This is a genomic window from Sphingopyxis sp. 10G20-10, from assembly GCF_057365075.1.
This window is the reverse complement of record NZ_CP195117.1, coordinates 283,356-395,275: the sequence shown is the minus strand read 5'-3', so window position 1 is coordinate 395,275 and position 111,920 is coordinate 283,356. Positions and strand designations below refer to the sequence as shown.

Below are 111,920 nucleotides of genomic sequence, written 5' to 3'. Positions count from 1 at the left end.
CTCACCCGCATCCGTAACGGCCAGCAGGCCAAGAAGGACAGCGTTTTGACGCCGGCCTCGACCCTGCGTGTCCGCGTGCTCGATGTGCTTCAGCGCGAAGGCTATATCCGTGGTTACAGCGAAGAAGCGCTGGGCAATCGCGGTCAGCACAAGGGCATCCGCATCGAGCTGAAATATTTCGAAGGCCAGCCGGCCATTCAGCATGTGGCCCGCGTCTCGAAACCTGGCCGCCGCATCTATTCGGCTTCGAAAGAATTGCCGATCGTGCGCAACGGCCTGGGCATCACGATTGTGTCGACCCCGCGCGGCGTCCTGTCGGACGCCGAGGCCCGCGAGAATAATGTCGGCGGCGAAGTGCTGGCGGAGGTATTCTGATCATGTCACGTATTGGCAAGAAAGTAGTGGCGATCCCCAGCGGCGTTACCGCCGCGATCGAAAGCGGTGAGCTGTCGGTCAAGGGTCCCAAAGGCACGCTGGCTCTCCAGCTTGCCGAGGATATCGCCTATGAAGTCAAGGAAGGCGAGATTTCGGTCCAGCCCGCGAATGACAGCAAAGCCGCCCGCGCCTTTTGGGGTATGCAGCGGACGTTGGTACAGAATTTGATCACGGGCGTGACCGAAGGCTTTACCAAGGTGCTGGAAATCAACGGCGTTGGCTATCGTGCCAATTCGCAGGGCAAGATGCTGAAGCTTCAGCTTGGCTTTAGCCATGATGTTGATTTCCCCATTCCCGATGGCATCGATATCAAGACGCCGGACAATACGACGATCGAGATCAGCGGCATCAACAAGCAGCAAGTCGGCCAGGTCGCGGCGGAAATCCGTCGCTGGCGCAAGCCTGAACCCTATAAGGGCAAGGGCATCAAATATCGCGGCGAGTACATCTTCCGCAAAGAAGGCAAGAAGAAGTAAGCCATGGCACATCTTACCACCTTTCAAAAACGTCGTCAGCGGGTTCGTACCGCTTTGCGGCAACGCGCTGCAGGCCGTCCGCGGCTTTCGGTGCACCGTTCTGGTCGGCATATTTATGCCCAGCTTATTGATGACGCCGCCGGGCAAACGCTCGCCGCCGCTTCGACGCTGGACAAGGATGTGCGCGGCAAGGCTGGCGCGACGGCCGCTGCTGCGGCTGACGTTGGCAAGCGCCTCGCCGCTGCCGCCAAAAAGGCGGGCGTGACGCAGGTCGTGTTCGACCGTGGCGGCTTCCTGTTCCACGGGCGCATCAAAGCGCTGGCCGAAGCCGCACGCGAAGGCGGATTGGAGTTTTGATGATGGCAGACGAAGTTCAGAAACCCGCCGAAGGCGCCCCCGAGGCAGCCCCCGCAACTCCTGCAGCCCCTGCAGCAACCGAGAACACGGCTCCGCCGCGTCGCGGTCGTGGCGGCCGCGATGGCGGTCGTGGCGGACGTGATGGTGGCCGTGGCCGCCGTGACAATCGCCAGCGTGATGATGATGGCGGCGAAGAGCTGATTGAAAAGCTCGTCCACATCAACCGCGTCTCGAAAACGGTCAAGGGTGGTAAGCGCTTTGGCTTTGCCGCGCTGGTTGTTGTCGGTGACGGCAAGGGCCGCGCCGGTTTCGGCCACGGCAAGGCACGCGAAGTGCCCGAAGCCATCCAGAAGGCAACCGCAGCAGCAAAGAAGGCGATGATTCGCGTTCCGCTGCGCGATGGTCGCACCCTGCACCATGACGGTCTCGGCGAATTCGGTGCTGGCAAGGTGACGCTGCGTTCGGCTCCCGCCGGTACCGGCATCATCGCTGGTGGCCCGATGCGCGCCGTGTTCGAAAGCCTGGGTGTTGCCGATGTGGTGACCAAATCGAACGGCACGTCGAACCCCTATAACATGATCCGCGCGACCTTTGAGGCGCTGGGCGAACAGACCAGCCCCAAGTCGGTGGCACAGCGTCGCGGCAAAAAGGTTTCGGACCTGATCAAGCGTGGCGGTGCATCCGACCGCGCTGCCGAGGCCGAAGCGGCTGCGGTGACGGAGTAAGCAAATGGCTGACAAGAAAATCAAGATTCGCCAGATCGGTTCGCCGATCCGTCGTCCCAAGAGCCAGCGTGCCATTCTGACCGGGCTTGGCCTCGGCAAGATGCATCGTGAGGTCGAACTGGTCGACACACCGGAAGTGCGCGGCATGATCCGTAAACTTCCGCACATGGTGGAAGTGATCGACAGCTAAAGGCGCCGATCAACTCCCATATTTTACTAGCGCGAACAAAGCGAAAGCGAGTGCAATGACGATTAAACTGAACGAAATTCGTGACAATGATGGCGCCCGCAAGGGCCGGATGCGCGTCGGACGCGGCATCGGTTCGGGCAAAGGCAAAACCGCCGGTCGTGGCCAAAAGGGTCAGAAATCGCGCGGCGGTGTGGCTATCAACGGCTTCGAAGGCGGCCAGATGCCGCTTCACATGCGTATTCCAAAGCGCGGCTTTAACAATATTTTCGGCAAGGATTTTGCCATCGTCAACTTGGGCATGATCCAGAAACTGATCGATGCCAAAAAACTTGATGCCAAAAAGGTCATCGATCATGCGGCGCTTAAGGCCGTTGGTCTGGCCCGTGGCGGCAAGGACGGCGTTCGCCTCCTCGCCAAGGGTGAATTGACCGCCAAGGCCAGCTTTGCTGTGGCTGGCGCGTCCAAGGGCGCGATTACGGCGGTCGAAAAGGCTGGTGGTAAGGTCGAACTGCCCGAACCCAAAGCCGTGGTCGAGGGCAAAAAAGCCAAGCGTAAGGCAGAAGCAGCCGCCAAGAAATAATCGGTGCGGCGGCGTGTCGGTGTTGTGCCGGCCCGCCGCGCGTCGGATTTCTGGCATATTTAGGCCTTTCCCCTTGCACTTGGGCCTGCGCGAACGCACATAGACGCCGGGTCGCCGGGGGCGCGGCCGCCACCGAGGAAAGATCATCATGGCCTCACGCGCCGATCAGCTTGCATCGAGTCTCAATTTTTCGAAGTTCGGTAAAGCGACCGAGCTGAAGCGCCGCATCTGGTTTACCATTGGCGCGCTAATCGTTTTCCGCTTTCTATCGTTTGTGCCGTTGCCGGGTGTCGATCCAGTGGCTTTGGCACGACTTTACAGCCAGACCGCTTCGGGCGGCATCCTCGACATTTTCAACACATTTTCGGGCGGCAGCCTTGAACGGATGAGCATCATCGCGCTGGGCGTCATGCCCTATATTACCGCGTCGATCGTCGTTCAGCTCGCTTCGGCCCTGTCCCCCAGCCTCGCCGCTCTCAAGAAAGAGGGCGAAAGCGGGCGCAAGAAACTCAACCAATATACGCGCTATGGCACGGTTTTCCTGACCGCCATCCAGGGCTATTTCATCGCCGTCGGTCTTGAAACATTGGGGCAGAGCCAGGGTATTGGCGCTGTGGTTGACCCCGGCATGATGTTCCGTATCGCGGCGGTTATCAGCATCGTTGGCGGCACGCTGTTCCTGATGTGGCTTGGCGAACAGGTCACCAGCCGCGGCATCGGCAACGGCGTATCGCTGATCATCATGGCGGGCATTCTCGCGCAATTGCCGCGCAGCTTTGCCCAGATGTTCACCCAGGTTCGCGAAGGATCAATGGGCGGCGGTGTGGTTGTCGCGGTCTTTGCCGGTGCGATTGCGATCATTGCTTTCATCAGCTTTATGGAGCGCGCCCAGCGCCGCGTGCTGGTGCAATATCCCAAGCGCGCGACCCAGCGCGGCGGGATGCAGGCCGACCGCAGCCATCTGCCGCTCAAGGTCAATACTGCAGGCGTGATTCCGCCGATCTTTGCCTCGTCGCTGCTGTTGATGCCGCTGACCGTGACCCAGATGCTGGGCAATCGCGTGTCGGGTGAATCGGCGTGGGGCGATTTCCTGATCTCACTCAACCAATATCTCGCGCATGGCCAGCCGCTCTATATGGCGCTCTATGGCGCGGGCATCATCTTCTTCTGCTTTTTCTATGTCGCAGTTGTGTTCAACCCCGAGGAAACGGCCGACAATCTTAAGCGCCAGAACGGCTTTATTCCGGGCATCCGTCCGGGCAAAAATACCGCCACCTATCTTGACCATGTGCTCACACGCATCACCGTGATCGGCGCGATCTATCTGGCGCTGATCTGTCTGGTTCCCGAATATTTCATCGCGCAGTCTGGCCTGCCTTTCCGTCTCGGCGGCACCAGCCTGCTCATCATCGTCAATGTGACCATCGACACGATCACCCAGATCCAAAGCCATATGCTCGCGCATCAATATGGTGATCTGATCAAAAAGGCGAAGTTGAAGGGTGGCGTCGCCCGACGCTGACGACCCTTTACCGACCGGCAGGGCAGAAACAGGGGCTGCAATGACGCTGAATATCATTTTATTGGGTCCGCCAGGCGCGGGTAAAGGAACGCAGGCTTCGCGTCTGGAAAACGAGCATGGCATGATCCAGCTCTCGACCGGCGACATGCTGCGCGCGGCGGTCAAGGCCGGAACGCCGACCGGACTGGCCGCGAAAGCGGTGATGGACGCGGGCGAGCTGGTATCCGACGACATCGTCTCGGGCCTGATCGGTGAACGGCTCGACGAACTCGGCCCCGATACGTCGGTTATTTTCGACGGTTATCCGCGCACGGCAGCGCAAGCGGCGTCGCTCGACGAGATTCTGGCGGCGCGCGGACGCAAGCTCGATCATGTCATTGAATTGCAGGTCGAAGAGGATGCGCTGGTCGACCGGATTACCGGTCGCTTTACCTGCGCCAATTGCGGCGCAGGCTATCATGACCGTTACAAGCTGCCCAAGGTCGAGGGCACGTGCGACCAGTGCGGAGGGCATGACTTCAAACGCCGTCCCGATGACAATGAAGAAACCGTGCGCACGCGCATGGTGGAATATCGGGCCAAGACCGCACCGATCCTGCCCATCTATAACGAACGCGGCATTGTGGCGCGCGTTGACGGGATGGCACCGATCGACAAGGTCAACGACGCGATAGAGGCCGTGCTCGCGCGCTGAGCGAAACCCCGGCAAGACAGACCAACACGGCCTAGCCTTCACTGACGCCGCCGGTTATGCAGGCGCAAAGGGGGACGGGATCATGCTTTCAGCCAGATTATTTGCTGCGGCCGCACTGCTTGGCGTGGCGACACTTGCGTCGCCGGTGCAGGCGAAGGTCATCGACCAAAGCGACATCGGATTTTCGGTGGCACATACGGCACAGGTTGCCGCGAGTCCCGACGATGTCTGGAATATGCTCCGTATGCCGCAGAAATGGTGGTCGAAAGACCATAGCTGGTCGGGCGATGCCGAAAATTTCTGGCTCGATTCGCAGGCCGGCGGCTGTTTCTGCGAAAAGATTCCGCATCCTGATGGCAGCTTTGGCAGCGTTCAACATGCTCGGATCATCTTTGCCAATCCGGGGCATATGCTGCGCTTATCGGGCGCGTTGGGACCGCTGCAGGGCGAGGCGGTGACCGGCACGCTGACCATATTGCTCAAGAAAACCCCGACCGGCAGCGCGCTTCGTTTCGACTATGTCGTTGGCGGCTATATGCGGCTCAAGGTTGATGAAATCGCACCCGCCGTCGATCATGTCATCGGGGCGCAGCTGGCCGGGCTGGCCAAAGCGTTGGGCGGTGCCCTGCCACCGTCGCGCGAAGAGAAAGAGGCGGCGGCTGCCGCGGGAGACGGGGATAGCGAGGCGGCCCCCGAAGACACCGAGCCCGCCACGTCGGTCAATGATCTGGGCGATGCCATTTCCGACCTGGTCGAGACTGCACCCAAAGCGGAAAGCGCAGAAGAACCCGACGCCGCCCAGCCCGATTAAGGCCGCCTATTGCGTCTTTTTGTCCCGTAACGCCGCCAGCGCGGCAAACGGTCCCGCTTGATCTTCGTTGAGCACGCCCTTTTCGGCGAGAATGCGGTCCGCGTCGGGATGGCGCGGGAAGGGGGCGAGTGCCAGTGACAAAGTCTGCACGGCCGCTTCGCCAAGGTCGAAGGCTTCACCGTCGAGCGGCAAAATGTCGCATTCCTCGGTGGTGATTTCGATTTCTTCCTCTTCGACAGGCTCGCCGGGCAGCACGTCGCGCAAATAGCGTAAGTCAAAGCTTTCTTTGATGGTCGCGGGGACGGGCAATCCCGTTGCGGCGCAGGGTTGCACGATCTTGGCCTCTATATGCCCTTTGGCAGCGGCACCGCTTGCAATCGCGCGAACATCTGCTTCCACGATGAACTGGTCCAGTGCGATCAGGCCGAGTCTCAGTGCAATTGCTGCGCGTGCGTCGTCATCGGCGGACAGTGTTACGCTTTTGCCGTGCGCAACATCACTCAGCGTCAAACGATGGCTAAACTCTGCGTCGCTCATGGCGCAATGTCGGGGAGCGCGCTGGCGACGATCAGATCCGCCACCGCAACAGTGCCAAGCGCGTCACGCAGCGCCGCGACCCGTGCCATGACATAGTCGACCGCATCATCACCGGGTGCATGGCCCCGCCACAGATTGCGAATCAGCGCCTCACGCAACTCTTTGGACCCATTGGCGGCGCTATAGACGCCAAGCCGTCCGCCTAATGCGCCGACCATCCGCCCGATCTGTTTTCCGACCACCATGTCACCAAAGCCGATCTGGCGCATTTGTCCGTCCATATCGGTAACGAACAATTCGGTCAGCTCGACCCCGGCGCGGGCATAGGAGGGGTCTTCATCGATGCGGTGCAGCACCAGCGCGAGCACCAGGCTCACCATGTCGAACCGCCCGTCGAGCGTATCGGGGACCTGTCCTTGCTGATACCAGTGCGGTGCGCGCGCCGTCGCCACCACGGCCTGCCACAGGGGGCGGCGGGCTTCGCGGGGATCGGGGGCAGAGCGAAAGAGGTTGCGGAATGAAAGCATGGCGACCGCTTAGGCGCAAAAGGCCGGCTGGAAAAGGGGGCGGATGGTCTGTCGCACCAGCGCCAGACTGCACATCCGGCTTGTATGCGTAGCCCGCTTGCGGTTAAGAGGCAGGCACAAGCGGCGCGGTCCGTCAGGACCGCCGGGGCGGGCGTCCAGACCGGACGAAATCGCGCCGCGATACGGAGAATGAATATGGCGATGCCCCAGTCTGTTTTTACCGCCCCCCGCCTGCGCCTGATATTCGCTGGCGTCTTGCTCGCGGCCACTGTCAGCGGCTGCGCACAGCTCAAGGGGCGTCAGGGCTATATTGTTGATACGGTGCTGACCAATGCGATTGCGCCCGGTGTCGACAATCGCGAATCGGTTGAAAAGACGCTCGGTCGCCCGACCTTTGTCGGCCAGTTCAGCGACAATGAATGGTATTATTTTTCGCGTGAAACGCGTCAGCTTGCTTTTGCCAATCCGCGTCCGACGGCACAGGAAGTGCTACGCATCCGCTTTGATCCAGCGGGTAATGTCGTCGCAGTGGACCGCACCGGGCTGGAAAATGTCAGCAAAATTCATCCCGAAGGTGACAAAACGGAAACGCTGGGCCGCCACCGCAGCTTCTTTGAAGATATTTTTGGTAACATCGGTACCGTCGGTGCGCCGGGTGCTGCTGGCGGCGGCGGTGGCGGCGGGCAACCCTGATATAGTCCGTAAAAAGCTACAAAGCTTGATTGTAAACGGGGCCGGTGCTGTCACCGGCCCTGTCCTTTTGTCAGCGTGCGATTCCGCCCGCGGCCAGAACCGCCAGAGTCACCAGCTCGGATGCGGGCGAAGCCATGGTGGCGATCTGCACGCTATGCTCCATATTAACCAGCATCGGGCCAAGCACCGCGCCGCCGCCGAGTTCGCGGAGCAGTTTGGCCGACAAATTGCCCGATTGCAGACCCGGCATCACCAACACATTGGCGGGGCCGGACAAGCGGCAGAAAGGATATTTGGCCATCACCGACGGGTTCAGCGCGACATCGGGTGCCATTTCACCTTCATATTCAAATTCGGCCCCTTGCTCGTCGAGGATGGCCACCGCATCGCGGATATTTTCCAGCCAGTTGCCTGCCGGATTGCCAAAGGTCGAATAGGATAGAAAGGCCACGCGCGGTTCATGCCCCATCTGGCGTGCGACCAGGGCCGTGCGTTCGGCAATATGGGCGAGCTGCTGCGCGGTCGGACGTTCATTGACCGTGGTATCGGCCATGAAAATGGTGTGATGCTGGCCGACCAGAACATGGATGCCGAACGCAACCTTGCCTTCGACCGGGTCGATCACCCGGCGGACTTCGCGCATCGTCTGGGCATAGGTGCGCGTGACGCCGGTGATCATCGCATCGGCCAGCCCCAGTTTCAGCAAAAGCGCCGCGAAGAGGTTGCGGTCGCGATTAACCATCCGTTCGACATCGCGGCGCAGATAGCCGCGCCGTTGCAGGCGTTCGTACAACATGTCGACCATCTGCGGCACATGCTCGCTGTTGGCGCTGTTGTGGACCTCATAGGATTCGGGATCGCTGACCCCCATCGCGCGCAGTTTGTCGTGCGTCGATTCGCGCCCGACGAGCACCGGAATGCCATAGCCGCCATCGAGGAACTGGATGGCGGCGCGCATCACCACCTCTTCCTCACCCTCGGCGAACACCACGCGGCGTGGATTGGCGCGGGCCGCTTCATAGGCGAGCGTCAGCACCGATGTCGTCGGGTTAAGTCGCGCGCGCAGGCTGGTGCGATAAGCGTCCATATCGTCAATCATGTGCTGGGCGACGCCCGAATCCATCGCCGCCTGTGCCACCGCGGCGGGCACGATTTCCATCAACCGGGGGTCAAAGGGAGAGGGAATGATATATTCCGAGCCAAAGCTGGCGGCAGCCCCGCCATAGGCCGCGGCCACCTCTTCGGGTACCTGTTGCCGCGCCAGTTCGGCGATGGCCTGAGCTGCGGCAATTTTCATTTCTTCGTTGATTTGCGTGGCCCGGACATCGAGCGCGCCGCGAAAAATGAAGGGGAAGCACAGCACATTATTGACCTGGTTGGGGTAATCCGACCGGCCGGTGGCGATGATGGCATCGGGGCGAGCCGCGCGCGCATCCGGGGGAGAAATTTCGGGATCTGGGTTCGCCATCGCAAAGATGATTGGTGCCTTGGCCATGTCCTTGACCATTTCGGGCTTGAGCGCGCCTGCCGCCGACAGTCCCAGAAATACATCGGCCCCGTTCAACGCTTCTTCCAGAGTCCGCGCCTTGGTCGGGATCGCATGGGCCGATTTCCACTGGTCCATGCCCTCGGTACGGCCCTGATAGATGACGCCCTTGCGGTCGCACATGGTGACATTTTCGTGGGCAACGCCCATCGCTTTCATCAGCGCGGTGCACGCGATGGCCGCCGCGCCTGCGCCATTGACGACCACCTTGACCGTCGCCAGATCGCGTCCGGTCAGGTGGCAGGCGTTGATCAATCCGGCGGCGGTGATGATGGCGGTGCCATGCTGATCGTCATGGAACACCGGAATGTTCATTTTCTCTTTCAGCGCCTGTTCGATGATGAAACAGTTGGGCGCCGCAATATCTTCGAGGTTGATGCCGCCGAAACTCGGTTCGAGCAGACCGACTGCATCGATAAAAGCCTGCGGGTCTTCGGTGTCGACTTCCAGATCGATCGAATCGACGTCGGCAAAGCGTTTGAACAACACCGCCTTGCCTTCCATAACCGGCTTTGACGCCAGCGCGCCCAGATTGCCGAGGCCCAGAATGGCGGTGCCGTTTGAAATGACGGCGACCAGATTGCCCTTGATCGTATAATCATAGGCTGTGGCGGGGTCTTCGGCGATGGCGCGAACCGGGACGGCGACGCCGGGGGAATAGGCCAGGCTGAGGTCGCGCTGGGTCGCCATGGGCTTGGACGCAACAATTTCGATTTTTCCGGGTCGGCCATGGGCATGGTAAAGCAATGCTTCGCGGTCCGAAAAATGCACCTTGCTGCTACCGTCCATTATCTACTCCCCTTATGTCGACCCACTATGGCGCGTCATATGGTCAGGTTTAGCGCCTGCGGTTTCCAATTGGTACCGCGAATGTTTCCGGCGCGCGACTTGCCATGCGGTCACCAATCTCTAAGCAGGATCCATGCCCGCAGCCGCCTCCGCCACCAAGAAAAAAACGTCGTCGGCCACGCCGATGATGGTCCAATATTGGACGCTCAAGGAAAAGGCGGATGATTGCCTGCTCTTCTATCGCATGGGCGATTTTTTCGAACTCTTCTTTGATGACGCAAAGGCTGCGGCGGCTACGCTCGACATCGCGCTCACCACACGCGGCGAACATGACGGCGCGCCCGTGCCGATGTGCGGGGTGCCCGTCCATGCCGCGGAGGCCTATCTGGCGCGCTTGATACGGGCCGGACACCGGGTGGCGATTGCCGAGCAGGTGGAAAGCCCCGCCGAGGCAAAGGCACGCGGTGGATCAAAGACGCTGGTGGCGCGCGACATTGTCCGCTTCGTCACCGCCGGGACGCTGACCGAGGACGCGCTGCTCGAAGGGCGCAGTTCCAATCGGCTGGCGGCGCTGGCAGAGGTTGGCGGCGCCGACGAGGTGGCGATTGCCGCTGCCGATATTTCGACCGGACGCTTTGAAGTGTCGGCGGTGCCGCGCGCGTCGGTCGACGCCGAACTCGCTCGCCTTGCCCCATCGGAATTGCTGGTCAGCGATCAGGCCGAGGGCGGCGAGCAATGGAGCGCGCAACAGATTACCCCGCGCCCGCACAGCGAATTTGCCAGCGCGGCGGGGCAAAAGCGCCTCGAATCGCTGTTCGGCGTCCAGACGCTCGATGGTTACGGGCAATTCTCGCGCAGCGAATGTGCGGCCATGGGCGCGCTCGCCGCCTATCTCGACCATGTCGGCACCGGCCAGCCGATTTTCCTGCAACCCCCGGTTCGCCATCAGCATGGCGATCGTATGGCGATTGACGCTGCGACGCGCGAAAGCCTGGAGCTTGTCCGCACCCAGTCGGGTGCCCGCGATGGCAGCTTGCTGGCGACCATCGACCGCACCGTGACGGCGGCGGGTGCGCGGCTGCTTGCCGATGACCTGGCCAGCCCGCTTACGGACAAGGTGGCGATTATCGACCGGCTTGACCTTGTCGATGCGCTGGCGCGTGAGGCATTGTGGCGTGAAGATCTGCGCGCGTCGTTGCAGGCGCTCCCCGATGCGGGGCGGGCACTGGGACGCCTTGTCGCCGGTCGCGGCGGTCCGCGCGATTTGGCGCAGTTACGCGATGCGCTCGACGGCGCCCGCCATTTGCGCGAAAGGCTGGCGCGGCGCGATGCCATCCCGCCGCTCTTGGCGCGATTACTCCCGCTGCTCGATGGCCATGGCGCGCTCGTCGACGAACTCACCCGCGCACTGATTGCCACGCCGCCGGTCGATGCGGCACAGGGCGGCTATATCGCCGAAGGCTATGATGCCGCGCTCGATGCGCTGCGCGATACGGCGGCGGGTGGGCGCAAGGCGATTGCGGCGCTCGAGGCCGATTATCGCGACAAGACCGGAATCGCGACGCTCAAAATCCGCCACAATGGCGTGCTCGGCTATCATGTAGAGGTTGGCGCCAAACATGCCGACACGCTGATGGCACCCGATTCGGGCTTTACCCATCGCCAGACGCTCGCCGGGGTGGTGCGCTTCAACGCGCCCGCGTTGCATGAGGCGGCGGCGCGGGTGATGCAGGCGGGCGGTCACGCGCTGGCGGCAGAGGCGGCGCATCTGGAGGAATTGACCAGCCTCGCCGTGGCGCGGCGCGAGGCGATTGCGGCAAGCTGCGACGTGCTGGCGCGCATCGACGTTGCCGCCGCGCTCGCCGACCATGCGATGAGCCATGGTTGGTGCCGCCCCGATCTGGCCGACGACCCCTGTCTCGATGTTGTCGGCGGTCGGCATCCGGTGGTCGAAGCAGCGCTGGCCAAAAGTGGCGAACGCTTTGTCCCCAATGATGTCGGCCTGTCTGAACGCGACCGGCTGTGGCTGGTGACAGGTCCCAATATGGGCGGCAAATCGACCTTTTTGCGTCAGAATGCTTTGATCGTCGTGCTCGCACAGGCAGGCGGCTTTGTGCCTGCGGTCTCTGTACGGCTCGGGCTGGTTGACCGCCTGTTCAGCCGGGTCGGCGCATCGGACAATCTGGCGCGCGGTCGGTCGACCTTCATGGTCGAAATGGTCGAAACGGCGGCAATTTTGGCGCAGGCGACGCCGCGCTCATTCGTGATCCTTGATGAAGTCGGGCGCGGCACTTCCACCTATGACGGGCTCGCGCTCGCCTGGTCGGTGGTTGAGGCGGTGCATGAGGTCAACCGCTGCCGTTGCCTGTTCGCCACCCATTATCATGAACTGACGCGGCTCGCCGAAAGCCTCGATGCGCTGTCGCTTCACCATGTCCGTGCGCGCGAATGGAAGGGCGATCTGGTGCTCCTCCACGAGCTTGCCGACGGCCCTGCAGATCGCAGCTATGGCCTCGCCGTCGCGCGGCTGGCGGGTGTCCCCGCCGGTGTCGTCAAGCGCGCCGAGGCGGTGCTCGCTAAGCTGGAGGCGGGGCGAGCAGCGACGGGCGGGCTTGCCGCTGGCCTCGACGATCTGCCGCTCTTTGCCGCGACGCTGGCAGAAGCACCCGAGGCGGCAAAAGATGTGCTGCGCGAGGCGCTGGCCGCGCTCAACCCCGATGATCTCGCCCCGCGAGAGGCGCTGGAGGCGCTTTATCGGCTCAAGGCGCTAGGGGAGGACTCGTCATGAGCGGGCGGTTTGATTCCCTCGAACGGCGCCGCGCGATCATCGACAGGCGTGCGCTCGCGGAACAATTTGATGCGATAGTCGCCGACAGTCAGGACAGCGCCAAGCGCCGCCGTGGCCTCGTCGATTTGCTTAAGGCCGCGCTAGAGGCGGGGCGCGAGGAAATTGACCGGCGGTTGCTCGAACATTCCTCGGCGGGACGACTTGCGGCGAGCGCGACCGCTTTTCTGATCGATCAGATCGTCCGGCTCAGTCATGATTTCACCGTCGACCACCTCTATCCGTCGGCAAACCGGTCAGCGGGGGAGCGGCTGACGCTGATCGCGGTGGGCGGTTATGGCCGCGCCGAAATGGCGCCGCACAGCGATATCGACATCGGCTTTCTGACCCCGTTCAAACAGACGAGCTGGACCGAACAGGTCATCGAGGCGCAACTTTATACGCTTTGGGATCTGGGGTTGAAGGTCGGGCACAGCACCCGCTCGCTCGACGAAATGATCCGCGCGGCCAAGGATGATCTCACCATCCGCACCGCGCTGCTCGAAGCCCGCTTCATTTGGGGCGACCGCGATCTGTATGAAGAGGCGGGCGCGCGTTTTGATGCCGAAGTGGTTGCGGGTAACGCTCGCACCTTTGTCGCGGAAAAACTGGCCGAACGCGACGAGCGACACAAGAAAATGGGCGATTCGCGTTATGTCGTTGAACCCAATGTCAAAGAGGGCAAGGGCGGGCTCCGCGATCTCCACACCCTGTTCTGGATCGGAAAATTCATCCACCGTGTCCGCACCGTCCCTGAACTGGTCGACGCCGGTTTGCTCAGCGTGCGCGAGCTGCGCCAATTTGCCCGCGCCGAAAATTTCCTGCTCGCGGTGCGCTGCCACCTTCATATTCTGTCGGGACGTGCAGAGGACCGGCTGACCTTTGACTTTCAGCGCGAGATCGCCGCACGGATGCAGTTTGCCGAGCGCCCGGGCAAAAGCGCGGTCGAGCGTTTCATGCAGCTCTATTTCCTCCACGCCAAAAGCGTTGGCGACCTTACCGGAACCTTTCTCGCCCATCTGGATGACCAGATGGCGGCGCGTGGCCGCCGCTTTTTGCCGACGATCCGGCGGCGTCCGGGAAAGCTCAACGGCTTCGTCCTCGACCGCGGGCGGCTCGCGCTGCCCGATGATGGCTTTTTCCAGGATGATCCGGTGCGGCTCGTCGAAATCTTTGCGCTCGCCGACAAATATGGTCTTGAGATTCACCCGCAGGCGATGCGGCAGGCGCGCCATGATGCCAAGCTGATCGACGGAAAGGTGAGGCGGATAGATCGGGCCAATGCGCTATTCCTCGATGTGCTGACCAGCCCGCGCGATCCCGAAACCGTGCTGCGCTGGATGAACGAGGCGGGAATTTTCGGGCGCTTCGTTCCCGACTTTGGGCGCGTTGTCGCGCAGATGCAGTTCGATATGTATCATCATTATACCGTCGATGAGCACACGATCCGCGCCATTGGCCTGCTGTCCGATATCGAGCAGGGACGGCTGGAAAAGGATCATCCGCTTTCGTCCGGGATCATGGGCCAGATTCATTCGCGGCGGGTCATTTACTGCGCCGTGTTGCTCCACGATATCGCCAAGGGGCGCGGCGGCGATCATAGCGTGCTCGGTGCCGAACTGGCGCTGCGCGTCTGTCCGCGGCTGGGCTTGACCAAGGCCGAGTCGGCGACCGTGTCGTGGTTGGTGCGCCACCATTTGCTGATGTCGGCCACCGCCTTCAAACGCGACCTTGCCGATTTCAAGACGATCATGGATTTCACCGGCGTCGTGCAAAGCGCCGAGCGTCTGCGCCTGTTGCTCGTGCTCACCGTCGTCGACATTCGCGCGGTCGGTCCGGGCGTGTGGAACAGCTGGAAGCGTCAGCTACTCACCGAACTTTATGATTCGGCCGAGGAAGTGCTGCGCCTCGGCCATAAACAACGTGGCCGCGACCAGCGGATTGCGGCCAAGAAAGAAGATGCCGCCGCGCTGTTGCACTTCAGCCCGGCGGTCTTTGCCAAGCTCGCCAAGCGGATGCCCGAAAGCTATTGGATTGCCGAGCCGGTCGAGGTGATCGCCGCCAACATGATCCACATCCACAGCGCGGGAAGCGAGCCGCTTCATATCGCCGCCGTTCCCGACGAAGACCGTGGTGCGACGCTGGTCATGGTGCTGGCCGCTGACCATCCGGGCCTGTTTTATCGTATTGCGGGCGGCATCCACCTTGCGGGCGGCAACATCATCGACGCGCGTATCCACACCACGCGCGACGGGCTCGCGCTCGATAATTTCCTCGTACAAGACCCGGTTGGGCGCCCCTTCGCCGAAGATGAACAGATCGTGCGGCTGAACCATGCGATTGAGGATGCCTTAGCCAACCGTCAGAAATTGCTACCGAAACTAGAAGCGCGCGCGCTGCCACTGGTTCGCGCCGAAGCCTTTAGCATCGCGCCCGACGTCTATGTCGACAACAAGGCGTCAAATCGTTTCACGGTGATCGAAGTCAATGCACAGGACCGCCCCGCGCTCCTCTATCAGCTCGCCTATGCGCTGTTCCAGTCCAAGGTGACGGTGCACAGCGCCCATGTCGCCACCTATGGTGAACGCGCGGTGGACACCTTCTATGTGACCGACCTGCTCGGCGGCAAACTCGACAGTGGCGCGCGCGTCAAGACGCTGGAAAAACGGCTTTTGAAGGCGACCGATCTAAGCGACGAAGGGACCGAAACCGCCTGATTGCGTGCGAACCACAGAGGGCGCACCGCGCCATCAATCGGCAGGCGGAGCGGTCGATGCCGGTGGTGACCAGCCTTTGCGGTATTTTTCAAACCAGGCGAGGATCGCGGAGGCTTTTTCGGCCGATTGCGACGGGCGCGCGGCGATGCCGCCGTGGCTGGCCCCCGGCACCTTGACCAGCGCCGTCGGAATGCCGCGCAGGCGAAGTGCAGTATAATATTGCTCTGATTCGCTGACCGGGGTGCGATAATCCTCGCTACCGACGACGACGAGGGTTGGTGTTTCGACATTACCGACCAGCGATAGCGGCGACAATTTCCAAAAGGCTTCTGGGTTTTCCCATGGCTGCGAACCTATCCAGTAGCGCCCGAAATAAGCAGGCCCGTCGGCGGTCAGCGCCTGCGTCGTCCAGTTGATCACGGGCTTTTGCGCCGCCGCCGCCTTAAACCGGTTCGTCTTGCCGACAATCCAGCTTGTGAGCACCCCGCCGCCCGACCCGCCGGTGACAAACAAGGCGTCGGGATCGGCGATGCCCAGCGCAATGGCACGGTCGACGATGCTCATCAGGTCGAAAAAATCATTGCCGGGATAGGCCTTGTCGACCTCATTGGCGAAGGCTTCGCCATAGCTTGTCGATCCGCGCGGATTGGCGGACAGCACGGCATAGCCAGCGGCGGCATAGAGCTGATCGTCGGTCGAAAAATGCGGACCATAGGCAGCGAAAGGCCCGCCATGGATTTCAAGGATCAACGGTACGCGTTGGCCCTCGACATATCCGGGCGGCAAGGTCAGCCAACCGTCGATGGCTTTGCCATCATAGCTCGACGCCGCGTTGATCTTGCGAACCTCGCCCAGAGCCTTCACCTCGCGGAGCGACCGGTTGAGGTCGGTCAGCATGGTCGCCTTGCCGCCGCGTGCCAGCTGCACCTCGGCGGGGCGGGTCGCTGTCCCGCCGGTAAAGGCGATGCTGTCATTCGCCGACACGGTAAAACTGCCGCCGGTATAGGGGCGGTCGAGCCCACCGCCCGACAACCCGCTCGCGACGGTGCGCACCGAACCGTCGAGCGCGATGCGCGCGACTTTGGTTTCGCCATGGTCGTCATATTGCGTATAAATGCCGCCGCCGTCGGCGTCCCACTGAATATTGTCGGGGCTGAAATCCCAATTGTCGGTCAGGCTGCGCCGCCCCGACCCGTCGCGGTTCATCACGTAAAGGTCATTATTCTCATAGGCGCGCATGGCATCGTCAAAGCCCAGATAGGCGATTTTTTGCCCATCGGGCGATACGACCGGATTGCGATCGGGGCCGTTGCGGTCGGTCAGCTGCTGAATCGCACCGCTCGCCACATCGAGTGCGAAAATCTCGCTCTCTACGGGGTCATTCTCCCAGTTGGGTTGGCGGTTCGCGCCAAAATAAATTGTGCGTTCGTCGCGCGACCAGCTGAGCGGACCACCGTCATGATAGGGACCAAAACTCAACTGGCGTGGCGCACCGCCGGTGGCTGGCACGACAAAGATTTTCTCGAAACCCGGTGTGATATAGCCCTCGCCATCGGCGCGATAGGTCAGCAATTCATGAATTTCGAGCGGCTTGGCCCATTTCGCGCCCTCGGGTTTTTCGGCCGGTGGCTTGCCCAGCTTTGGTCCTTCGTCCTTGACCAGCATCGTATAGGCAATCGACCGCCCGTCGGGGGACCAGGCGATGCTCGACGGACTCGTTGGCAGGCCAGTCAGTCGCACCGCTGCTCCACTCTCGACCCAGCGCACCCAAAGCTGCGGGCTGCCACCATCGACCGACGCATAGGCCAGCCGCTTGCCGTCGGGCGACCATCGCGGGGAAAAGGCCGCACTATGCTGCCCCGCCACCGGTACATCCTCGCCGCTTTGCGTGTCGATCATCCAGATCGTGCTCACCGCCTTGTCCGACATGATATCGTTCGACCGGCGGACATAGGCAATGTGACGGCCATCGGGGCTGATCTGCGGATCGGCGGCGATGGCGAGGTTGAACAGGTCGGCACCGGTGAAACGGCGCTCGGGGCCAAGCTGCGCGCTGCCAACAGCGGCGACAGACATCGGCGCAGGAGCGGGCGCTGCTGCGGTCGTTTCGGTGCTTGGTTCGGGGGCTGGGGATGCCTCTTGCCCAATGCTCAGCTGCGGATAAAGCGCCAGAAGGCTCGCCCCAAATATCGCCAGTTTACGCATCAGACCCCTGTCTCCTCTTTCCGTTGACGGCACTGGTTTGTAACTTTCGTGCGCGGTCGTCAATCACCGGCACCTGAGTGGAGACCGTCGCTTTCAAGCGCCAAGTCCTTAGCCCCGCAACACCGCACCCACCTTGCTTGCTGCCCCAACCACCTTGTCTGAAATCGCTTTCAGCTCGGCGTCGGTAAAGCTTTTGTCGCCGGGTTGCAGCCTGACCTCGACCGCCAGACTCACCTGACCTTCGGGCACGCCCTGACCGGCGAAGCGGTCGAACAGCCGCGCATCAACGATGCTGGCCTTGTCGGCGCCGCGCACCGCGCGGACCAGATCGGCGGCGCTTAGCGCTTCGGGAGCCAGAAAGGCAAAGTCGCGGGTCAGCGATTGCAGCGCGGGCGGGGTGAAGGCGGCGCGTGCCGGTCCGCTCGCGCGCTTGGCGGGCAGCGCATCGAGAAAGATTTGCAGCGCCATCACCGGACCATCGACATCGAAATGCCGCGTCAGCGCAGGGTGCAGCGCGCCAAATTCGGCGAGCACCATCTTTGGCCCCAAGCGCAAGGTTGCCGACTGGCCGGGATGCCATATCTGACCTTCGGTTACCGGCTCCATCACTTGCAACCGGTCGCTAGGCGCGCCAGCGGCTTCGAGCAGCGCGATGGCGGCGGCCTTGGCGTCAAAGGCGGTGAAGGGCGCGGCTTTGCCCGCCTGCCAACTGCGCGGGCTTTTGCCGCCCGCCATGACGACGGCCAGCGTCGGATGTTCGGCGTCGGTCAGATAGCGGCGTCCTACTTCAAACAGCTGGACGTTGGTTGCGCCGCGATGCTGGTTGCGCTGCGTGGCGGCGATCAGGCCGGGGAGCAGCGACGGGCGCATCACCTTCATCTCTTCGCTGATCGGATTGGCGAGCGTCCACGCGCCGCCGCCAAAGGGCGCGGCTTCACTCTCGCTGATGAACGACCAGGTGACCGCCTCGTGAAACCCCAGCGCGGCGGCGGCGCGGCGGACGCGCCGTTCGAGCAACTGGTCGGGGGTCGCGGTCGGGCGCGCTACGCCATCGGGACGGGGCAGGGGGGTCGAGGCGATGGCATCAAAGCCATTGATGCGCGTGACTTCCTCGACGACATCGGCAGGACCGTCCATGTCGCGTCGCCAGCTCGGAACGCTGATCTGCCACGCCGCGCCGCTCTCCACTTCAAAGCCGAGGTCGCGCAGGATCGCTTGCTGACGGTCTGCGGCGATGGCGACTCCGCCCAATCCCTCGACCAATGCCGGGTCATATGTGATCGTGTGTTCGGCGGCGGGCGTGGCTCCGGCGCGCGTAGCTGTCGACGCGCTGCCGCCGCAAATATCAAGAATGTGGCCGGTGATGATTGCCGTCGCATCGTCAAGGAACGCCGGATCGACGCCGCGTTCAAAACGGGTGCGCGCATCGCTCGTCAGGCCGAGTGCCTGTCCGGTTAGCGCGATATGTTCGGGGGTGAAATAAGCGACCTCCAGCAACAGGTCGGTCGTGGTGTCGCTGCACCCGCTATGCTCGCCGCCCATGATGCCCGCGATGTCGTGGACGCCATTATCGTCGGCAATCACCGTCATGCTGGTCGACAGGGAGTAATCCTTGCCGTTGAGAGCCGTGACCGTCTCGCCATCCTTGGCGCGGCGGGCGACCAGCGCGCCGGTTAGTTGCGCACGGTCATAAACATGGCTGGGTCGGCCCAGATCGATCATCACATAGTTGGTGATATCGACAAGGGCAGAGATGGACCGCTGACCCACTGCTTCCAGCCGCCGCCGCATCCAATCGGGCGCGCTGCCATTGGTGACGCCGCTGATCGTGCGGCCATAAAAGGCGGGGCAGCCCTCGGGGTCGTCGGTACGGATTTCGGTCGCGCTCGGCCCTTTGCCTTCGATGACGGGAACGTCGAGAGGCTTCAGCGTGCCGAGTCCAGCGGCGGCCAGGTCGCGCGCAATTCCGCGCACGCCCATGCAATCCTGCCGGTTGGGGGTGATCGAAATGTCGATGACCGGATCATTCGCACCGGCATAGTCGGCGAAGGGCATGCCGATGGGGGCGTCGCCAGAATCGTCGAACGCCAGTTCGATGATGCCGTCATGTTCGTCGCCCAGCTCCAGCTCCCGCACCGAGCACATCATGCCGTTCGATTCGACGCCGCGGATTGCCGCGACTTTCAGTTCCATGCCGTTGGAGGGCACCACCGCGCCGGGCGCGCCGAACACACCGACCAGACCGGCGCGCGCATTGGGTGCGCCGCACACCACCTGCATCGGGCCGTCACCGGCATCAACACTCAGCACCTGCAGCTTGTCGGCCTGCGGATGCGGTCCGGCGGTCAGGACGCGGGCAACGCGAAAACCGGCCAGCCGTTCGGCGGGATTCTCGACGCCTTCGACCTCATGGCCGATGCGGTTGAGCGTGGCGACGACATCGTCGACCCCCGCGTCGGTTTCCAGATGCGCCTTCAGCCAGTCGAGGGTGATCTTCATGCCGAAATCCCCCCGCTCAAAGTGGGGACATTGAGCGCGCTGAACCCGTAATGGGCCAGCCAGCGCAGATCGCCGTCAAAGAAAGCGCGCAGATCATCCATGCCATATTTCAGCATCGCCAGCCGGTCGACCCCGACGCCAAAGGCAAAGCCCTGCCACTCGTTGGGATCGAGTCCGCAATTGGCGATGACTTTCGGATGCACCATCCCGCTGCCCAGCAATTCCATCCACGCATGACCGCCGTCATCGCCCGATCCGCCGACGATCCGGCGACCCTTTTCCTGGGCATAGCCGACGTCGACCTCTGCCGATGGTTCGGTGAAGGGGAAATAGCTGGGGCGCAGGCGCAGAACGATGTCGTCGCGCTCAAAATAGGCTTTCAGGAAGGTTTCGAGCGTCCATTTCAAATGCCCCATATGGATGCCGCGATCAATCACCAGCCCCTCGATCTGGTGGAACATCGGTGTGTGGGTTGCGTCGCTGTCGCTGCGATACACGCGCCCCGGTGCGATGATGCGGATCGGCGGTTCTTCGCTCATCATGGTGCGGATTTGCACCGGCGATGTGTGGGTGCGCAGCACCATGTCGCGGCCTTCGCTGTCCTTGTCGGGGAAATAGAAAGTGTCGTGCATCGCGCGCGCCGGATGGGTTTCGGGAATGTTGAGCGCGGTGAAATTATGCCAGTCGTCCTCAATCTCCGGACCCGTGGCGACGGCAAAGCCCATGTCGGCGAAAATCTCGGCCAGCTCGTCCATCACCTGACTCACCGGATGCACGGTGCCGCGCGCAGTCTGGTCGGCGGGCAGCGACATATCGAGCCGTTCGGTGGCGAGCCGCGCTTCGAGTGCGGCGGCTTCGAGGGTGGCTTTGCGGTCCGTTATGGCCGAGGTCACGCCCTCGCGCAGCGCCTGAATTTGCGGGCCTTTTTCCTGCCGTTCGTCGGGGGTCATGCCGCCCAGCGATTTCAGCAAGCCCGTCACGCTGCCACTTTTGCCCAAGGCTGCGATGCGGATTGATTCCAATGCGTCGAGGTCAACGGCAGCCCCTATCTGGTCGCACAGAGTATTTTGCATGGTCAGATAGTCGGTCATCGTCATTTCCTGCAGGCAGCAAGGGGGATGGCCCCTTTGGCACGTCCTGATTTCATCCAAGTTGCAAGGCGGTCGGAGGTGGGTTCCTCCGTCCTTTGCCCCGTGGCCGCTTGCACTGGAATGCGGGCGCAATCAACCCCGCACACCCCCACGCCCAGCCACCCGACGCTATCCCCCCGGCGGGTGCAGCGCCTGAACGGCGGCACCGGCGGCGGCGGCGCGCGCGATGGCGGCGGCGGCCATGATCGGCTTTGGCAGCGCGGCATAATCGCGCGGACCCATTCCCATAAAGCGCCGGAACTCGCGCGTGAACTGCGCCTGGTCATGATAGTGAAAATCGAGCGTATTGATCCAGCTCATCGACGGGTCGAGCATGAAGCGCGCGAGTGACCGCAAAAACCGTTGCCGCCGGATCAGCAATTTGGGCGAAAAGCCAAAGGCGCGCTGGCTCAGCCGCTCGACCGACCGTTCGGAGAGGCCCAGTGTCGCGGCCAGTTCACCGACGCTGTTGAATGTCTCGTCGACCAGCGCGCGGTGCGCGGCCAATATGGTCGGATCATCGGCGGGTGCGGCTTCTAGTAACGTGACCAGAAATGCATCGATGGCTGCTGCTGTCTCATCGGTCGCTCGGTTGTCGGTCTGTGACAGCAGCGACCGCAGCGGGTGAAAGGACGCGAAGGCAGGATTTTCATCTACCGCGCAAAAAGTGTCGGCAAATCCGATGGCGGGCAGATCGACCAGTTTTGCCCAACCGAGCGGTAACAGGCCAAGGCCCCATGCCTGCATCGGCCCCGCCGCAAAATAACAGGCCTGGCTGGTCGGCCCGGTGGCGATGAAATCTGGCGCCACCTGCGGGTCCGTCGGACCGATGGCGGCCAACGGCACCTCGCCCTTAATGAATCGGATATTGGCCCATTCGGGATGAAGATAGTCGGCAACCCGCGCGCCCGGCGGGGCATCGACGTCGGTCACATAGATGGTGCTGAGGTACGGACGGAGCTGCGGTGAAAGCGCAAAGAAACGCGTGGTGACGCGAATGTCGGGGCCAGGCGGCAAGGGGTGGTTTCCGTCGGACATGCGATGACTACCTTGCTGGCAAAAAAGCAAGAAAACAACAGTCTTACCGTTACGGACTGTCGGGTTTTTACAATTCCCACCTGTTTTTTGCAGGCAAAGGTCGAGCAGCACAAACGGGGGGATGTGAAATGAAGCGCAAGATGGCGGTTATGGTACTGGCAACGTCGCTGGGAATGATGCCCTTTGCGGCGCAGGCAGCAAGCGGGCCACCGGTTGAGCTGAGCAAATGCGACGCCAGTCTGGGCAGCATTGCCGTGGTCGAGGGCGACACACAGGGCTGGTCGGAATATGGCTTGGGCAGCCCGCGCGAATTGATCGCGGCGCTGGCCAGCGAATTGGGCTGTTTCGACCTGCACAATGCCAGCGGCGCGGTTCCGGCCAAATTTCTCTTCAATGTCATCGCTGGCGATCAGGAAGAGGTCGATCAGGGGATGGAGATCGCCAAGGGGGCAGCAGTTGAGGGACTGGTGCGCTCCGGCGCCGCCGGACAGGTGCTCAGCAAGGTGCCGGTTGGCGGCGCTTTGATGGGCATGTTCGGCGGCCTTGGCGGCAAAAAGAAGACCGTCGCGGCGGGCATTCGCGTTATCAGTCCGGCCAACGGGATGACCATTGCGTCGGGGTCGGGCGTCGTAAAGAAATCGACGATCAGCTTTGCCAATGGCAGCGGCGGCTGGGTCGGCGGCGCGGCGGCGGCGGGCTATACCAGCAATGGCAAAGGCAAGATGCTGACCGAAGCCTTTATCAAGGCCTTCAATGCCGTGGTCGCCCAAGGGGGCACATTGGCCAGCGTCGCCGCTCCCGCAGCGGTGGCAACGGCAACGGCAACACCGATGGCAACGATGGCAGTAGACAGCAACATGTACGCGCTGCCTGCCAAGGATGCGGCGGTGTCGCGCGCCCTGCGCGCCGGTACGACTTTAACGCCCACTGGCGCGCGCGACGGCCTGTTCGTCGAAGTCGCCGACAGCTTTGGCACCAAAGGCTGGGTGTCGGTGGAGGATATGAACTAGCCGCGACGCGGCAACAGCGATCTTCTCCTGTCCGTCGGCTTTCTGCGACCCACGGCTATTCGGACGGGAGAGGGGCAATGGACTGCGAAAGCAGCCATTGTCGGGGCGGTGCGAAGTTGAGGCTTCGCGTCGCCCCTTTTTCATGGCGATGGCTGTGGGGCGCAAGGCCGACAACCCGAACGAAAAAGGGCGACCCGATGACCGGGCCGCCCTTTTTGTAACATGCTCGCAAAAGCGCAAATCAGGCCGCCTTGGGCAAAGCCTTTTTCGCCTGTGCGATGATGGTGGCGAAAGCGCCGCCTTCATTCATCGCCAGGTCGGCCATGATCTTGCGGTCGATTTCGATGCCCGCCAGCTTCACGCCGTGCATGAACTGCGAATAGGTCAGGCCTTCGGCGCGGACAGCGGCATTGATGCGCTGGATCCACAAGGCGCGGAACGACCGCTTTTTGACCTTACGGTCGCGATAGGCATATTGACCCGCCTTTTCGACCGCCTGCTTGGCGATACGAATGGTGTTCTTGCGACGGCCATAATAGCCCTTCGCTTGGTCCAATGTGCGTTTGTGCTTGGCGCGCGTGGTAACGCCGCGTTTGATGCGTGACATTTCCCGTGCTCCTTATTTCAGGCCGTATGGCGCCCAGAGGCGAATATGCGGCACATCCGCTTCGCTGAGCACGCTGGTGCCGCGATTGGTGCGAATATATTTTGCGTTGTGGCTCATCAGGCGGTGACGCTTGCCGGCTACGCCGTGCTTCACTTTGCCTGACGCGGTGAATTTGAAGCGCTTCTTCACACCGCTTTTGGTCTTCAGTTTGGGCATTTTGGTCTCCTTTGGAAGTCCGTTTACGTAGCGACATGGCAGCCCTTTCAGCCAGTCGTTACCATCGGAAGCGGCGCGCTTAACTGGCGGGCGCAAGAAATGCAAGCGATTCGGCGAAATTCGAGCCGTCCGGCGCTAATGGTGACAGGACAGCGCCTCGACCACATCTTCCAGCCGCGCCGGTTCGCCCAGAGCAATGACATGGCCCCCGGCTTCGGCGCTGTCGGCGTTGAGCGGATCGCCTGCCCAATCGCACATCGTCCCGCCCGCGCCTTCGACGATGGGGACGAGCGCGGCATAATCGTGTAGCTTTAGCCCCGCCTCGACCACGACATCGATATGGCCGCTGCTCAGCAGTCCGTAATTATAGCAATCACCGCCAAAAATCATGCGCTTGTGCGCGGTCTTTTCGGCAAGGCCCATAAAATGCTCGCCATCATGGTCGCTGAAATATTGTGGGCCGCTGGTCGCCAGCACCGCATCGGAAAGGCCGCGACAGGCGCGGGTGGTCGCGGGCTTGCCCTGAAACAATGTCGGCTTTCCGGTGGCCCCGACCCAGCGTTCGCCGCAGATCGGCTGATCAATGATCCCCAGCACAGGCCAACCGTCCTGAAGTAACGCGATGAGCGTGCCGAAAATAGGCCGCCCCGCCATAAAGCTGACCGTTCCGTCGATCGGGTCGAGCACCCATTGACGTGCGGCTTCGGGGCGTTCGCTGCCAAATTCTTCGCCGATGATTCCGTCGCGTGGGGCCTCTGCATCAAGGATGCGGCGCATGGCGGTTTCGGCGGCGCGGTCGGCCTCTGTCACCGGCGAGGCATCGGATTTGGCTTCATGCGCAAAATTAGCGCGAAAGAGAGGGCGAATCGCCCCGCCCGCCGCGTCTGCGAGCCGATTGGCGAGAGCAATATCCTCAGCGCGCACGATGTTCGGTGCCCAGCCCCGCCGTGATGAAAAACGCGCTTGCTTCGTCCTTGATGTTGGCCGTGTGCCAGCATCCCGGCGGATTGACTGCATATTCTCCGGCGTTCAGCGTCACGGTTGCCGTCGTGCCGTCGGCCATTTCTTGATGCAGGGTCATCGAGCCAGTGAGGCACAGCACGACCTCATCGCCGTGCGGGTGCATTTCCCACATGTCCCAATCTTCGGTGAAGCGATACGCGCTGACCAGCCGCCCTTCGACGCCATCGCTGGCGACGCGCTCGCTGTAATCGGCATACCACTCCATTCCGGTAAAGGGCGGTTGGGCAAGCGCCTTCGCGCCCAGACCGAGGTGCAGCGGTTGGGTGAAAATATTCGGATTGGTCATGGAAAATTCCTCTAGTCGAACAGGCTCGACACGCTGCTTTCATCGGCAATGCGCTTGATCGCTTCGCCGAGCAGCGGCGCGATGGTCAGGGCGCGGACCTTTTTGCTGTCATTGACGGCGTCGGTCGGCTGGATCGAATCGGTGATGACCAGTTCGGAAAGCTCGCTGGCATCGACGCGCGCGACAGCGCCGCCCGACAACACGCCATGGGTGCAATAGGCAACCACATCTTCGGCACCCTGTGCCTTAAGTGCGGCGGCGGCATTGCACAACGTGCCTGCCGAATCGACAATGTCATCGATCAGGATGCAAAAGCGCCCCGACACATCGCCGATGATGTTCATCACTTCCGATTCGCCGGCGCGTTCGCGGCGTTTGTCGACGATGGCCAGCGGTGCATTGTCGAGTCGCTTGGCCAGCGCGCGGGCGCGAACCACGCCGCCGACGTCGGGCGATACGACCATCAAATTCTTGCGCGAAAAACGTGCCTGAATATCGGCGCTCATCACCGGCGCGGCGTACAGATTGTCGGTCGGGATATCAAAAAAGCCCTGAATCTGCCCCGCGTGCAAGTCGATCGCCAGCACCCGGTCGGCGCCCGATGTGGTGACCAGATTGGCGACCAGCTTGGCCGAAATTGGCGTGCGAGGCCCTGGTTTGCGGTCTTGGCGGGCGTAGCCGAAATAGGGAACGACGGCGGTAATCCGCTTGGCCGAGGCGCGGCGCAGCGCATCGGTGATGATCAGCAACTCCATCAGATTGTCGTTCGCTGGGAAATTGGTCGGCTGGAGGATGAAAACATCTTGTCCGCGAACATTTTCGTGAATTTCGACGAACACCTCTTCATCGGCAAAGCGGCGGACGCTGGCGTCGGTCAGCGGCAGATCAAGATAGTCGGCGATATCGCGCGCCAGGGGCAGATTGCTGTTGCCAGAAATTATCTTCATGGGCGGCTTCGGCCTTTCGCGCTGGGATCGGTGGGCGTCCCTTACAAAGCCCGCGCGCCAAGGGGAAGGCCAATCTTTGGCCCCGTGGCCTTCGCGCGATAGCTGCCGAACCAATAGTCCCACACCGCAATGGCGAATCCATAATTATGATTATGGTCGTCGCCATGTGCGCTATGATGGACCAGATGCATGGCGGGCGTGACCCAGATTTTGCGGACGATACGGTCGGCGCGCGCGGGCAGATGGATGTTGGCATGTTCAAAAAGGCTGCCCAGCGTAATCCAGACCTGAAACGCCAGAACCGCTATCACGGGGAGACCGAGCAGAATTGTCACGGCAGTTTTATACAGCATCGACACGATCGCTTCGGCGGGATTAAAGCGAACTCCGGTCGAAATATCCATGGCTTCGTCGGCGTGGTGCAGCCTGTGTATCACCCAGCCCCATCGGAAATAATGAAACGCCCGATGCTGCCAATAGAGCGATAGATCGAGCAGGATGACGCCAAGAACTATTGCAAGCCAGCCGGTCAGCCCGACCCAGTTGAACAGACCCCATCCGATTTCTGCCACCCAAAGCGCCGCCGCGATCGGTGCCGCCAGCGCCAGCACACGGACGAGCAATGTGTTGACCAGCCCCAGCCCCAGATTGATCAGCCAGCGCCGCCGCTGTGCTGGGCGGTCGGGGGCCATGATTTCGAGCAGCGCTAAGAGGATGAAAGCGCCAGCAATCACGAATGCGGAGCTCGTCGGCGTGATGCTGGGCATTATGGGCATAGGATTATTCCCTAGCGGGTTCATCGCAGAGGTGGAAGCAGCCATTGCCCAAGGGCAGCGGGCGTCATAAAGGGCAGGGCATGACCGCCAGCGAGAACGCCGACCGCCTGACTATCGTCATGGCGCAAATGTCCCAAAAAGTGGGTGACCTTGCCGCCAATATGGCGGCGATGCGTGATGTGCGGGCGCGGCACGCCGATGCCGACCTCATTCTGTATCCCGAGCTGCAATTGATCGGCTATCCGCCCGAAGATCTGGTGCTCAAACCCGCGCTCGCTGAACGCGCGGCGGCAATGCTGGTCGAACTGGCCGCCGATACTGCCGATGGCGGCCCTGCGATGCTCGTCGGATCTGTGGAGCGCGACGCCGACGGCCTTTATAATATCGTCACACTGCTCGACAGCGGGCAGGTGGTGGCGACGCGGCGCAAGCATGAGCTGCCCAACTATGGCACCTTCGATGAAAAGCGCGTGTTTGTACCCGGGCCGTTACCCGATGTTGTCGCGTGGCGCGGGGTCAAGCTCGGCCTGCCAATCTGCGAAGATGGCTGGTTGCCAGTCGTGTGTCAGCATCTTGCGCGGCAAGGCGCTGACATCCTCATCTCGGTCAACGGCAGCCCTTATGAAATCGACAAGGACGATCGGAGGCTCAGCCAGATTTTCGCCGCGCGCGTCGCCGACACCGGCCTGCCGCTCGCTTTTCTGAACCGCATTGGCGGGCAGGATGAACTGGTGTTCGACGGTTGCTCTTTCGTCCTCAACGGCGATGGCACCACCGCGCACCGGCTCATCGATTGGGAAGCCGAAGAACGCGTCACCCGATGGAGCAAAGGCGCGGATGGTCGCTGGTCCTGCGCGTCCGGCGCGGTGGCGCATTGGGGCGATCATCCCGGCGATATCTATCACGCGATGGTGGTCGCGCTTCGCGACTATGTCGAAGGCAATGGGTTTCCGGGCGTCGTGCTCGGCCTGTCGGGCGGGATTGATTCGGCGATCTGCGCGGCGATTGCCGCTGATGCGCTGGGTGCGGACAAGGTCTGGTGCGTGATGATGCCGAGCCGTTTTACCAGCCAGTCGAGCCTCGACGATGCCGCGGGCTGTGCAAAGATGATCGGCTGCCGTCTCGACACCATCCCGATTGCCCCCGCTGTCGAAGCGTTCGACACGATGCTCAGCGACAGCTTTGCCGATGCGAACGTCGACACGACCGAGGAGAATGTCCAGTCGCGCATCCGCGGTGTGACGCTGATGGCGCTCAGCAACAAATTCGGTCCGATGCTGCTGACAACCGGGAATAAAAGCGAGATGAGCGTTGGCTATGCGACCATTTATGGCGACATGGCGGGCGGCTATAACCCGCTGAAAGACGCGTACAAGATGACTGTCTTTGCGATTTCCAAATGGCGCAACGAAACGGTCCCGCGCCTGTCACGCAATCCGGTAACGCCGGTGATGCCCGATAGCATCATCACCAAACCGCCGAGTGCCGAGCTGCGTCCCGACCAAAAGGATGAGGACAGTCTGCCACCCTATGCCGACCTCGACCTCATGCTCCATGCGTTGATCGAGGAAGACCAAAGCGTCGATGATGTCGTGGCGCGCTTTGGCTTTGACCATGATATAGTGGTGCGCATCGAACGACTATTGTCACTCGCCGAGTATAAACGCCGCCAGGCCCCGCCGGGGGTCAAATTGTCGACGCGCAATTTCGGTCGCGACCGGCGCTACCCGATCACCCATGGATTTCGTACCGCATGACCATCACCACCCGCTTCGCCCCCTCGCCCACCGGCAATCTGCACGTCGGCAATGTCCGCACCGCGCTTCACAATTGGCTGTGGGCGCGAAAACATGGCGGGCGCTTTCTGCTGCGGATTGACGATACCGACGGCGAACGGTCGAAAGAGGAATATGTCGACGGCATCAAGGCCGACCTCAACTGGTTGGGGCTCGATTGGGATGGCGAGGAACGGCAGTCGGCGCGCTTTGATCTGTATGAGGCGGAATTTGCCAAGCTGAAGACGGCGGGACGCGTCTATGCTTGTTATGAAACCCCCGAAGAGCTCGACATCCGGCGCAAGGTGCTGCTGTCGCGCGGGCTTCCCCCTGTATATGAACGCAAGCCTGTCGATGCGCCGGTGCCAGAAGGGGCCGCGCCGCACTGGCGCTTCCGGCTCGACCATGATGCGCCGATCGAATGGACCGATATGGTTCGTGGCGATGCACATTTTGAACCAAAGATATTGTCCGATCCAGTGGTCCGCCGTGCCGATGGTAGCTGGCTCTATCTACTGCCGTCGGTGATCGACGATATTGCCATGGATATCACCCATGTGGTGCGCGGCGAAGATCATGTGTCGAACACCGCAACACAAACGCAGATGTTTGCCGCACTCGGCGCAACGCCGCCGACCTTCGCGCATGAGGCGCTGCTCGTCGGCACCGAAGGCAAGCTGTCGAAGCGGCTCGGCTCGCTCGGCATGGCGGCGTTGCGCGATCAGGGAATTGAACCCATCGCTCTGCTGGCGCTTCTCGCGCGACTGGGGACGAGCGAGCCGGTCGAGCCGGTCACCGATTCCGCGCCACTGATTTCCGGTATCGATTTCGCTCATTTCGGTCGCGCTCCGGCGCGCTTTGACGAGGCGGATCTGGCGCTGCTCAATCAGAAAATCCTGCACCAGTTTGATTATGACCGTGTCGCCGACCGCCTGCCTCCGGCCATCGGTGCGGCCCGCTGGCACGCTATCCGCCCTAATATCGAGATATTGGCTGAGGCGGCCGATTGGGTGGCGGTGTTTGACGGCCCGTTTGATGCGCCTGCTGTGGCGGATGAGGATCGGGCGGTTCTAGCGACGGCAGCGGCGGCGGCACCCGATGTCGACTGGACCAACGATCCTTGGCACGCGTTGACTGGCGCCGTGAAGGCCGAAACGGGTGCGAAGGGTCGTGCCCTCTTCCTCCCACTGCGCCGAGCGTTGACGGCGCGAGACCACGGCCCTGACATGGCCGAACTGCTGCCGCTCATCAACAAGGACGAAGCGGTGAAGCGGTTGGCGGCGGCTAGCTAGGATTGGCGCAGGGGGCGACGCCGCTCCGCCCTAAGCCTCAGTCGACCACCGCACCGCGCACCATGACCCAGTCGACCTTTTCCAACACGCGCGCATCGTCGAGCGGATTGGCGGGAACCGCGATGATATCGGCGGAATAGCCCGGTGTGATACGTCCGATCTGGGTGTCGAGGTCGAGCACCTTCGCGGCGGTCAGCGTTGCCGACCGGATGGCATCGCGCGGCGACATCCCGCACTGATCCTGCAACAGGCCAAATTCCTCGGCATTACGGCCATGCTGGGTAACGCCAGTGTCGGTGCCAAAGGCGATGGTCACCCCGGCAGCGCGGGCATTGCGACATCCTTTGCCGACATGGGGTTGAACCTCCCGGATTTTGAGTTCGACGGCGGGTGAGTAAAATCCCTTGCCAAGTTTCTCTACCACGCCCTTGAACGCCACCAGCGTCGGTACCAAAACCGTGCCGTCGGTCTTCATCACCCTCGCCGTTGCGGGCGAGGTGAAGGTGCCATGTTCGATCGTATCGATCCCGGCGCGCGTCGCGGCAAGGATGCCTTCGTCGCCATGCGCATGTGCGGCGACTTTGACGCCCAGCGAATGAGCGGTGTCGGCGATGCTCACCATCTCGGCATCGGTAAATGCCTGACCCAAGCTCTTGTCGCCCTGACTTAGCACGCCGCCGGTGGCCATAATCTTGATAAGATCCGCACCGTCACGCACTGTTTTCCGGACCAGCGCGGCGCATTCCTCGGCGCCTGTGCAAATATTGCCCGCGTCGAGCGCTTTCATCACTTCGGGCCGAAAGCCGTGGATGTCGGCATGGCCACCGATGACCGACAGCGGTTGACCCGCTATCACCATGCGTGGACCGGGAAACCAGCCTTTGTCGATAGCAGTGCGCGCGGCAAGTAGGGCAGCCATTGGTCCGCCGACATCGCGTATCGTGGTGAACCCGACGCGTACATCGCGGTGGGCATTTTTGATCGCCGAAGCGGTGGCCCACTCATCCGTATCGGTCGCCGCGCGTCGCCATTCGCCTAGTTCATCAGCGTTGATGGTCAAATGGACGTGCAGATCGATGAGGCCGGGCATGATGGTGCGATTGGGCAGCTCAATCAGCTTCGCTCCGGCGGGGGCGGGTTGGGTGCCCTCCGCGATTGACAGGATTTTGCCGTCGCTGACGGTGACCGTCACCGGGCCGCTGGCCATGCTGTCGGCATCGCGCAGCAGTGAACCCGCGTGAATGACGATAGTCTGGCTTGCACTCTCTTGGGCGGCGGCGGGCGCCGCGGCCAGCGTGGCCGCAGCCAGCAAGGCTGTCGATGCAAGGCTCAATGAAATTTTCCGCATGATGCTTATGTCTCCCCTAGTTTATTCTTGTTATCGCTGTTGAAGATACACCGTCAATGTATCGTTTTGTCCGGGCTTCCCTCTGTTTCGACCAAACCCAGACGCTGCATCAGTGGCGGCATGGTGAGTCCCTGAATGAAGATGCTGAAGGCGACGACGGCAAAGGCGATGGTGATGATGGCATCGCGCTCCGCAAGGCTGGCAGGCAGCGCGAGGGCGAGCGCAAGCACCAGCGCGCCCTTTAGCCCGCCCCACACCAGTACATGCTGATATTTTCCAGGCAGCGCGAGTTTGCCGCGTGAGAACAGCGCCGCGACGGGGTAAATAGCCGCTCCGCGCCCGATAATCGACAGCAAGGTCGCTACTGCGGCCGCGCCAACGACAGGCAAAAAGGCCTGCTGAGCCTCGCGTCCGCCAATGAGCAAAAAGATAAGGCTGTTGACCAGAAACGCCGCATATTCCCAGAAATTGACCACCGCCGGATGCCCCTCGTCCGAGATCGATCCCATGAAACCATAATTGCCGACGATCAGCCCGGCAGTCAGCGTTGCGAGCACGCCCGACAGGTGGAAATGCTCGGCGAGTAAAAAGCTGCCATAGGCGATGAGCGTGGTCAGCGTGATTTCGACCAGCCGGTCGGTCGTCCGGCCGGCGATGAAAATCAGTGGAACCGCTACGACGACCCCCGTCGCGATGCCGCCGAAAACTGTTGTTACCAGCTTTGTCGAAATGGCCGCGGTGCCGACATCGCCGCCCGCCGCGATCGCCACCAGTACGGCAAAGCCCACCGCAGCGACCCCGTCGTTGAGCAAGCTTTCCGATTCGACGAGTAAGTGGAGCCGGTCGGGCACCTTGACCGTCTTGAACATCGCAATCACCGATACCGGGTCGGTCGCGGCGACCATGATGCCAAAGAAGGCGGCCCCCAGCCAGCTCCACCCGACCCAATAATGCATCCCCACCGCGACCACCGTTGCGGCGAGCAGGACGCCCAGCGTGACCAGCGCTAACAACAGGGGGAGTTCGCGGCGAAAGGGCCGCCAGTTGATCTGAATCGCTGCTTCAAAAACCAGTGGCGGCAGAAAAACCTCAAAAATCAGAGTCGGGGTTAGCGGTAGTTCGAGGCCAAAGGGCAAGAGCGCCAGCGCGATGCCCGCGCTCACTAGCCCGACCGAATAGGGGACGCCTAACCTGCGGCACACCATCGCAACCAGCGAGGCGACGAACAGCAATAGTCCCAAGGTCTGGAAATCCACATGTTCCATCATGGTCGCCTGTCCCCTGCTGCAACCCCGCCGTCTGTCAGTCGCGTTAGCGCGCCCGGAGGCGCTTTGGCAATTGCTGCGCGCTTGACAAATTGCGGTATGTTATACTATCACATCACTGTGATGCGGTCGGTCAGTGACGATCAACGCGCGACGGGACCGGGTCAGTACCAGGCAAGGAGAGTGCCATGACCTTGATACCATTATTGTCCGCGACTCTGTTGTCGCCGCAGCGGCAATCCGCCGCCACTGCCGAACCCCTATTGGCGCGCGGCAGTTACAATCCCGGTTCGCGGCATCGCCCCGTCGCGGTCGCATTGGCGGTTGGACTGCCCGCAGCCTTGCTGGTCGCGGTTGTGCTGTCCCCTATGGTGGTCGATCTGGCACCGCAAAAGGTCCCATTGGAAGGCACGCTCATCACTTTGCCCAAACCGACGCCGCTAAAGCCCGACGAAATGCCGGTGCCGCAGCCCCCAACGCGCCTGACCGCGCCGCATCCTCGTTTTGAACCGATCAAGATAACGCCGATCAAAACGCCCTTGTTACCGACAATCATTGACCTGCCGCCGCTCGGCGGCCCCGTGGTCATCGTCGACCCGCCGCCACCGGCGCTACCGAAACTGGTCGAGGCGCGAATCGACCCGCGTTACAGAGTGCTTTTCCAACCGGACTATCCGGCGCGTGAACAGCGTAGCGGGGTCGAGGGTGTGGCAAAGGTGCGCGTCCTCATCGGCACCGACGGGCGGGTCAAGGCGGTCGAAGAGGTCAGCGCGACCAGCCCCGGATTTTTTGAGGAAACCCGCCGTCGCGCGCTATCCAAATGGCGCTTTAAACCTGCGACCCTTGACGGGGTGGCACAGGAAAGCTGGCAGGTGATGACGGTGCGTTTTCAAATCCGCAACGGCTAGGGCTCGGTAAAGGGCGGCTTTCACGTCCCCTACTCTCCCTGTGGCTGCCCATTGCCAACGCTAACACTTGACACAAGCGCCGAATCCCGTCAGAGGCGCGCTCCATATTCAGGGTCGGCGACGCTTGCGTGCTGTGCCCCGCTTTTCAAACCACCAAGTCGGGGCCGCTGCCCCGCCGCATCGGGGTCGCTGGCGGCCCAGACGCTGTTTAATTGAGGATTAGGGCCATGGCCAAGCCGACCACCGTCAAGATCAAGCTGGTGAGCACCGCCGATACGGGTTTCTTTTACGTCACGAAAAAGAATCCGCGCACGCTCACCGAAAAGATGGTGCAGCGCAAATATGATCCCGTTGCGCGCAAGCACGTCGAGTTCAAGGAAGCTAAAATCAAGTGATGCATCGACCCGTTCAGCAACGCTGAGCGGCCTGACGATGCGTCATCCCAGCGCAAGCTGGGGTATGGGGCGGCCCGTTGCGCCGCCCTTTTGCGTTTATGCTCATTTCACAGCCGAGAAATGACCGTGGACCAGCATCCACTTTCCATTGATGAGCGAATAGACGCGCGTCGAAACGGCGTTATTGGGCTCGATTTTTCCGTCTTTTGATTGAAGCATTCCGACGAAATTATAGGTCAATATGGCCGTGTCGCCATAAACCTGAACCTTCGGATTGACCATGTCAGAGGCAAGTGGTTTGGAACCATCCATGGACACCGCATTGTAAAAGCGGGCGTTCATCGCCTTGCCATCGATACGGATCGGCGCTCCGGGATTAAATTCGGTATAATCATCGGCAACGGAAGCGATTTGTTCGGCAACCGGCTTTCCGGCAATTTCCGCATCCCATTGCGCGCGGGCCAAAGCCATGACTGCGGCCGCCACTTTGGGATTATCTGCAGCCATGACCGGCGTTGCAATCAAAGCAACAACTGCCAAGCCGGACAAGGCCGGTAATTTGAGAAAATGATTCATTTTATTCTCCTGTTCACAAGGGCCTGCGACCGCAAAAATACGGGCGCTCGGCCATAATTGTTCGGTGACGTCACAAATTTGCGACCCACGAGACTGGTGGCGGCAGAGAACGAAGGAAGGCTACACTGTGCGGTGCCCAATCGCAAATCGCAGGTCGGATAGGGTTGAGTGGAAAATGACTCAGCTCATCGCAGCTCACACGCAAGGTAGGCCCTGATTATCTCAGGCAAACGCCCCCACGCTTTCGATGAATTTGATCACCGAAATCGGCTTGGATACATAGGCTTCGGCGCCAGCAGCGCGGATGCGGTCTTCGTCGCCTTTGCCGGCATAGGCGGTGACCGCCATGATCGGGACATGCTTTAACGCCGCATCGGCCTTTAGCTGGACGATCAAGTCCATTCCGCTGACATGCGGCATCTGGATGTCCATGATGATCAGGTCAGGCTCTAGCGCGCGCGCCTGTGCCAGACATTCGCGCCCGTCGCGAACCGGATGGGCGCTATAGCCATGGGCGTTGAGTAAATCGCAAAACAAGCGCAGGTTCAGCTCATTATCTTCGACGACCATGATGGTCTTACCCATAATTTGCTGCTTTCCAGTCTTGCGTTGCTTCTCGGTTTAGGCGAATCGGCGGGATGACACAAACACTAGCACCGAGGCGAACCCCATTGAGCCACGAAGCGAATGAGGAACAGGATGAAGCGTTGGCGCTGGCCGCGCTCAGTTGGATTGTCGTCAACGAGCAACGCGCTGATCGCCTGCTTGCGCTTACCGGATTGACCCCCGATGCGCTGCGGTCTTCGCTGGGAAATCGTACCACGCTGGCGGCGGTGATGGGGTTTCTGGTCGCGCATGAGGCCGATTTGGTCGCCTGCGCCGATTCCTTGAACCAGTCGCCCATCTTGCTCGCTGCGGTTGCCGCGCGGCTCGATGGCGGGCATGGGGACGAACAATGACTCGCCCCCTGATTATCACCGATTGCGACGAAGTGCTGATGCACATGGTTGTCCCCTTTGCGCGTTGGGTGGACGAGGAGCATGGCGTGCTTTTCCAGATCGAGGATGCGAGCTTTGCCGGGGCTCTCAAGCGCAAGGAATGCGGAACGCCGCTGGAGGCCGCCGAGGTCTGGCCACTGCTCGACAGTTTTTTTCGGGAACAGATGGGGCGGCAAACGCCAATTCCCGGAGCCTTGGAAGCGATGGCGCATCTGCGCCAGCACGCCGATATCGTCGTCTTGACCAATGTCGGTCCCGACCATCAGCAGGCGCGGACCGACCAGCTCGCAGACCATGGTTTTCATGTCCCGGTCATCGGTAGCCGCGGGGGCAAAGGCGAACCGGTGCGCCGGTTGATCGCCGAACGTCAGCCGTCGGTCGCCATTTTTATCGACGATCTGGCGGGGCATCATCACTCGGTATCAAAGGAAGCGCCGGATGTGTGGCGACTGCATCTGGTCGGTGAAGCGAGTATTTCGCACAAGATTGTTGCATCCGAACATGCCCATGCCCGAATCGACGACTGGACGACGGCGTACGACTGGATCGTGGCGCGTCTCGATGAAAACATACCGGCTCCGGCGATCGCAATCGTTTAGATTTTGGATCGGACCGGCGCGAATTGGAAAAGGAAATTGTCATGACGTCTGTTTCGTTTGATATTGATGCTAGGCTCGCCGAACTGGGGCTTATCTTACCCCGGCCTGCCGCGCCTGTTGCCGCCTATGTTCCCGCCGTTGAAAGTGGCGGGCATGTACATATCAGCGGTCAGCTTCCGTTTCGTGACGGCGACGTCGTCACCGGACGACTTGGTGCCGATATGGACGAAGCGAGCGGTTATGACGCGGCGCAACGCTGCGGTGTGATGTTGATCGCGCAGATTGGCCAAGCCTTGGGCGCTGACTGGTCGCGTTTTGATCGCATCGTCAAACTGGGGGTTTACGTCAATTCGGCTCCTGACTTCACCGCTCAACCCAAAGTCGCCAATGGCGCTTCGGAACTGATGCAATCGGTATTCGGTGAGGCCGGCCGTCATGCGCGCAGTGCGGTTGGCGTTGCGGCGCTGCCGCTTGGCGCTGCGGTCGAAGTGGACGCCATCATCGCGGTGCGTCCGGCGTAGCGCGACGATGGCCGAAGCCGACCCGCCTATGCGGACGATCCGCCTCGGTGATGGAGTAGCGGCGATTGACCGTTCGGCTTGGGATTCGCTTCACGACGACGCAAACCCCTTTGTCAGTCATGATTTTCTGGCTTTGCTGGAAACATCGGCCAGCGTTGGCGCAGGCACCGGTTGGCAAGCCGCCCCGATATTGGTTGAGGATGAAACGGGCGCACTTGTCGCAGCGGCGCCTGCATATCTTAAAGGACATAGCCAGGGCGAATATGTGTTCGATCAGGGCTGGGCAGAGGCCTGGGCACGCGCTGGCGGTGATTATTATCCCAAGCTGCAAATCGCCGTGCCCTTCACTCCGGTTCCTGGCCCGCGCCTGTTGGCGCGTGATGCCGACGCGGCGAATTTACTGATTCGCGGCGCCGAGGCTGTGGTGCGCCAGAATGGTCTGTCATCGGCACATGCGACCTTTGTCGCACCCGAACAAATGGCTTTGTTCGAGGATGCGGGCTGGCTGGTGCGGCGCGATATCCAGTTTCACTTTGCCAATGCCGGTTACAACAGCTTCGACGATTTTCTGGCGACGCTGACCTCGGCGCGGCGCAAGCAGTTGCGCAAGGAACGCGCACGCGCCGTTTCGGGGCTGCGAATCGAAGAACTGACAGGTGATGCCATCCGTCCCGACCATTGGGAGGCGATGTGGCAATTTTATCAGGACACGGGCGCGCGCAAATGGGGGCAGCCCTATCTGACGCGCAGCGCCTTTGACTTGTTGGGAACGATGATGGCCGACCGCATCATCCTGATTATTGCCTACTCCGAAGAGCGGGCGGTGGCGGGGGCGCTGCATTTTGTCGGCGCCGATACGCTTTATGGCCGATATTGGGGCTGTCTTGCCGACATCCCCTATCTGCATTTTGAGCTTTGCTATTATCGCGCCATAGACATCGCGATAGCAAAAGGACTGCGCCGGGTGGAAGCGGGTGCGCAGGGCAGCCACAAAATGGCGCGCGGTTATGCGCCGGTGGCGACATGGTCGGCGCATTTTATCGCCGATCCGGGGTTCCGGCGCGCGGTCGCCGATTTCCTAAATCAGGAAAGACACGCCGAAGAGGCCGAAATGGACTGGCTCGAAGGCCATATGCCTTTTCGGCGGAAAGAGTAAGATTTAGGCAGCGAACCTGCGGGCAGCGGGGCGGCGGGCGGTTTCGTCGAGCCAGGCGCGGGCCTGACGCTGAGCTTCGGCGATTTCATCGCGGCTCATCTCGTCAGAGACATCGGCGCGGCATTGCTGGCCTTCTTTATTACCGCCAAGCGCCGCAAGGTTGAACCATTTATGCGCCTGGATCAGGTCAACATCGACCCCGCCAGTGCCGGTCGAAAAGGCTAGGCCAAGGTCAAAATAGGCCCCGGCGTCGCCGCGTGCGGCATCGAGCAACCGGCTTTCGATCAGATATTGCGCACTCTTCAAACTGTTTGCCATGTTTTTGGCCCCCTGTTTCACTCGCTCATCGCAAGCGTTGGGACCCAATGTTGCGCTTCATGGTCAACAAATGGTTAACTGTACTGTTGTTTTCTCATGGTCTCTGGCAATGAATGTCTGTTTTGCGCGGCTTTTGGTGTGGTTCAACCCACCGCCATATTGTCGATGAGTCGGGATTTTCCGATCCGCGCCGCCGCCAAAAGCCGCGCCGGATGTCGAAATTCGTCCAACCGGACCAAAGTATCGGCATCGGCCAGCGCCACATAATCCACACTATCAAAGCCGCTGGCCAATATGGCTGCTTCGGCCTCGTTCAGCGCCGCGGCAACTTCGTCACCTTCCGCAATCCGGCCAGCCGCCGCGCGCAGCGCCGCCGGAAACCCAGCCGCCGCCGCGCGTTGCTCGCCCGTCAGATAAGCGTTGCGCGATGACAGCGCGAGTCCGTCCCCGGCCCGCGCAATCGGCGCGCCTAGAATGTCGACCGCAAAATCCAGATCACGTGTCATGCGGCGGATAATCGCCAACTGTTGCCAGTCTTTCTCTCCAAAAATCGCGATATCGGGGTGCAGCTGGTTGAACAATTTGGCGACAACGGTGGCGACGCCGTCAAAATGGCCAGGCCGCGCGGCACCGCAATATTCGCTGCCCAATTCGGCAACCTCAATATGGGTGCTGTGGCCGGGCGGATAGACGGTTGAAACCGAAGGCGCCCAGATCATTGCGACGCCTTCTTCGGCGAGTAGCGCCGCATCGCCTGCTTCGTCGCGCGGATAGGCGTCGAGATCTTCACCCGGACCGAATTGGGTCGGATTGACAAAGATCGACACGACCACATGATCGGCAATGCGTCGACCCGTGCGAACCAGCGACAAGTGCCCCTCGTGCAGCGCGCCCATGGTGGGGACCAGAGCGACGCTCTTGCCTCCGCGTTGCAGCGCGGCCATGGCCTGCCGCAGCGCCTCGATGTCACGGATGATTTGCACCCTTGCCCTGCCTCCGATATTGGCGACGCGATAGGATCATCGCGCGCGCTCCTCTTGCCGCGCCAACAGGAAATTCGCAACGCTCATGACCAGCCCCGCGCCGCACAAAATTATCTTTGCCAATGAAAAGGGCGGCACGGGCAAATCGACCTGCGCGGTTCATTTTGCGGTGGCGCTGGCCAGTCAGGGGTGGCGCGTCGCCTGTATCGACCTCGATCCGCGCCAGCGCACCTTTGACCGCTATATGGAAAATCGGGTGCAAACGGCCAAACGGCGCGACATCACACTCCCGACGCCGGTCTTTGAGGTGTTCACCGGGACGACGGTCGAGGAACTGGACGAACAAATGGCGCAACTATCCGCCGACTGCGATTATCTGGTGGCTGACACCCCTGGTCGCGATGATGTCTTTGCCCGCCATATTGCGGTCGAGGCCGACACGCTGATCACCCCGATCAACGATAGCTTTATCGATTTCGACCTGATCGGTCAGGTCGACCCCGAAACCTTTCAGGTGCTGCGCCCCAGTTTTTATTCCGAACTGATCTGGGACACGCGCAAGGCGCGCGCCAAAAGTGACGGGCGGACAATCGACTGGATAGTTTTGCGGAACCGGCTTCAGCATGTCGATGCGCATAATATGCGCCGCGTCGGTGAAGCGCTCAACCAATTGTCGCGCCGCGTCGGCTTTCGCGTCATTCCCGGATTGGGCGAGCGTGTGATTTATCGTGAGCTCTTCCCCGCCGGCCTCACCCTGCTCGACAAGGCGCATCTCGGCGGCATGGGGATCGGTCATGTTATCGCGCGGCAAGAATTGCGCGAAGCGATGGCCGGACTTAACCTGCCAGCCCGCACCCGCCTCCACCCCGATGGCGATTTGTTCGCCGCCGCTTGATCCGCTTTTCCAGCCAGCGAGACCTGTGCCCATGACCCATATCTTTCACCCGACAATGCTGCGCGAATATGATATTCGCGGTGTCGTCGGCGACACATTGTCGGCCGATGACGCGCGCGCGATCGGGCGCAGTTTTGCAACATTGGTGCGCCGCTCCGGGGGCAGCGCCATCGCGGTTGGCTATGACGGACGTCTCTCTTCGCCGATGCTCGAGGAAGCGTTGGTGGAGGGGATTAATGCGGCGGGCGTCGATGCCGTGCGGATCGGGCTGGGGCCGACGCCGATGCTCTATTATGCCGCGTCAACGCAGGAAGTGGATGGCGGAATACAGATAACCGGCAGCCACAACCCCCCCGACTATAATGGTTTCAAGATGGTGATGAAGGGGCGCCCCTTTTACGGGGCTGACATTGTCGGGATCGGCAAAATGGCTGCGGCCGGTGATTGGGAAAGCGGCGAGGGACGCCATCAAAGCATCGATATCCTCGATGCCTATGTCGACCGGCTGGTCACTGGATTCGGTGGCGGGGCGTTTCGCATCGGTTGGGATGCGGGCAATGGTGCGGCGGGCACGGTGATCGAGAAACTCACCGCGCGTCTGCCCGGTGAGCATCATCTGTTGTTTACCGATATTGACGGCCATTTTCCCAATCACCACCCTGATCCCACGGACGAAGCGAACCTTTCCGACTTGAAAGCGCTCGTCGCGGACAAGTCGCTCGATTTTGGAGTGGCTTTTGATGGCGACGGCGACCGGATCGGTGCGATCGACAGCATGGGCCGGGTCATCTGGGGTGACCAATTGTTGCAAATCTATGCCGCGGCGCTGCTCGTCGAACAGCCCGGCGCGACGGTCATTGCCGATGTAAAGGCCAGCCAGGCGTTGTTCGACCGGATCTCCGAAATGGGCGGCCGGCCCTTGATGTGGAAAACCGGACACAGCCTGATCAAGGCCAAAATGAAGGAAGTCGGCAGCCCGTTGGCGGGTGAAATGAGCGGGCATATTTTTTTCGCCGACCGCTATTATGGTTATGATGACGCGCCCTATGCGGCGGTTCGCCTGATTGAGGCAGCAACCAAGCTGGGACAAGGCGTTACCGAGCTGCGCGGCGCAATGGCGCCGATGGTCAACACGCCCGAGCTGCGCTTTCAGGTCGACGAGGTCCGCAAATTCGCCATTGTGGATGAAGTTCTCGACCGGCTTTCGGCTTCGGGAGCAAAGGTGAACCGCACCGATGGCGCGCGGGTGCTCACCGAAGATGGCTGGTGGCTGCTACGCGCCTCGAACACACAGGATGTACTGGTGGCGCGCGCCGAAGCAAAAGATGAAGCGGCGCTCGACCGGTTGATGGCGGCGATTGACGAGCAGCTGGCGCTGTCGGGTGTGACGCGTGGCGCGCAGGCGGGGCATTAAGGCTTTGACAACCCCATGCAACGATGATCATCCGGCTGAAATTCTTGTCCTTGCAATTATCTTGCCAGATTGACCTTGCCGTCGCCGCTGGGGTATCGCTGCATTCCGTCCCGACCCCGACCCCTTGCTGGCAGCGATAAATATATGACCGATGAATCCACCTTGGCAGTTCCCACGCCCGTCGGCGATCATGGCGTTGCCGAGCATACGGCGCACGTTCAGGAGGACGCCGCTGCCGGCAATGGGCTGGCAATTATTTCAATCGCCAAAAGCTATGACAAACGCGTCGTGCTGTCCGATGTGTCGCTGTCGGTCGGTAAGGGTGAAGTTGTCGGCCTGCTCGGTCCCAACGGCGCGGGCAAGACGACCTGTTTTTATTCGATCATGGGTTTGGTGAAACCCGACGCTGGACGCATCATGCTCGATGGGTCAGATATTACCGCGCTGCCCATGTACCGGCGCGCGATTTTGGGTCTGGGCTATTTGCCGCAGGAAACTTCAATCTTTCGCGGCATGACGGTCGAACAAAATATCGCAGCCGTGCTCGAACTTTGCGAACCCGATAAGATCGCGCGCGAGGCGCGGCTCGAGGAATTGCTCGAAGAATTTGGCCTTACCCGATTGCGCAGCGCCGCGGCGATGGCGCTGTCGGGCGGCGAACGGCGTCGCGCCGAAATCGCCCGCGCGCTGGCCGCAAACCCCTCGATCATGCTTCTCGACGAACCCTTTGCGGGGATCGACCCGTTGTCGATTTCGGACATCCGCGACCTTGTTGCCGACCTAAAGACGCGCGGCATCGGGGTGCTGATTACCGACCATAATGTCCGCGAAACGCTCGACCTCGTTGATCGCGCCTGCATCATTTATGACGGCAAGGTCTTGCTCGCCGGATCGCCCGCCGAACTGGTCGCTGACCCCGAAGTGCGGCGACTCTATCTGGGCGAGGGGTTCTCGCTGTGATGGGGGTGTTGGCCTGCGAAGGGCACGCCCGCGCGCGTTTATGATCGCTTAGCCCACAATGGCGCTCGGTCCCCGCCTCGATATCCGCCAGTCACAATCGCTGGTGATGACGCCGCAATTGCAGCAGGCGATCAAGCTGCTTGCGCTTTCAAACCTCGAACTCGACGCTTATCTGTCTGAGGCGCTGGAAAGCAATCCGCTGCTCGAAGCGACGGGGGCGGACGATGGGGAGGGCGGGGGCGATGGAGCAAGCGCCGACGGTGAGGCCACACTGGCCAATGGCGACGCTCCGGCCGAAGCGACCGACAGCGCGCTCGGCGCTGATGGCGGTGCCGCCGACCAGCTCGATGCCGAATATGCCGCCGAAAGCTTTCATCACGACAGCGTGAGTGACAATGTCGGACTGTCGGGCAGCGGCGAAGCCATTGATTTCGACAGTTTCGCCGACGAGGCGGAGACTCTGCACGATCATCTGCTTGCGCAGGCAGGTCAGCGGCTGAGCGGTGTCGCCGCGATTATCGCCGAACAGCTGATCGGCCTGATCGACGAGACCGGATATTTACGCGGCGACCTTGGTAATTTGGCGGACCGGCTGGGGCTCCCGCTCGATAATGTGGAAGAAGTGCTGGCGGTCATCCACGAATTTGATCCCGCCGGTGTGGGCGCGCGCGACCTTGCCGAATGTATCGCGCTTCAGGCGCGCGATGCCGATCGTTATGACCCGCCGATGCAATGTATGATCGCGCACCTTGATCTGGTGGCGCGCGGCGCTTTTCCGCAGCTTAAACGCATTTGCGGGGTCGATGACGAAGATCTGGCCGACATGATCCGCGAACTGCGCGGCTATGACCCCAAGCCGGGCCTGCGCTTTGGCGGCAGCGCGACGCAAGCGGTCGTCCCGGACCTCTATGTGCGTCAGATTAAAGAGGGCTGGACTGTCGAGATCAACAGCAGCACCTTGCCGCGCCTGCTCGTTAATCGGCGTTATTATAATGAACTGACCAAGGCTGCGGGCTCCAAGAATCGGGCGTGGCTGTCCGAACAGCTTGCGAGTGCAAACTGGCTGGTGCGCGCTCTCGACCAGCGTCAGCGCACCATCGTCAAAGTGGCGAGCGCGATTGTGAAGCAGCAGGAAGGTTTCTTCCTCCACGGCGTAGCGCATATGCGCCCCTTGACGCTGCGACAGGTGGCCGAGGCGATCGAGATGCACGAATTGACCGTCAGCCGTGTCACTAGCAACAAATATCTCGCCTGTTCGCGCGGGTTGTTCGAACTTAAATATTTCTTTTCGAGCGGAATTTCGGCGACCGAGGGCGATGGCGCAGTATCGGCAGAGGCGATCAAGAGCCGCATCAAGGCGTTGATCGATGCCGAGGATGGCAAGGCGATCCTGTCCGATGAAAGCATCGCCAAGCAATTGTCGGCAGAGGGGCATGACATCGCACGGCGCACCGTGGTCAAATATCGCGAATCGATGGGGATCGGGTCATCGGTCCAACGGCGGCGGCATAAGGCGCTGGCGGGCTAGGCCTTTCGCTCCAGCGCTAACCCTTTGCTAACCACTGTTCCTATAGGTTTCCGGCCAAAGGAGCCGAAACCTGTGTCTCAACCCCGCACGACCCGTCCCGACCGTCCCTTCACTGTCCTGGTGACCGGTGGTGCCGGCTATATCGGGAGCCATGCCGTGCTGGCCCTGCTTGATGCCGGCTGGCGCGTCACGGTCCTCGACAATTTGGTGACCGGCTTTCGCTGGGCGGTGCCGGGCGGGGCGACCTTTTATGAAGGCGATGTCGCCGACCCTGTGCTTGTCGCGCATATTATTGCTGAACAGGATGTCGGCGCGATCATGCATTTTGCGGGCTCGGTTGTGGTGCCCGAATCGGTCGAAAATCCGCTCAAATATTATCGCAACAACACCGCCAACAGCCGCAGCCTGATCGACAGCGCTGTGTCGGCGGGTGTCCGCCACATGATTTTTTCCTCGACCGCCGCAACCTATGGCATCCCCGAAGTCGTTCCCGTGACCGAGGACGCGCCGCAGTTTCCGATCAACCCCTATGGCATGTCGAAACTGATGACAGAAGCGATGCTCGCCGATGTCGCCGCCGCGCATGACTTCAACTATTGCGCGTTGCGCTATTTCAACGTCGCAGGCGCGGATCCGGCGGCACGCAGCGGCCAGTCGACCGCCGGTGCGACCCATTTGATTAAGGTTGCAGTGGAGGCCGCGCTAGGCCGCCGCAGCCATATCGATGTGTTCGGCACCGATTTTGATACGCCCGACGGTACCGGCGTCCGCGATTATATCCATGTCAGTGATTTGGCGGCGGCTCATTTGCTGGCGCTCGACGCGCTGGTCGCTGACCCCGGCGCGAGTCATCGGCTCAACTGCGGCTATGGGCGTGGTTTTTCAGTGCTTGAGGTGCTGAACGCGGTCGATCGCGCCACCAACCAGCGCATCGAGCGGCGTCTTGCCGGACGGCGCGCGGGCGATCCCGATGCGTTGATTGCCGACAATCATGCGATTCGCGCGGCGCTCGGCTGGGAACCGCGTTATGCCGACCTCGATACCATTGTCGGCCATGCGCTGGCGTGGGAACGCGAACTCGCCGGACGACGCCTCGCGGCCTGATCGGCAGTTGACATTTTGCCCGCATCCCCATAATTGCGCGCCTTCGCGTACAACGCCATATTATCGGAACAGTGTAATGAAGATTCGCAACAGCCTGAAGTCGCTGAAGGGCCGCCATCGTGACAACCGCGTGATTCGTCGTCGTGGCCGCACCTATGTGATCAACAAGACCAACCGCCGCTTCAAGGCGCGCCAGGGCTAATGCCCTTGGCCGGGGCGGTATCGCCCCGTCCGCCATTGTTGATCAGCGTAACGCCGTCGGAAACTTCCGGCGGCGCTTTCGCGTGTACGGCGCGCATATGATCGCGCGCTGTGTGATTTTTGACGTCGGCCGGGTCATGTTCGATTGGGATCTGCGTCACCTGTTCGCCAAGCTGATTGCTGATCCGGCAGAGCTCGAATGGTTCGTGACCAACATCATTACACCCGAATGGCATTTTCAGGCCGATCAGGGGCGCGATCTGGCGGCGATGGTCGCCGAACGCAAAGCCGAATTCCCCGCTCACGCCACGCTGATCGACGCCTATGCCACACGTTTTTGCGAAACGATCCCTAGGCCGGTGGCTGGGATGCCCGATCTGGTCGAGCGGCTCGACGCGGCGGGCGTGCCCTTGTTCGCGATCACCAATTTCGGACATGACTTCTGGGGGCAATTTCGCGCTTCCCAGCCGATCTTCGACCGCTTTCAAGGCATCATCGTTTCGGGGACGGAGAAATTGATGAAGCCCGACCCCGCTATCTACGCGCTGGCGGTCGATCGATTTGGCATCGACCCTGCGGGCGCGCTGTTCATCGACGACAATGCCGCCAATGTCGCCGCGTCCGAAGCAGCGGGAATAGCGGCACATCAGTTTCGCGATGCGCAGACGCTGAAGCGCGAATTAGCGACGCGCGGCTTCCTATGATGTGGGGCTTATTTCTCCACGCCCAACTGGGTCAGCACGAACGCATATTCCTCGGCGTCTTCGCGCAGCGCGCTCCAACGGCCCGATTTGCCCGCATGGCCCGCGTCCATGTTGGTGCGCAGGAGTAGCTGGCTATCATTGGTGCGGGTGACGCGCAGCTTCGCGACCCATTTGGCGGGTTCCCAATAGGTGACGCGCGGATCGTTGAGCCCTGCTGATACCAGCATCGGCGGATAGGCTTGCGCGCTGACATTGTCATAGGGGCTGTACGACAGCATATAATCAAACGCGGCCTTGTCGGTGATTGGGTTGCCCCATTCGGGCCATTCACCGGGGGTTAGCGGCAGTGTTTCGTCGGTCATCGTGTTGATCACATCGACAAAGGGAACCCCCGCCAGCACCACGCCCCATAATTCAGGCGCATCATTAGTGATCACCCCCATCACCTGACCGCCCGCCGAGCGGCCTTCGACCGAAATCTTGCCTGCGCGTGTATAATTTTTGGCGATCAGGCCGCGCGCGATGTCGATGAAGTCATGGAACGTGTTTTTCCGCCGGTCGGCTTTGCCCGCCAGATACCAGTCGCGTCCCAGATCGTCGCCGCCGCGGACATGGGCAATCGCATAGATCATCCCGCGATCAACCAGACTGAGGCGAATCGTCGAAAATCCGGGCGGGACGCGATAGCCATAGCTGCCATAGGCATAAAGATGCAGTGGCGCGCTGCCGTCGATCGGCGTACCTTTCTTGTAAACCAGCGACGCCGGAACCATCGCCCCGTCGCGTCCGGGTAAATTAACCCGTTCGGTTACATATTGGCTTGCATCATAACCAGATGGAATCTCTTGCACCTTCAGCGTTTCAAGCTTTCCGGTCGCGATGTCATAGTCAAAGACAGTGTCGGGGGTGACCATCGATTCATAGTCGATCCGCAACTTGTCCTGATGATATTCGGGATTGTCACCCAGCCCAGCCACATAAGTCGCCTCGGGAAAGGCAATGCGTCCGGACGTCAGCGCTGCGTCATAGCTGCGCACATCGACTTGATCGAGCCCGTCTTCGCGCGTTTCGAGGACGAAATAATCGCGAAAGACAGCAAGGCCGGTGATGTAGGTCGCGTCCGACCCGGGGATCAATGTCGTCCAGTCGTCAGGCTTGGCCAGGCTGGCGGTAGCGACGCGGAAATTGGGGTGGGTGTCATTGCTGTGAATATACAGTGTGCCGTCGCGCTCATCGACTGCATATTCACGACCTTTTTGCCGTGATGATACCAGCATGGGTTCGGCTTCGGGCTGATCGGCGGGAAGCAGATATACTTCGCTGGTTTCATTGTCGCCGGTCGCGATGACGATATAATTGTCGGCGGCGGTTTTTCCGATGCCGACGCCAAATCCGATGTCGGGCTCCTGATAGAGCAATTTGTCGTCGCTGACCGGCGTGCCAAGCTTGTGCAGCCGCACATTGTCGGTGCGCCAATGCTCATTCGCAAGGCCATAGAGCAGGGCATCATTGCCGCTGGTCCAGATCAGCGATGACAGCGTGCCGGGAATGACATCGGGCAGCATCTTGCCACTGCCGAGGTCCTGAAACCGCACTTCAAACCGTTCGGCGCCGGTGTCATCGACGGCAAAGGCCATCAGTTTGCCATTGGGGCTGACCGACAGTTCGGACAGACGGAAATAATCCTTGTCCTTGGCCAGCGCGACCTCATTCAGGATCAGTTGCGTCTCGCCACCCCCTGATGCGGGTTTGCGATACCATTTCTTATATTCGGCGCCGGTTTCATATTCGACCCAGTACAGCCAGTCGCCATCCTTTTGCGGGACGCTAGAGTCCTCTTCCTTGATCCGGCCCTTCATCTCCTGAAACAGCGTCTCGACCAGATCGGCATGGGGGGCCATCGCCGCATCGAAATAGGCATTTTCGGCATTTACATAAGCGAGCACATCGGCGTCATCGATGATCGGATAGCTTTCGTCGCGCAGCCAGTGCCACGGGTCCGACAGGGTTTTGCCGTGCAGGGTCAGTTGGTGCGGGCGTTGCTCGGCGATCGGCGCGTCGGACAGGTGCGGGGCTTTTACGGTCAATTCTATGTCTTTCTCTTGGGGATTTGCGCCAACAGGGGCGTCGGGGTGACAAGCGGGGTGGCAATTGCCGTCAGAAACAGCCAAATAGCGCGCATCAGAAATTCTCCCACCACGCCGCCCCGTTCGCGATGGGTCAGGCGTGGATGTAGGAACAAGGAGCAAGTCATGTCCAGCCCCGAAACCAACAGCGTCCACGCTGAACGCCTTGCCGCGCTCCGCGCCGAGCTTGCTGCACGCGACCTTGCCGGCTTTGTTATCCCGATCAGCGATGAACATATGAGCGAATATGTTGGCGACTATGCGCAGCGCATGGCGTGGCTCACCGGCTTTGGCGGCTCGGCGGGCTCGGCGGCGGTGCTATCAAACCGCGCGGCAGTGTTTATCGACGGGCGCTATACGGTGCAGGTGCGTGATCAGGTTGACGGCGACCTGTTCGACTATGTCGGCGTTCCGGCGTCGAGCATCGCCGAATGGCTGGCAGCGAACGCACAGGCAGGCGACCGCATCGGCTATGACGCTTGGCTCCACGGCGCAGACTGGGTGGAGGCGACGGCCAAGGCGGTCGCGGCCAAGGGCGCCGAATTGGTAGCAGTCGACACCAATCCTGTTGATGCGATTTGGGCTGATCGCCCCGCCCCCAGCCCCGCCCCCATCGCGGTGCATGACACCGCGCTCGCGGGACAATCGGCGGCGGACAAGCGCGCAATTATTGCTGAATGGTTGACCGACAAAGGGCTTGATGCCTCGGTGATGACCGCGCTCGATTCGATTGCCTGGACCTTCAATATCCGCGGGGCCGATGTCACCCACACGCCGGTCGGCCTATCCTATGCCATCCTGCGTGCAGACGCGACCGCCGACCTGTTCATCGCGCCAGAGAAAGTGACCGAAAGCGTGCGCGCACATTTGGGCAACAGCGTCCGCATTCATGATCGCGCCGCCTTTGAATCGGCGCTGGCCGAATTGTCGGGCAAGAAGGTTGCGGTTGATCCCAACAGTGCTGTCGCCGCTATCTTTGACGCGCTGAAGGCGGCGGACGCGATTATCGAACGGCACCGCGATCCGGCGGTGCTGCCAAAGGCGATCAAGAATGACGTCGAATTGAATGGCACCCGCGCCGCGCATGTCCGCGACGGGGTAGCCGTCTCTTCTTTTTTGCGTTGGATGGAGTCGGAAGCGCCCAAAGGCGGGCTCGACGAACTGGCCGCCGCCGCCAAACTCAAAGGTTTTCGCGAAGCCAGCGACGCGCTGATGGACCTGTCATTCGACACCATATCGGCGTCCGGCCCCAATGGCGCGCTGCCGCATTACAAGGTCGATGAAACAACCAATCGCAAGATCGAGACAGGAACGCTGTTTCTTGTCGATTCGGGTGGGCAATATGCTGACGGCACAACCGATATCACCCGCACCATTGCGATCGGTGAACCCAGTGCTGAAATGCGCCGCCGTTTCACCCAAGTCCTCAAGGGCCATATCGCGCTGGCCATGGCGCGCTTCCCGACCGGCACGCGCGGCAGTCAGCTCGACATATTGGCGCGCCAATATCTATGGGCCGATGGCGTTGATTATGCCCATGGCACCGGCCATGGCGTCGGCAGTTACCTTGCGGTTCACGAAGGGCCACAGCGCATTGCCAAGCCTACGGGCGGGCAGACGGGAATCGAGGAATCTATTCACGCCGGTATGATCCTCTCCAATGAACCCGGCTATTACAAGGCCGGCGCGTTCGGGATCCGCATCGAAAATCTGGTGATTGTCGTGCCGCTCAATATCGACGGGGCGGAACAAGATATGCTGGGTTTTGAAACCATCACCTTTGCCCCCATCGCGCGCAACTTGGTCGAATCGGCGCTACTAAGCCCAGTCGAGGCCGACTGGCTCGATGATTATCACGCACAGGTGTTGGCAAAGCTCAGCCCCGGTCTGGACGAGGAGGGCCGCGAATGGCTTTCCGCCGCCTGCGCCCCAATCGACCGCGCGCCAACCGCGCTTGCGGCCTGAGGACGGACGATGGATCGCAGCCAGTGGGATGTGCCGCTCGATTATTTCCGCGTTCACGAGGTTGTGCGCGTTCGTTTTAACGAGATTGACGGACAGAATATCGTCTTCAACGGCAATTATCTGGTTTACGCCGACATCGGCGTGACCGAATATTTTCGCGCCTTGGGCGAGGGGCAACCCGGCCCCTATTTCCTGCAATATGGCACCGACATCATGGTCGTGCACAGCGAGATTGACTATCACGCCTCGGCCAAGCTCGACGAACTGATCACCATTGCGGCGCGCATCAGCCGGTTCGGGCGAACCAGTTTCACCCTCCATTGCGCCATATTCCGCGGCGAAACGCGGCTGACCGATATCGAAATGAGCTATGCCCATGTCGATCTAGACAGCGGGCGTGCGACGCCCATGCCGGGCAGCTTCATCGCCGAAGTGCGGAAATTTGAAAAGTTGAAGCCCGTGCAGGCCTGATGACTTGGCGTGCCGCAGTAGATGAATCCCGGCGGCTTAGGGTAGGCAAAAAAAGGGCCGCCCCGAAGGACGGCCCATAAAAGTTTGGGAGAGGATGCCTAAAAGGCATGCGCATATTGCAGCGCACAAATGATTGTGCAACTGCGAAATGAGCATCTGTGATTGCATTTTTCGCAATCGGCTATCGGCTGATGTTTTGGTGCTGTCTGGACGTGTTTTTCTCGCCAAACCGCGTGACATCGCCTAAAATGCCCTCATGGCGATGATGAACAATTGGGACGTCAGTGGCGGTCTGTCCGACTTCTGGACCTATGTCCGCGAACCGAAGCCCCATCGTTGGGCGAGTTGGGGTCTCGCGCTCGTCCTGCCCGCCATCATTTTCTATGGTTTTTCCGAGAATTTGTTCCCTTATCAAAAGCCGAAACCGCAGATCATCTATTTCGAAAACTGGACCAAGGATCGCAGCGAAGCCCAGATTCGTTCCGATTGGGTCGCGCGCGCGAAAGAGACGACGCGCGAAAATGCTAAGCTTCGCGCTGAATATCAGCGGCTCGCCGACATGATGGGTGTGTCCTATGATTCGTCAGAGGCCGACCGCATCACGCGCGAAACATTGGGTCCCGAAGCCGAGCACCTCAAGGAAAAGGCACCGCCGCCGCAACGCTCCAACATTGCCGAACGCGCCGCACGTGGGCCGCAGGGCAAAGCCAAGGGCGGTCGCTGAGCGTTGGCCGTGAAGAGCCACTCGATGGATGTGGCCTATATGGCCGCCGCCGCTGCGCTGGCCGAACGATCGCGCGTTTTGGCTGCGCCCAATCCCAATGTCGCCTGCCTGTTGGTCGCCAAGGGCCGCGTCGTCGGGCGCGGCTGGACGCAGGCGGGCGGTCGTCCACACGCCGAGGCCATGGCGCTCGCCGAAGCGGGCGCAGCGGCCAAAGGGGCGATCGCATATGTCACGCTTGAACCTTGCGCGCACGCCAGTGACCGCGGCCCTGCCTGTTCGGACCTGCTGATCACGGCGGGGGTGGCACGCGTTGTCGCCGCGATAGAGGATCCGGACAGCCGCACGGCGGGCAAGGGCTTTGACCGGCTGCGCGAAGCCGGTGTCGCCGTGACCCGCGATATCGCGCCAGACAGGGCAAGGGCGTCGCTCGCGCCATGGTGGTCGCGCGCGACACGCAACCGACCCCTTATATCGCTCAAACTGGCGGTCTCGCTCGATGGGCTGATCGCATTGGGTGACGGATCGAGCCGCTGGATCACCGGGACGCGTGCCCGCGCCCACGGTCATCTGGAACGCGCGCGACATCAGGCGATTCTGGTCGGGCGCGGGACGTTAGAGAGTGATTTGCCACGGCTCGACGTCCGCAATTTGGGACTTGAGGACCGCAGCCCGAAACGGCTTTTGCTCACCCATGGCGCGGCACCCGACGGCTGGACCGTAGTTGCCGATCCATTGCACAGCGACACGCTGCCCGATATTGACTCGATCCTTGTCGAGGGCGGCGCAGGGGCTGCCGCCGCTTTCCTTGCTGTCGATCGCATCGACCGACTGCTGCTCTATCGCGCCCCGATTCTGATCGGCGCCGGTCGCGCCGCGCTCGGCGACATCGGATTGGCAAAGCTCGACGACGCACATGGTCGCTGGCAACTGAGCGACAGCCGGATGCTTGGCAGCGACCGGCTGGACGTCTACGACCGCGTGCGAGAGGACTGACCAACTATGTTCACCGGCATCACGTCTGACATTGGCACCATCCGGTCACGCGAGGATCGCGGCGATGTGCGGCTGGTCATCGCGACCGACTATGATGTTGCGGGAATTGCAACCGGGGCATCGATAGCCTGTTCGGGAGCGTGCCTGACCGTCGTCGACAAGGGGCAGGACGGGGAGGGCAACTGGTTTGCGATCGACGCCAGCGCCGAAACCATCGCCTGCACCGCTCCGGGCATGTGGGATGTAGGCCGCCGTCTCAACTTGGAACGCGCGCTCAAGGTCGGCGACGAATTGGGCGGCCATATCGTGACCGGTCATGTCGATCGCGTCGGCACCATTGTCTCCATGACCGAAGTTGGAGATAGCCACGCGCTCGTCATTTCGGCCCCCGCAGACCTAGCCGCCAGCATCGCCGCCAAAGGATCGATCACGGTCGATGGCGTCTCGCTGACCGTCAATGGTGTCGACGATCAGGCCGACGGCAGCACCCATTTCAGCCTCAACATCATCCCGCACACATTGGCGGTGACGACGCTGGGTGAGGCGACGGCGGGGCGACAGGTCAATCTGGAGATCGATATTCTCGCGCGCTATCTCGCAAGGATGCAGGCGCGCGGTTGAGCCGCTCCGTTCTGACGATGACGGATTTTCAGGACTAACCCACCCCCAGTTCGGGATCGCTGACCGCCATCATTCGGCGCATCGCGAGGCGTGCGAGCCGCAGCGTTTCGGCTTTGCGTCGCGTCGCAGCGAGGGGCACGGACGCTGCTTCGCGTACCACCACGGCGTCATAGCGGTCGGCGATGATCAGCCCCGATGTCTCGGGACGATAGTCGGGGAGCTCAAGGATCGTAGGGTCCAGCCCCGCCGTCAGCGCCCAGTAAAAATGGTCGCACCAGTCGCAATAGTCCGGCCACTTGCCATCGCCGTGTAGATCGGCCTTGCTGACCTTGATCTCGACGATGGTGATGTGGCCCTTGGCGTCAATCGCGGTCAGATCGGTGCGGCGCCCGTTGGGTAGCGGCACTTCGGGAATCGCGACCAGTCCTTGCCGGACAAACAACCGACCCACGCCGCGCGCGACGTCAGCGGCGGTGAGAGCGTTTTCCAGCATATTCAATCAGTCCTCAGAACGGAACGTCGTCGTCCAGATCATCGTCGAAGGGGGGCTTGCTGCCGCTTCCCGAGCCACCGGATGCGCCGCCCGAGCTGCCGCCGCCTTGGTTCCAGCCACCGTTGCCGCCGCCGCCATTGCCGCCGCCGCCATTGCCGCCGCTGCTTCCGCCGCTCCAGCTATCGCCGCCGCGTGATCCGCCACCGCCACCACCACCGGGCGCGCCGTCGAGCATCGTCATCGTGCCGCCCATGCCCGCGACTACGACTTCGGTGGTGTAGCGATCATTGCCGTCGCGATCCTGCCATTTGCGGGTGCGCAGGCTGCCTTCGATATAAATCTTGCTGCCTTTTTTTAGATAGCGTTCGACGACCCCGACCAGCCCCTCGCCATTGATCGTGATCTGGTGCCACTCGGTGCGCTCTTTGCGCTCGCCGGTCATCCGGTCTTTCCAGTTTTCGGAGGTCGCGAGGCGCAGGTTGGCGATTTTTCCGCCGTTCTGAAAGGATTTGATTTCGGGATCGGCGCCCAGATTGCCGATCAAAATTACCTTGTTTACGCTGCCAGCCATTGCCGCTCCGCTCCATGAGTTGAAGAACGATCAGCCAAGCCCGAAGCTGACCGCCGTCCAATATGTAATACCTGCTGCGGCATAGGCGAGTGCGAATAAATAGCCAACCATGAACAATGGCCATTTCCACCCATTTGTTTCGCGGCGCGTGATCGCGATGGTCGAAATGCACTGCGGGGCAAAGACGAACCAGGCGAGGAAGGCGAGCGCGGTCGCGATGCTCCACCGCCCTTGCAGCCGTTCGCTCAACGACTGCGACACCGCGTTCTCGTCGTCGCCCGCGTCGATAGCATTGGCGGTGGCCAGCGCGGCGACAGCAACCTCGCGCGCCGCCATCGCGGGGATTAGCGCCAGTGCGATGTCATGGTTGAACCCGATGGGCTTGACGACGACTTCCAACCCGTTGGCGATTCGCCCGGCGACGCTATAATCGACCTGGCTTATCGGGCTGTCGATGGGCACTTTGGGATAGGAAAGCAGCAGCCACAATATGATGGTCGTATAGGCGATGATCGTGCCCGCGCGGCGCAGGAATATCCATGCCCGCTGCCACAGACTGATCGCAATGTCGCCCAGTCGCGGCCATTGGTACCGCGGCATTTCCATCATAAAGCCCGCGGTCGTCCCGCGCGTCACACTCCGCCGCAGCACCAGCGCGACGATCAGCGCACCGAAAATGCCCGAAATGTACAGGGAAAACAGCACCAATCCCTGCAACCCGACGGGACTGCCACCGACTTTTTGGTCGGGAATGAAGGCGCCGATGATCAGCGTGTAAACGGGCAGGCGCGCTGAACAGGTCATCAACGGTGCAATCAGGATGGTGGTCAGCCGGTCCTTGGCGTCGGGGATCGAGCGTGTTGCCATGATCCCCGGAACCGCGCAGGCAAAGCTGGATAGCAAAGGGATAAAGCCGCGTCCGGACAGGCCGACCTTGGCCATGATGCCATCCATCAGGAACGCCGCGCGCGTCATATAACCAGATGCTTCGAGCAGCAGGATGAAGACAAACAGGATCAGGATTTGCGGCAGGAACACGATGACCGCGCCAACCCCGCCCAAAATCCCCTCGACGATCAAGCCGCGCAAAAATCCATCGGGCAGGCTGCTCGTGACGAAGCCCTGAATGGCTGCAATGCCGGTTTCGAGCCAGCCGATCGGTGCCTCTGACCAAGCATAAACCGCCTGAAACATCAGGAACATCACTGCGAGCAACAGGATGAATCCACCGACGGGGTGAAGTGTCAGCCGGTCGATGCGCTGCGTCCAGCGCCGCGTCGGCGTTTCGGCGAGGGTCACGCGGCGCGAAATCGCCTGCGCGCGGCTATGCAAGGCCGTGTCGCCGGGGGGAGATATGGGCGCCGAGCCTTTATTCAACTGGTACGAAATTATGGCTTCGTCGAGCGCGGCTAGCAATTCGGTCAACCCGCGCTTGCGCACCGCGACGGTGGGAACGACGGGCACGCCCAATTCCTCGGCCAACCGCGTCGGATCGAGCGTTAGCCCGTCGCGTTCGGCCAGATCGAACATGTTGAGCGCGACCACGGTTGGCAGACCAAGAGCAATCAGTTCGAGTGCAAAGCACAGGTGATTGTCGAGGTTGGCGGCGTCGACGACGATGATCAGCGCATCGGGCTGGCGTTCGCCATCCTGCCGCCCCAAAATCACGTCGCGGGTCACGGCTTCGTCAGGACTTGCCGGTGTCAGGCTATAACTGCCGGGTAGGTCGAGTAGCGACAGGGGGCGCCCGTCGGACAGGCTGGCGTGGCCCGCCTTGCGCTCGACCGTAACGCCTGGATAATTGGCGATCTTTTGGCGCGCGCCGGTCATCGCGTTGAACAGGCTCGATTTGCCGGCGTTGGGATTGCCGACCAGTGCGATGGAAGGAACGGCGTTGGTCATGCCGCGGTCGGCTCAACCTGAATGGCGAGCGCCTGTGCCGCCCGAATCACCACCTGCATCCGCCCGATGCTGATCGACAGCGGGTCGCGCGAGAACAGGCTGCCGCGATGAAGCGGTGTAATCTCGACGCCTTCCATCATTCCGAACTCGCGCAGACGGCGGCCTTCGTCGTCTGACATATTCTGCCAGTCGATATGGGCAATACGCACGCGAAGTCCGAGCGGGGAGGAGTCGAGACGGCCAGTCATTTGCTAGCGATTATCAATAACAGCAAGCGAGCGCCATCAAATAATTCGGGTTACCGTCCGGGATAACGCAGCCGACCGACAAAGCGGGCGAGGCTGGGGCGTTCCATTTTTTGCGCGGCGCGGCGATGTTTCCATCCCTCGAACCGCATGACGGCATCGATGCGGCGGGCCAGAAAAGCGCGGGTGTCGGCATGGCCATCGCTCTCGTCATTCAGGAACACCGCCATGGTCGCGCCATAGACGCTGCCCAAAATTGCGCGTTTGCTGTAATGATTATAGTCGGTGGCCGTATCACCAGCGAGCCGCCACATCGTATCGGCAGCGCGCCAGCCGAGCTTGGCGGCAAAGGGCAAGTTTGTTGGTAGCGCGAGCAGTGCCAGCGCGCGGCGTAGCGATTCGCGTGTATCGGCGATCAGGTCCAGCCGCGCCTCGACCAATGTGATGATGCGCGCGCGGATCTTCATTGTCGCCAGTTTCTCGGCCGGCCAGCGTGCCGCCATTTCCGCATCGATCCAGGCGAACCAGGCGTCGATCATATCGCGCCCGCCGCCGGGAAAGGCGAGGGCGGAAATGTCGGGGTCGACACCTGCACGATGAGCCGCATCGTCCAACGCAGGGGCGCTGAACCCGTCGAACGCCGCCGATGTTGCAATCAACGGGGCGAGCGCGACGCGAATCTCGTCAAGCGTGGGGTCGGCAGAGAGGATTGAGGCCATAGGCTTCAGATAGGCCGGGCGGCGCGGCTGGGCAACCTTATCAGTACCAGCGCCGCCGCGACCAGCATCCCGCCCAGAACATCGATCAGGCCGAGCGTCTCGCCAAACATGATCCAGCCCGCAAGCGCCGCCACCGCCGGTTGCACAAGCAGCGTCAATCCCAGCACAAGTGGCGAAAAGCGCGGCAGCGACCAGATGATGAGACCCTGACCGACAATCTGACTGGTGAGGGCGAGCATAAGGAGTGGCGTCCAATTGTGCGGAACCATTGTTTCGCCGAACGCAAAGGATGTCATCAGCAAGATGGGAGCGGCGGCGGCGGATGCGATTGCCAGCGCCGACCATGCGCCCAACCCGCTGCGCACGCGCAGCATCAAAATAACATAGACGGTGTAGAGCGCGCCCGCGAGCAGGCTCAAAAGATCGCCGACCAAATAGTCAGGGCTCAGCTCATAACTTTGTCCCATCAGCAGGGCGGCACCCAGAAAGGCCAGAATGACCGCCAGCGCCTGCCACCCGCGCGGCAGGGCGCGGGCCAGAAAAATCCCCCACAGGACGAGCAACAGACTGGCGCAATTGCCAAACAAGGTGGCGTTGGCGATCTTGGTTTGCAAAATTCCAACATGCCAACTGGCGAGATCAAAGGCGAAAAAGATTCCGGCGGCGGCGGCAATGCCAATGGCAGAGCGCGATGGCCGCCCACCGCCCTCGCGCCATGCGAACAGGATGAGTAAAGGCAGCGCTAGCGTCAGCCGCCAAAAGGCTGATGCAACAGGGCCGGTGTCGGACAGCCGCACCAGCATCGCCCCCAAAGACAGCGCAAGATTGCCCGCAAGCAGCGCGGCAAAGGCCCATCGGCCAGAGGCTGATCGTGCGACTGTGTCGTCCACGGCTTGTCCTGCACTTAGATTTTCTTTTGCTACTGACACTTGCCCTGGGCGCGGGCCGTGCATAGCTGGTATCGACATAGCGGCGACCCATCGGTCCGTCGCGGGCAAAATGACAAGCAGGAGACACTTATGTCCGCACCCACGTTGTTCGATCCAATTTCACTTGGCTCCGTAACCGCTCCAAACCGTATCTTGATGGCACCGCTCACCCGCGGTCGCGCCGGTCATGGCTTTGTGCCCAACGAACTGGCGCGCGAATATTATCGCCAGCGCGCGTCGGCGGGGCTGATTATTTCCGAAGCGACCGGCATTTCGCAGGAAGGACTCGGCTGGCCGTCCGCGCCGGGACTGTGGACCGACGAGCAGGTGGAAGGCTGGAAGCCCGTGACCGAGGCTGTTCATAAAGCGGGCGGACGCATCATTGCCCAGCTGTGGCATATGGGCCGGCTCGTCCATTCGGTGTTCAACGACGGCAAGCAGCCGGTTTCGGCATCGGCAACCACCGGTCCGGGACGCGCGCACACGCCGATGGGCCGCATGGACCTTGAAGAAGCGCGTCCGCTTCGCCTCGACGAAATTCCCCGCGTGATTGCCGATTATGTCCATGCCGCCGAAAATGCCAAAAAAGCCGGATTTGACGGCGTTCAGTTGCACGGCGCGAACGGCTATTTGATTGACCAGTTCCTGCGCGACAGCACCAACCTGCGCGACGATGGTTATGGCGGGTCGGTGGACAATCGCATCCGGCTTTTGCGCGAAGTGACTGCGGCATTGATTGGCGTCTGGGGTGCAGATCGCGTTTCTGTGCGCCTGTCTCCCAATGGCGAAACACAGGGCACCGACGACAGCCATCCGGAAATCTTGTTTCCTGCTGCGGCAGCCACGCTCGACGCGCTCGGCATCGCGTTCCTCGAATTGCGCGAGCCTGGTCCCGGTGGTACTTTTGGCAATAGCGATGTGCCCAAACAGTCACCCGCCATTCGCAAGGTTTTTTCAAACCCGCTCGTCCTCAATTCGGACTTCACAGCTGAATCGGCGCAAGCCGCACTCGATAGCGGCGTTGCCGACGCGATCAGCTTTGGCCGACCGTTTATCGCCAATCCCGATCTGGTCGAACGGATCCGCACGGGTGCCGATTTGGCGGCGGATGATATGAAGACGTGGTATTCGCCTGGTCCCGAAGGCTATATCGACTATCCCGCGCTCGTAGACGCTTGAGCGGCGTAGGTCGGGCGGGTCACTCCCGCTCGGCCACCGCCTTGTCGATGATCGACGCCCCCATCGGGGCCAATATCTTGTTGCCAAAGCGAAGCAGCACGAACGCGCCGAACAGCAACAGCAACGGCTGGACAAATAATATGACGAGCGCGGCCGTCACCAACACCAAAAACGGCGTGATAAATCCGTTGCGTATCTGGGCCTGACCTTTTGGCCCCAGCGTGATGGTGCGCGGTCCCTTGGCGTCCCACCATTTGCCGGTGACGATGGTCTGACGATTGCCCCCGGCTTGCGGTGCAGGGCGGCTGGCGATCCGCGCCGGGGCGGTTTGTGCGGAGGTGGGTCGAGGTCGATCCTCTTGGTCGTCGGCCCAATCCTGACGGCTGGCGATCCGTGCTTTCCCTGCATGGGCCGCCGGTCGCGGCCGGTCCTCTTGCTCATCCGCCCAGGCCCGTCGGCTTTTTTCGGCAATGGTCGTCGCGATTTTGGCCCGGACAGGATCCATGGCTATTGTTTTGGTCTTGGCTGGCCGCCGCGATGGGGCCGTCTGGACGAGTGGGGCCGGTCGGGCAGTCAGCCCCGATGCGGCGCGGGCCTTGGCGGAAATATCGGGGGCTTGGCTTAATTGTGGAGGGCGGATGGGTTCGATGCCGCGCGCGCGATCATGTTCTTCCATACGCTCGGCGGCAGTTGGCGGGGTGTCGCCGGTCTCATTATCAATGACGACCAGCCGACCACCGCGCTCGATGACGGCAAAGCGATTAGGGGGTGCGCTATCAACCAAAACCAAATTTGTCCTTCAGCGCCAACATGGCGAGCGCGGCCTTCGCAGCCTCGCCGCCCTTATCCTTGCGCGTCTTGTCGGCGCGTGCAAGCGCTTGATCTTCGTTCTCTACGGTTAATATGCCGTTTCCAATCGCCATTCCGTCGAGCGTCAGCGCCATAATGCCGCGCGCACTTTCGTTGGAAACGACCTCGAAATGATAAGTTTCGCCGCGCAGCACGACCCCGACAGCGACATAGGCGTCATACCGTCCGCTCTCCGCCGCCATCGCAATCGCGGCCGGAATTTCCAGCGCGCCGGGGACCGTGACCGTCTCATGGCTATAGCCCGCTGCGTCGATGGCGCTGCGAACCCCGTCGAGCATCAGGTCATTGATATGCGTATAGAATCGCGCTTCGACGATCAGGATATGGGCCATTATTCTTCCTTTGGCTTGTCATGGGCGGCGAGCGTTGCGCCTTGATATTTCGGATCATGCCCGAACCGTTCAGTTGATGGCGAGTTCGGCAACGACACGCAGGCCATAGCCTTCTAGTCCGACCAGATTGCGGTGGGTGGGGGTCAGCAATTCCATATCTTGGACGCCCAGGTCGGCGAGAATTTGTGCGCCGATGCCATAGGATCGAAAGTCTGCCGACACGTCATCGCTGGCGGATGGCTCCTTTTGCTCTTTCGTGGCGGCCAGCGAGGCTACCAGAACGTCGGATGATGGCGGGACCAGCAGGACGATCAGGCCGGATCCGCGCTCGCCAATCGCCTCCATCGACCGCTGCAAAATCCGTTTGCGCGGCCCGGGCGATCCCAGAACGTCAAAGGCCACCGACAAGCCGTGCATCCGCACCAATGTTGGCTTGCCGGATTCGATATTACCCTTTTGCAAGACCAAATTGGTGCTGCCATCGACGCTATTGCGATAGGCCTTGATACGCCAGTCGCCACCATAGTCAGAGGCGAAGGGGGCGTCGGAGACACATTCGACCAGCCGGTCGTGGCGGTGGCGGTACGCGATCAGGTCGGCGATTGTGCCGATTTTCATGCCGTGGCGCCGCGCGAAAGGGATCAGGTCATCCATCCGCGCCATCGTCCCGTCATCCTTCATGATCTCACAGATCACGCCCGACGGGTTCAGGCCGGCAAGGCGGCTGATGTCCACCGCGGCCTCGGTATGACCGGCGCGCACCAGCACACCACCTTCGCGTGCAATCAACGGGAAAACATGGCCGGGTGTCACGATCTCTTCCTGACCCTGGCCCGAATCAATCGCCACCGATACCGTTCGCGCCCGGTCTCCGGCTGAAATGCCGGTTGTGACGCCTTCGCGGGCTTCGATGGACACGGTGAAGGCGGTTTCATGCCGCGTACCATTCTTGCGACTCATCAGTTCGAGGCCCAATTGTTCGCAGCGGCCCTTCGTCAGGCTGAGGCAAATAAGTCCGCGACCATGTGTTGCCATGAAATTGATCGCATCGGGCGTCGCCATCTGCGCCGGTATGACCAGATCACCCTCATTTTCGCGATCCTCGTCGTCGACCAATATGAACATACGGCCATTACGCGCCTCTGCGATGATTTCTTCGGGCGTCGCCATCGGCGATTCGTCGCTGTCAAAGGTGAGCCAGTTTTCCAGCTTGCGCAGCGTTTCGGCAGTCGGGTTCCAGTCGGGCGATTCCAGATCGCGCAGGCTGTTGGCATGAAGACCGGCGGCTTTCGCAAGGCCGGAACGCGACACGGTGCCTTGGTCGACAACGGTGCGGATTCGATCAATGAGTTGCGTAGACATGTCCACGCTTTCTCACATTATAATGTGATCGTCAACCAGCAAATCACATTTCAAATGTCAGGTGGGCCCGAAAACAGGTCCTGTTGGGACGCGCAGCTCATCCGGTTTTGCGTCGAGCAGCTTGAGCATTTCCCCACTGCGATCATCGCGGCGGGCATAATCGCGCGCCGACAGCCCTGCGACATGATCGGTCGTGTCTGGGTTGGCGCCATGCTTCACAAGCAAACGGACCATGTTGGCACTTTTCGTCTGCACCGCCAGAATCAGTGCCGTTTCGCCGCGCCGGTTCGATTGATCGACCGCCGCGCCGCCTTCGATCAGAGATTCGGCCCCCTCGGTAAATCCCAGCAAGGTGGCGTGCATCAATGGTGTCATGCCATTTTTATCGGCAATTGACGGGTCGCCGCCCTTGCTGAGTAGAAAACGTGTCCAGGTTTCGTCGCGACGCTGGATGACGATCGACAGCGCGGTCTCACCGGTACTGTTGTCGCGTGTGTTGACTACACGCGTTGTTTCATCATTGAGCAGATCGGTGGCTTTGTTTCCGTCGCGGTCGCGAACGGCTTTGAGGAAATTATAGCTATCGGAAAATTGGGCCATCGCGGGAGCACTGCTTAGCAACAGCGTCGCCCCGCCGAGCGGAAGCGCGAGCAAGGACAAGCGCAGGACCAAGGAACGAACGGACATAATACCCCCAAAAAGCGGCGCTTCACGCGCAACACGCGGTTGATTTTTACACATTAGCCGACCATGGCTGGCCGCATGATGAACAAGCCAACTATCCTGCAATCGCTCCGACGCGCAAGTCTTCTGCTTGTTGCGGGCCTGTCCCTCGCCGGATGCAATGGCCCAGCCGAACAACCACCGGCCGAGCCACCGCTGGCGGGCGCAAGCCTGGGTGGACCGTTCACGCTCGTCGATCAAACGGGCAAGACTCGCCGTGACACAGACTTTGCGGGGCAATATCGCATCGTCTATTTCGGCTATAGTTTTTGCCCTGATGTATGTCCCATCGATCTGCAAAAGCTCATGCGCGGCCTCGCCAAATTTGAAAAGCAGGACCCCGAACGCGGTAAGAAAATCGTACCCATGTTTATCACCATCGACCCCGAACGCGACACGCCCGCCGAGCTCGCGTCCTTCGTCGCCCGCTATCACCCACGTCTGCTGGGGCTGACCGGAACGCCCGAACAAATCGCCGCCGTGGCCAAGGCCTATGCCGTCAGCTACCAAAAAATCGAAGGGTCGGCGCCCGACCGCTATTTGATGGCGCACAGCCAGATGGCCTTTCTGATGGGGCCAAAGGGCGAGCCGCTGGCGCTGTTGCCGCTCGATGATCCGTCGACGCCCGACACCGATGAAGGCGCACCCGACAAGGTTGCTGCCGACCTGGCCCGCTGGGTGCATTGACCGCAGAACGCCCCTTTTGGGACGCCCCGCTCGCCAGTCTTGACGCCGGGCAGTGGGAGGCACTGTGCGACGGCTGCGGTAAATGCTGTTTGCACAAGGTCGAGGATGAAGACACGGGGCGCATTTATCCCACCAATGTCGCCTGCCGCTTGCTCGACCTTCGCACCGCACGGTGCGGCGATTATAAGCATCGCCGAAGCCATGTCCCCGATTGCCTGACGCTGACCAAGGGTAAGGTCGCTGATATCGAATGGCTGCCGCAAAGCTGCGCCTATCGGTTACGCGCTGCCGGTGAACCGCTGCCCGACTGGCATTATCTGGTGTCGGGGGACCGTGATGCGGTGCATCGCGCGGGCGAATCAATTGTCGGCTGGACGGTCAGCGAAACGCTCGCAGGGCCGTTGGAAAATCATCTTGTCACCCGCCCCGTCTGACCGGGCGGAGATCCGGGTCGGCGAGACTGTCTGGCCTGTCAGACTGGTCCGCCACGCGCGAGCCAAGCGGTATCGCCTGATTGTCGATGCGGCACGCAGTGAATTGCGCCTCACCCTGCCGAGCCGTGCGAGCATCAAGGTTGCCCTGCGTTGGGCCAGCGAGCAGCAGGCATGGCTCGAACAGCAATTTGATCAGGCGCGTGTGCCTGTCGTGGTGGGACCGGGGGTTAGCCTGCCCTACCGCGGGGGAATGCGTCAGGTCCAGTGGGACGCCGCCTTGCCCCGCCGTATAAAGGATGACGGCGCAGCGCTGTTGCTCGGTGGTCCGGTCGAACAGGTTGGTCGGCGTATAGAGCGCTGGTTAAAGGCTGCGGCGCTCGACCTGCTTACGACGGAAAGTCAGGCTTTGGCAGCGCAAGCAGGCTTGCCCGTAGGGCGCGTCGGTGTCGGCGATCCGCGCAGCCGCTGGGGCAGTTGCTCGGCGGCTGGTGATCTGCGCTACAGTTGGCGGCTCATCATGGCCCCCGATCATGTCCGCCGCGCGACAGTCGCGCACGAGGTCGCGCACCTGCGTCATATGGACCATGGACCGGCCTTTCACGCGCTGGTTGCAGAGCTGCACGACGATGATGTCGATGCGGCGCGCGGCTGGCTACGCCGCGAAGGGCGCGGGCTACATTGCTATCGTTTTTCCAGCTGACATAAGCTGCGGCGCACCCTTCTATTGCAGGTCGGCGCCTGATTCTCGTGCCGGGGGCCGCTGGGGTGGCGAGGCTTTCGGCGGGGGAAGCGTTTTTGCGGGCGGCGGCTGGACCATCTTGGGCTGACCCGACTTTGCTGCAGGCGGAGCGGCCCCCTCCGGCGGACTCCCTTGCGGCGGACGGCGCCCGGTCTGCTCTTCGATCCATTGCTGGTTCAGGACCGGTCCTTCGGGGCCACCGACCTGAGGCGGTGGGAGATCCCCTGCCGTCGGCAATTCGATCGGCATCCCATTTTCATCAACATAGCCGCCATCTTCGGGCGCGCCGAAATAGGCGTCATCATCGCCTTCCATCTGCCATTCGGGCAGTTTGACGACGGTATCAAAGGCTTCGACGGGCCGATTGGAGACTGCGATTCGCATATAATCGGCAAAGGCCTTCGCCGGAGCTCGTCCGCCATAGAGGCCGCCGACCGGCTTGGCGTCGTCGCGGCCCATCCACACACCGGTTGTCAGCCCACTCGAAAAGCCGAGGAACCAGCCGTCTTTGTTGCTTGATGTGGTGCCGGTCTTGCCCGCGACAGGGCGTCCGATCTGGGCAGCGCGTCCGGTTCCGGTGTTTACCGCCGTTTGCATCAGGTCGGTAATCCCGGCGGCGACCCAGTCATCGACCAGTTTTTGGGGCCTTTCTGGTTCGCGCTGATAAAGGAGTTTGCCTTCGGCGGTCGTCACTTTGGTAATGGCATAGGGCTGCACCGATACGCCGCGCCGCGCGATGGCGGCAAAGGCGGTGGTCATGTCAATGACACGGACTTCGGCGCTGCCCAATACCATAGAGGGATGGGTGTTGATGGGCGTCGAAATGCCAAATCGCCGCGCCATATTGGCGACCGAAGAAAATCCGACCGCATCGCCCAATTTGGCCGCGATGGTGTTGACCGAATAGGCAAAGGCCGTGCGCACCGACATGGCACCGGCAAAGCGGCCCGATGAATTGCGCGGCGACCAGCCGTTGATTGTCACCGGTTCGTCAATCACCTCGTCATCGACATGATAACCGGCCTCCAGCGCGGCCATATAGACAAAGACTTTCCACGCCGAACCCGGCTGACGCACCGCTTGGGTGGCACGGTTATAGTTGGAGGTGACATAGTCGGTGCCGCCAACCATCGCGCGCACCGCGCCATCACGGTCTAGCGATACAAGCGCGCCCTGCACCCCGGCCGGGGCATTGGCCTGAATTGCTGCGGTGGCGGCGCGCTGCATACCAAGGTCGATGGTCGTATAAACGTCGATCGGTTCATTGCCTTCATCGATCAGCATATCGAGCTGGGGCAGCGCCCAGTCGGTGAAATAGCGCGCGCTATTTTGTCCGGTTTCGCTTGCCAGTTCTACATTGGCGGGCTTGGCGTTTGCGGCCTGTGCCGGGCTGATGACATCGGCATCAACCATGACTTTCAGGACGACTCCGGCGCGCCCCAGCGCAGCCTTGGCATCGGCGGTCGGCGAATAGCGCGAAGGTGCCTTGACCAGACCGGCAACAATCGCCGCCTCGGACAGCGACATTTGCGTCGCGCTATGGCCAAAGAAACGGCGTGATGCGGCGTCGATGCCATAGCTGCCGCCGCCAAAATACACCTTGTTCAAATAAAGCTCGAGTATCTGGTCCTTGGAAAATTTCCATTCCAGCGCCATCGCCAGCACTGCCTCGCGTATTTTACGGGAGAAAGTATAGCTGTTCGACAGAAAGACATTGCGCGCCAGTTGCTGGGTGATCGTCGATGCGCCCTGCATCCGGCGACCCTTGCCATAATTTTCAACGGCCGTGACGGCGGCGCGCGCCAAACCAACGGGATCGACCCCCGGATGATAGCGAAAGCGACGATCCTCGACCGCTACCATGGCATCCTGCATCACTTGCGGGGTTTCGCTCAGCGGCAGCCAGCGGCCATAATTGGGACCGAGGGAGAAGAATATTGTGCCGTCAGCCGCATGGACGCGCACTGTTTGTCCTGCCGGTGATTTTCTCAGCTCTTCAAAGCTGGGGATGCGCTGCGCCGCGATGGCCACAGCTACCGCCATCGCAACGACACCGACAAAGGCGAGGCCAAACCCCCATTTGATCAGCCGCCGAAACCAAAGCCGCAGCCGCGACGAGCGGCCTTTGGATGAGCGTGACCCTTTTCGGCCCGAACCATTTTGTTTCTTGTCGCGGCCCAACGCCTCGTCCCTTCCCTCGCTGAGCTGCACGCGGCATCAGCACTCGCTCTACAACGGCTCAATCAGCGTCGGCGTTCGAATCATCCGGCGCGCGGCCAGCGAAGTCAAGCGCCGTGCCGTTGATGCACGAACCCAAACCCGACGACACCAGCCCATCGCCAAAAATATGTCCCGCCGACGGATTGACCGGGCGGTCAGTGGGGTCGGCCATGGTGTCGATCTCCTGCGGAAATATCAGAGGCGTTATATCGGAATGCCACACTAATGCTGCAAGTGCCATGAACGGACTTCATTCTGTCCCTATGGTCCCATTCGTGTGGCGCGCAACATGAACTGGACGATGGCGGGAAAATGCCGGGCTATGCGGACCATAGGGCCGGCGGTCGACACGGACTCTCCCGCGCGCCATATCAGTCCCGCGAGCGCAAAGGGCCGTACCATTTTATGCGCCAGTTGACGCTGGAATGGCGGGGCGGCCAACGCTCCTCCGCGTTGCGCTGCCGTCACCGCCAGCGCCGCGCTGACCAGCGCAACCCCCATTCCCTCGCCAGCCAGCGACGGGATAACGCCTGCCTGATCGCCCAGCCGGAACAGTCCATTTTCGGTTTTGGCGGTGCGCCAGCCATAGGGAACATGGCCAATCGCATCGATAGCGCGCGACCAGTCGGCATGGGCCAGACGCTCACCCAACTGAGGCAGTTCATCACCAAGCGCGCGCAGCAAGGCGGCTGGCTGGCCGTCCTCGCCGTCAAGCCGCGACTTGTGAACCGCAAGGCATAGGTTGGCGCTGCCATCCTCTTGGCGCACCAGTCCGGCATAGCCGCGATCAAACAGATGCAGTTCGACAGCATCGCCGACCAGCCGCTCTATCGCGGCGCTTGTGGGCAGGCGCAGGCGTAGCCCCATTACCGGATCGGCCTTTTGCCAAGCCGCAGGGTCGCGGGGCTCTCCCCGAAATCCATGCTTTCCAGCCGCAAGAAACAGCAATTCGGCTGACAATAACGCTCCGTCGCGGGTGCTCACCTGTTGCGGCGACAGGGCAGTGGCATGGACGCCGCGTTCAAGTGCGACTCCGGCGCGCACCGCCTCTGCCTGCAGCGCGCTGTCGAGGCGATGGCGTGACACGCCCATGGCGGGGCGGGGCAGAGCGGTTTCGCTGTGCTGCTTGCCGGCAAATAGTCGCACCCGATTGACCGTCTGACCTTTGAGCGTGGTTGGTTCGACGCCAAGCGCCGTCAGCCTGTCCAGCGATTGCCAGCTAAGAAACCCGCCGCACAGCGTATCGCCCGTCTCGCGTGTTCGTTCGAGCAGCATGGTACGGGTGCCGCCGCGCGCTAGCCCGATCGCCGTCGCCGCACCCGCCGGTCCCGCCCCGATGACCAGAGCCTCGGGCGTTGTCACCGAACCCGCTCGACACACAGCCGATAGGGAAAGCTGCGATATATGCGGGCGTCGTGCGATGTTTGGGGCAGCGCATCGGCCAGCATCGCCTGCCATTCGTCTGGACGAAAGCTGCGCCCGACTGACAATTGCCCGTCGCGGCGAACGATTGGGTCAACCCATGCCAGCGTCGCGAGCAGCGGATAGCCCATGAAGGGCAGGCGCTGGCGGTGGAGGTCATTGATCAGCCAGCCCAGTGCGGCGTGCTTGTCCATGAAACGTAAGAAATCGGCGCGCTGCTCTGGGCTCATATGGTGGGTGACGAGGCTCGACAGGATGATGTCCCACGGCTCGTCGGCCAGATCGCGATAATCGCTGGTTACCAGTCTGACCTTTGAGTCCAGCCGGTCACGCGCAGCGGCCTCGCTCTTGGGGTTAAGGTCGACGCCGGTCAACTCAAGCGCCACTCCGCGCCGTTCGCCCCAGCGCGCAATATGCGCCAACATATCGCCGCCGCCAAACCCGACATCCAAGATGCGCCACGGACGTTGCGTTGCCAGCCCGCGGTCGCGCACGCGTTCCAGAAAGCCGATGGTCGGTCGCGCCGCTAACGTCAGGACATTGATCCGCGCTAAGTCGGCCAGCACCTTGGCATAGCGGTGGGGGGCCAGCTCGACGGCGTCCATCTCCTCATCGGTGGTGATGGGCGCGCGCAGGCTGGCGAAGGGATTCATGGCGCGTGAAAGCGGATGGCTTCGGCGGCTAGTCCGGGACCAAAGGCGATGGCCAGCCCGTCGCCCTTTGCGCCGCGCGCCATCATGCGCGCGAGGACGAACAATATCGTCGCCGATGACATATTGCCAAAACACGCCAGCACCGCGCGGCTGTCACCCAGCGAATCGGGATCGGCGTCGAGCGCTGATTCGACGGCATCGAGCACCGAGCGCCCGCCAGCATGGACCGCGAGCAAGGGCGGCAATGCTTTGCCGGTGCCGAACAGTTGGTCGCGCACCCCCGGCGCGGCCAAAGCCTGTTTTAGCCGACCCGGAACCTCGCCCGATAATTGCATGGCAAAGCCGGTCTCGCCAATATCCCAGCGGATCAGGTCGGCGCTATCCTCCAGTGCCAGACTGCGTCCTTCGGCCAGCGCAAGCCCACCGGGTGCCGCGCTCACAATTCCGGCGGCTGCGCCGTCGCTGAACTGGAGCATCGCGAGTAACGGTTCGGGTTCCTTTTCGAGTTGCAAGTGCAGGGTCGACAGCTCGACACTAACCATCAACACCACCGCATCGGGTTCCGAGCGCACAATATGACGTGCGGTGCGCAGCGCGGTCACACCGGCATAGCAGCCCATGAAGCCGATCAGCACGCGTTCGACTGTCGCTGACAGCCCCAGTTCGCGCGCGATGATCTGGTCGATTCCGGGGGCGACAAAGCCGGTGCAGCTGGCGACGACGATATGGGTGATGGCAGCGGGATCAAAGGCATCGCCCAGCGCACGAATAGCGGTAAGGGCCAGTCGGGGTGCATGTTCGGCATAAAGCTTCATACGTGCCGATGTTGGCGGCAGGCCGGGGGTATCGTAAAATCCACCCTCAGCGACGGGCGATCCGCCAGCGGCGGTCGGCGGCAGCACAGACCAGCGATGATCGATTCCCGACCGGTTCGCCATGCGAGAGAAGATTGCGCGCACGCGGTCGTCGGCAAGGCGCGGCGTCGCCCAGTCGATAAAGGCCTGGTGAATATCATGATCGGGGGCCGCCGTGGCGAGCGCGTTGAGCCACGCGGGTGGCGAAGGGTCGGTCATGTTACTCCTTTGGCGCAAAACAAGGTGCGGTGCCAGCGGAGAAGCGCGCACGGACCTTTACGGCTGTTTAACCATGTTCGGGCTATTTTGGATGCGTGGGACTGCGATTTTTCTTGATTTTACTGCTGCCTCTGGCGGCCCCTGTGCCTGCGGCGGCGCAGTGTTTGCTATGTGCAAAGGTCAAGGAAGGCACCGTCATCCGGTCGTCGGAGGACGCGGCACCGCTTCATGTCGATGTCGAAACCCAGCTTGATTTCAGCCGCGTCGCGGTTGGAGCGATGGGCGGCGAGGTCGATGTTGATCCGGTGACAGGAACGCGCCAGCTGCGCGGTGATGTGGTCAATCTGGGCGGTTTTGCCGTGACCGGTGTCGTCACTGTGCGCGGCACGCCCGGTGCAGAATTACGGGTTTTCCTGCCCGCGTCGGTCGATCTGGAAAGCGAAAACGGGCAAAGCGCGCGCGTCACCGGCCTTAAAACCGACCTGTCAGCCGCGCCGAGGCTTGGCGCCGATGGCCGGTTGAAGTTCCACTTTGGCGGCCGGTTGCAACTCGATGCGGCCGATGACGGCAATTATCGCGGCCGCATTCCGGTAACCGTAGAATATCAATAAGGAACGCTGCGCGCGCTAAACCGGTGTGCGCTCGCCGAACAGTGCGCTTCCGACGCGGACATGCGTCGCGCCCAGCGTGACGGCCTTTTCATAATCGGCGCTCATCCCCATCGATCGCAACGGCAAGTCATGCCTCTCGGCCAATTCGTCGAGCAGGGCAAAAAAGGGACTCGCTTCTATGGCGGCGGGCGGAATCGCCATCAGGCCGCTGATCGTAAGTCCGGCGTCTTTAGCCTCGTCGAGCAGCGCGGGCAGACTGGCGACGGCGCAGCCGCCCTTTTGCGGTTCATCGCCGATATTGACCTGGATGAACAATTGCGGTTGGCGGCCCTGCTTGTCGATGGCGCGGGCCAAAGCCGTGACCAGCGATGACCGGTCGATGGAATGGATCGCATCGAACAACGCCACCGCATCGTCGGCCTTGTTCGACTGCAACTGACCGATCAGGTGGAGGATGATATCGGAATGTCCGGCGCGCAGCACAGGCCATTTCGCGGCGGCCTCGGCCACGCGATTTTCACCGAAATGGCGCTGCCCTGCGGCAATCAGGGGCTGAATCGCGTCGGCATCATGGGTTTTCGAAACCGCAATCAGCTGAATATCGCTGTCCTTGCGCCGCGCGCGCTTCGCCGCCGCCGCGATGGCCGTGTTGACCTGAGCCAGCCTGTCTGCTGCCGTTTCCATTGCATTCCCTCGCGTTGCGCCTGTTCGCGACGGGCCTATAGAAAGGGCCATGCCGCGACGCCACCCCCCTGTCTTGCCGACACACTGGCTGTTCACCGATGAACGGCTGGACGGTCACTTGGTTGCTATCGCCGCACAACTCCCACCCGGCAGCGGGATTGTGGTCCGTCACGACCATTTGCGGCCCGGTGCGCGCTGGCGGCTTTTGCGACGGTTGATACGGATCGCCAAGGCGCGGCACTTGACGATATTGCTCGCCGGATCGCCCGCACAAGCGGTGCGTTGGGGCGCTGACGGTGTCCATCTGCGCCAACGGAACAAGGGCGAGGCGAAGCGGGCACAGCGACTCGGCCTGTGCCTGACCATGCCCGTGCATAATGAACGCGAGGCTCGCGCCGCGCGGCGCGCGGGTGCCGATCTTGTCTTTGTATCGCCGCTCTACCCGACCCACTCACATAAAGAGGCGGACGGACTCGGTCGTCGGCGATTCGCGCGTTTGGCGCGCTTGAGCGGGACGCAAGTGGCGGCGCTTGGCGGGATGACCAACGCACGCGGGCGGGCGCTGCGACTCACCAGTACGCAAAGCGGCTTTGCCCCCGGATGGGCTGCGATTGATTATTGGGAAAAGGCGGCGCGTAAACGCCGACCGCGTTAGAAGCGGAACTGAGTTCCGACATAAACGGCTTGACTGTCGCGACGGCTATCGGCGAGCGGCTCAAGCCGGTCGTCGCTCTTGTACCGTACACCGGCGGTGACATCGAGATTGCGGGTCACGCGATAGCTGCCGACCACATCGACAGCCTGTCCCGACGTCGGCACACTGGCCTTGGCCGGATCACGCGTTCCGTTGATCATGCGCGTTGCGAAACGCGATTTCGATTCGGGCTGATCGGGGGCACGGGCAACCGGCAAGTTGCGGATATCGATTCCCGGGGTCAGTTTGGGCGTCGCAAATTTCTCAAAGCCAAGCGATTCGCCCAGATCATAGGCGACGGGAGTAAAGGCGGCTGGCGCCTTGGTGCGGCCTGCCGCCAGAGCGGCGGTGCGGGCGGCGCTGCTTTCATCGCGGGCGCGGACGACGACGGTGATCGCGCGAGTCTTGCGGCTCTCGTCGGTCAGTGCAGGGGTGAAGCTGAAATTACGGCGTGAATTTTCAGACACTTTGGCATAACGGGCAATGAGACGCGGATCGCCCGAGGCGGGGGTAAATTGACCCAGCAAAGCCTCTGAAAAATTGGTATCACGGATTCGCTCAGCGCGACTCATGGCGGCAAGGGCTGGCGGCAAGGCGAGCGTCAACGCAGCCAAAACGGCCACGCCCCCTCTCCAATACTGCTTTGGCACCTGTGCCATTTTCCTGCGACTCCAATAGTTCTGCCTGTCATAGATAGGACGCTTGACAACATTTTGCCAGTGATTCCGGACTCTTTCATCGCGTCATATTGATTTTGAACGTCAATGTTGCCCTATGACCACAGTCTGAACTGTGAAGGTGCTGCAATTGCCGCGCTTGCCGGACGGCGGCAACGGCGATAGAGACCGCCGCATATCTCCCTTACGCGCAGTGGCTGGGCCTGGTCGCTGCGCATTTATGAAGGTTAACTGGCATGATCCAACTTTCCGCCCTTGCGTCTTTCGGTCGCCGTTCTGCCACTTTGGCGCTGCTCGTGACGGCGGCTGCCGGTCTGTCGGCTTGTGGCGGCAAAGATCGCCCGCGCGCAGACCTTGCCGCATCGCAAGTGACGACGATTGGCGTGAACAGCTATTTGTGGCGGGCATCGCTCGACGCCTTGTCGTTCATGCCTTTGCTTCAGGCCGATTCGTCGGGCGGCGTGATTATCACCGATTGGTACGCCAACCCCGGCAATGACACCGAACGGATGAAGGTGACGGTTTCGATTCTGGATCAGGACCTGCGCGCCGATGCGTTGCGCGTCGCCGCTTCGCGCCAAGTTGCACAGAACGGGACATGGGTCGATGCGCCGGTGCAGGCGGCAACGGTTCAAAAGCTGGAAGAGATCATCCTCACCCGCGCCCGCGATTTGCGCCGCAACGCCATCGGGGGTTGAATCGCACCGCCTATATTGGGATGACCGTCGTCAATCGGGTTAGGCAAGAAAAGGCCACATAAATACGGGCCAAACAAGAACGGGAATGAATCAATGACCCGCGAAACGCGCTTTGGCGCCATGGCCGCCGACGCCCGCTGGCAAGCGGCATGGGACAAGACACAGGCCTTTGCCACGACCGAACGCGAAGGGCATCCCAAAGCCTATATTTTGGAAATGTTCCCCTATCCTTCGGGGCGCATCCATATGGGGCATGTCCGCAATTATACGATGGGCGATGTGCTGGCGCGCTTTAAGGCGATGACCGGCCATGATGTGCTCCACCCGATGGGCTGGGACGCTTTTGGTATGCCGGCTGAAAATGCGGCGATGGAAAAGGGCGTCCACCCCGGCGGCTGGACCCACGCCAATATCGACGCGATGCGCGGTCAGCTCAAACGGCTGGGTCTCGCCATCGACTGGACCCGCGAACTCGCGACCTGCGATCCCGATTATTATGGGCAGGAACAGGCTCTGTTCCTCGACCTCCATGCCGCAGGGTTGGTGACGCGCAAGGAAAGCTTCGTCAATTGGGATCCGGTCGACATGACCGTGCTCGCCAATGAACAGGTGATCGATGGTCGCGGGTGGCGGTCGGGCGCGTTGGTGGAAAAAAAGAAACTGTCACAATGGTTTCTGAAAATCACCGACTTTGCCGAAGATTTACTCGCCGGACTGGGCAAGCTTGACCAATGGCCCGATAAGGTGCGGCTGATGCAGGAAAACTGGATCGGCAAGTCGCAGGGTCTGGAATTCAGTTTCAAGCTCGTGGGCGGCGCCGACGGTTTTGATGTTTTCACGACCCGCCCCGACACCTTGTTCGGGGCCAGTTTCGCTGCCATCTCGCCCGACCATCCGCTCGCCGAGCGGCTGGCGAAAAGCGCGCCGCGTCTGGCCGACTTTATCGCCGAATGTCGGCGTCAGGGCACGTCGGCGGCGGAGATGGATACGGCGGAAAAGCTGGGCTTTGATACTGGCCTCAGCGTCGAACATCCGCTCGATCCGCATTTTCATCTGCCGGTATGGGTCGTCAACTATGTGCTGATGGATTATGGCACCGGCGCGATTTTCGGCTGTCCGGCGCATGACCAGCGCGACCTGGATTTCGCGCGCAAATATGAACTGCCGGTCTATCGCGTCATCGCCGATGGCGATGATGACGAGCAACATTTCGAAGGTGACGAGGCCTATGTCGGGCCGGGTCGCTTGGTGAACAGCCACTTTCTCAACGATATGACCATCGACGACGCGAAGGCGGCGGTGATTGCGCGGGCGCAGCATGACGGTTGGGGCAAGGGCACGACCGTCTGGCGGCTGCGCGACTGGGGCGTGTCACGCCAGCGCTATTGGGGGACGCCGATCCCCTTTGTCCATTGTGCAGGTTGCGGCATTGTGCCGGTGCCCAAGGACCAATTGCCGGTGATCCTGCCCGACGATGTCGATTTTTCGGTTCCGGGTAATCCGCTCGACCGCCATCCGACATGGAAGCATGTTGCCTGCCCCGCGTGCGGCGGCGAAGCGGTGCGTGAAACCGATACGCTCGATACCTTCGTCGATTCGAGCTGGTATTTCCTGCGCTTTGCCAGCGCGCCCACCGACAAACCTTTCGACGCCGACGTCATCCGCCGCTGGCTGCCTGTCGATCAATATATCGGCGGCATCGAACATGCGATTTTGCACCTGCTCTACGCCCGCTTCTGGACCCGTGCGCTCCAGCATATCGGGATGCTCGACATAAGCGAACCCTTTGCCAGCCTGTTCACGCAGGGGATGGTGACGCATGAAACTTATAGCCGCGATCAGGGTGAGGGGCTGCCGCCGCTCTATTACACGCCCGACGAGATCGAACGCAGCGCAGATGGTGCGACGCTGACCGCCGATGGCGCGCCCGTCGCGGTCGGTCGCGTCATCAAAATGTCGAAGTCGAAAAAGAATGTCGTCGATCCCGATGCCATTCTTGACCAATATGGTGCCGACGCGGCGCGCTGGTTCATGCTGTCTGACAGCCCGCCCGAGCGTGATCTGCCGTGGAGCGAGGCCGGTATCGAAGGCGCGTGGCGCTTTGTTCAGCGGCTGTGGCGGCTGTTCGGCGAAACCGAAAAGAGCGGCGATGGCGGCGAAGACAAGGCACTGGGGCGCAAGCTGCATCAGGCGATTGCCGGCATTGCCCATGATGTCGAGGCGCTGGGCTTTAATAAGGCGGTGGCCAAGGTTCATGCGCTGGCCAATGACATGGAAAAGGCGTCGCCGTCGGCCACCCGCGCCGAGGCCTGCCGCGCGCTGATCCTGCTCGTCGCGCCGATGATGCCGCATTTGGCCGAGGAAGCCTGGGCCACGCTGCCCGCGCATCAACGCACCGCCGATATGGTGGCAAAGGCGGCCTGGCCGGTCGCCGACCCCGCTTTGCTGGTCGATGATGAAGTGACCATCGCGATTCAGATCGGCGGAAAATTGCGCGCGACGATGACGATGGCCAAGGGGCTGGATCGCGCGGCGGTCGAGGCGGCGGCGCTCGCCCAGCCAAAGATTGCCGAGCAATTATCGGGGGCGATTCCGAAAAAGGTGATTGTTGTTCCCGACCGCTTGGTCAATATCGTTCCCTGATGCGCGCCCTTGCTGCCTCTTTCCTTCTTGCTGCCTCGCTGATTCTCAGCGGTTGCGGGCTGCGACCGGTTTACGCCAACGGAAGTCGCGGCGCGGTGGCGACCACATTGGCCGATGTAAAGGTTGCGCCGATTGAGGGACATGCCGGCTGGCTCGTCCGCAATGCGCTGCGCGATCGCTTTGTCGCGACTCGCGGTGGCCGCGCACCGGGCGACCGGTTCCGGCTGGACGTGAAGCTGGAGGATTCGATTACCGGCTTTGGCGTCCGTACCGATGATGCGGTGACCCGCGAACGGCGCACGCTGCGCGCCCGCTATCAGCTTGTCGATGCGTCGAATGGCGAAGTGCTGCTCGACGCCGTTGCCGCCGCCGATGCGGGGATCGATGTGGTGGGGTCGGAATATGCGACCATCGCTGCGGAATCGAGCGCGCTGGAGCGGCTCGCATCGGGGATCGCGGATCAGATTGTTGCGCGACTGGCCATTTTTGCGGACCGTGGAGGCGGCGCTCCCGCACCCGCCGCGCCCTGACCGCGTGCCGAGCCGCCCATGAAATCGGTTAAACCCGCCGATCTGGAGCGCCAGTCCCGCCTGAACCCTGCGGTTCGATTCTATCTGCTCACCGGACCTGACGACGCAACGATGAACGCGCTCGCCGCGACACTGACCGGCTGGGCAGGCAGCGAAGCCGAGCGTGTGGATTTAACCTCGCCCAAGATGGCCGACGACCCGTCGCTGCTGGCTGCCGAGGCGGCGTCGCTGTCGCTCTTTGCCGGGGCGCGGGTCATCCGGCTGGACATCAGCGGCAATGGTGATGACTGTTTGGCCTCTGTCACCGCGCTGCTGGAGGCCGACCAAGTCGTCAATCCGGTCATCGCGACCGGAGCCTCAATAACCGCAAAATCAAAGCTGACACGGCTCGTCGAAGGGTCGGATCATGGGCTGGCGGCGATCTGTTATCAGCCCGACAGGCGTGCGCTGGCCGCTATTGCCATGGATGCGGCGGAACAAGCGGGGCTGCGCCTAGGCAACAGTGAGGCGCATATGCTGATCGATCTGGTATCGGGTGATCAGGCGTTGATGCGGCGAGAGATTGAGAAGATTGCCCTCTATCTGGACGCCGCGTCCGACCGCCAGCGTCAGGTGAGTGCCGACGATATCCTCGCGCTCGGCGCGGCGAGCCATGAGGAAGATGTCAGCGAATGCATCAATGTTGCGTTGGGCGGCAAGACCAAGGATCTGCCCGCGATGCTGGCCAAGGCGACAGGGGTCGGGGTCGCCGAAATCCGTGTCATCCGTGCGCTGTCGATGCGGACGATGGACTTGGCCCGTTTGCGCGCAGAGGTTGATGGCGGAGCCCATCCGCGCACGGTAGTCGGCGCTCGGTCGAGCGGCGTGTTCTGGAAAGAACGCGATGCGGTGACGGCGCAGCTTCACCTTTGGGATTCGGTACGCATCGCCCGTTTGATGAGCCGCTTGCTCGAATGCGAACGCGCGCTCAAATCATCGGGAACCGTTGGCGCTGTGCTGTTCCGCAAGCTGATGACCGACATTACCTATCAGGCCGCCCGCGCGCGGTGACGCTAGAATATGGCGGGTGCGGGGGTTTCGCTTGCTGATTTACGTGACTTGGGATCGTCGGGCGGCACAAAGGTCCAGATAGTGTCGCCGCTGTCGACGGTCGGGCGGTTGTGCTTAGCAAAAATCGCCAGCTCACCCGATGCGCGTACCACCGCCAGACTGTCGCCATCGGACGCTTTCATCCGCGCGACAAAGTCGGCATAGGTAAATTTGTCGGTGATGCGGGTGCGGCCAAAGGTCCAGCCAGCCTGAAGCCGGTCTAGCAATTCCTCAATCGGTGTGCCAGCAATTGTCAGGACGCGACCGCGACGGTGGCTGCCGGCACGCGTTTCACCGATCAGCCGACTGACGCGATCATGGCCGATTTCGGGCGCAAGCTCGCTGCACACCAGCGCATTATAGGCATCATTGTCGGTCGCCGCGATCAGTTGCTGGAATTGCCCCATGTCGATGATGTCATCATGCGCCTCTTCCAAAATATCGCCATGATAGATGGCGATGTCGGCGCGGCGCGCGCGGCGCAGCGCCAGCTTGCTCTGGTCGGCGATCAATACTTTGCGGTCCTGTTTTTTCAGGAACTCGGCAAAGGCGATGGTCCAGCTGTTCGCACCGACCAGCAGCACCCCTTCGCCCTGACCGCGATCAAGCCCCAGCCAGCGGGCAAAGGGCGCGGCGGTGAAGCCATGGGCAAAAATGGTGATGATGACGACAGCGAAGGACAAGGGCACCAGCGCCTCGGCATCGGGAACGCCATAATCAGAGAGTCGCAGCGCAAACAGGCCGGTCACCGCCACCGCGACAATACCGCGCGGGGCGATCCAGGCGATGAAAACACGCTCTTTGAACGGCAGGCGCGTGAACAACAGCGCGGTCATGATCGTCAGCGGCCGGACGACGAACAGCAACAACAGCAGGAAGACGACAAAGCGCAGCTGGAAATTCTGCACGACCTCCCAATCAAGGGTCGCCGCTAATATGACGAACACGCCCGAGACGAGCAGAACGGTCAGATCCTCCTTGAACCGGCGCAGCATATGGCTGGAATAGGTTTCGCGATTGGCCATCACCACGCCCATCACGGTGACCGTAATCAGCCCGGTTTCGTGCATGACGACATCGGACAGCACAAAGGCCGCGATGACGGTGGTCAGCAGCACCGGCGCCTTTAAAAATTCGGGGACCCAACCGCGCGGGAAGGCCCAGGTCAGTGCAAAGCCCGCACCGCCGCCAATCAATACGGCAAGCAGGCTGGCGGCGACCACGTCGATGACGAGGCCGACATTGTTGGTGTCGGCGCCGCCGTGGGTGATATAGCTGTAAATGCCCACCGCGAGCAGTGCGCCAATCGGGTCGTTCACTATGCCTTCCCATTTCAGCATATTTTTGACGCGCGGGGTGATGTTCAGGGAACGGAGCAGCGGGCCGATGACGGTCGGTCCGGTCACGACCATGATCCCGCCGAACAGCGCCGACAGCTCGAGCGACAAACCCGCGCCATAATAAGCGGCGGCAGTGGCCAGCCCCCAGCCGACAGGAACCCCGATGAACACGAGCAGGGCGACCGCAAAACCCGCTTGCCGCAATTCGCGGAACTTGAGGCTCAACCCGCCCTCGAACAGGATAACCGCGACGGCGAGTTTGATAATGGGTTCGCGCAGCGCGCCAAAATCACGCTCGGGGTCGAGCAGACCCAGGACGGGGCCGGCGAGGATACCGGCGACAAGCATCAGCGCAATCGCGGGGCGTCCGGTGCGCCACGCCACCCACTGCGCCCCGATACCGATGACACCGATCAGGGCAATTTTGACGAGGAGCGAATCAAGCACGAACATCGGCCAACCTTAGGCTGCGGATGGACCTAGCGGCTACAAAAAAGGGGTCGCCTGCTTGCCGGATGACAAGCGGACGGCCCCATATGTTTTCAGTGTTTTGCGGCGATCAGAACTTGCCGCGCAATGTTACGCCATAAGTCCGCGGTTCGGCCAAGAACTGCGAGAAGATCTGACGCCCGCCCGGATATTGCGGATCGGTAAAGGGTGCCGACGTCGTGCCCGCCTGGAACGGCGAGTTGAACGCGACCTGGGCATAATTTTTGTTGAAGATATTCTGTGCCCAGAATTCCAGACCCCATTTCTCATCGGGGCCGCGCACGCCAACGCGCGCGTTGAACAGCGCGTAACCATTTTGTTCCTTTTGCGGGAACAGATCCGACCCGGTGTTATAATCGCTGGTCATGCGGCCATCGATATAAACCAGCCCGGTCATGCCGCCGCTGCCCAGTTCGGGGGTCCAGGTGATGCTGCCCGTCGCGACCAGTTCGGGCGCGTTCGACAGATTGTCACCGGGCAGCTTGCGCAATGCCGCGTCAAGCGGAGCCCCCGAATTATTGCCAACCAAATTGCTGCGATATTTTGTGCTGGCATAGGTCAGGCCGGCGGCAACGCGGAAATCACGAACCGGAACCAGCGCGGCCTCCAGCTCGAAACCCTGTGTGCGGACGCCATAGCTGACATCGCTGCCGGGGCACGCACCGGTGGCAGAGCTAAGGTCGCGGTCGGCCCCGTTCAGGGATGACGAACAACCGTTGATCGTTGCGACCAGGAAGACCGAACCGTTAAAGGTGTTCAGCTGAAAATTGCTGAAATCCGAACGGAAGGCCGAAAGGCTAAGGCTGAACGGGCCGGTCGCATATTTGGCGCCGATTTCATAGCTGTCGACCAATTCGGGGTCGAACTGCAGATTGCCAACCAGACTTTGTGCCCCGCCAACCGACGCAAAGCTCGGGACCGATGATTTGAGCGCCGAACGGTCGAGGTTGAACCCGCCTGCCTTATAGCCGCGCGAGAAGCTGCCATAAACCAGCAGGTCATCAACAGGCTTGTACGACAGGATTGCGGTGCCGGTCCATTCGTCTTCGCTGCGCTTGTCGTTGATCGACACACCATTGAGTTCGGAGGTCGAATTGCCCTGACAGCTCAGCCCGATCAGGCCGCCCGATACCGCAGCGAGTGCGGGGACTCCAAGGAAGCCGCCAACAAGGTTCTGGACCGTTACGCAAGCCGTATTGTCATTGCCAAAGGTTGCGTTGAACTTCTTCTTGTCGTTGGTGTACCGCAGACCCAAAGTCAGATCCAAGCGATCGGTAATATGAACGATGTTGTGCGTGAACACCGCCCAGTTATTGCCTTCCTGGAAATAACGATCGTTGGTGGTGCCCCGATCACTGATGCTGTCCAGCGCGTCAAACGCCGCATAGATTGCCGGCGAAGCAGCGCCAAATATCGCCGGACGCGCCGCGAGACAGCCGGGAGAGGTGGGGGAATAAAGGCCCGCCAGACCGCCACCCGATACGATCCGGCAGTTGGCAAAGCGGCCATATTGGGTGCCGAAACGCAAATTGTCGCGAACGGTCAGCTTCTCATTGGCGTAAAAGCCGCCGATCAACCAATCGAGCTTGCCGTCAAACGCTTCGCCCTGCAGGCGCAATTCCTGGGTAAAGGTGTGGAACTGGCGATAGGCATCGTCGCTCGGCGCGCGATAGAGAATATCAACTGAACCATAGTCGGTGTCCGACGCCTGCCCCGAACGATATTGGCGATAACCGGTGATCGAGGTCAGCGTTGCGCCGCCAAAATCATAATCAATCTGGCCGGAAAAGCCGTAATCCTTGGTTTCGCCGGCAAAGCTGCGACCGGGGCTGACCGAAATATTGCGGCCATAGCCCTGATTGAAGGCCGCGAGCGGTTGGCCCAGATCGCGGAGTACGTTGATAATATTATTACCGTCAGCAGGCGGCAGTCCTCCAACGCTCAGCGGGTTTGCGACATTGTTCAGATTGCCGATGAACGGGTTGACGCTATTGTCGACATAGGTCGCCGCACAGCATTTTTCGTCGCGATAGGTATAATCGGCGATCAGGCGCACCGACAGCGCGTCGGTGGGTTCGAACAATAATTGCCCGCGCAGGAAGTAACGGTCGCGATTGTTGACGTCCACATTGTTCGTCGTGTCGCGATAGAAACCATCGCGCTTGACCCAAATGCCGTCGAGGCGCGCGGCAATATTGTCGGTGATCGGGCCGGTGATGCTGCCGCCCACACGCCAATAATCATAATTGCCATAGGTGACTTCACCCGATGCGCCGAACTGGAAATCGGGCTTTTTCGAATAGATGCTGATCAGGCCCGCCGAAGAGTTGCGGCCGCCCAACGTGCCCTGCGGTCCGCGCTGCACTTCGACGCGGTCAATCTCGCCCAATTCATTAAGGCCGATGCCCGAACGCGAACGATAAACGCCATCGATGAAGACGGGAACCGAGCTTTCAAGGCCCGGATTGTCGCCTACGGTGCCGATACCGCGAATACGCGCCGAACCATTGGCTTCCGAACCCGTTGACGACACCAGCAGCGAAGGTGCCACCTGGTTGAGTTGACGGATGTCGTTGGCACCGCTGTTCTGCAGCGTTTCGGCATTCACCGCCGAAATGGCGACAGGAACGTCGGACAGGCGCTGCGAGCGGCCCTGTGCGGTCACGACGATTACGCTGTCGGCACCGCTGTCGTCTGCGCTACCGTCATCCTGCGCCAGTGCTGGCGTGGCCAGCATGGCGACAGAAAGTGACGCGGTTAGCGCGCTTGTGCGCAATAGGTGGTGCGAAAATGTGGGAGATAATTTCATGGTAGCTTCCTCTCGATTATTGTTTATTGCGCGAGTGTAGCGAAACGGAACCGCGATTCTAGCGTCTGCAGCGATTTCGGGTGATTGTTGATGCGGAGTGCAACATTTTTGCCACAGGTCGTTTTCGCGCCGAAAAGCAGGAAAAATGATCAGGAAGAGGCTTCTACCTCGGTTGACGTAGCGGCATCCGGTCCGTGTCTGGCGATGCGAAAGCGGAGCAAGCGCCGCTCCGAAACGGTCAGCGCGTCATAGTTCCCTGAAAAATTCACGGCGATAATCGGCGATTGGACGTCTAGCCCGCCGGTCAGGCTGCCAAAAGCTGGCAGGATTAGCCGCTGTTCGTCGCAGGCAAAGCAGGGGCGCGAAATCGTTCGCCCGCGTGCCTGCACGCGCAGCTTGGGGTGGAAATGTCCGGATATTTCGGGACGGGTCTCCGCAGCCACGCTTTGATGGCGCAGCATCAGCCCATCAACATGCAGGTCCTCGACGACGGTTCCGCTCCAATTTTCATCGATCAGCCCGTCATGATTGCCCGCGACCCACACAATATCATAGGCCGCCGCCAGAGCACGCAACTGCGCCTCTATGGCCGGTGTGATGCGGCGTTGGGCATCGCGATCATGGAAACTGTCACCAAGGCACCAGATGGCGCGTGCTCCGGTCGCCGACGCGATCTTTGTCAGCCGGTCGAGGTTGTCCTGACTGTCATAAGGCGGCAACGGCTGGCCATGCGTCGCATACCAACTGGCCTTTTCAAGGTGCAGGTCGGCAACAATCAGCGCCTTTTCCTGCGGCCAATACAGCGCGGGTTCTGGTAAAGCCCAAAAGTTGTGACCTGCAAAATCAAGGACAGGATAGGGTGTCATTCTGCCGCTATGACAATCCCCCGCTATCGGAGCAAGGGGCGGGTGAGGGGTGTCAGCCGGGATAGCGGATAGCGGCCTCTGCCAAGCGATTTCGCGTTTCGCGCGCGGCCCCGCTGGGCATGTCGAATACGACGCGCCGGTTAGGAAAATCAATCTCGACCCGATCGAACAGGCGCAGACTGTCCATACCCAAAAGCAGCGCCGGTCGCTTCTCTAAATCCAAGGCCCGAAAAGCCTGAGAATCGGCAAAGGAGACGGGCAGGTCGGTCATCGTGACCCCGCCAATGGAGATTTTGCTAATGGCCGTGCGAACGGCAGGAACCTGCTCACCGGTGACCGCTGTCAACTCGGATGGTAAAAGCGGGTACGAATTCTGGCGACGCCGCATGACCATGCGCTGCAGTGCCAGATTGCCAACGCTGGTTTGGGCGCCGGTATCGACGATGATGTCGACGCGCGCTCCATCAATCCGTGCGTCGGACAAAATCAGTCGCCCGGCGATATTGCGCGCAGTGACGACAATGGCATCGTGGGCACGGATTAACGGTCGGGCGCGCCGCTTTGAATCGGATATGGTCATTGTCTCTTTGCGAAAATCGATCAGGACGCGCCGATTTTCGAGCATATCAACCCCGATCAGCCCGGCGGCACCGATATGCCGTCCGGCAAAGGCGGGGGCCTCGAACGGGCTCATACGCAAATTGGTCATTTCCAGCGTTGCGACTTGAAAAGACGGAACGGTCAGCGCGCTACCAATGGTGGCCAGCCGCAGCTTTGAACCATCCGCCAGACCCAATCGAGCGGCGAGTTCGCGGGCTATGACCGTCCGCTCGGCACCAGTGTCGACCAGAAAGGAAAAGGGTCCCTGTCCGCGCACGGTTACCGGCACTGACATGCGCCGCGTTGCATCAAGGTCAAAGGGCTGGATGACCGGTGTGGTTTCGGTGACGGGCGCTTCGTCATCGACGGTGATGTCATTCGGTAGGGCTGGTGATGTTGGCGCAGTTGCGGGATCAGCGTTGGGGCGGGGGGACAATGTGACCCCCATGACCAGCGGCGCGACTATGATCAGCGCCCAATGCGGCATCCGGTTCGGCTTTGCATATGTCATCGGGGGAGTTCCTCCGTAGCGACCAGTCTACGCCTCCGCCTGCTGTTCGGCAAGCAAGGCTTAATCAGCGCGCATCGCGGTGTCGGCGAGCCGGTCGGCAAGCTCGCCCAGCAGGATATCGTCAATATCTGCCCCCGCGACGCTCTCACGCCCGATCAGGATCAGAACCGGTATGGCGAGCGGGCTGATCCGCGGCAGCGCGCGATGCACCATCGTGCCTTCGGCACGATCAAGCAGGTCGCCCAGCCGCGCCACATCGGTCAACCGTTGGCGCGCATCGGCCCAGGCCGCTTCGAGGAGCAAATGGTCGGGCTCATATTTCCGCAAAACATCGAAAATAAGGTCGGTGGAAAAGGTCACCTGCTTGCCCGTCTTGCGCTTGCCGGGATGCTGGCGCTCGACCAGTCCGCCGATCACCGCAACCTCGCGAAAGGCGCGCTTCAGCAAATGCGACCCTTCGACCCACTCGACAAATTCATCGGTCAAGATGGCGGCATCGAACAGCGCGGCAGGATCGGTTACCGGACGCAGTGACCAGATGGCGAGCGCATAGTCGGAGGCAACAAAGCCGAGCGGTTGCAATCCCGCGCGCTCCATCCTTTTGGTCACCAGCATCCCCAGCGACTGGTGCGCGTTCCAACCTTCGAAAGGATAGACGAGCATGTAATGCGCGTCTTCGTGAGGGCAGGTTTCGACCAGAAGTTCGCCGGGGCGCGGCAGGACCGAATGTTGACGCTGCGCCTCCAGCCACACGCGCACATCATCGGGAAAGCGATACCAGCTTTGCGGGTCGGAGAGGAATATGCGGACGCGCTCGGCAAGGCGCGTGGACAGCGCCATGCGCGTGCCGACATAGCTGGGGATCCGCGCTGGCTTTGCTGTCGCGCGCACGATCAGATCGCTGTCGCGCATCGATTCCACCTCGAGGCTGAGGCCGGCAAAGGCGAATGTGTCGCCGATGCTCAACGTGCTGGCGAAATATTCCTCGACCTTTCCCAGCCGCCGCCCGTTTTTGAAGCGCACGTTCAGCGTCGGCGTGTCGACGATGATCCCCGCGTTAAAGCGATGCTGGGCGGCAAGTTTGGGGTGCGCAATACGCCAGCCTCCATGCCCATCGGGAGCGATGCGGCGGAAACGGTCATAGCTTTTGAGCGCATAGCCGCCGTCGCGGACAAAGCCGAGCAGGCGCGAAAAGGTGGCCGCGTCCAAATCAGCATAAGGACTGGCACTCTGCACTTCGGCCAATATGTCCGCCTCGGTAAAGGCGGCGGCACAGGCCAGCCCCATGACATGCTGCGCCAGCACATCGAGCGCGCCGGGACGGAAGCGGTCGGCGTCGCGTTCGCCCGCATGAATCGCGTCGAGCGCCGCCTGCGCCTCCAGATATTCAAAGCGATTTCCTGGCACGATTAGCGCGCGGCTGGGTTCATCGAGCCGATGATTGGCGCGACCAATCCGCTGGAGCAAGCGTGAACTGCCCTTGGGCGCCCCCATCTGGATGACGCAATCGACATCGCCCCAGTCGAGCCCCAAGTCGAGACTGGAGGTGGCGACCAGCGCGCGCAGACGCCCTTCGGACATGGCGGCTTCGGCGCGCTGCCGCGCCTCGCGGTCAAGGCTGCCGTGATGGATACCAATCGGTAGGCTTTGGTCGTTGACCTTCCACAGCTCCTGGAAAATCAGCTCGGCCAGACCGCGCGTGTTGCAGAATATGATCGTCGTCCTGTTGCGCGCGACCTCTGCCATCACCTGATGCACGGCATAGCGTCCCGAATGGCCCGACCAGGGGACCGCGCCTTCGGGCAGCAGGATATGGATATCGGGATCGGCTCCCGCTTCGCCCTCGACCAATGTCACATCGTCGGCACGTCCAGCGGGGGCCAGCCAGCGGCGATAGACCAGCGAATCGGCAATCGTCGCCGACAGGCCGACGCGGCGCAAATCGGGTGCCATTGTCTGCAACCGCGCCAGTGACAGCGAAAGCAGGTCGCCGCGCTTGCCGGCCGCAAAAGCATGAATCTCGTCGATCACCACTGTTTCCAGATCGGCGAACATGGCGAAACTGTCGGGGTAGCTCAGCAGAAGCGACAGCGATTCGGGTGTCGTCAGCAAGATATTGGGCGGGCGACTGCGTTGCCGCAATTTCTTGTCCGATGACGTATCGCCGCTGCGGCTTTCGACACTGATACCGAGCCCCATGTCGGCAATCGGCCCCAGCAAATTGCGTTCAACATCGGCGGCGAGCGCCTTTAGCGGCGAGATATACAGCGTGTGCAGCCGGTCGCGCGGTTGTTCGGCCAGCGCAACCAGCGTAGGCAAAAACCCCGCCAACGTCTTGCCTGCACCCGTCGCCGCCACCAGCAACCCATGTTCGCCGCGCCGCGCTGCCGCCAGCATGTCGGCCTGATGCCGCCGTAGCCGCCATCCTCGGCTTGCGAACCAGTCGGCGAAGGGGGCGGGGAGTGTGGGGGCGACCGGTACGTCCATCCATTTTATCATGCGCCGACTGCTGGCTGCGATGCAAGCAATGCACAGCGCGACTTGGCGCAATTTTGTGCTAGGCGAGGGTCCATGACCGACGAAATTCAGCACTATGTCCAAGAGGCCTATGACGTGGCGCGCGTCCATTGCGGCAAGGGTCGGGTCGCCAATTATATTCCCGCACTGGCAGAGGTCGATCCGAACAAGTTCGGAATGGCCGTCGCGTTGCCCAATGGCGAAGTCCATGCTGTTGGCGACGCCGCAGAACCCTTGTCGATCCAGTCGGTGTCAAAGGTGTTCACGCTGGCGCTGGCGCTCAAACGTTTGGGCGGTTCCTTGTGGGAAAGCGTCGGGCGCGAACCGTCGGGTTCGGCGTTCAACTCGATTGTCCAGCTCGAAACCGAACAGGGCATCCCGCGTAATCCGTTGATCAATGCGGGCGCGATTGCGACCACCGACCGGCTGATCGACGGGCGCCCGGTTGACGATGTCGTGGCTGAAATATTGGAATTTTTGCGCGAACGGGCGGCGGACCCGACGGTTTTTATCGACGAGCGGGTTGCACAATCCGAATCTGATACCGGCGCGCGCAACCGCAGCCTTGGCTATTTCATGGCGGCGTTCAACAATATGCGCCATCCGGTCGAAACCAGCCTCAGCGTATATTTTCGCCAATGCGCGCTCGCCATGTCGTGCCGGCAACTGGCGCGTGCGGGCTTGTTTCTAGCGATGAATGGCCGCGATCCCGATAGCGGCGAGCAGCTGATAAAGCCGCACCGCTGTCGCCGCATCAATGCGATCATGATGGGATGCGGCCATTATGACAATTCGGGCGAGTTCGCCTTTCGCGTCGGCCTGCCGGGCAAAAGCGGCGTCGGCGGCGGCATCCTCGCCATTGCGCCGGGGCGTGGCGCGATTGCGGTCTGGTCGCCCGGACTCAACGCGGCGGGGACATCGCTGGTCGGCGCGGCGGCGCTCGAACATTTTGCCTATGCGGCGGGCTGGTCGGTCTTCGATTAAGCGCTGATGCTAGGTTCCGGGATCATAGTCCGTCTGGCGGTCCGGTTCATCATATGAATCATTGAGCAGTGTCAGGCTAACCTCGGCTGTGCCGCTGCGTATCATGCCGATTTCGCGCGCCGCCGCATCCGATACATCGATGATGCGACCACCATGATAAGGCCCGCGATCATTGATACGGACAACAACGCTTTGATCAGTGGCTAGATTGGTGACGCGAACCAGGCTTCCAAAAGCCAGCGTGCGATGCGCGGCGGTCAGCGTGTCAGGGTCGCAAATTTCGCCGCTGGCGGTACGATTGCCCGCAATTTCATCGCTGAAATAGCTAGCGGGGCCGATTCCCAGATCAAGCCCTGTTGCGTCGTCTTCGGCCATAGCTGGCACCGCAAGCATCAGCGGTAATATCATGGTGAGTATCGCGCGCATGGCTTTGCCCCCTCAATCTGGGCAAAGTGGAGCAGCACCAGCGCGGCGGGGCAAGTCTGGCCGCGCCGCACTGGGTGGAATTTGCGGCTAAACGTCGAGGTTGGCGACGCTCAGCGCGTTGGTCTGGATAAACTCGCGGCGCGGTTCGACCTCGTCGCCCATCAATCGCTCAAAAATCTCATGCGCAATATCGGCCTGTTCGGCCTCGACGCGGAGCAGCGAGCGGTTCGACGGATCGAGCGTGGTTTCCCACAATTGCTCGGCATTCATCTCGCCTAACCCTTTGTAGCGGCTGATCGCCAGCCCTTTGCGGGTGTGCGCGAAAATGGCTTCCAGCAATTCGGACGGTCGCGTGATCGGTGTGACTTTACCACTTGTTGCGGCTGGCAGGTCGCCGTCTAGCGTCTCCCCGTCATCATCCGACTCGGTCTCTTCTGCAATCGCAGCAACGGCGGCGCTGCCTTTCACCAACCGACCCGGATTGGCGTAGGCCTCGGCGTGGGTGCCAGCGAGCGTGTGGAGACGGCGCGCCTCTTGGCTGGCGAGGAAGGCCGCGTCGAGGATATGATGATCGCTAACCCCGCGCCACCGCTTTTCAAGGATATAGCCGCCGTCGGTATAGGATAGCGTCCACTTCGCTTCGCCGCCGCCGGTCAGTGCGCGTTCGGCGGCATTGAGCCAGTCGGCTGCCTTTGCTGCGGCTGCGGTACGTCCGGCGCTGTCGAGATCGGGATCAAGCGCACCGGTCAGTGCCAGCGCTTCGATCAGTCCATAATTATGGCCGCGCGGAACATAGCGCATCAGGGCGCGCAAGCGGCGGCCATGTTCGATCAGGTCGCGCAGATCGGCCCCCGACCGCGCCCCGCCGGTGGTTTCGAGCATCAGGGCGTCGATACCGCCATCGACCAGATAATTTTCGAGCGCCGCATCATCCTTCAAATAGACTTCGCTGCGCCCCTTGGCGACTTTGTACAGCGGCGGCTGCGCGATATAAAGATGACCGTTTTCAATGATTTCTGGCATCTGGCGATAGAAGAAGGTCAGCAACAGCGTGCGGATATGCGCGCCATCGACATCGGCGTCGGTCATAATCACAATTTTGTGATAGCGCAGCTTCTCGATAGAGAATTCGTCGCGGATTCCGGTCCCCAGCGCCTGAATCAGGGTGCCGACTTCCTTCGACGAGATGATGCGGTCGAACCGCGCGCGCTCGACGTTCAAAATCTTGCCTTTCAAGGGCAAAATCGCCTGAACCTTGCGGTCGCGCCCCTGTTTGGCAGAACCGCCGGCGCTGTCGCCTTCGACCAGAAACAGTTCGCATTTGGCCGGGTCGCGTTCCTGACAGTCGGCAAGTTTTCCGGGCAGGCTGGCAATGTCCATCGCGCCCTTGCGGCGGGTGAGTTCGCGCGCCTTTTTAGCGGCTTCGCGTGCGGCGGCGGCATCGACGACCTTCTGGATCACCGCTTTGGCATGGGCGGGGTTTTCTTCCAGCCATTCGGTCATCCGGTCAGCCATCAGGCTTTCGAGCGGCTGGCGGACTTCGGAGGAAACCAGCTTGTCCTTGGTCTGTGACGAAAATTTGGGATCGGGCAGTTTGACCGACACAATCGCGGTCAGACCTTCGCGCATATCTTCGCCGGTCAAGCTGACCTTTTCTTTTTTGAGCAGGCCCGATTTGTCGCCATAGCCATTGAGCGTGCGGGTCAGCGCGGCGCGGAAGGCGGCAAGGTGGGTGCCGCCGTCGCGCTGCGGGATGTTGTTGGTGAAACACAGCACATTTTCATAATAGCTGTCGTTCCATTCCAGCGCGACTTCGATGCCGATGCCGTCGCGTTCGCTGCTAATCGCAATGGGATCGGGTAACATCGCGGTCTTGTTGCGATCGAGATATTTGACGAAAGCGCCAATCCCGCCCTCATAATAAAGGTCATGCGACTGTTCTTCGGCATGGCGCGCATCGACCAGCTTGATGTGGACACCCGAATTGAGGAATGCCAGCTCGCGATAGCGATGCTCCAGTTTCTCGAAATCAAACTCCAAAACATTCTTGAAAGTGTCGGTCGAGGCCTGAAAGGTAACGCGCGTGCCCTTTTTCCCGTCGGGCGCGGGGCCGGTGACTTTCAGCGGGCCAACTGCATCACCATGCTCAAAGCGCATCCAATGTTCTTCGCCGTTGCGCCAGATCGTGAGTTCGAGCCATTCCGACAAAGCGTTGACGACGCTGACCCCGACGCCGTGCAAACCGCCCGACACCTTATAGGCATTGTCGTCGCTGGTGTTTTCAAATTTCCCGCCGGCGTGGAGCTGGGTCATGATGACCTCGGCCGCCGACACGCCTTCTTCGGCATGGATGCCAGTCGGGATTCCGCGGCCATTATCCTCGACGCTGACCGAACCATCGCTGTTCAGCGTGATCAGGACGAGATCACAATGACCCGCCAGCGCCTCATCGATCGCATTATCGCTAACCTCGAACACCATATGGTGCAGCCCCGACCCGTCGTCGGTATCGCCGATATACATGCCCGGCCGTTTGCGCACCGCATCAAGCCCTTTCAGGACCTTGATAAATTCGGCGCCATAGGCATTGGCATTGGGGAGTTTGGAGGGCGCGCCGGGCGCCGGATTTTCAACACTGTCCGTCATGTCGATTATATAGGGTTTGTACGCCCAAAACCCAAGCGAAAATGCGCCGCGCCGCTTGATTGCAAAGGACGTTGCACTGCCCGCGTCGCGCCGCTAGTTTTGGGGCATGAAACATCATCTCTCCCTGCTCCTGATTATGCTCCTTTCCATGGTGTCGCTGGCCGCGTGTAGCCAGCCAGCCCCACCGCCTGACAATGCCGCGCTGGCGGCCACCGACCTCACGCCATTGGCGAGCCAGCCGGTGCGGATCGGCAGCGAAGGGATCACGCTCGAAGCCTGTCCCAGCGTGTCGCGGGTCAAGGATGGCGGCACCGATGTCTATTGGGCGCCCGGCGAAACCCGCGCGATCAAGGCCAAGCTGGCGGGCGGCGCGCGCGTGTCCTTGTGCGAATCAACTGACGACGATGCCTGGTTCGGCGTGGTGTTTCCCGCACCGGGGCTCGATATGGACAGGTGCCGCGTCAACAAGGCCGTGGCCAGCGTGCGCGAATATCAGGGTCCATGCCGCTGGGGCTGGATCAAGGGCGGAACGGTGCGCTTGGGGGCCTGACGTTCTTTCGCTATCCGCGACATTCCTCGATCACGCGACCGATCTCGGCATAGACGGGTAGGGTCAGATGGCTGCCATTGGCGGCCTCGAGCGCGAACCGGCCGCGACTGAACGCGATACGGTCGAGCCGTTGATCCTGCGCATCAAGCCGCACCTGCCCGCCGGTGAAAATCAGTTGGTCGACGCCTGTTGTTGTGCGCAGTTGAACCTGCAACGTTCCGGTTCCTCCGCCCAGTCCGGCGCTGATTATCATGGCGCGGCCTGACCTGGCGCACTGCATCGTCAACAGCGGGGCGGCATTGCCCGTCTGGACGAAACGCGCGCTTCGTGTCGCATCATCATAGCGCCAGTCGCCCGCCTCCAGATCGCGGTCTTCCCACGGCTTGGACGGCGGGGCGGCTTGCGGCGGCGGAGGTGGCGGTGCGGCGACCGGCGCGGGGGGTGGCGGCGGTTCCGGCGCGGGAACAACGGCGCAGCTGGCGACCGCCAGCATCAACGGCACCGCCGTGCCATAGCGGAAAAAGGCTTGGCGCCAACTCATGCGGCGAATCCTTGCCAACTAATCACCTCGTCCAAATGGGCGCGGGGGACCGGCCAGCGATTGACCGGTTTCGTTTCGTCAGCATAGCCGATCGCGAGCCCGCTGAACAATATCTGGTCATCGCCAAGTTTCAGCGTCTTTCGCACCGTCGCGCCATACATCGCCCAACATTCCTGCGGACAGCTCGCCAATCCCGCCTCGACCAGCAACAACATCACCGATTGCAGCCACATCCCCATGTCGGACCATTGCGGTGGTCCCATGATCCGCGAGCAATGGAGGAACAGCATCACCGGCGCGCCAAAGCCGCGATAATTGTTCAAAAACTGCGCTATCCGTCGCGGTTTGTCTTCGCGGGGAATCTCCAACGCGGCGTAAAGGCCTTCGCCCACTTCGCGGCGGCGTCCCTCCCACGGGTCGATCAGCCCCGGCGGGTAAATATCATATTCGGGCTCGCGTCCCTCTGCGCCCATGGCAATCCGCTTTGCGACGGCGTCCTGCACCGCCTGCCACGGGGCACCGGTCAGCACCACCGCCTGCCACGGCTGGATATTGCCGCCTGACGGCGCGCGCTGGGCGGTTTGCAATATCTGTTCGAGCAGCTTGGGATCGACCGGACGATCGGTAAAGGCGCGTACCGACCGGCGCTGGTGCAGCGCGGCGGTGACATTGGCGGCAGAGCCGTCATTCGCTGGCATATTTGTCCTCCCGGCGCTTGCCGAACAGCAATTTGCGTTCGAGCCGCGCCTTTAACTGGCGATAATAAGCGAGAAGGAAGACGTCATCCTCTTCGGCGACGGGCCGCCCGATTTTCGCGCGGATTGTGTCGGCAACCTCGCGCATCGCGCGGTCGTCACGAAGGCGTAGCACCTTCTCCAGCTCTTGCAATTCGAAGATGCCATAGACGCCAAGTTCGGTCTCGCTGAACCGTGGCGTGCTGGCATCGTCGCGCGTTTCCGCCGCCATATCGCTGGTCAGCTTGGCGCGTTCGGCCATCACCACCCATGTCCCGGCGATCAGGTCGCCCATCCGCATCCGGTCGCGGTTGAACAACAGGAACAGGCTGAGCGTCAGCGCCCACAGCATCCCGGCCAGCATCGTCCACCATGCAACCATATCCTGCGATGCGGAATATCCCAGAAACATCAGTGGCAAGAACAGTTCGCACTCGCGGATCAGGTTGCGTGCGACAACCGCATCGGCGGTCAGCCGCCCGCCGTTGCGCGCGACAACTCTTATGCCCATCATGCGCTTGCCGGGCGTCGCGGCGCGCTGGCCCAGTTCAAAACCGATGAACCAAAAGGTGCGGAGCAAAAAGGCCCCGAGCATCCAGATCGAGATGCTGACGGTGGAACGCGATCCCGCCATAATCCACGCCATGACAAGGCTGAACGCAAACAGCACCGCGACCATGATCACAATATCAAGGATCAATGCCCCCAACCGCAAACCGGCGCTGGCGATCTTGAGTTCCAGATCGACCCCTTCGGGGGTGATGAACTGGCGGACCTTGCTGGCGGCGCGGGTGCGGCGTTTGGCGATGACGGTGCCGTTCATGCGGGCTGCTTCCGTCGCGGCAGATAATAATAGGAAAGCCAGAACAACAGCATGATCGTGCCAATCGCATAACGCAGGCTGGTGCTGGTAATCAGCTGACGGCCAAATCCTTCCAGCGCGCCGGCCACCAACAGCATGATGATGACGCCGACCATCACCTTGCCCGCGGTTCGTCCGGCTTCGGATGCCGCGCGCAGCCGGTCGCGCGCGCCGGGAAAGACGACCGCGGTGCCAATTCGCAATCCCGCCGCCCCCGACAAGGCGGCGGCAAACAGCTCGGTGGTGCCATGGATGGCCAGCCAGCCGCCAAATTCGATGCCCAGACCCTTGCTCGTGAACACCGCCAGCATCGCACCCATATTGATGCCTTGGTAAAATTCCAGCATCATCGTCGGCACGCCAAAGGCAAAGCCCAGTGCAAAGGACAGGATCGATACCTGGCTGTTGTGGGTGAACAAATAGGTCGCAAACAGATGAAGCCCGCCGTTGGCATCGGTCGCGGCCTTGCCATGTCCGATGGTGCTTTGCAGAAACTCCACCGTCGCGCGCGGGTCGCGCCCGCCCGACAATTCCTCGGGCATGAAGTTGAAAAACCATTCGGGCTGCGTTGTCACCAACCACCAACTGGTCAGCGCTCCGAGCAGGATGAGCAGCGCGATGATGATGGTTTCTTTCCACACCGCCCGCACCGCCGCAGGCCAATCATAAGCAAAGAAACGCTTCACGCGGTCCCACCGCCTCTCGCGCACGCCATAGATCAGAAAATAGCCCCGGATCGACAGAGCCTCGAGGTGATCGAGCAGCGCCTTGTCGAGGCTGGTCGCGCGTGCAATCGACAGCGACGACAGGGTGGCGCGATAGAGGACCGGTAACTGCAACAACTCGTCACTCGTCAGCGCCTTGGCCCCGCGCCGTTCCAGCTTGCCCAGCAGCGCGTCAAAGGCGACCCAGTCGCTTTCACGTTCGGCACGAGAGCGGCTCGTTGAAAAGATTGGAAGCGCGTCGGAGGTCATAGGGGCGGTCACAGGCTACCCTTTCGCTTCATGCCCAAATAGGCATCGACAACACGGGTGCCGATGGCGTCGGGCGGAACCTCGATCACCTCGACTCCCAGACGAATCAGCCGCGCGATGACCAAATCACGGTCGCGCAGCATCGCGGCGGCGACATTGGATCGGGTGATGTCCGACGCGCTTTCGGGTCGACGCCGCTCCTCACTCTCCAGCTCGACATCCTTTAACACCACGAACAACAAGCGATGCTTTTTGACCAGCCGGCCTGCCGCGCGGATCATCAAATCGGCGCTGGTTGCGTCGGTGAATTCGGTGAACAATATGATCAGCGACCGGCGGTTGAGCCGCGCGCTCAGGGTCGTCAGCGCGAGGGTGAAATTGCTTTCCTCATGCGCATAATCAATCGCACTCGCGGCGCGCTGAATTGCCGGAAAATCGCGGGTGTGCATATAGGCGGGGGTTAGCGTCTGCGGCTTTGCGGCAAAGGAGAACAGGCTGATCCGGTCGTTGAGTTTTAACCCGACATAGGCCAGCAACAGCGCCGCCGACACGGCACGGTCGACGCGCGGTATGCCGTCCACCGGCTCGGCCATCGTCCGCCCGCCATCAATCGCCAATATGACCCGATTGTCGCGTTCGATGCGATATTCCTTGGCCAGCAACCGGTTGTGGCGGGCCGACTGGTTCCAGTCGATGGCGCGGCGGTCCATCCCCGGCTGATATTCGGTCAGCGATTCAAATTCGCTCCCCTCGCCGCCCTGTCTTTGTTGACGCAGCCCGAACCAGCTATCGCGCTGGAACAGGCGTGACCCTTGTTCGGTTACCGCACGCACGCTGGGGACGATGCCAATCTGGCCGTTGATCGCAAAGCGCCGCTGTTTCCACACCAGCCCCAGCGGACCGGCCCAGCGAATCCACAGCGTTTCGATCAGCGCCTGCCCCCGGCGTGCGGCGGTCAGGCGCAATGTTTTGACGAGGGTGCTGTCGCCAACGGCCGTCATATTGTCGGCCACACGCCCGCCCTGCGCCAGCCGTTCATCGACCGCGACGGCCAGCTCGGCATGTGCCGGAACTCCATGGTGTCCGCTGGCGGTCAGCGCCACGTCGAACTCTTCACCAATCCCGACCTGATAGGGAAGTTGGGCGTTGACGGCGAGACCCTTGAGGCTCGCGCCCGCCACGGTATCGAGCAACAGGCAAAGCAATATGACCGCGATCCAGCCCGGCGCCACGAGCCAATATTCGGGCCGCACCAGCCCCAAAAGCAACGCCACCGGCGCCCCCGCCAGCAGAAATAGCACCGCGCGGCGGGTCGGGTAGATCAACGCGGCACCTCGACCGTTTCGAGCAGCGCCGCAACGACCTCGTCGACGTTGCGCCCTTCAATTTCTGCGGCTGGCGATAGGATGACGCGGTGCCGCAGCACGCTTGCGGATAGGCGCTGAACATCGTCGGGGATGGCATAGTCGCGCCCATCAAGCGCGGCGGCGGCGCAGGCGGCGCGGGCCAACAGCGTTGCCGCGCGCGGGCTGGCGCCGAAATCCAGATCGGAGCTTTCGCGCGTCGCGCGCACCAGCCGGACGATATAGTCGACAATCTCGTCGGCCAGCCGGACGGTGGCGATGGTGTCGATGGCGGCGGCAATTCCCGCCGCATCGGCAATTTGGGCGACGCCAAAATCCGCGACCGCAGGGCTTTTGAAACGCCCGCCATGATCGGCAACGATCCGTCGTTCGTCTTCGGCATCGGGATAACCAACCACCAGTTTGAACAGGAACCGGTCGAGCTGCGCCTCGGGCAACGGATAGACGCCCTGCTGTTCGATCGGATTTTGCGTCGCCAGCACAGTGAAGCGCGGGCTCATATCGTGCGGCTCGCCGTTGATCGTCACGCGGCGCTCCTGCATCGCCTCCAGCAAGGCGGCCTGCGTCTTGGGCGGGGTGCGGTTAATCTCGTCGGCGAGCAGCAATTCGGTGAAAATCGGCCCTTTGGTCAGGGTGAAACTCGACGTCTGGAAATTGAACAGGTTCGACCCCAAAATATCGCCGGGCATCAGATCGGGGGTGAATTGAATGCGCCCGAAATCCAGCCCGACGGCACGGGCAAAGGCTTGGGCCAGCAGCGTTTTGGCGGTCCCCGGTGGCCCTTCGAGCAAGACATGCCCGCCCGCCAACAGCGCGATGCTGACCATTTGAGTCAGCGCTGTTTGGCCGACGACGGCCTTGGCCACTTCGGCTTCTATGGCTTGGCCCAGCGCCTTGACGCTTTCGATGGGATTAGCTGTCACGCAATAAATCCTTTCTGATCTGGTGCAGCGCTTGCGCGTCTGCCAGCAATTCATGGGTGTTTCGGGCCAGCGGCAATCGCCAGGCGAGGGCAGAAAACAAGTCATGCCCCGGAGCAATCAGCCGGTCGATCCAGGCGTCGGTGGCGGCATCGTCGAGCCCTGCTGGGGCGTGGCGCCGCTTGGCAATCGCGGCGCGCAGGCTTTTGACATAGGCGGCGGCGCCATCAAGCTCACGATCTGCCTGCTTGATCAAGTCGGCGCTGTTGTCGATCAGTGCGGCGCGCGAAATCGGAATAGCGCGCTGCGGGGTCAGCGCCGGTCCAAATCGGGCCCACGCCTGCCACAGCGCCAGCAGGCCAGCGGCGATCAGGCACAGGGTGATTCCGATAAACGGCGGGACAAAGGCAAAGCGGAGCAGCGACCGCTGCGACCCAAAGCCGTTGAGCGTCAGGTCAAAGGCCAGCCCGTCGCTATTTCCATCCTCGGCAATCGCATCGACCAGCATCATCGCCGCGCGCGCCTTGTCGCCGGTGGCAAAGGCCAGATTGTTGATCAGGTCAGGCTCGGCAAGGACATAGATTGACGAGCCATGGTGCCGTGCCAAAATCGCGCCGCCATCGGGGCCAGCGATCAACACGTCGAGATCGTCTCCCGATATGGTCTGGGCCATGGCGGGGAGGGACAGGGTAAAAGCACCGCTACCCAAATCGGTTTTGACAGGTTGCTGCCTATTCTTGCCAAGACTGATTTTGACCGCGCTGAAACGGTCGGGCGGTAACAAGCGGTCGGGAGCAGGTGTGGCAAATCCTGCGCTGACCCACCCGGGCTTGACGGATGACCCCGGCAAACGAGCGGCCTGCCATTTGGGCAGCACGACGAGCACTGACGCCTTGCCCTGCGCTTTCAACAGCTCCGACATTTCTTCGGGTCGGGTTCGGTGGGTTGGGGTCAGGATCGCCAGCTCGGTCCAGTCATCATAACGTGGCGGCTCAACCCGCCGCCGCAAAACGACATTGGCGCCTGATCGTTCGGCAAGATCGACGATGCCGGCATAGCCCGGCGCCGCCTTTGACAGCGCATGGCCGCCGCCGTCATTGCCTTGCGATAGTTGCGGACCCAGCGCCGTCAGCGCCATCAGCGCGATAAAGGCGACCACGCCGATCGCGACCACACCGACGATCAGGCGCGGGCTGAAGGCTGCGCCGCCTTTGCCCAAACGGCCAAGCCCGACGCTGCTCATGCCCGCGCCCAATTGCGCGCAACGGTCAATTCGGCATAGGCGGCGCGGCACTGCTCCCACGCGCCCGAGTCAATCGCACGGCCACCGAACAGGCTGACTTCGACGGCGCGGGCGATGTGGGAAAAGGCGGTACGGGCAACGGTGGGCAGGTCGCCAGCCGCCGCCAGTTCGCGCGACGTCATCGCGGGCTGAACCAGTCCGGGACGCTGGACACTGATGTCGTCAACGCTGCGATAGAGCAACAAATGCACCGCTTCGGCAAAGCGGCCTTCGCGCGCCAACGCATCGGCTTCGGCCAGCAGAACCCGCGCTGCGCCCGCCTCGGCTTGCCCGACCACATCGTCCAATTCCTCTTCGGCCTGTCTGCGGAACAAGGGTAAATTGTCGACCCATTCGGCAAATGCGGGGACGAAATGATAAAGGAGAAACAGGACGAACAGGCCCGCCACAATCCACGCCAACGGGGTAAAGGCCGGCGACGCCCATTGGATGAAATTGGCAATCGCTCGGAAAATCGCCGCCAGCCATTCGGGGGTTTGCGGTTGAGGCTCGGGCGGGGGAAACATGGTCTGGATCGTGCCGCCAGCCATGGTCTGGCCATAGGCTTTGCCAACCAGTTCGGGGTCGATGAGCCATCCGCCGGGCGGCGCGTCGGCGACTGCCGCGCTTTGGGCAAGCCATAGCGTCATCATGTCGAGAATATGGCCCCTGCCCGCTTGCTCATCACCAAAGCTGGTAGCGCGAGCCGCCGCGCCATGGCAAGAGAAGCTTGCGCCGGTCCCTGCCCCGTTCTAGCGCGCCAGACAGAGGCATATAGTTGCGAGCGCAACCATTTTTGCCATTTGTGACCGAAACAAGGGAGAGTGCCCCCATGGACGCAGCGCAGGCCGTGCATGAAAAATTTCTCGCCGCCTTGGCGCGCGGCGCCCTGCCCGACCGCGCGGATGCGCCCGACCCGGCGGCGGTCGATCTGACGCCGTCCGACTGCGCCGATATTTTTCTCAGCCAACTAACCAGCCGCCAGATGGACCGGCTTTCGCGCCATTTGCAGGCGCGCGGCGAGGGGTTTTACACCATCGGATCGTCGGGGCATGAGGGAAATGCCGCGGTCGCCGCCGCGCTGCGCGTCACCGATATGGCGTTTCTTCACTATCGTTCTAACGCTTTCCAGCTGCACCGTGCGCGTGCCGTTCCCGGCCAGACGCCGACATGGGACATGCTGCTCAGCTTTGCGGCGTCGGCAGAAGATCCGATTTCGGGCGGACGGCACAAGGTGATCGGGTCAAAACCGCTCAACATCCCGCCACAAACCAGCACGATCGCCTCGCATTTGCCCAAGGCCGTGGGCGCAGCCTTCTCCATCGGCATTTCAAAACGCCTCGGCCTCACCGACCAGCCTTTGCCCCACGACGCCGTTGTCCTCGCCAGCTTTGGCGATGCGTCGGCCAATCATTCGACCGCGCAGGGCGCGTTCAACACCGCGGGCTGGTCGGCCTATCAGGGCAGCCCGATGCCGCTGATCTTTCTGTGCGAGGATAATGGCATCGGCATTTCGACGCGCACCCCGACGGGATGGATTGAAACCCAGTTTCGCCATCGCGCGGGTCTGCATTATATCCGCTGTAACGGCCTTGATCTGGTCGACTCCTATCGCGGCGCGCGCGAGGCGGCCCAATATGCGCGGCGGCACCGCAAACCGGTGTTCCTCCACATGGACACGGTGCGGCTCTATGGCCACGCAGGATCCGATGTGCAGGCGACCTATCTGCCCAAATCGCTGATCGAAGCCGACGAGGATCGCGATCCCTTGCTGCGCGGTGCGACTTTGATGGTCGAGCAAGGGCTGATGACGGTAAAGGAAATTGCCGAGGCGTATGAAGAGATTGGCGCAACGCTGGCCCGACAGGCCGAAGCGGCGATCCTGCGTCCCAAGCTGACAACATCGGCGGCGGTGATGGAATCCGTGATCCCGCCCAAGCGTATACTTCCACCCGCCAACACCCCCGCCGACGAAGATCGCGCCGCCATGTTCGGCAGCGACAAGGGGCAGATGGACAAGCCGCAACATATGGCACGCTTGTTGAGCTGGGCGCTCGCCGACCTGATGCTCGCACATAAGGAAATCGTCGTTGCGGGCGAAGATGTCGGGCCAAAGGGCGGGGTCTATAATGTCACCGCCAAATTGCATCAGCGGTTCGGGTCGTCGCGCGTCGTCAACACGCTGCTCGACGAACAGGCGATCCTCGGGCTCGCGATAGGCATGGCGCATAATGACTTGCTGCCGATGCCCGAAATCCAGTTCCTCGCCTATGTCCATAATGCCGAGGACCAGATCCGCGGCGAAGCAGCAACGCTCAGCTTCTTCTCGAACGGCCAATATAGCAACCCCATGGTCATCCGCATCGCCGGACTAGGCTATCAAAAGGGTTTTGGCGGGCATTTCCACAACGACAACAGCCTCGCCATTTTCCGCGATATTCCCGGCGTCATCCTCGCAGTACCGTCGAACGGGCGCGATGCGGTGGCGATGCTGCGCGAATGCGTGCGGCTGGCGCGCGAGGAACAGCGGGTGGTGGTTTTTGTCGAACCCATCGCGCTCTATATGACCCGCGACCTTCACGCCGAAGGCGACGGGTTGTGGACCAGCCTTTACGAAGCGCCCGGCGCCGCCAAACCCATTCGCCTCGGCGAACCGGGCGTACACGGTGATGGCAGCGACCTAGCTATTGTCAGCTATGGCAACGGCTATTTCCTGTCGCGGCAGGCCGAAGCAATTTTGGCCAAGGGCGGCGTCAAGGCACGCGTCATCGATCTGCGCTGGCTCGGGCCGCTCGACGCCGATGCGTTGATCGCCGCCGTCGGCGATGCAAAGCGCGTGCTGATCGTCGACGAATGCCGCATCACCGGATCGCAAAGCGAGGCGCTGATGGCGCTGTTTACCGAACGTGCGCCTGATAAAAACCTCGCGCGCATCGCCGCAGACGACAGCTTCATCCCGCTCGGGAGGGCAGCGACCGTCACGATGCCAAGCCGCGACAGTATCGTCGCCGCAGCGCGGGAATTGCTGGCATGAGCATGAGCCCATCCTTCATTTACCCCCTATCTGTAACCGTGCCCCTGCGAAGGCAGGGGGCCATCACCCAGCTTTGCGGTATCGAGCAAGTGGTGGCTGGACAGGAAGGCGCAGGAGATAGGTCCCCGCCTTCGCAGGGGCACGGGGCGTGTATTGGGATGAGGGGGCAAAGATGACCGCAACCAAACAAACCGCCCTTGTCATCGCCCCCGGACGCGGCACCTATGGCAAAGCCGAACTAGGCAGCATCGCGCGCCTGCACAGCGACCGCAGTGACCTGATCGCTGCCTTTGATGCCCAGCGCCGTGCCAAGGACCAGCCAACGATCAGCGAGCTCGACGGTGCCGAACGCTTCAGCATGGCAACCCATATGCGCGGCGACGTGGCCGCGCCGCTCATCTATGCCGCATCGATTCTCGACTATCTGGCGATTGACCGCGACCGCTATGATCTTGTCGCCGTTGCGGGCAATTCGATGGGTTGGTACACCGCCCTCGCCTGCGCCGGTGTGGTGTCGGTCGAGGATGGTTTTGCCATCGCCAACGCCATGGGCTTCAACAGTCAGGCACACGGCCCAGGCGGACAGATATTGCTGTCGGTGGTCGACGACGACTGGCGGCCGGTTCCGGGGTTGCGCGACACTCTACGCGCGCTCGTCGCCGATATTGATGCGCGCGCCGACCATGCGCTGGCACTGTCGATCGATCTGGGCGGCATGATCGTGTTCGCAGGCGACGAGGCGGGGCTGGCTGCGCTCACCGCTGAAGCACCGCCGACGCCGGGGCGCGACCCTGTGCGGCTCGCGGGGCACGGCCCCTTTCACACGTCGCTGATGCACGAAAGTTCAAAGCGCGCAAAGGCGGAGCTGTCGCCCGCGCTGTTCGGCCCGCCGGATATGGCAATGGTCGACGGGCGCGGCGCGCTGTGGCGTCGTTTCGCCAGCAATCCCGCCGCTGTGTGGGATTATACCTTCGGCCACCAGATTCTTGCACCCTATGACTTCGCCTTGTCGGTGCAGGTCGCGGTCAAGGAATTTGCCCCCGACCGCATCATTCTGCCCGGTCCCGGCGGCACGCTGGGCGGTGCCATTGCGCAGGCGCTGATCGGAATTCAATGGCAGGGTTTGACGAGCAAGGCCGAGTTTGCGGTACGTCAGGCGTCTGACCCGATCCTGCTGTCGATGGGACGCGAAGACCAACGCGACCTTGTCACCGCAAACTGATCGTTGAAAAAGATAGGGTCGGCAGAGGCGTGAAGTCTGTCTCTCGCCGACCCCTAGACGGTTGCGGCCAATTGGGGAGGGCTGCGAACCGGAACGATGCAGTCGAACGCTACCAAGACAGTCGGCAGACCGTTCTTAAGGGAGTATAGCAGCAGTGTGAGCGATCCGACCGCTATCGTATCCAAAATGGTTGTAATTGCGCCTTGTGTGATTTGCCGAGCGCACCGGATGGTTGATCTCGGTCAGAAATTTGAGCCGCATCAGCTCGGCAAAACTTTGCGATTCGGACCGCCGCATGATGTTGGCGCGGTGAACCTCGACAGTGCGCGGGCTCAGGTCAAACCGCCGCGCGATTTCTTTGCTTGCCAGCCCCTCGGCCATGGCCGCCAATATGTCGCGTTCACGCGGGGTGAGCCGGTCGAGCCGCACCCGCGCGTCGCGGCGGGACCGGTGATAAATTTCGGCATCAGACCAGGCGTCAAGCGCACGACCGACAATCTCTTGCAGCGCCTCGGCCTCGATCGGTGCGGGAAGAAGGTCGCGGGCACCGGTGTGCAAAATGGCGCGCGATTCGGCGAGGCTCAACTGATCGGCAACGACCAGCGCCTCCAGGTCGCCGCGCGCGGCAATGGCGTCGAGCAGCGCCCGACCGCCCATCGCACCCGGCTGGGTCCAATGCAGGACCACGACGCCGCCCGAAACATCGCCCGCCGCCTCCAGATAATCCTCGGCCTGCGCAAAGCTGCGGATGACGCGGCCACCATCGGCGGCCAGCGCGTGGAAACTCGCCGCCCGCTGGTGCGGGTCGGGCAGGATTAACGTGATATGGCCCCCGATATTTTTCACCCGCAAATGATGGCGGGATGCAGGAAAAAGGGCCAGCACAGGCTGCTTCGTTCTGGCGCCATAATGGCGGGATCGGGGACAGAGCTGTGCTGCACCGGGTTGTTGGCGGTATTCGGCGATCAGGCCGGCGTCGTCCTGTTTGCGAGTCATGCCTGTTGTGCCCCCGGAATCCCGCAGCAGGACGGGGGGCGGGCGCAGGGGTAAAAAGGGTTGGAAGGTCACAAAGGTCACACTACGTCCCCCCTCTGTTCCGCCCTTTCGCGAAGGCGCAAGCGGGGGCACGCGGCGAAGCGGCACCGGCGGACAAATGGCAAAGGAGAAGCGAGTTTTCACCGGACAGGGTGAAGCATGGCGCGATAATGTAGGACAGGATTTTTATTCCGCGCGCGGACGGGTCGTGTCGAGGTGGGCGGGGCTAATTACTATTGTGTCCTCAGCATCTCTTATTTCAGAATTTTATTTAGTCTTGTGAGACGGTTGAAATGATATCGTCCGAGAAATTCCGGGGACACCATACTAATTAAGCTCGCCCGCACAGAATTGCAGGGACCATACACCAAATTCGCGCCTGCATTTCAATAGGAAGCAAGACGGTGCCCATCGGCGACCCGGATGGTGACCCCTACGAGAATCGAACTCGTGTTTTCGCCGTGAGAGGGCGACGTCCTGACCGCTAGACGAAGGGGCCGAAGGGTCGGGTTTGTGGGTGTGGGACCGACCGGGTCCGGCGCTACCGATGGTGACCCCTACGGGAGTCGTGAATTTGCTCTAACATTTTGATTTTAATTAATAAAAACTGAATGTAGTTATATTATACCATCATATGTACCATCAACCACTATTACCTTTCTAGTCACATTGCCACCTCAATCTCACGTTGAACAGGGTGAGCGAGTCGGGGTTTCTGAAAGTGCTTGCAATACGGCGTGCTAATATCGCTTTGCAGCAGCAGTTCCTCGATGCGCAAACCCCGTTAATATCCATAGGCTATGGACGATCTCGCGCCTCGCAGCAGGCAACCGGCGCGAATCTGCCACCCCATGTTCTGACATCTGTGGACGCCCCTTAGGATGCAAGGAGATTTTTGGTCGGCTTGGCGTGTAGTCGGGTGCTGACATCTGTCCGGCCTTTAATGCGGCTTTATTGATGCCGCTGGCCCGTATGGGAGTTCGCGGATTGGCTCCATATCAGGACTGCGTGCTTGGTTGGCACCTTGAGCCTATCTGGTTTTGCCTATCCCGTCTCGTCGACCGTTACGCCATGCTTTCCATCTGACCTTCCTACATCTGCCGGCACCCTCGCGTTCGTGACGAGTTACGCTGCCACGACCGGAGCTCTATAAATTTCGTTCTTCGCCATCAGTGCCCACACCGTTCGCGCCATCTTGTTGGCAAGTGCAGTGATTACCAGCATCCTTGGCTTGCGCGCCAGCATTCGTGCCAGCCATGAGCCTGCCGGTGCACCGCGCCTTGTCGCCTGACACACAACCGCGCTGGCCCCGATGATCAGGAGCCGTCGCAAGGTTCGCTCCCCCATCTTCGAGGTGGCCCCCAGTTTCTGCTTGCCACCGGTTGATTTTTGGAGCGGTGTCAGCCCTAGCCACGCCGCGAAGTCCCGGCCATTGCGGAACACCTCTGGCGGCGGCGCGAGAGCGGCGAGCGCAGTTGCCGTGATCGGACCAATACCGGGAATGGTCATCAAGCGGCATGGGACATCGTCAGTTCTGGCGCGTCTGGCGATTTCCTGATCGAGCAGCTTCACTTGCTCATCCAGCACTACGATCATGCCCGACAAGACTTTGAGCATTGATCGGGCCGCCTCAGGCAGTTCGCATGCCGGGCTTTCGATCATGTCGATCAGCTTGGAGACCTGACCAACGCCTTGCCCAGCAATCAGCCCATATTCTGCCAGATGGCCCCGCAGCGCATTGATGTTTTGGGTCAGCTGCCGCACCAGCAAATCCCGCGTACGGAAAATCGTGGTACTCGCTTGAGACGCTTCGCTCTTGACCGCGACGAACCGCATCGTCGGTCGCTGGGCTGCTTCGCAAATCGCTTCGGCATCGGCTGCATCATTCTTTTGCCGTTTCACAAACGGCTTCACAAACGCGGGCGCAATCAGCCGTACCTCATGACCGAGCTTGCCGATCTCGCGCGCCCAGTAATGCGCCCCTCCGCACGCCTCCATCGCCACAAGACAGGGTGGCCGCGCAGCGAAGAATGCCAGCACCTTGTGCCGCCGCAACGTCTTGCGGAACATCACGGCACCAGCCCTATTTGCACCGTGAGCCTGAAAAACCTGCTTTGCCAAATCCAGACCGATCGTGGTAACTTCTTCCATGGACGCCTCCTTCAAATGGTGTTCAACACCTTCACTTTGGCACATCAAGGCCGCCGGGGGGCGTCCACCCCATCAGGATTCATTAATTGATCCAGAAGGCGCAGATTGCAGCAATGGTGATGGCAGCCATGAAGGTATCTGCCCTTCGATCATAGCGAGTGTGGATACGCCTCCAGTCTTTGAGCCGGGCGAAGAGGTTTTCGATCTTGTGTCGCTGGCGGTAGAGCCGTTTGTCGAAAGGGGCAGGCAAGTTGCGCCCTTTTCGCGGTGGTATGCATGGCGTTATGCCTTTGGCTTTGAGAGCGGCGCGATATTCATCGCTGTCATAGCCTTTATCGCCGATCATCACACAGCCGCGTTCAGGCAACGCGGGATAGAGCAGCTTTGCCCCCTTGTGATCGCTCATCTGGCCTTCGGTCAGACACAGCGCGACAGGCCTGCCCTTACCATCGCAGACTGCGTGCAGTTTGGAGTTCAGGCCCCCTTTGGTGCGCCCAATACATCTGGGTAGAGCCCCTTTTTGAACAGGCTGGAAGCGGTCCTGTGCGCCTTGAGGTGCGTTGCGTCGATCATCAGCATATCGGGCTCGCCCGCCTGCTTGACCAGCGCCGCAAATATCCGGCTGAAGACGCCCAGCCTACTCCATCGGACAAAGCGGCTGTAGAGGGTCTTGTGTGGCCCATAGCCTGCAGGCGCATCGCACCAACGAAGACCGTTCTTGATGACATAGATGATACCGCTCAAGACACGGCAGTCATCGACCCTGGGCACTCCATGCGATAACGGGAAATATGGCTCTATCCAGCGCATCTGCGCCGCGCACAACATCGGCAAATCACTCATCAACAGCTCCTCAAACGAAAAGCCATTGAATCAGCCACCAGCACGCTATGCAAGCAATTTAATGCATCCTGAGCCTAAGTACCCTCACAAAAGGACCCGGCATTAACCCAACGTCCGCCAGCGTCGAGACAGGCGTCGACGAGATTCTCTTTTTGCAGAAGCCAACCGCTCACTAAGCCGATCAGAAAAACGGCGACGAGGGCGACAATCCAAAGCCACTTTTTCATAAACTTCCTCTGTCAGCGTTCGTCCCTGCGCTTGGGCGAAAGAGAGTCACATGATGCTCTGCAAATTTTCTCGGCCTCGCGCGGTTGGATGGGCGTGGTTCGAGACTCCCGCGCTTCACGTCCTGCATCTCGCCCCTGCTGGTTCGCTGCTTCATCCGCTTTTCGATCGGCGGGATTGGGGCCTTTTCTTGCATCATCGGAATCTACGCGCAGTAGACATTCTGCGAGCTGTGTCTTCACCGGCTCGTCCACGTGTGCTTGCTTCACAATTAGCTCGACAGTGATGCTCCTTGTCGTTCCCGATCCGATTTTCCTGCCGCATATGTTTATAATTTTTGACGAAATCTCGGACAGCCCCGACCACCTGCCGCACCAAAGGCTGCTCATTCGGCCTTCTTAAATCCTCGGCTGCTTCCGCTAGCGAGAGAGACGAATGATATGAGATGCTCCCGGATTCTTTCCCGTCGAAGTCAACCTTATTGACCGGATCGTTTGCGACATAGGCGTAGAGGTTGACCTGGTCCTCATACCCGATCGGATCGGTTTGCAAAAAGCGCCCGAGCGTCGGCGAGTAGATGCGCGCTTTGTAGTAGTACATGCCGAGCTCGGGGATCCAGGCCTGGCCCGTGTACTGGAACCGCCCCGCGTTGGTCGCCGCCGGAATGCCCCATTCATCATAGCTGTTGATGGTAATCGCGGCGCCCGTGCTATCAGTCACCGCAATGACACTGCCCTGACGATCGCTATGCAGCCAGCGCGGGGTTGTCGCCCCGCTGCCTTCGTACCAGACCACCGGGTCGTCGACGCTGCTGCCATGAACATATCGGCGCAGCATCGTGCCGGCGCTGCCATACTCGGCGACCAACTCGTCGCCATCATACAGCAAACGCGTTGTGTTCCCGCCCCCGACCGTCTCATACAATCGGCCCAGCGGATCATAACGTAGCGCCGCGCTCGTCGCCCCGCTCGCGCTCACCAGCCGGTTCTCGACATCGTAAACATAGGTCGTCGACCCGTCAGAGGTCAGATTGCCGTTGGCATCATGGGTGAAGCTCGCCGAACCAGCGACCATATACTGGTTGAGCCAGTTCGATGTGTAATTGCGGGCCACATCGACCGACCCCGTCCAGGCATAGCTGTCATTGCTCCGTGTCTGCTGCGCCAGCTGCGATGCTGGTGTGTAGCCAAAGCTGAACGCGACATCCTGCGCCGTACCTGCAATATTGTGCGACAGCGCGTTGAGCCTCATAACACAATCCTGAGCTCGCAGAGAGGGCAGCATGATGCGAATATGACATATTTGGAAAAGGAAGCCTAATTACTATTGCGCCCCGGCATTTAGGGCCGAAGCCGAAAACGGTTAGGCTATTGGGAGATCATTAGTATTGTGTCCCCGGAATTTATGCAGCGGGCGCTGCGTACGGTGTGCGCGAAGTTGTTTCCCATATGTGCATGGTCTGATCCACCATTACCTCGTCCGATCAATCACGGCAAAAGCACTGGTTTCAGGCGGATTTCCTAGCCCAAATCGGGCTTGAGGGGAAGAGGCGAGAACGCGATTTTGTTCTCACCAAAGCGCCGTTTGGTAACAAATAGCCATTTCAATAAGGCAAACTGCCGGTGTCGGATCGGTGATCCTATCCGCCCGAACCTTGTCCGACTTGCGGGCCAATTTGGTCAGGGGGAGCGGGCGTCCAGCCCCACGCTTCCGCCTGCTGGAAGGCGGCCGCATTCTGCTTGGCCAGCATCTGGTAGCGGGGACGCAGGGAGGGAGGAATCGCTGCCGGTGTGGGAAAGCGTTCGACGAACTCGGTGCGCATCAATTCACCATATGCCGAGCCGCGAGAGAGCACTGCGTGGATGTCTTTGGGGTAGTATTCGAGGAGCACGTCCGCGACCTCGATGGCCTCCTCATAGCGTCCCTGGCTCATCAACCATTCGGTCACTGTGCTGGCCATGACAGCGATGGTTTCGCGCTTCGTCAGCACGCCGAGATAGATACCGTTCTCGACCTGCTGATCGGTCACGCCCATGCGCTGATGATACCAGACTTCGCGGGTGGGATTGCCCCCGCTGGTCGCTTCGATGGCAAGGCTGCGGCCATTAGTCGGGTTCGTGTAGCGCACGAAAACATGGAGCGGGGCGGTCGATAGCGAGACGTTCAATCCGAGCCGTTCCGCAACGATGAGATGCAGGATCGGCATCGACACGCAGTTGCCCTTGCGCGTATCTAGGTAAGTGGAAAGCAGCTTGTTGTAGAGGTCCATTCCGTACGGGTCGGCGTGGTCGTAGGTGAACGGTCTATTCCCGTTCCATGTCCCCTCGTCGTAGATCACCTGACGGATCGCCTTGAGCGTGTCGATGTCATTGCCGCCGGCCGCGATGCGCGTCGCAGCGGCAGCAAGCTGGTCGATTTTGGCCGTCACTGAACCGCCGTCCATTTCCGGCGCCATGATGCGGTCGAAGGCCAGTTTGGCTTGCTCAAAACTCTGACTCGATTGAGGAGTCGAAAGAACAAGCCGGACCGTCTCAGAGGGATCGAGTTCGGTGCCGTAACTCGCACTCGCGCACACGAATGTCATAAACCAAGTTAATCGGACAAGAGTGCGAATCACAGTCTTTTACTTCGTGCGGTCAGGCACAAATACAAAGAAATCACCGCAAAGACCGAGGCCGATCTTACGTCCATCAACTTCAAGTGTGGCTATTTCGGCACTTCCCGATGGGTCACCGTAAACCTTCCCAAGTATTGACATCTCGCGGGGGCCTCCTGATCTCAGATCAGCTAGTTCTTGAGGGGGTAGCGAAACGCTGATGCACTTTCCTTCTGGTAGCGCTAGTTGCCCCATCCACGCGTGTTCGGCCGCTCGAGCTGTGACTAACCCTCTGACGTGGCAGGTTTTGGCGGAAGCACATTCCTCGTATGACATAGGCTTAATTGATGGCTGTGTGCTCACACAGCCGGATGCTAGGAACGGGGCGCAAACTAGAAGTATTGTGCTCTTCATCGGCAAACCATTTGTTGAGTGGTCATGCCGCGTCCGCTCCCTACGCGTTCCCAGTTCTGCATGTTCGACACCAACGCGGAGCGTTCACTAGACGAGAGCGCAGGGCCGGAAGTCTGACGGGTACGGTAAGTGTTGTTGGGAAATGCTCTAATCGTGAAACTACGAGTTTGGGTGAATTGCCCCGCGACCCTTTGATCAGACCCTCGAGCGGCACTGTGATCGGCAGGACCCGGATGCTGTTCAAGGCCATTCCCATGGCTGTGCGCAGCCATTTGGCCTGCGCCTAGTCCTGCCAGCCGTCCTCCCCGGACCACGCCTCCGCCCGGACAACGGATACGAAAGCGTTCCATCTCCCGCTCCGTCATTGTCCCGTTAACAACAATGAAAAAGTCCTCGTTCTCGCCTCGGAAATCAGCAGCGTCCTCTCGCTCAGCCGTCACAACGATTTCGCCCATTTCCTGCTCTGCCTCTGATACCGGAGCGGGGTCTGAGGGATCTTCCTCAGATTCAGGGGTTTCGATACAGTTAGGGTCGTCTGCCGCGCAGTTCCTCAAGCCTGTAGGATCGAAATTGTTGATGGGGTCATTTGCCACGTAAGCATAAAGGTTGATGTCGTCCTCATATCCCACCGGGTCTGTTTGTAGATACCTAGCATCTGCGGGGGTGGCGGTGAGACCAAACAAAACGGCCACGATAGTGCCCTTCGAAACCTTCGACTCACGCATGCCCTCGCCTCCATTTTTCCAAGGCAGAATATCAGGCTGACTTGCAAATACTATCCCGTTCTTTTCGTTATCGACTTCCGTCCATCATCTGCTCGATCATGTCCCCGATCCGCTGCCCCGCCTCGATAACGGGGCCATCATCGAGATGAGCGTAGCGCGCAGTCGTGGTGACGTGCCTGTGACCCAAGAGCTTGCCGATCATGGGGAGAGTTTCCGACCGCGCCGCCGCATGGCTGGCAAAGCTATGGCGCAGGTCGTGCAGGCGCACACCGTGCAATCCTGCTTCCCGCCGAACGTCCCTCCAAAGGCAATCGACATCGATCTGACGGTGGGTAGCCGGGTTCCAGAATAGGTCCGCTCGGTCCCTGCGGCGCGGGAGGCATTGCAGGATGGTCCAAGCGGCATCGCCCAGCCATACGGTGCGCGGCCCGGTCTTGCTGTCGGTCAGCAACAAGCGGCGGCTCTTCACCTCGCTCCAGGTCAGGCCGGTGATCTCCGATTTGCGGCAACCGGTCAGAATCAACAGGTACAGCGCCGCGCAATGCTGCGGGCGGGTATCGCGGTGCCGGTCGATGGCTTCGCCCAACCGCTCGAACTCCTGATCGGACAGGAACCGCTCGCACTTCCTGCGCCGGTTCATGCGGATCATGGCGCAGGGGTTCGAGCCTTCGGGCATGATCCCCCATTCCTCGGCCTTGTTCATCATGGCGCGCAGGATTTCGCAGGAACGGTTGGCCGCTCCGGGACCGCCGGTCTCGCTCGCGCGGTTGAACCATTCCTGCACATGGCTGTGCTCGATCTCGTCCAAGAACATTCCTGCAAAGGCGTATTGAAGGTAGTTCTGGCGATAAAGACCTTGGGTCTCCTGCGTAGACGGCTTCCAGCTGGGCGAGACCTTGCGCCAGTACGTTTCGAGGAAGTCGGCGTAGAGCGGCACCTTGCGCCGCCGCTTGCGCTTCTCGGCGGGGTTCTGCCCTACCTGTGCGCGCAGCAATACGCGCCGCGCCACATCCATCGCCTGCGCCTTGCTCAGAACCTTGGCGTTGCCGATCGTGACTGTGCGCGTCCGCCCCTGCATCGCTGCCTGCACGATGTAGATCTTGCGTCCGCTGGCGTAGTGCCGTGTTCCGAACCCCGGCAATTTGGGGGACCAGATCGTCTGCCGCAATAGGCTCCGGTCGCTGGTCTTTCCGGTCACGCCAATGCGCAGAGAGCCGAGTTCTTCGGAGACGATGGTCTGGAGAGTGAGCGCGTTCATTGACCCACTCCCACCAGACGGGCAATCGATCCCGACACCCGCTCGGCGGCGTCGGCGATGACCTCGTCGGACAAATGCGCGTAGCGCGAAGTCGTCTCGGCCAACGCATGGCCGAGAAGCTTACCGATCACCATCAGCGAGATATTGTCGCGGATTGCGGTCGAGGCGAAACTATGCCGAAGATCGTGAAGGCGAACATTCGGCAAGGCTGCATGATTGCGCAGCTTGAGCCAGAGGGTGTCGAGATTGAGCGGCCTGGCAGGGGTCGTAGCGAGACGGAAACACCAGCCCTCTACGCGGCCTCTGCGGCAAGCCTTCGACGATTTCGACTGCCTGCCGGTTCAAATAGATGATCTTCGCCCCGGTTTTGCTGTCTGGCAGCATCAGGCGCGGGGGCTGGACCCAATCCCAACGGAGGTTCTCGATCTCCCCTCGCCGCGCGCCCGTGTAGACGAGCAACCGGATCGCGCTAACTGCGAGCGGACAGTCGCCTTCAAAGTCTTCGAGCGCAGTTGCAAGCCGCGCATACTCGCGCGGAGTCAGGAAGCGCTCCATCGCTTTGCGTTTGTAGCGCGGCATTCCTCGGCAAGGGTTCGATCCGCGCGGACGCAAGCCCAGCTGCTCTGCATAGCCCATCATTACCGACAGTATCGGCAGTATCCGGTTGAACACCCCGCTGCGCTCGGCAAAGCCATCGCGCCAGAACAGAATGTCCGCCTTGACCAGCTCGTCAACATGGCGATCCCCGAACGCGGGGAGGATGTGGCGGTCAATGCCACACCGATTGCGAACCTGCGTGCTCGGCTTCCAGTGGCGCGTATAG

At 61.3% G+C, this 111,920-nt stretch carries 107 protein-coding genes, 1 tRNA gene and 1 pseudogene (2 of these 109 cut by a window edge); 47 read left to right on the top strand and 62 right to left on the bottom strand.

The annotated features are described in order from the left end of the window. The 9 genes from rpsH to ACR3XE_RS01850 form a co-directional block, all read left to right on the top strand. Nucleotides 1-375 carry the 3' portion of a 30S ribosomal protein S8 gene (rpsH, locus tag ACR3XE_RS01890; protein WP_473699267.1) on the top strand. Its footprint begins 30 nt before the window's first position, so the window shows 375 of its 405 coding nt (coding positions 31-405); the start codon falls outside the window, past its left edge; it ends in the stop codon at nt 373-375. A gap of 2 nt (nt 376-377) precedes the next feature. After that, entirely contained in the window at nt 378-911 is a 534-nt protein-coding gene (gene rplF / locus ACR3XE_RS01885; RefSeq protein WP_473699268.1) for a 50S ribosomal protein L6, read from the top strand. A 3-nt stretch (nt 912-914) separates the two neighbouring features. After that, entirely contained in the window at nt 915-1,268 is a 354-nt protein-coding gene (gene rplR / locus ACR3XE_RS01880) for a 50S ribosomal protein L18 (protein WP_473699269.1), read from the top strand. 2 nt (nt 1,269-1,270) lie between these two features. After that, complete coding sequence (gene rpsE / locus ACR3XE_RS01875) at nt 1,271-1,993, top strand: 30S ribosomal protein S5 (RefSeq protein WP_473700266.1); 723 nt, start codon at nt 1,271-1,273, stop codon at nt 1,991-1,993. Between the two features lie 4 nt (nt 1,994-1,997). Further along, nucleotides 1,998-2,183 carry a 50S ribosomal protein L30 gene (rpmD, locus tag ACR3XE_RS01870; RefSeq protein WP_473699270.1) on the top strand — a complete coding sequence of 62 codons (186 nt, stop codon included), beginning with the start codon at nt 1,998-2,000 and terminating at the stop codon, nt 2,181-2,183. A 55-nt stretch (nt 2,184-2,238) separates the two neighbouring features. Beyond that, nucleotides 2,239-2,763: a 50S ribosomal protein L15 gene (gene rplO / locus ACR3XE_RS01865; protein ID WP_473699271.1), complete on the top strand. Its 525-nt coding sequence runs from the start codon at nt 2,239-2,241 to the stop codon at nt 2,761-2,763. A gap of 148 nt (nt 2,764-2,911) precedes the next feature. Beyond that, complete coding sequence (secY, locus tag ACR3XE_RS01860; RefSeq protein ID WP_473699272.1) at nt 2,912-4,285, top strand: preprotein translocase subunit SecY; 1,374 nt, start codon at nt 2,912-2,914, stop codon at nt 4,283-4,285. 40 nt (nt 4,286-4,325) lie between these two features. Continuing rightward, entirely contained in the window at nt 4,326-4,979 is a 654-nt protein-coding gene (locus tag ACR3XE_RS01855; RefSeq protein WP_473699273.1) for an adenylate kinase, read from the top strand. A gap of 82 nt (nt 4,980-5,061) precedes the next feature. Then, entirely contained in the window at nt 5,062-5,790 is a 729-nt protein-coding gene (locus ACR3XE_RS01850) for an SRPBCC family protein (RefSeq protein WP_473699274.1), read from the top strand. A gap of 6 nt (nt 5,791-5,796) precedes the next feature. Here ACR3XE_RS01850 and ACR3XE_RS01845 read toward each other — a convergent pair whose 3' ends face one another. Both ACR3XE_RS01845 and ACR3XE_RS01840 read right to left on the bottom strand, forming a co-directional pair. Next, the gene (locus tag ACR3XE_RS01845) at nt 5,797-6,327 is read right to left on the bottom strand and encodes a YceD family protein (RefSeq protein ID WP_473699275.1); all 531 of its coding nucleotides are present in this window, start codon (nt 6,325-6,327) and stop codon (nt 5,797-5,799) included. Beyond that, nucleotides 6,324-6,854 (bottom strand): ubiquinol-cytochrome C chaperone family protein, encoded by a 531-nt coding sequence (locus ACR3XE_RS01840; protein ID WP_473699276.1) that lies wholly within the window; start codon nt 6,852-6,854, stop codon nt 6,324-6,326. Before ACR3XE_RS01840 ends, ACR3XE_RS01845 begins: the two co-directional genes overlap by 4 nt. Nucleotides 6,855-7,049: 195 nt before the next feature. Between ACR3XE_RS01840 and ACR3XE_RS01835 the strand changes: the two genes are divergently transcribed. Next, nucleotides 7,050-7,547, top strand: coding sequence for an outer membrane protein assembly factor BamE (locus ACR3XE_RS01835; protein ID WP_486185876.1), 498 nt, complete (start codon nt 7,050-7,052; stop codon nt 7,545-7,547). Nucleotides 7,548-7,617: 70 nt separating this feature from the next. Here ACR3XE_RS01835 and ACR3XE_RS01830 read toward each other — a convergent pair whose 3' ends face one another. Beyond that, entirely contained in the window at nt 7,618-9,882 is a 2,265-nt protein-coding gene (locus ACR3XE_RS01830) for an NADP-dependent malic enzyme (protein ID WP_473699277.1), read from the bottom strand. 133 nt (nt 9,883-10,015) lie between these two features. Between ACR3XE_RS01830 and mutS the strand changes: the two genes are divergently transcribed. Both mutS and ACR3XE_RS01820 read left to right on the top strand, forming a co-directional pair. Next, entirely contained in the window at nt 10,016-12,670 is a 2,655-nt protein-coding gene (mutS, locus tag ACR3XE_RS01825) for a DNA mismatch repair protein MutS (RefSeq protein ID WP_473699278.1), read from the top strand. Beyond that, nucleotides 12,667-15,423, top strand: a complete 2,757-nt coding sequence (locus tag ACR3XE_RS01820) for a [protein-PII] uridylyltransferase (RefSeq protein ID WP_486185875.1) — start codon at nt 12,667-12,669, stop codon at nt 15,421-15,423. The genes mutS and ACR3XE_RS01820 overlap by 4 nt, the downstream gene beginning before the upstream one ends. A 33-nt stretch (nt 15,424-15,456) precedes the next feature. Here the strand turns inward: ACR3XE_RS01820 and ACR3XE_RS01815 are convergent, their stop codons facing one another. The 4 genes from ACR3XE_RS01815 to ACR3XE_RS01800 form a co-directional block, all read right to left on the bottom strand. Then, on the bottom strand, nt 15,457-17,628 hold the full coding sequence (locus tag ACR3XE_RS01815; RefSeq protein ID WP_473699279.1) for a S9 family peptidase: 2,172 nt from the start codon (nt 17,626-17,628) through the stop codon (nt 15,457-15,459). A gap of 108 nt (nt 17,629-17,736) precedes the next feature. Then, on the bottom strand, nt 17,737-20,127 hold the full coding sequence (pheT, locus tag ACR3XE_RS01810; RefSeq protein WP_473699280.1) for a phenylalanine--tRNA ligase subunit beta: 2,391 nt from the start codon (nt 20,125-20,127) through the stop codon (nt 17,737-17,739). Continuing rightward, entirely contained in the window at nt 20,124-21,218 is a 1,095-nt protein-coding gene (pheS, locus tag ACR3XE_RS01805) for a phenylalanine--tRNA ligase subunit alpha (RefSeq protein WP_473699281.1), read from the bottom strand. The genes pheT and pheS overlap by 4 nt, the downstream gene beginning before the upstream one ends. A gap of 168 nt (nt 21,219-21,386) precedes the next feature. Next, complete coding sequence (locus ACR3XE_RS01800; protein ID WP_473699282.1) at nt 21,387-22,295, bottom strand: helix-turn-helix domain-containing protein; 909 nt, start codon at nt 22,293-22,295, stop codon at nt 21,387-21,389. A gap of 128 nt (nt 22,296-22,423) precedes the next feature. Between ACR3XE_RS01800 and ACR3XE_RS01795 the strand changes: the two genes are divergently transcribed. Further along, complete coding sequence (locus tag ACR3XE_RS01795; RefSeq protein ID WP_486185874.1) at nt 22,424-23,305, top strand: SH3 domain-containing protein; 882 nt, start codon at nt 22,424-22,426, stop codon at nt 23,303-23,305. A 241-nt stretch (nt 23,306-23,546) separates the two neighbouring features. On the opposite strand, the gene rplT is transcribed toward ACR3XE_RS01795, so the two are convergent. The 6 genes from rplT to ACR3XE_RS01765 form a co-directional block, all read right to left on the bottom strand. Next, complete coding sequence (gene rplT, locus ACR3XE_RS01790; protein ID WP_473699284.1) at nt 23,547-23,912, bottom strand: 50S ribosomal protein L20; 366 nt, start codon at nt 23,910-23,912, stop codon at nt 23,547-23,549. 12 nt (nt 23,913-23,924) lie between these two features. Beyond that, nucleotides 23,925-24,128, bottom strand: coding sequence for a 50S ribosomal protein L35 (gene rpmI / locus ACR3XE_RS01785; RefSeq protein ID WP_473699285.1), 204 nt, complete (start codon nt 24,126-24,128; stop codon nt 23,925-23,927). 135 nt (nt 24,129-24,263) lie between these two features. Beyond that, nucleotides 24,264-25,052, bottom strand: a complete 789-nt coding sequence (locus ACR3XE_RS01780; RefSeq protein WP_473699286.1) for an inositol monophosphatase family protein — start codon at nt 25,050-25,052, stop codon at nt 24,264-24,266. After that, nucleotides 25,042-25,437, bottom strand: a complete 396-nt coding sequence (locus ACR3XE_RS01775) for a cupin domain-containing protein (RefSeq protein WP_473699287.1) — start codon at nt 25,435-25,437, stop codon at nt 25,042-25,044. The genes ACR3XE_RS01780 and ACR3XE_RS01775 overlap by 11 nt, the downstream gene beginning before the upstream one ends. Nucleotides 25,438-25,448: 11 nt before the next feature. Continuing rightward, a complete protein-coding gene (locus ACR3XE_RS01770; RefSeq protein ID WP_473699288.1) occupies nt 25,449-26,384 on the bottom strand; it encodes a ribose-phosphate pyrophosphokinase in 936 nt (311 codons plus the stop codon). Nucleotides 26,385-26,425: 41 nt separating this feature from the next. Beyond that, the gene (locus ACR3XE_RS01765; protein ID WP_473699289.1) at nt 26,426-27,160 is read right to left on the bottom strand and encodes a sterol desaturase family protein; all 735 of its coding nucleotides are present in this window, start codon (nt 27,158-27,160) and stop codon (nt 26,426-26,428) included. Nucleotides 27,161-27,240: 80 nt separating this feature from the next. Here ACR3XE_RS01765 and ACR3XE_RS01760 point away from each other — a divergent pair, with 80 nt between their 5' ends. Next, nucleotides 27,241-28,917 carry an NAD+ synthase gene (locus ACR3XE_RS01760; protein WP_473699290.1) on the top strand — a complete coding sequence of 559 codons (1,677 nt, stop codon included), beginning with the start codon at nt 27,241-27,243 and terminating at the stop codon, nt 28,915-28,917. Continuing rightward, nucleotides 28,914-30,227 (top strand): glutamate--tRNA ligase, encoded by a 1,314-nt coding sequence (locus tag ACR3XE_RS01755; RefSeq protein ID WP_473699291.1) that lies wholly within the window; start codon nt 28,914-28,916, stop codon nt 30,225-30,227. The genes ACR3XE_RS01760 and ACR3XE_RS01755 overlap by 4 nt, the downstream gene beginning before the upstream one ends. 37 nt (nt 30,228-30,264) lie before the next feature. On the opposite strand, the gene ACR3XE_RS01750 is transcribed toward ACR3XE_RS01755, so the two are convergent. Beyond that, nucleotides 30,265-31,575 carry a metal-dependent hydrolase family protein gene (locus ACR3XE_RS01750; protein ID WP_473699292.1) on the bottom strand — a complete coding sequence of 437 codons (1,311 nt, stop codon included), beginning with the start codon at nt 31,573-31,575 and terminating at the stop codon, nt 30,265-30,267. Nucleotides 31,576-31,628: 53 nt separating this feature from the next. Beyond that, the gene (locus ACR3XE_RS01745; RefSeq protein WP_473699293.1) at nt 31,629-32,843 is read right to left on the bottom strand and encodes a cation:proton antiporter; all 1,215 of its coding nucleotides are present in this window, start codon (nt 32,841-32,843) and stop codon (nt 31,629-31,631) included. A gap of 185 nt (nt 32,844-33,028) precedes the next feature. On the opposite strand from ACR3XE_RS01745, the gene ACR3XE_RS01740 reads away from it, so the two are divergent. Both ACR3XE_RS01740 and rpmG read left to right on the top strand, forming a co-directional pair. Beyond that, entirely contained in the window at nt 33,029-33,748 is a 720-nt protein-coding gene (locus ACR3XE_RS01740; RefSeq protein ID WP_473699294.1) for an energy transducer TonB, read from the top strand. Nucleotides 33,749-33,975: 227 nt separating this feature from the next. Next, entirely contained in the window at nt 33,976-34,143 is a 168-nt protein-coding gene (rpmG, locus tag ACR3XE_RS01735) for a 50S ribosomal protein L33 (RefSeq protein WP_473699295.1), read from the top strand. Between the two features lie 102 nt (nt 34,144-34,245). On the opposite strand, the gene ACR3XE_RS01730 is transcribed toward rpmG, so the two are convergent. Both ACR3XE_RS01730 and ACR3XE_RS01725 read right to left on the bottom strand, forming a co-directional pair. Then, the gene (locus tag ACR3XE_RS01730) at nt 34,246-34,719 is read right to left on the bottom strand and encodes a DUF4440 domain-containing protein (RefSeq protein WP_473699296.1); all 474 of its coding nucleotides are present in this window, start codon (nt 34,717-34,719) and stop codon (nt 34,246-34,248) included. A gap of 222 nt (nt 34,720-34,941) precedes the next feature. Then, nucleotides 34,942-35,304, bottom strand: a complete 363-nt coding sequence (locus ACR3XE_RS01725; RefSeq protein WP_473699297.1) for a response regulator — start codon at nt 35,302-35,304, stop codon at nt 34,942-34,944. 86 nt (nt 35,305-35,390) lie between these two features. Here ACR3XE_RS01725 and ACR3XE_RS01720 point away from each other — a divergent pair, with 86 nt between their 5' ends. Genes ACR3XE_RS01720 through ACR3XE_RS01705 form a run of 4 tightly spaced genes read left to right on the top strand, consistent with a single transcriptional unit; the run spans nt 35,391 to nt 37,993 of the window. Beyond that, nucleotides 35,391-35,678 (top strand): DUF3572 family protein, encoded by a 288-nt coding sequence (locus tag ACR3XE_RS01720; RefSeq protein ID WP_473699298.1) that lies wholly within the window; start codon nt 35,391-35,393, stop codon nt 35,676-35,678. Then, on the top strand, nt 35,675-36,316 hold the full coding sequence (locus ACR3XE_RS01715; RefSeq protein WP_473699299.1) for an HAD family hydrolase: 642 nt from the start codon (nt 35,675-35,677) through the stop codon (nt 36,314-36,316). Before ACR3XE_RS01720 ends, ACR3XE_RS01715 begins: the two co-directional genes overlap by 4 nt. Before the next feature lie 41 nt (nt 36,317-36,357). Then, the gene (locus ACR3XE_RS01710) at nt 36,358-36,837 is read left to right on the top strand and encodes a RidA family protein (RefSeq protein ID WP_473699300.1); all 480 of its coding nucleotides are present in this window, start codon (nt 36,358-36,360) and stop codon (nt 36,835-36,837) included. A gap of 7 nt (nt 36,838-36,844) precedes the next feature. Next, on the top strand, nt 36,845-37,993 hold the full coding sequence (locus ACR3XE_RS01705) for a GNAT family N-acetyltransferase (RefSeq protein WP_486185873.1): 1,149 nt from the start codon (nt 36,845-36,847) through the stop codon (nt 37,991-37,993). A 3-nt stretch (nt 37,994-37,996) separates the two neighbouring features. Here the strand turns inward: ACR3XE_RS01705 and ACR3XE_RS01700 are convergent, their stop codons facing one another. Further along, on the bottom strand, nt 37,997-38,311 hold the full coding sequence (locus ACR3XE_RS01700; protein WP_473699302.1) for a hypothetical protein: 315 nt from the start codon (nt 38,309-38,311) through the stop codon (nt 37,997-37,999). A 143-nt stretch (nt 38,312-38,454) separates the two neighbouring features. Beyond that, nucleotides 38,455-39,294, bottom strand: a complete 840-nt coding sequence (gene panC, locus ACR3XE_RS01695) for a pantoate--beta-alanine ligase (protein WP_473699303.1) — start codon at nt 39,292-39,294, stop codon at nt 38,455-38,457. A gap of 85 nt (nt 39,295-39,379) precedes the next feature. Between panC and ACR3XE_RS01690 the strand changes: the two genes are divergently transcribed. The 7 genes from ACR3XE_RS01690 (at nt 39,380) to ACR3XE_RS01660 (ending at nt 46,100) form a co-directional block, all read left to right on the top strand. Continuing rightward, nucleotides 39,380-40,189: a division plane positioning ATPase MipZ gene (locus tag ACR3XE_RS01690; RefSeq protein WP_473699304.1), complete on the top strand. Its 810-nt coding sequence runs from the start codon at nt 39,380-39,382 to the stop codon at nt 40,187-40,189. A 31-nt stretch (nt 40,190-40,220) separates the two neighbouring features. Further along, entirely contained in the window at nt 40,221-41,603 is a 1,383-nt protein-coding gene (pgmG, locus tag ACR3XE_RS01685; protein ID WP_473699305.1) for a phosphoglucomutase/phosphomannomutase PgmG, read from the top strand. Nucleotides 41,604-41,747: 144 nt separating this feature from the next. Further along, nucleotides 41,748-42,563, top strand: coding sequence for an LPS export ABC transporter ATP-binding protein (gene lptB, locus ACR3XE_RS01680; protein ID WP_473699306.1), 816 nt, complete (start codon nt 41,748-41,750; stop codon nt 42,561-42,563). Between the two features lie 58 nt (nt 42,564-42,621). Further along, the gene (gene rpoN / locus ACR3XE_RS01675) at nt 42,622-44,091 is read left to right on the top strand and encodes an RNA polymerase factor sigma-54 (RefSeq protein WP_486185872.1); all 1,470 of its coding nucleotides are present in this window, start codon (nt 42,622-42,624) and stop codon (nt 44,089-44,091) included. Between the two features lie 72 nt (nt 44,092-44,163). Then, the gene (galE, locus tag ACR3XE_RS01670) at nt 44,164-45,195 is read left to right on the top strand and encodes a UDP-glucose 4-epimerase GalE (protein ID WP_473699308.1); all 1,032 of its coding nucleotides are present in this window, start codon (nt 44,164-44,166) and stop codon (nt 45,193-45,195) included. A gap of 76 nt (nt 45,196-45,271) precedes the next feature. Next, complete coding sequence (ykgO, locus tag ACR3XE_RS01665; RefSeq protein ID WP_004210176.1) at nt 45,272-45,397, top strand: type B 50S ribosomal protein L36; 126 nt, start codon at nt 45,272-45,274, stop codon at nt 45,395-45,397. 97 nt (nt 45,398-45,494) lie between these two features. Then, entirely contained in the window at nt 45,495-46,100 is a 606-nt protein-coding gene (locus tag ACR3XE_RS01660; protein ID WP_473699309.1) for an HAD-IA family hydrolase, read from the top strand. Nucleotides 46,101-46,108: 8 nt separating this feature from the next. Here the strand turns inward: ACR3XE_RS01660 and ACR3XE_RS01655 are convergent, their stop codons facing one another. Continuing rightward, the gene (locus ACR3XE_RS01655) at nt 46,109-48,187 is read right to left on the bottom strand and encodes a S9 family peptidase (protein ID WP_473699310.1); all 2,079 of its coding nucleotides are present in this window, start codon (nt 48,185-48,187) and stop codon (nt 46,109-46,111) included. Between the two features lie 165 nt (nt 48,188-48,352). On the opposite strand from ACR3XE_RS01655, the gene ACR3XE_RS01650 reads away from it, so the two are divergent. From ACR3XE_RS01650 to ACR3XE_RS01630, 5 genes are all read left to right on the top strand, one after another. After that, the gene (locus tag ACR3XE_RS01650) at nt 48,353-50,191 is read left to right on the top strand and encodes a M24 family metallopeptidase (protein WP_473699311.1); all 1,839 of its coding nucleotides are present in this window, start codon (nt 48,353-48,355) and stop codon (nt 50,189-50,191) included. A 9-nt stretch (nt 50,192-50,200) separates the two neighbouring features. Continuing rightward, a complete protein-coding gene (locus ACR3XE_RS01645) occupies nt 50,201-50,662 on the top strand; it encodes an acyl-CoA thioesterase (RefSeq protein WP_473699312.1) in 462 nt (153 codons plus the stop codon). Nucleotides 50,663-50,918: 256 nt separating this feature from the next. Continuing rightward, nucleotides 50,919-51,386 carry a hypothetical protein gene (locus ACR3XE_RS01640; protein ID WP_473699313.1) on the top strand — a complete coding sequence of 156 codons (468 nt, stop codon included), beginning with the start codon at nt 50,919-50,921 and terminating at the stop codon, nt 51,384-51,386. Between the two features lie 39 nt (nt 51,387-51,425). Beyond that, the gene (ribD, locus tag ACR3XE_RS01635) at nt 51,426-52,379 is read left to right on the top strand and encodes a bifunctional diaminohydroxyphosphoribosylaminopyrimidine deaminase/5-amino-6-(5-phosphoribosylamino)uracil reductase RibD (protein WP_473700268.1); all 954 of its coding nucleotides are present in this window, start codon (nt 51,426-51,428) and stop codon (nt 52,377-52,379) included. A gap of 6 nt (nt 52,380-52,385) precedes the next feature. Next, nucleotides 52,386-53,000, top strand: a complete 615-nt coding sequence (locus ACR3XE_RS01630) for a riboflavin synthase (RefSeq protein ID WP_473699314.1) — start codon at nt 52,386-52,388, stop codon at nt 52,998-53,000. Between the two features lie 34 nt (nt 53,001-53,034). Here ACR3XE_RS01630 and ACR3XE_RS01625 read toward each other — a convergent pair whose 3' ends face one another. From ACR3XE_RS01625 to ACR3XE_RS01600, 6 genes are read right to left on the bottom strand one after another with little or no spacing between them, the layout of a single operon-like run. Next, nucleotides 53,035-53,493 carry an MmcB family DNA repair protein gene (locus tag ACR3XE_RS01625; protein WP_473699315.1) on the bottom strand — a complete coding sequence of 153 codons (459 nt, stop codon included), beginning with the start codon at nt 53,491-53,493 and terminating at the stop codon, nt 53,035-53,037. 13 nt (nt 53,494-53,506) lie between these two features. Beyond that, complete coding sequence (gene ssb / locus ACR3XE_RS01620) at nt 53,507-54,064, bottom strand: single-stranded DNA-binding protein (protein WP_486185871.1); 558 nt, start codon at nt 54,062-54,064, stop codon at nt 53,507-53,509. A gap of 30 nt (nt 54,065-54,094) precedes the next feature. Continuing rightward, nucleotides 54,095-55,966: a ferrous iron transporter B gene (gene feoB / locus ACR3XE_RS01615; protein WP_486185870.1), complete on the bottom strand. Its 1,872-nt coding sequence runs from the start codon at nt 55,964-55,966 to the stop codon at nt 54,095-54,097. After that, nucleotides 55,963-56,214: a FeoA family protein gene (locus ACR3XE_RS01610; RefSeq protein ID WP_473699316.1), complete on the bottom strand. Its 252-nt coding sequence runs from the start codon at nt 56,212-56,214 to the stop codon at nt 55,963-55,965. Before ACR3XE_RS01610 ends, feoB begins: the two co-directional genes overlap by 4 nt. A gap of 50 nt (nt 56,215-56,264) precedes the next feature. Further along, the gene (locus ACR3XE_RS01605; RefSeq protein WP_473699317.1) at nt 56,265-56,930 is read right to left on the bottom strand and encodes a COQ9 family protein; all 666 of its coding nucleotides are present in this window, start codon (nt 56,928-56,930) and stop codon (nt 56,265-56,267) included. A 5-nt stretch (nt 56,931-56,935) separates the two neighbouring features. Next, nucleotides 56,936-57,820, bottom strand: coding sequence for a DMT family transporter (locus ACR3XE_RS01600; protein ID WP_473699318.1), 885 nt, complete (start codon nt 57,818-57,820; stop codon nt 56,936-56,938). A 129-nt stretch (nt 57,821-57,949) separates the two neighbouring features. Between ACR3XE_RS01600 and ACR3XE_RS01595 the strand changes: the two genes are divergently transcribed. Then, nucleotides 57,950-59,038, top strand: coding sequence for an alkene reductase (locus ACR3XE_RS01595; protein WP_473699319.1), 1,089 nt, complete (start codon nt 57,950-57,952; stop codon nt 59,036-59,038). 19 nt (nt 59,039-59,057) lie between these two features. On the opposite strand, the gene ACR3XE_RS01590 is transcribed toward ACR3XE_RS01595, so the two are convergent. The 4 genes from ACR3XE_RS01590 to ACR3XE_RS01575 form a co-directional block, all read right to left on the bottom strand. Then, the gene (locus ACR3XE_RS01590) at nt 59,058-59,828 is read right to left on the bottom strand and encodes a hypothetical protein (protein WP_473699320.1); all 771 of its coding nucleotides are present in this window, start codon (nt 59,826-59,828) and stop codon (nt 59,058-59,060) included. Then, on the bottom strand, nt 59,815-60,240 hold the full coding sequence (gene ribH / locus ACR3XE_RS01585; RefSeq protein ID WP_473699321.1) for a 6,7-dimethyl-8-ribityllumazine synthase: 426 nt from the start codon (nt 60,238-60,240) through the stop codon (nt 59,815-59,817). Before ribH ends, ACR3XE_RS01590 begins: the two co-directional genes overlap by 14 nt. Before the next feature lie 69 nt (nt 60,241-60,309). Next, nucleotides 60,310-61,602, bottom strand: a complete 1,293-nt coding sequence (gene ribB / locus ACR3XE_RS01580) for a 3,4-dihydroxy-2-butanone-4-phosphate synthase (protein ID WP_486185869.1) — start codon at nt 61,600-61,602, stop codon at nt 60,310-60,312. Nucleotides 61,603-61,659: 57 nt separating this feature from the next. Beyond that, nucleotides 61,660-62,289, bottom strand: coding sequence for an ankyrin repeat domain-containing protein (locus ACR3XE_RS01575; protein ID WP_486185868.1), 630 nt, complete (start codon nt 62,287-62,289; stop codon nt 61,660-61,662). A gap of 75 nt (nt 62,290-62,364) precedes the next feature. On the opposite strand from ACR3XE_RS01575, the gene ACR3XE_RS01570 reads away from it, so the two are divergent. From ACR3XE_RS01570 to ACR3XE_RS01560, 3 genes are read left to right on the top strand one after another with little or no spacing between them, the layout of a single operon-like run. Next, nucleotides 62,365-63,012 carry an SCO family protein gene (locus ACR3XE_RS01570; protein WP_473699323.1) on the top strand — a complete coding sequence of 216 codons (648 nt, stop codon included), beginning with the start codon at nt 62,365-62,367 and terminating at the stop codon, nt 63,010-63,012. Next, entirely contained in the window at nt 63,009-63,446 is a 438-nt protein-coding gene (locus tag ACR3XE_RS01565) for a YcgN family cysteine cluster protein (RefSeq protein ID WP_473699324.1), read from the top strand. The genes ACR3XE_RS01570 and ACR3XE_RS01565 overlap by 4 nt, the downstream gene beginning before the upstream one ends. Beyond that, nucleotides 63,427-64,146, top strand: coding sequence for a M48 family metallopeptidase (locus tag ACR3XE_RS01560; protein ID WP_473699325.1), 720 nt, complete (start codon nt 63,427-63,429; stop codon nt 64,144-64,146). The genes ACR3XE_RS01565 and ACR3XE_RS01560 overlap by 20 nt, the downstream gene beginning before the upstream one ends. Before the next feature lie 21 nt (nt 64,147-64,167). On the opposite strand, the gene ACR3XE_RS01555 is transcribed toward ACR3XE_RS01560, so the two are convergent. From ACR3XE_RS01555 to ACR3XE_RS01535, 5 genes are all read right to left on the bottom strand, one after another. Then, a complete protein-coding gene (locus ACR3XE_RS01555) occupies nt 64,168-66,228 on the bottom strand; it encodes a transglycosylase domain-containing protein (protein ID WP_486186039.1) in 2,061 nt (686 codons plus the stop codon). A 196-nt stretch (nt 66,229-66,424) separates the two neighbouring features. After that, nucleotides 66,425-66,577 (bottom strand): hypothetical protein, encoded by a 153-nt coding sequence (locus tag ACR3XE_RS01550; RefSeq protein ID WP_473699326.1) that lies wholly within the window; start codon nt 66,575-66,577, stop codon nt 66,425-66,427. An 89-nt stretch (nt 66,578-66,666) separates the two neighbouring features. Next, entirely contained in the window at nt 66,667-67,767 is a 1,101-nt protein-coding gene (locus ACR3XE_RS01545) for an NAD(P)/FAD-dependent oxidoreductase (RefSeq protein ID WP_473699327.1), read from the bottom strand. Then, the gene (locus tag ACR3XE_RS01540) at nt 67,764-68,480 is read right to left on the bottom strand and encodes a methyltransferase domain-containing protein (RefSeq protein ID WP_473699328.1); all 717 of its coding nucleotides are present in this window, start codon (nt 68,478-68,480) and stop codon (nt 67,764-67,766) included. The genes ACR3XE_RS01545 and ACR3XE_RS01540 overlap by 4 nt, the downstream gene beginning before the upstream one ends. Continuing rightward, complete coding sequence (locus ACR3XE_RS01535; protein WP_473699329.1) at nt 68,477-69,553, bottom strand: type III polyketide synthase; 1,077 nt, start codon at nt 69,551-69,553, stop codon at nt 68,477-68,479. The genes ACR3XE_RS01540 and ACR3XE_RS01535 overlap by 4 nt, the downstream gene beginning before the upstream one ends. Before the next feature lie 113 nt (nt 69,554-69,666). On the opposite strand from ACR3XE_RS01535, the gene ACR3XE_RS01530 reads away from it, so the two are divergent. Next, complete coding sequence (locus tag ACR3XE_RS01530; protein WP_473699330.1) at nt 69,667-70,164, top strand: DUF4402 domain-containing protein; 498 nt, start codon at nt 69,667-69,669, stop codon at nt 70,162-70,164. A 15-nt stretch (nt 70,165-70,179) separates the two neighbouring features. Here the strand turns inward: ACR3XE_RS01530 and ACR3XE_RS01525 are convergent, their stop codons facing one another. Then, on the bottom strand, nt 70,180-70,848 hold the full coding sequence (locus ACR3XE_RS01525; RefSeq protein ID WP_473699331.1) for a YggS family pyridoxal phosphate-dependent enzyme: 669 nt from the start codon (nt 70,846-70,848) through the stop codon (nt 70,180-70,182). 49 nt (nt 70,849-70,897) lie between these two features. Between ACR3XE_RS01525 and ACR3XE_RS01520 the strand changes: the two genes are divergently transcribed. Continuing rightward, a complete protein-coding gene (locus ACR3XE_RS01520; RefSeq protein WP_473699332.1) occupies nt 70,898-71,503 on the top strand; it encodes a thiamine phosphate synthase in 606 nt (201 codons plus the stop codon). Here ACR3XE_RS01520 and ACR3XE_RS01515 read toward each other — a convergent pair. Then, the gene (locus ACR3XE_RS01515; protein WP_486185867.1) at nt 71,500-72,165 is read right to left on the bottom strand and encodes a hypothetical protein; all 666 of its coding nucleotides are present in this window, start codon (nt 72,163-72,165) and stop codon (nt 71,500-71,502) included. The two genes, ACR3XE_RS01520 and ACR3XE_RS01515, sit on opposite strands and share 4 nt — an antisense overlap. A 290-nt stretch (nt 72,166-72,455) precedes the next feature. Here ACR3XE_RS01515 and ACR3XE_RS01510 point away from each other — a divergent pair, with 290 nt between their 5' ends. The 4 genes from ACR3XE_RS01510 (at nt 72,456) to holA (ending at nt 77,140) form a co-directional block, all read left to right on the top strand. Continuing rightward, entirely contained in the window at nt 72,456-72,917 is a 462-nt protein-coding gene (locus tag ACR3XE_RS01510; protein ID WP_486185866.1) for a DUF3576 domain-containing protein, read from the top strand. A gap of 93 nt (nt 72,918-73,010) precedes the next feature. Further along, entirely contained in the window at nt 73,011-75,560 is a 2,550-nt protein-coding gene (gene leuS / locus ACR3XE_RS01505; protein WP_486185865.1) for a leucine--tRNA ligase, read from the top strand. Next, complete coding sequence (gene lptE / locus ACR3XE_RS01500) at nt 75,560-76,090, top strand: LPS assembly lipoprotein LptE (protein ID WP_486185864.1); 531 nt, start codon at nt 75,560-75,562, stop codon at nt 76,088-76,090. The genes leuS and lptE overlap by 1 nt, the downstream gene beginning before the upstream one ends. A gap of 18 nt (nt 76,091-76,108) precedes the next feature. Then, entirely contained in the window at nt 76,109-77,140 is a 1,032-nt protein-coding gene (gene holA, locus ACR3XE_RS01495; RefSeq protein ID WP_473699335.1) for a DNA polymerase III subunit delta, read from the top strand. A 2-nt stretch (nt 77,141-77,142) separates the two neighbouring features. Here holA and ACR3XE_RS01490 read toward each other — a convergent pair whose 3' ends face one another. From ACR3XE_RS01490 to ACR3XE_RS01470, 5 genes are all read right to left on the bottom strand, one after another. After that, complete coding sequence (locus ACR3XE_RS01490) at nt 77,143-78,972, bottom strand: cation:proton antiporter (protein ID WP_473699336.1); 1,830 nt, start codon at nt 78,970-78,972, stop codon at nt 77,143-77,145. Nucleotides 78,973-79,078: 106 nt separating this feature from the next. Next, entirely contained in the window at nt 79,079-81,817 is a 2,739-nt protein-coding gene (locus tag ACR3XE_RS01485) for a TonB-dependent receptor (protein ID WP_473699337.1), read from the bottom strand. 149 nt (nt 81,818-81,966) lie between these two features. After that, complete coding sequence (gene pdeM / locus ACR3XE_RS01480; protein WP_473699338.1) at nt 81,967-82,683, bottom strand: ligase-associated DNA damage response endonuclease PdeM; 717 nt, start codon at nt 82,681-82,683, stop codon at nt 81,967-81,969. Nucleotides 82,684-82,735: 52 nt separating this feature from the next. Next, nucleotides 82,736-83,794, bottom strand: coding sequence for a retroviral-like aspartic protease family protein (locus tag ACR3XE_RS01475; RefSeq protein ID WP_473699339.1), 1,059 nt, complete (start codon nt 83,792-83,794; stop codon nt 82,736-82,738). Between the two features lie 60 nt (nt 83,795-83,854). Then, a complete protein-coding gene (locus ACR3XE_RS01470; RefSeq protein ID WP_473699340.1) occupies nt 83,855-86,281 on the bottom strand; it encodes a ligase-associated DNA damage response DEXH box helicase in 2,427 nt (808 codons plus the stop codon). Between the two features lie 84 nt (nt 86,282-86,365). Between ACR3XE_RS01470 and ACR3XE_RS01465 the strand changes: the two genes are divergently transcribed. Beyond that, complete coding sequence (locus tag ACR3XE_RS01465) at nt 86,366-87,295, top strand: glutaminase (RefSeq protein WP_473699341.1); 930 nt, start codon at nt 86,366-86,368, stop codon at nt 87,293-87,295. Between the two features lie 9 nt (nt 87,296-87,304). Here the strand turns inward: ACR3XE_RS01465 and ACR3XE_RS01460 are convergent, their stop codons facing one another. Next, nucleotides 87,305-87,721: a septal ring lytic transglycosylase RlpA family protein gene (locus ACR3XE_RS01460; protein ID WP_473699342.1), complete on the bottom strand. Its 417-nt coding sequence runs from the start codon at nt 87,719-87,721 to the stop codon at nt 87,305-87,307. An 87-nt stretch (nt 87,722-87,808) separates the two neighbouring features. After that, nucleotides 87,809-90,367 carry a DNA topoisomerase (ATP-hydrolyzing) subunit B gene (gene gyrB, locus ACR3XE_RS01455; protein WP_486185863.1) on the bottom strand — a complete coding sequence of 853 codons (2,559 nt, stop codon included), beginning with the start codon at nt 90,365-90,367 and terminating at the stop codon, nt 87,809-87,811. A gap of 106 nt (nt 90,368-90,473) precedes the next feature. Here gyrB and ACR3XE_RS01450 point away from each other — a divergent pair, with 106 nt between their 5' ends. After that, complete coding sequence (locus tag ACR3XE_RS01450; protein WP_473699344.1) at nt 90,474-90,917, top strand: hypothetical protein; 444 nt, start codon at nt 90,474-90,476, stop codon at nt 90,915-90,917. A 10-nt stretch (nt 90,918-90,927) separates the two neighbouring features. On the opposite strand, the gene ACR3XE_RS01445 is transcribed toward ACR3XE_RS01450, so the two are convergent. Genes ACR3XE_RS01445 through ACR3XE_RS01410 form a run of 8 tightly spaced genes read right to left on the bottom strand, consistent with a single transcriptional unit; the run spans nt 90,928 to nt 98,247 of the window. Beyond that, nucleotides 90,928-91,458 (bottom strand): hypothetical protein, encoded by a 531-nt coding sequence (locus ACR3XE_RS01445; protein ID WP_486185862.1) that lies wholly within the window; start codon nt 91,456-91,458, stop codon nt 90,928-90,930. Then, nucleotides 91,455-92,156: a nitroreductase gene (locus tag ACR3XE_RS01440; RefSeq protein WP_473699346.1), complete on the bottom strand. Its 702-nt coding sequence runs from the start codon at nt 92,154-92,156 to the stop codon at nt 91,455-91,457. The genes ACR3XE_RS01445 and ACR3XE_RS01440 overlap by 4 nt, the downstream gene beginning before the upstream one ends. Further along, the gene (locus ACR3XE_RS01435; RefSeq protein ID WP_473699347.1) at nt 92,143-93,015 is read right to left on the bottom strand and encodes an RDD family protein; all 873 of its coding nucleotides are present in this window, start codon (nt 93,013-93,015) and stop codon (nt 92,143-92,145) included. The genes ACR3XE_RS01440 and ACR3XE_RS01435 overlap by 14 nt, the downstream gene beginning before the upstream one ends. Further along, nucleotides 93,012-94,040 (bottom strand): stage II sporulation protein M, encoded by a 1,029-nt coding sequence (locus tag ACR3XE_RS01430; protein WP_473699348.1) that lies wholly within the window; start codon nt 94,038-94,040, stop codon nt 93,012-93,014. The genes ACR3XE_RS01435 and ACR3XE_RS01430 overlap by 4 nt, the downstream gene beginning before the upstream one ends. Next, a complete protein-coding gene (locus tag ACR3XE_RS01425; RefSeq protein WP_473699349.1) occupies nt 94,037-95,353 on the bottom strand; it encodes a DUF58 domain-containing protein in 1,317 nt (438 codons plus the stop codon). Before ACR3XE_RS01425 ends, ACR3XE_RS01430 begins: the two co-directional genes overlap by 4 nt. After that, nucleotides 95,350-96,315 (bottom strand): AAA family ATPase, encoded by a 966-nt coding sequence (locus tag ACR3XE_RS01420; protein ID WP_473699350.1) that lies wholly within the window; start codon nt 96,313-96,315, stop codon nt 95,350-95,352. Before ACR3XE_RS01420 ends, ACR3XE_RS01425 begins: the two co-directional genes overlap by 4 nt. Further along, nucleotides 96,305-97,555, bottom strand: a complete 1,251-nt coding sequence (locus ACR3XE_RS01415) for a DUF4350 domain-containing protein (RefSeq protein ID WP_473699351.1) — start codon at nt 97,553-97,555, stop codon at nt 96,305-96,307. The genes ACR3XE_RS01420 and ACR3XE_RS01415 overlap by 11 nt, the downstream gene beginning before the upstream one ends. Beyond that, nucleotides 97,552-98,247 (bottom strand): DUF4129 domain-containing protein, encoded by a 696-nt coding sequence (locus ACR3XE_RS01410; RefSeq protein WP_473699352.1) that lies wholly within the window; start codon nt 98,245-98,247, stop codon nt 97,552-97,554. The genes ACR3XE_RS01415 and ACR3XE_RS01410 overlap by 4 nt, the downstream gene beginning before the upstream one ends. Before the next feature lie 179 nt (nt 98,248-98,426). On the opposite strand from ACR3XE_RS01410, the gene ACR3XE_RS01405 reads away from it, so the two are divergent. Continuing rightward, nucleotides 98,427-100,628 (top strand): dehydrogenase E1 component subunit alpha/beta, encoded by a 2,202-nt coding sequence (locus ACR3XE_RS01405; RefSeq protein WP_473699353.1) that lies wholly within the window; start codon nt 98,427-98,429, stop codon nt 100,626-100,628. Nucleotides 100,629-100,800: 172 nt separating this feature from the next. Further along, nucleotides 100,801-101,850 carry an ACP S-malonyltransferase gene (locus ACR3XE_RS01400; RefSeq protein WP_473699354.1) on the top strand — a complete coding sequence of 350 codons (1,050 nt, stop codon included), beginning with the start codon at nt 100,801-100,803 and terminating at the stop codon, nt 101,848-101,850. A 135-nt stretch (nt 101,851-101,985) separates the two neighbouring features. Here the strand turns inward: ACR3XE_RS01400 and ACR3XE_RS01395 are convergent, their stop codons facing one another. The 10 genes and pseudogenes from ACR3XE_RS01395 to ACR3XE_RS01350 form a co-directional block, all read right to left on the bottom strand. After that, nucleotides 101,986-102,846: a response regulator transcription factor gene (locus tag ACR3XE_RS01395; protein WP_473699355.1), complete on the bottom strand. Its 861-nt coding sequence runs from the start codon at nt 102,844-102,846 to the stop codon at nt 101,986-101,988. 463 nt (nt 102,847-103,309) lie between these two features. Further along, nucleotides 103,310-103,384 (bottom strand) — tRNA-Glu (locus ACR3XE_RS01390). Between the two features lie 626 nt (nt 103,385-104,010). Further along, nucleotides 104,011-105,036, bottom strand: a complete 1,026-nt coding sequence (locus tag ACR3XE_RS01385; protein WP_473699356.1) for an IS110 family RNA-guided transposase — start codon at nt 105,034-105,036, stop codon at nt 104,011-104,013. A gap of 82 nt (nt 105,037-105,118) precedes the next feature. Next, nucleotides 105,119-105,879, bottom strand: a protein-coding gene (locus ACR3XE_RS01380) for an IS5 family transposase (protein WP_473699357.1) whose coding sequence is annotated in 2 segments (ribosomal slippage) — nt 105,119-105,546 and nt 105,546-105,879 — 762 coding nt in all. Because the reading frame shifts where the segments join, the coding sequence is not laid out codon by codon here. Nucleotides 105,880-106,299: 420 nt separating this feature from the next. Next, complete coding sequence (locus tag ACR3XE_RS01375) at nt 106,300-107,355, bottom strand: RHS repeat-associated core domain-containing protein (protein ID WP_473699358.1); 1,056 nt, start codon at nt 107,353-107,355, stop codon at nt 106,300-106,302. A 388-nt stretch (nt 107,356-107,743) separates the two neighbouring features. Continuing rightward, nucleotides 107,744-108,688: a transglutaminase family protein gene (locus ACR3XE_RS01370; RefSeq protein WP_473699359.1), complete on the bottom strand. Its 945-nt coding sequence runs from the start codon at nt 108,686-108,688 to the stop codon at nt 107,744-107,746. Nucleotides 108,689-109,110: 422 nt separating this feature from the next. After that, complete coding sequence (locus tag ACR3XE_RS01365) at nt 109,111-109,839, bottom strand: RHS repeat-associated core domain-containing protein (protein ID WP_473699360.1); 729 nt, start codon at nt 109,837-109,839, stop codon at nt 109,111-109,113. A 67-nt stretch (nt 109,840-109,906) separates the two neighbouring features. After that, on the bottom strand, nt 109,907-111,097 hold the full coding sequence (locus ACR3XE_RS01360) for a tyrosine-type recombinase/integrase (protein ID WP_473699361.1): 1,191 nt from the start codon (nt 111,095-111,097) through the stop codon (nt 109,907-109,909). Next, nucleotides 111,094-111,330: pseudogene (locus ACR3XE_RS01355) on the bottom strand (tyrosine-type recombinase/integrase); the annotation flags it as partial. The gene ACR3XE_RS01360 and the pseudogene ACR3XE_RS01355, both read right to left, overlap by 4 nt. Next, a protein-coding gene (locus tag ACR3XE_RS01350) for a tyrosine-type recombinase/integrase (protein WP_486186038.1) crosses the window boundary here: on the bottom strand, nt 111,269-111,920 show its 3' portion. 278 nt of this gene lie beyond the right edge of the window; the window shows 652 of its 930 coding nt (coding positions 279-930); its start codon lies beyond the right edge, outside the window; its stop codon occupies nt 111,269-111,271. The pseudogene ACR3XE_RS01355 and the gene ACR3XE_RS01350, both read right to left, overlap by 62 nt.

Excerpts from the sequence above, each read along its gene's own strand:
- ribB (WP_486185869.1), bottom strand. The coding sequence starts at position 61,602 with ATGTCTACGCAACTCATTGATCGAATCCGCACCGTTGTCGACCAAGGC.
- rpmG (WP_473699295.1), top strand. The coding sequence starts at position 33,976 with ATGGCCAAGCCGACCACCGTCAAGATCAAGCTGGTGAGCACCGCCGAT.
- ACR3XE_RS01770 (WP_473699288.1), bottom strand. The coding sequence starts at position 26,384 with ATGAAGATAATTTCTGGCAACAGCAATCTGCCCCTGGCGCGCGATATC.
- ribD (WP_473700268.1), top strand. The coding sequence starts at position 51,426 with ATGGCCGCCGCCGCTGCGCTGGCCGAACGATCGCGCGTTTTGGCTGCG.
- ACR3XE_RS01725 (WP_473699297.1), bottom strand. The coding sequence starts at position 35,304 with ATGGGTAAGACCATCATGGTCGTCGAAGATAATGAGCTGAACCTGCGC.
- ACR3XE_RS01700 (WP_473699302.1), bottom strand. The coding sequence starts at position 38,311 with ATGGCAAACAGTTTGAAGAGTGCGCAATATCTGATCGAAAGCCGGTTG.
- ACR3XE_RS01640 (WP_473699313.1), top strand. The coding sequence starts at position 50,919 with ATGGCGATGATGAACAATTGGGACGTCAGTGGCGGTCTGTCCGACTTC.
- ACR3XE_RS01435 (WP_473699347.1), bottom strand. The coding sequence starts at position 93,015 with ATGAACGGCACCGTCATCGCCAAACGCCGCACCCGCGCCGCCAGCAAG.
- ACR3XE_RS01540 (WP_473699328.1), bottom strand. The coding sequence starts at position 68,480 with ATGAATCCCTTCGCCAGCCTGCGCGCGCCCATCACCACCGATGAGGAG.
- mutS (WP_473699278.1), top strand. The coding sequence starts at position 10,016 with ATGCCCGCAGCCGCCTCCGCCACCAAGAAAAAAACGTCGTCGGCCACG.
- ACR3XE_RS01760 (WP_473699290.1), top strand. The coding sequence starts at position 27,241 with ATGACCGCCAGCGAGAACGCCGACCGCCTGACTATCGTCATGGCGCAA.
- ACR3XE_RS01710 (WP_473699300.1), top strand. The coding sequence starts at position 36,358 with ATGACGTCTGTTTCGTTTGATATTGATGCTAGGCTCGCCGAACTGGGG.
- ACR3XE_RS01605 (WP_473699317.1), bottom strand. The coding sequence starts at position 56,930 with ATGGCCTCAATCCTCTCTGCCGACCCCACGCTTGACGAGATTCGCGTC.
- ACR3XE_RS01410 (WP_473699352.1), bottom strand. The coding sequence starts at position 98,247 with ATGATGACGCTATGGCTTGCCCAAAGCGCGGCAGTCGCCGACGCGCCG.
- ACR3XE_RS01375 (WP_473699358.1), bottom strand. The coding sequence starts at position 107,355 with ATGAGGCTCAACGCGCTGTCGCACAATATTGCAGGTACGGCGCAGGAT.
- ACR3XE_RS01815 (WP_473699279.1), bottom strand. The coding sequence starts at position 17,628 with ATGCGTAAACTGGCGATATTTGGGGCGAGCCTTCTGGCGCTTTATCCG.
- ykgO (WP_004210176.1), top strand. The coding sequence starts at position 45,272 with ATGAAGATTCGCAACAGCCTGAAGTCGCTGAAGGGCCGCCATCGTGAC.
- ACR3XE_RS01490 (WP_473699336.1), bottom strand. The coding sequence starts at position 78,972 with ATGTTCGTGCTTGATTCGCTCCTCGTCAAAATTGCCCTGATCGGTGTC.
- ACR3XE_RS01850 (WP_473699274.1), top strand. The coding sequence starts at position 5,062 with ATGCTTTCAGCCAGATTATTTGCTGCGGCCGCACTGCTTGGCGTGGCG.
- rpmD (WP_473699270.1), top strand. The coding sequence starts at position 1,998 with ATGGCTGACAAGAAAATCAAGATTCGCCAGATCGGTTCGCCGATCCGT.
- lptB (WP_473699306.1), top strand. The coding sequence starts at position 41,748 with ATGACCGATGAATCCACCTTGGCAGTTCCCACGCCCGTCGGCGATCAT.
- pheS (WP_473699281.1), bottom strand. The coding sequence starts at position 21,218 with ATGACCGACTATCTGACCATGCAAAATACTCTGTGCGACCAGATAGGG.
- ACR3XE_RS01730 (WP_473699296.1), bottom strand. The coding sequence starts at position 34,719 with ATGAATCATTTTCTCAAATTACCGGCCTTGTCCGGCTTGGCAGTTGTT.
- ACR3XE_RS01370 (WP_473699359.1), bottom strand. The coding sequence starts at position 108,688 with ATGACATTCGTGTGCGCGAGTGCGAGTTACGGCACCGAACTCGATCCC.
- rpoN (WP_486185872.1), top strand. The coding sequence starts at position 42,622 with ATGGCGCTCGGTCCCCGCCTCGATATCCGCCAGTCACAATCGCTGGTG.
- ACR3XE_RS01835 (WP_486185876.1), top strand. The coding sequence starts at position 7,050 with ATGGCGATGCCCCAGTCTGTTTTTACCGCCCCCCGCCTGCGCCTGATA.
- ACR3XE_RS01660 (WP_473699309.1), top strand. The coding sequence starts at position 45,495 with ATGATCGCGCGCTGTGTGATTTTTGACGTCGGCCGGGTCATGTTCGAT.
- ACR3XE_RS01395 (WP_473699355.1), bottom strand. The coding sequence starts at position 102,846 with ATGACTCGCAAACAGGACGACGCCGGCCTGATCGCCGAATACCGCCAA.
- ACR3XE_RS01535 (WP_473699329.1), bottom strand. The coding sequence starts at position 69,553 with ATGACCGACCCTTCGCCACCCGCGTGGCTCAACGCGCTCGCCACGGCG.
- rplR (WP_473699269.1), top strand. The coding sequence starts at position 915 with ATGGCACATCTTACCACCTTTCAAAAACGTCGTCAGCGGGTTCGTACC.
- ACR3XE_RS01845 (WP_473699275.1), bottom strand. The coding sequence starts at position 6,327 with ATGAGCGACGCAGAGTTTAGCCATCGTTTGACGCTGAGTGATGTTGCG.
- ACR3XE_RS01570 (WP_473699323.1), top strand. The coding sequence starts at position 62,365 with ATGATGAACAAGCCAACTATCCTGCAATCGCTCCGACGCGCAAGTCTT.
- ribH (WP_473699321.1), bottom strand. The coding sequence starts at position 60,240 with ATGGCCCATATCCTGATCGTCGAAGCGCGATTCTATACGCATATCAAT.
- ACR3XE_RS01575 (WP_486185868.1), bottom strand. The coding sequence starts at position 62,289 with ATGTCCGTTCGTTCCTTGGTCCTGCGCTTGTCCTTGCTCGCGCTTCCG.
- ACR3XE_RS01690 (WP_473699304.1), top strand. The coding sequence starts at position 39,380 with ATGACCAGCCCCGCGCCGCACAAAATTATCTTTGCCAATGAAAAGGGC.
- ACR3XE_RS01650 (WP_473699311.1), top strand. The coding sequence starts at position 48,353 with ATGTCCAGCCCCGAAACCAACAGCGTCCACGCTGAACGCCTTGCCGCG.
- ssb (WP_486185871.1), bottom strand. The coding sequence starts at position 54,064 with ATGGCTGGCAGCGTAAACAAGGTAATTTTGATCGGCAATCTGGGCGCC.
- ACR3XE_RS01820 (WP_486185875.1), top strand. The coding sequence starts at position 12,667 with ATGAGCGGGCGGTTTGATTCCCTCGAACGGCGCCGCGCGATCATCGAC.
- ACR3XE_RS01610 (WP_473699316.1), bottom strand. The coding sequence starts at position 56,214 with ATGACTGGCCGTCTCGACTCCTCCCCGCTCGGACTTCGCGTGCGTATT.
- rplO (WP_473699271.1), top strand. The coding sequence starts at position 2,239 with ATGACGATTAAACTGAACGAAATTCGTGACAATGATGGCGCCCGCAAG.
- ACR3XE_RS01765 (WP_473699289.1), bottom strand. The coding sequence starts at position 27,160 with ATGCCCATAATGCCCAGCATCACGCCGACGAGCTCCGCATTCGTGATT.
- ACR3XE_RS01450 (WP_473699344.1), top strand. The coding sequence starts at position 90,474 with ATGAAACATCATCTCTCCCTGCTCCTGATTATGCTCCTTTCCATGGTG.
- ACR3XE_RS01460 (WP_473699342.1), bottom strand. The coding sequence starts at position 87,721 with ATGCGCGCGATACTCACCATGATATTACCGCTGATGCTTGCGGTGCCA.
- rplT (WP_473699284.1), bottom strand. The coding sequence starts at position 23,912 with ATGTCACGCATCAAACGCGGCGTTACCACGCGCGCCAAGCACAAACGC.
- rpsE (WP_473700266.1), top strand. The coding sequence starts at position 1,271 with ATGGCAGACGAAGTTCAGAAACCCGCCGAAGGCGCCCCCGAGGCAGCC.
- ACR3XE_RS01795 (WP_486185874.1), top strand. The coding sequence starts at position 22,424 with ATGAAGCGCAAGATGGCGGTTATGGTACTGGCAACGTCGCTGGGAATG.
- ACR3XE_RS01360 (WP_473699361.1), bottom strand. The coding sequence starts at position 111,097 with ATGAACGCGCTCACTCTCCAGACCATCGTCTCCGAAGAACTCGGCTCT.
- ACR3XE_RS01775 (WP_473699287.1), bottom strand. The coding sequence starts at position 25,437 with ATGACCAATCCGAATATTTTCACCCAACCGCTGCACCTCGGTCTGGGC.
- ACR3XE_RS01475 (WP_473699339.1), bottom strand. The coding sequence starts at position 83,794 with ATGACATATGCAAAGCCGAACCGGATGCCGCATTGGGCGCTGATCATA.
- ACR3XE_RS01400 (WP_473699354.1), top strand. The coding sequence starts at position 100,801 with ATGACCGCAACCAAACAAACCGCCCTTGTCATCGCCCCCGGACGCGGC.
- feoB (WP_486185870.1), bottom strand. The coding sequence starts at position 55,966 with ATGACCAACGCCGTTCCTTCCATCGCACTGGTCGGCAATCCCAACGCC.
- leuS (WP_486185865.1), top strand. The coding sequence starts at position 73,011 with ATGACCCGCGAAACGCGCTTTGGCGCCATGGCCGCCGACGCCCGCTGG.
- ACR3XE_RS01740 (WP_473699294.1), top strand. The coding sequence starts at position 33,029 with ATGACCTTGATACCATTATTGTCCGCGACTCTGTTGTCGCCGCAGCGG.
- ACR3XE_RS01470 (WP_473699340.1), bottom strand. The coding sequence starts at position 86,281 with ATGGACGTACCGGTCGCCCCCACACTCCCCGCCCCCTTCGCCGACTGG.
- ACR3XE_RS01415 (WP_473699351.1), bottom strand. The coding sequence starts at position 97,555 with ATGAGCAGCGTCGGGCTTGGCCGTTTGGGCAAAGGCGGCGCAGCCTTC.
- ACR3XE_RS01525 (WP_473699331.1), bottom strand. The coding sequence starts at position 70,848 with ATGGAAACGGCAGCAGACAGGCTGGCTCAGGTCAACACGGCCATCGCG.
- ACR3XE_RS01555 (WP_486186039.1), bottom strand. The coding sequence starts at position 66,228 with ATGGCGGTAGCTGTGGCCATCGCGGCGCAGCGCATCCCCAGCTTTGAA.
- ACR3XE_RS01750 (WP_473699292.1), bottom strand. The coding sequence starts at position 31,575 with ATGCGGAAAATTTCATTGAGCCTTGCATCGACAGCCTTGCTGGCTGCG.
- ACR3XE_RS01510 (WP_486185866.1), top strand. The coding sequence starts at position 72,456 with ATGATCCAACTTTCCGCCCTTGCGTCTTTCGGTCGCCGTTCTGCCACT.
- ACR3XE_RS01595 (WP_473699319.1), top strand. The coding sequence starts at position 57,950 with ATGTCCGCACCCACGTTGTTCGATCCAATTTCACTTGGCTCCGTAACC.
- rplF (WP_473699268.1), top strand. The coding sequence starts at position 378 with ATGTCACGTATTGGCAAGAAAGTAGTGGCGATCCCCAGCGGCGTTACC.
- ACR3XE_RS01485 (WP_473699337.1), bottom strand. The coding sequence starts at position 81,817 with ATGAAATTATCTCCCACATTTTCGCACCACCTATTGCGCACAAGCGCG.
- holA (WP_473699335.1), top strand. The coding sequence starts at position 76,109 with ATGAAATCGGTTAAACCCGCCGATCTGGAGCGCCAGTCCCGCCTGAAC.
- ACR3XE_RS01520 (WP_473699332.1), top strand. The coding sequence starts at position 70,898 with ATGCCGCGACGCCACCCCCCTGTCTTGCCGACACACTGGCTGTTCACC.
- ACR3XE_RS01855 (WP_473699273.1), top strand. The coding sequence starts at position 4,326 with ATGACGCTGAATATCATTTTATTGGGTCCGCCAGGCGCGGGTAAAGGA.
- pgmG (WP_473699305.1), top strand. The coding sequence starts at position 40,221 with ATGACCCATATCTTTCACCCGACAATGCTGCGCGAATATGATATTCGC.
- ACR3XE_RS01705 (WP_486185873.1), top strand. The coding sequence starts at position 36,845 with ATGGCCGAAGCCGACCCGCCTATGCGGACGATCCGCCTCGGTGATGGA.
- ACR3XE_RS01745 (WP_473699293.1), bottom strand. The coding sequence starts at position 32,843 with ATGATGGAACATGTGGATTTCCAGACCTTGGGACTATTGCTGTTCGTC.
- ACR3XE_RS01630 (WP_473699314.1), top strand. The coding sequence starts at position 52,386 with ATGTTCACCGGCATCACGTCTGACATTGGCACCATCCGGTCACGCGAG.
- lptE (WP_486185864.1), top strand. The coding sequence starts at position 75,560 with ATGCGCGCCCTTGCTGCCTCTTTCCTTCTTGCTGCCTCGCTGATTCTC.
- gyrB (WP_486185863.1), bottom strand. The coding sequence starts at position 90,367 with ATGACGGACAGTGTTGAAAATCCGGCGCCCGGCGCGCCCTCCAAACTC.
- secY (WP_473699272.1), top strand. The coding sequence starts at position 2,912 with ATGGCCTCACGCGCCGATCAGCTTGCATCGAGTCTCAATTTTTCGAAG.
- ACR3XE_RS01550 (WP_473699326.1), bottom strand. The coding sequence starts at position 66,577 with ATGGCCGACCCCACTGACCGCCCGGTCAATCCGTCGGCGGGACATATT.
- ACR3XE_RS01385 (WP_473699356.1), bottom strand. The coding sequence starts at position 105,036 with ATGGAAGAAGTTACCACGATCGGTCTGGATTTGGCAAAGCAGGTTTTT.
- ACR3XE_RS01755 (WP_473699291.1), top strand. The coding sequence starts at position 28,914 with ATGACCATCACCACCCGCTTCGCCCCCTCGCCCACCGGCAATCTGCAC.
- pdeM (WP_473699338.1), bottom strand. The coding sequence starts at position 82,683 with ATGACACCCTATCCTGTCCTTGATTTTGCAGGTCACAACTTTTGGGCT.
- ACR3XE_RS01800 (WP_473699282.1), bottom strand. The coding sequence starts at position 22,295 with ATGTCCGACGGAAACCACCCCTTGCCGCCTGGCCCCGACATTCGCGTC.
- ACR3XE_RS01465 (WP_473699341.1), top strand. The coding sequence starts at position 86,366 with ATGACCGACGAAATTCAGCACTATGTCCAAGAGGCCTATGACGTGGCG.
- ACR3XE_RS01715 (WP_473699299.1), top strand. The coding sequence starts at position 35,675 with ATGACTCGCCCCCTGATTATCACCGATTGCGACGAAGTGCTGATGCAC.
- ACR3XE_RS01645 (WP_473699312.1), top strand. The coding sequence starts at position 50,201 with ATGGATCGCAGCCAGTGGGATGTGCCGCTCGATTATTTCCGCGTTCAC.
- ACR3XE_RS01840 (WP_473699276.1), bottom strand. The coding sequence starts at position 6,854 with ATGCTTTCATTCCGCAACCTCTTTCGCTCTGCCCCCGATCCCCGCGAA.
- ACR3XE_RS01440 (WP_473699346.1), bottom strand. The coding sequence starts at position 92,156 with ATGCCAGCGAATGACGGCTCTGCCGCCAATGTCACCGCCGCGCTGCAC.
- rpmI (WP_473699285.1), bottom strand. The coding sequence starts at position 24,128 with ATGCCCAAACTGAAGACCAAAAGCGGTGTGAAGAAGCGCTTCAAATTC.
- ACR3XE_RS01830 (WP_473699277.1), bottom strand. The coding sequence starts at position 9,882 with ATGGACGGTAGCAGCAAGGTGCATTTTTCGGACCGCGAAGCATTGCTT.
- ACR3XE_RS01405 (WP_473699353.1), top strand. The coding sequence starts at position 98,427 with ATGGACGCAGCGCAGGCCGTGCATGAAAAATTTCTCGCCGCCTTGGCG.
- ACR3XE_RS01365 (WP_473699360.1), bottom strand. The coding sequence starts at position 109,839 with ATGCGTGAGTCGAAGGTTTCGAAGGGCACTATCGTGGCCGTTTTGTTT.
- ACR3XE_RS01625 (WP_473699315.1), bottom strand. The coding sequence starts at position 53,493 with ATGCTGGAAAACGCTCTCACCGCCGCTGACGTCGCGCGCGGCGTGGGT.
- pheT (WP_473699280.1), bottom strand. The coding sequence starts at position 20,127 with ATGAAGATCACCCTCGACTGGCTGAAGGCGCATCTGGAAACCGACGCG.
- ACR3XE_RS01445 (WP_486185862.1), bottom strand. The coding sequence starts at position 91,458 with ATGAGTTGGCGCCAAGCCTTTTTCCGCTATGGCACGGCGGTGCCGTTG.